Source organism: Amycolatopsis rifamycinica (assembly GCF_000695625.1).
Taxonomy (GTDB): Bacteria; Actinomycetota; Actinomycetes; order Mycobacteriales; family Pseudonocardiaceae; genus Amycolatopsis; species Amycolatopsis rifamycinica.
Genome location: NZ_JMQI01000014.1, coordinates 114,564 through 224,337, shown reverse-complemented (window position 1 = coordinate 224,337; position 109,774 = coordinate 114,564). Strand labels below are relative to the sequence as shown.

Genomic DNA, 109,774 nt, shown 5'->3' with positions numbered 1-109,774 from the left:
CCTCCGCGCCGGCAGCCACCCCGCCACCCCCGACACCACCCGAGCGCCCGCCATCCCCGTCCGGCCTCCTGGCGTCCGTCACCATCCCCGCCGTCCGCTTCCCCCGCGGCACCTTCGCCGCCCCCGGGTCCCCGGGCCCACCAAGCCTGTTCTTCGGCATCTCGACTCCCGTCGCCTTCGCGTTCGCAAATTTGACCGCCCGCCCCAAGACACCCGGAGCCGGCGCACGGACTAAGCCGGCAGCGTCACCCGGATCCGGCTCCCCGTCCCCGGCGACGGATCCACCACCCCGATCGTCCCCCCGTGCAGCTCCACCGCCCACCGGGCGATCGCCAGCCCCAGCCCCGTCCCCCCGCCGGACGGCCGCTCGCCCCGGGTGAACCGCTCGAACACCCGCTCCCGGTCCGCCGGCGCGATGCCCGGCCCCTCGTCGCACACGTCGATGCGCACTTCACCCGGCCGCACCTGCGCCACCACCCGGACCTGCCCACCGGCCGGCCCGTGGCGGGCCGCGTTCTCCAGCAGGTTGGCCACCACCTGGAACAGGCGCCCGCGGTCCGCCGTCACCACGGCTCCCTCCGGGGACACCGACACCTCGAACGTCACCCCGCGGCCGGCGAACGCCGCCTCCCCGACCACCTCCGACAACAGCGACCAGAGCGAAAACGACGTCAGGTGGAGCGAAGAAGCACCCGCATCCAGCCGCGACAGGTCGAGCAGCTCGTCGACCAGCGTCGCCAGGCGCTCGGTCTGCTGCAACGCCGTCTTCAACGTGGCGGGATCGGGGTCTTCGACGCCGTCGACGAGGTTCTCCAGCACGCCGTTCAACGCCGTGATCGGCGTCCGCAGCTCGTGGGACACGTTCGCGATCAGCTCCCGGCGCTGCCGGTCGGCGTCGCCGAGGTCGCCCGCCATCTGGTTGAACGCCTGGGCCAGCACCCCGACCTCGTCCCGCGTGGTGGCGCGGATCCGGCGCGTGTAGTCGCCCTTCGCCATCGCCCGCGCCGCCGCGGTCATCTCCCGCAACGGCCGGGTCATGCCGTGCGCCAGCACCTGCGACAGCACCAGGGCGAGCACCATCGCGGTGATCGTCGTCTTCGGCGGCAGCCAGCCGATCTGCCAGTTGAAGAACGCGAAGGCCACCCCGCCGGAAGCGACCATCAGGATCGCCAGCTTCAGCTTGATCGACCGGATCCGGTCCAGCGGCCGCGGAACGAAGTTCACGATCCCGCCTCCAACGCGTAGCCGACGCCGTGCACCGTCCGGATCAGGTCCGCCCCGAGCTTCCGCCGCAGCGCCTTGATGTGGCTGTCCACCGCCCGCGTCCCCGCCGAGGTGCCGTGGACGTCCCAGTCCCACACCTCCGACAGCAGCCGTTCCCGCGGCTGCACCACCCGCGGCCGCCGCGCGAAGTGCACCAGCAGGTCGAACTCGATCGGCGTCAGCTGCGCCGCGACCCCGGCCCGGGCGACGCGCCGCTGGTCGACGTCGATCTCGAGGTCGCCGAGCACGATCCGGGCCGAATCCGGCCGGGACGACCGCTCGACCCGCCGCAGCAGCGCGTGCACCCGCGCGGTCAGCACCCGCATCGAGAACGGCTTCGTCAGGTAGTCGTCGGCGCCGACGCCCAGCCCGACCAGCATGTCCGTCTCGTCGGCGCGCGCGGTCAGCATCAGCACCGGCACCGGCCGCCGCCCCTGGATCCGCCGGCAGACCTCCAGTCCGTCGAACCCCGGCAGCATCACGTCGAGCACCACCAGATCCGGCTCGGCAGCCGCGTCCGCCTCGACGGCGGCCGGACCGTCGTGGACGACGTCCACCCCGAACCCCTCGGCCCGCAGCCGGGCCGCGATCGACGCGGCGATCGTGACGTCGTCCTCGACGACGAGCACCCGCCGCCCACCCAGTTCCATGACCACGACCCTAGGCACCCCCGGTGGAGACGGTTCGCGTGAAGTGTGAAGATCCTGTGGAGACGTTTCACCCTCTTTGCCGGTTGATGACGGCCGGATGTGTGACGCAGGTCATGCACTCCGGGGCCCCTCCGCGCAATCGACAGACTGCACTCCTGATCAGCGAAGAGTGAACAGACTGCCGTTGCCCCGGCCCTGACCTGGCGCGCAGGATTCCGCAATGGCGCCGACACCCGCAGACCAGCGCGTGCACGACGACGGCCGGGTCGAGCTCGACCCCGCCGACGTCCGGTCTCTCGAAGGCAGCCGGTTCTTCAACTCCGAACTGGCCCCCGTCGCGATCGAAAAACGAACCTGGACCACGTACAACTACTTCGCGCTCTGGATGGGGATGGCGCACAACATCCCCAGCTACGCCCTGGCCGCGTCGCTCATCGCGCTCGGCATGAACTGGGTGCAGGCGCTGATCACCATCACCATCGGCAACCTCGTCGTGCTCGCGCCGATGCTGCTCAACAGCCACGCCGGCACGAAGTACGGCATCCCGTTCCCGGTGTTCGCCCGCGCGTTCTACGGTCTGCGCGGCGCGAACCTCGCCGCCCTGCTGCGCGCGTTCATCGCGTGCGGCTGGTTCGGCATCCAGACCTGGGTCGGCGGCGAGGCCATCTACGTCATCCTCGGCCGGCTGCTCGGCGCCTGGTGGCGTGACTCCGCCGTCGTCGCCGGGCAGCACTGGACGCTCTGGCTGTCGTTCGTGGTCTTCTGGATCGGCCAGATGCTGATCATCTGGCGCGGCATGGAGGCGGTCCGCCGGTTCGAGAACTGGACGGCGCCGCTGGTGTCCGTCGGCTTCCTGATCATGCTCGGGTACGTGCTGGTCAAGGCGGGCGGCCTCGGCCCGATCCTGTCCGACGGCGGCAAGCTCGGCTGGGGCCCGGACTTCTGGAAGGTGTTCGCGCCGGCCCTGATGGCGATGATCGCGTTCTGGTCGACGCTGTCGCTGAACATGCCGGACTTCACCCGCTTCGGCGGCAGCCAGCGCAAGCAGGTCCGCGGCCAGATCCTCGGCCTGCCGACGACGATGACGTTCATCGCGATCGTGGCCATCCTGACGACGTCGGGCGGCAAGCTGCTCTACGGCGAGGAGCTGTGGGACCCGTCGAAGCTCGCGGACAAGTTCTCCAGCCCGGTCGTGGTCGTCGTGGCCCTGATCGCGCTGGTGCTGGCGACGATCTCGGCGAACCTGGCGGCCAACGTCGTCAGCCCGTCCTACGACTTCTCGAACGCGTTCCCGAAGAAGATCACCTTCGCCGTCGGCGGCGGGATCACCGGCGTCATCGGCATCCTCATCCAGCCGTGGCGGCTGTACTCCGACCCGAACATCTACATCTTCGCCTGGCTCGGCTTCTACGGCGGCCTGCTCGGCGCGGTCGCCGGGGTGCTCGTCGCCGGCTACTGGGTCGTCAACCGCACGAAGCTGAGGCTGAAGGACCTCTACACACCCGATGGGGTGTATTGGTTCACCGGCGGCTGGAACTGGCGCGCGCTGGTCGCCACGCTGGTGGGCGCCCTGTTGGCCGTCGGTGGCGCGTACGGCGGCCCGTTCCCCGACGCCGGGCTGATCCCGTTCCTCAAGCCGCTCTACGACTACAACTGGGTGATCGGCCTGGTCGGCGCCTTCGTCGTCTTCGCCGCCCTGTCCATGCCCTTGTCCACAACGAAGGAGGAAATCAGTGAGCGTGGTTCGAGCCGGCCTGATCCAGCAGCGGTGGACGGGTGACAAGGAGTCCATGATCAAGGCGGCGGTCGACCACATCGCCACCGCCGCCTCGCAGGGCGCCCAGGTCGTCTGCCTCCAGGAACTGTTCTACGGGCCGTACTTCTGTCAGGTGCAGGACGCCGACTACTACTCTTACACCGAGGCCATCCCGGACGGGCCCACCACGAAGCTCATGCAGGAGGTGGCCGAGCGCCACGGCGTCGTGCTGATCGTGCCGATGTACGAGGTCGAGCAGCCCGGCGTCTACTACAACACGGCCGCGGTGATCGACGCCGACGGCACCTACCTCGGCAAGTACCGCAAGAACCACATCCCGCAGGTCAAGGGGTTCTGGGAGAAGTTCTACTTCCGCCCCGGCAACCTCGGCTACCCGGTGTTCGACACGGCGGTGGGCCGCATCGGCGTCTACATCTGCTACGAGCGGCACTTCCCGGAGGGCTGGCGCGCACTCGGCCTGGCCGGGGCGAAGATCGTGTTCAACCCGTCGGCGACCAGCCGCAGCCTGTCGCAGTACCTGTGGAAGCTGGAGCAGCCGGCGGCCGCGGTGGCGAACGAGTACTTCGTCGGCGCGATCAACCGGGTGGGCGTGGAACCGCTGGGCGACAACGACTTCTACGGCCAGACGTACTTCGTCGACCCGCGCGGCCAGCTGGTCGGCGACGCCGCGTCCGACACCGACGACGAGGTCGTGGTGCGCGACCTCGACCTCTCGCTGCTCGAGGAAGTCCGGAACACGTGGGCGTTCTACCGCGACCGCCGTCCGGACACCTACGGCCCCCTCGCGGAGGCCTGATGACCACGCTCATCAGCGGTGGCCAGGTCGTCTCGCCGTCGGGCGCTCTTTCCGCGGACGTCCTCGTCGACGGCGAGACCATCGCCGCCGTCGGGGCGCCCGGGACGCTGTCCGGCGACGAGACGATCGACGCCACCGGGAAGTACGTGCTGCCCGGCGGCATCGACGCCCACACCCACATGGAGATGCCGTTCGGCGGAACGCATTCGGCCGACACGTTCGCGACCGGGACGACGGCGGCCGCGTGGGGCGGCACGACCACGATCATCGACTTCGCCGTGCAGGCCAAGGGCACGTCCCTGTTGTCCACACTGGACAAGTGGCACGCCAAGGCCGACGGCAACTGCGCGATCGACTACGGCTTCCACATGATCGTCTCCGACGTCAACGACCAGTCGCTGAAGGAGATGGAAGCCTGCGTCGACGGCGGGGTCGGCAGCTTCAAGATGTTCATGGCCTATCCGGGGGTGTTCTACTCCACGGACGGGGAAATCCTGCTCGCGATGCAGAAAGCGCGCGAAATCGGCGCTACGATCATGATGCACGCGGAGAACGGCATCGCGATCGACCAGCTGGCGGCGCAGGCGTTCGCCGCGGGCAACGTCGACCCTGTGCAACACGGCCTCACCCGGCCGCCGGAACTGGAAGGAGAAGCCACCTCACGAGCGATTCAGCTGGCGAAGGTCACCGGTTCGCCGTTGTACATCGTGCACCTGTCGGCGTCGCAAGCGCTTGCGGCGGTGGCGGAAGCACGCAACAACGGTCAGAACGTGTTCGCGGAGACGTGCCCGCAGTACCTCTATCTGTCCATTGAAGACCTGGCGAAGCCGGATTTCGAGGGCGCGAAGTACGTCGCTTCGCCGCCGCTGCGGGAGAAGTCGCACCAGGCCGACCTGTGGCGCGGGCTGCGGACCAACGACCTGTCCGTGGTGTCCACCGACCACTGCCCGTTCTGCTTCAAGGACCAGAAGGAGATGGGCCGTGGCGACTTCCGGGCCATCCCCAACGGGATGCCGGGTGTCGAGCACCGGATGGACCTGCTGCACCAGGGCGTCGTCGCCGGTCAGCTGACACTCGGCCGGTGGGTGGAGACGTGCTCGGCGACACCGGCGCGCATGTTCGGGCTGTACCCGCGCAAGGGCGTCATCGCCGCGGGTTCGGACGCCGACATCGTGATCTACGACCCTTCGGCGACGCAGACGTTGTCGGCCGCGACGCACCACATGAACGTGGACTACTCGGCGTACGAGGGGTTCGAGATCACCGGCCGCGTGCACACCGTGCTGTCCCGTGGGCGTGTCGTCGTGTCGCCGGACGGCTTCACCGGGTCGACGTCGCACGGGAAGTTCCTGTCGCGCTCGTTGAACCAGTACGTGAACTAGGAGCGCGCGATGGACTTCGGGATCGTGCTGCAGACCGACCCGCCGGCGCGGGACGTCGTGCGGCTGATGAAGGACGCCGAGGACTGCGGGTTCCGCTACGGCTGGACGTTCGACTCCTGCGTGCTGTGGCAGGAACCGTTCGTCATCTACTCGGCGATCCTGGCGGCGACGTCGTCGATGGTCGTGGGGCCGATGGTGACCAGCCCGGGCACGCGGGACTGGTCGGTGCTGGCGTCGACGTTCGCCACGCTGAACGACATGTACGGCAACCGGACGGTGTGCGGCATCGGCCGCGGCGACTCGGCGCACCGGGTGGTCGGCAAGCCACCGTCCACTTTGGCCACCGTCCGCGACTGCATGCGCGTGGTCAAGGACCTGGCCGAGGGCCGCTCGGTGACCATGAACGACAAGACCGTGCAGATCCCGTGGATCTCGAACGGGCAGCTCGAGATGTGGATGGCCGGGTACGGGCCGAAGGCGCTGCAGACGGTCGGCGAGCACGCCGACGGCTTCATCCTGCAGTGCGCGGACCCGGCCATCGCCCGCTGGACGATCGGCGCGGTCCGCGACGCGGCCCGGGCGGCCGGACGCGATCCCGGCGGCATCACGATCTGCGTCGCGGCGCCCGCGTACGTCGGCGACGACGTGGCGCACCAGCGCGAACAGCTGCGCTGGTTCGGCGGGATGGTCGGCAACCACGTCGCGGACCTGGTAGCGCGGTACGGCTCGTCGGGGGCGGTTCCGCGGGAGCTGACGGACTACATCCGCGAGCGGGAAGACTACGACTACCGCCACCACGGCAAGGCGGGCAACCCGTCGACGGAGTTCGTGCCGGACGAGATCGTCGACCGGTTCTGCCTGCTCGGGCCGGCGTCCGCCCACGTCTCGCGGTTGCAGGAACTGGCCGAGCTGGGTGTGGACCAGTTCTCGCTGTACCTGATGCACGACGACCGCGAGGCGACGCTGGCGTCCTACGGGTCGCAGATCATCCCGAAGCTCACCGCGTAGGGCTCGCCCTACCCCGGTTCCGGGGGCGCGCACCAGCGCGCTCCCGGTCCCGGCACCGGGACGATCGGGCGATGAACCTTCGTGTTGCCTTGGCCTTGGGGACGGCCACTCTCGCGGTCGGCGCACTCGCGCCCGCGGCCGCGGCGAGCCCGGCCGGAGTCGTCTGGGAAGTCTCCTGCACGCCCGGTTACGAATGCGGCCACCTCGATGTCCCCCTGTCCTATCAGGACTCATCCCTGGGTACCGTGCGGCTGGCGATCGCGCGGCTGCCCGCCACCGACCAGGCCCACAAGCTGGGCACGATCTTCTACAACCCCGGCGGACCCGGCTCATCCGGCCGGTTCGCGCCGGCGTTGACCCCTGCGCTGCACGCCCGCTACGACATCGTCGGCTTCGACCCACGCGGCGTCGGGGCGAGTTCGAAGATCCACTGCTTCACCGACCCGTCCCAGCTCGAAGTGCTGCAACGCGCCCTCGGCACGTTCCCGCTGACCCACACGGCCGAGCAGCAGCAGATCGCGGACACGCGCACGGTCACCGACCTGTGCGAGCAGAACGCGGGCCCGTTGGCGAACCACCTGTCGACCGGGACGATCGCCCGCGACCTGGACAGGCTGCGCACGGCGTTCGGCGAGCCGAAGTTGCGGTACTACGGCAAGTCGTACGGCACGTACCTCGGCGAGACGTACGCGAACCTGTTCCCGAACCACGTCGGCGCACTGGCCCTCGACGCGGTGGACGACCCGGTGCGCTGGTCGACCGGCCCGGGCCCGATGAGCTACCGCCTGCGCGGCTTCGCGGACGCCCCACGGGCCCTGCAGTCCTTTTTGGACACGTGCGCGTCCCGCTGCGACTTCGACTACTCCGCGATCCTGGACCGCTTGACGGCCGGCCCGATCACGGTGACGGACACGACCGGACGTCAGGTCGTCGTCACGTACCAGGGCGCGATCGCCCGCATCCACGACTACCTGACCGACGCCCGGTCCGCGCCCGCCCTCGAGGCGTTCCTCCGGGCACTGGCCAACCCGGCATCCCCGGCTCCGGCATCCCCGGCCGGCCCACCGGACATCGACTCCCTCCTGGGCGGCGGCGCCACACTGTGCTCGGACGCGGCGAATCCGCGCGATCCCGCGGTGTGGTGGGACTACGCCCAGCGCGCCGACCAGGTGAGCCGCGGCTTCGGCCGGTACGACGTCTACAAGACGCTGCCGTGCGCGACCTGGGAGGTCTCGGACACGGGCCGCTACGCGGGCCCGTGGAACCACCCGACGGCCCCGATCCTGCTGCTGGCCAACCGCCAGGGCGACCTGGAGACACCGTATGCCGGCGCTCAGCGGACGGAAGGCCTCCTGGCCAACGCACGCCTGCTGAGCCTGGACACGTACGGCCATGGTTCCCGAGGAAGAAGCGCCTGCATCGACGGGTGGCTGGATCGCTACTTCGTCACCGGTGCGGTGCCGGCCCCCGGCACGCTGTGCGCGCCGGACTGACAGTAGTGCCCTGGACCGCGACGCCGCGATCGCCGTGGGGCAGGCGGCCCCTGCCCCACGGCACTGCCGGATCAGTTCCGGTCAGCCTCTTCGGGTTTCGTCTCCACGGGCGCGGCCACGTGGTCGACCTCGATGGTCCATTCCTTGGCCAGCGCGGCGATCGCGCCGATAGCCGTCACGACCGGAGCCGCAATGGCGGCCACGACCCCCGCCGTCACCGGAATCTCCAGAACGATGTGCCCTTCGTCGTTCTTGATCCGGATGCGGCGCACGTTGCCTTGGTGGATGAGCTCCTTGACCCGTGCAACCAGTTCCTGGCCGCGGAAGTTCTCGGTCTTCTTCGTCACCGGGCTGTCGACCGTCATGTCCGTTCCTCCATCGAAAGGGGCTTACACTGCGATCTTCCGCAGACGGCCGGACGGCGTGAAGGGCTGTTGGTCCTCGGTGCAGGGACGGAAGTCCTCGCTGGCTCCCTCGCCCTCCCGGCGGAGTCCGCGAGTCCGGCGAGGAGCTGCGGTTGCAGACCGAGAACCCGGTGGAAGCGAAGAAGATTTCCACCCGCCGTGACGGCACGTGAACGATCAACGGAATTTCGTTCGGGCAGCTCGTAACGGACGGAAGTGAACAACCGATCTAGGCAAGGCATCCCCGTAACCGGACGATCTTCATCTTCGAGATCAGGACTGATTTCCGAACAGGACGGCACCGTCATGGATATCGCCGAGCGCGCGCAGGCACTTGCCTTGAAGATCCGCAAGCACAAGGAAGGCATCGAGACCGAAGAGGCGACCAAGAACGCCTTCGTGATGCCGTTCATCAGCACCGTCCTCGGTTACGACGTGTTCAACCCGGCCGAAGTCATTCCCGAGTTCACCGCCGATGTGGGCACCAAGCGAGGCGAGAAGATCGACTACGCGATCGTGCACAACGGTCAGGTGCAGGTGCTCGTCGAGGCCAAGAAGATCAACGACCCGCTCCGGATCGAGCACGCCTCCCAGCTGTTCCGGTACTTCGCCGTGACGAACGCCAGGATCGCCATCCTGACGAACGGGCAAGTGTACGAGTTCTACACCGACCTCGACGCCCCGAACCGGATGGATGCCAAGCCGTTTCTGGTGCTGGACTTCGCCGACATCGACGACACCTTGCTGCCCGAACTGGCCAAGCTCACGAAGGAGTCCTTCGACCTCGACTCGGTCATCAGCGCAGCGGGCGAACTGAAGTACATCGGGCAGCTCAAGCGCATCCTCGCGGCGCAGTTCAAGGAGCCCGAGGACGAGTGGGTGAAGTTCCTGACGACACGGGTGTACGAAGGCGCGTTCACCCAGCGGGTTCGCGACCAGTTCGGCCCGCTGGTGAGCAAGGCGACGCGGCAGTTCCTGAACGAGCAGGTCAACGACCGGCTGAAGAACGCGCTCGGCGGGCCCGACTCCTACGTGAGCGTCTCGAGCGGCAGCACCGCGCAACCCGACCAGCCGCCGCAGGAGCCGGCCGGCGAAGCGGCCTCGAGCGATGACAACGAACGGGTGGTCACCACCGAGGAGGAACTCGAGGGGTACCGGATCGTTCGCGCCATCGTTTGTGGCGAGGTGCCCGCGGCGCGGGTCGCCGCGCGTGACACCAAGACCTACTTCGGCGTGCTCTTGGACGACAACAACCGGAAGCCGATCGCGCGGCTGTGGTTCAACCGGTCGAAGAAGTACCTCGGCGTGTTCGACGAGAACAAGGTCGAGACCCGCTTGCCGATCGCCGCGGTCGAGGACATCTACCAGCACGCCGATCACCTGCGCGGCACGGTGGCGAGGTACCTCGCCACCGGTCGCGGGCAGGGGGCCGAACCCGTTGCGGCCGCTCAGGCCACCAGCGCCTGGTAGACCAGCTGCCTCAGCTGGGGCCGCAGGCGGTAGGTGCTCGACGGCAGCAGCTGCGTGTAGAAGCCCACCGTCAGGTCCTCGTCCGGGTCCACCCAGAACGCCGTCGAAGCTGCGCCGCCCCAGGCGAACTCGCCTGCTGATGACAACGTGCGGGCCTTTACCGGGTCTTCCAGGACTGAGAAGCCCAGGCCGAAGCCGTGGCCGTCGAAGGGCATCTCGGCGAACAGGGGGCGGCCGAACTGCTCCAGGTCCACGTGGCCCGGGAGGTGGTTGCTCGCCATCAACGTCACCGTGCGCGGGGACAGCAAGCGGACGCCGTCCAGTTCGCCGCCGCGCAGGAGCATCTCCGTGAAACGCCAGTAGTCGGGTGCCGAGGACACCAGGCCGCCGCCGCCCGAGAGGCAGTCCGGGGTGACCGTTCCCAAGCGGCCGAACGCGTCGTTGCGGACCGCGCGGCCCGAGGCCGGGTCGCGGACGTACATCGCCGCCAGGCGGGCAGGCGAAGACGCCAAGAAGCCCGTGTCCGTCATGCCCAGCGGCGTGAAGATCCGCGTCGCGAAGAACTCGTCCAGCGGCAGGCCCGACACCACCTCGACGAGCCGGCCGAGGACGTCGGTGGCGATCGAGTAGTTCCACTCCGTTCCGGGCTGGAACAGCAGGGGCAGCGATGCCCACCGTTCGCAGCAGGAAGCCAGGTCGAGGCCGGGCGGCGTGCCCCACTCGAAGCCCGCCGCGCGGTAGATCGCGTCCACCGGGTGGCCGTGGTGGAAACCGTACGTCAGGCCGGCCGTGTGCGTCAGCAGGTGCCACACGCGGATCGGCTCGGTGGCGGGTTCGGTCGACGGGGCCAACGCCGACCCCTTGACGTACACCCGCGGCGAAGCGAACTCCGGCAGCCAGCGCGAGATCGGGTCGTCCAGCTCCAGCAGGCCCTCTTCGGCGAGCATCATCGCCGCGACCGAGGTGATCGGCTTCGTCATCGAGAAGATCCGCCACAGCGTGTCCGTCTCGACCGGCAGCGACCCTTCGACGTCCCGGCAGCCGCCTCGGCCCACGTGGACGATCCGGCCGTGCCTGCTCACCACCGCGAGCCAGCCCGGCAACCGGCCGTCCTCGACATACCGGTCGCAATGCGCGTCGATCCGGGACAACCGCGCCGCGTCGAAGCCGGCCTCGGCCGGGTCGACGTCCACCTCGAAATCCGCCATGCCGCGAGGCTACTTCTCCCGCGCCCGCTCGGCCGCCTTCTCCTCACGCCACGCTTCGTCGTTCTTCCCGTAGCGCCAGTAGCCGGAAATCGACAGCAGCTCGCGCCGCACCCCGCGCTCGTCGAGCAGATACCGCCGCAGCTCGCGCACGAACCCCGCCTCGCCGTGGACGAACGCCTGGACGACGCCTTCGCGCCACGGCAGCTCGCGCACCGCGGCCGCGACGTCGCCGCCGGAGGCCCGGTGCAGCCAGGTGATCTGCGCGTCCGCCTTCGTGACCAGGGGCTGCTGCTCGTCTTCGTTTTCGACCAGGATCACCGCGTGCGCCGGGACTCCCGCGGGCAGCGCTTCGAGCGACGCCGCGATCGCCGGCAACGCGCTTTCGTCTCCGGCCAGCAGGTGCCAGTCCGCTTCGGTGCCGGGCGCGTACGCGCCGCCCGGACCGAGCACCAGCAGCTCGTCACCCGGCTGGGCCGAGGCCGCCCACGGGCCCGCGATGCCCTCGTCGCCGTGGTGGACGAAGTCGAGGACGAGCTCGCCGGCCTGGGGGTCGAACGCGCGGACGGTGTAGGAGCGCTGCCGCGGCCAGTGCTCGCGCGGCATGGTCGCCCGGCACTCCTGGACGTCGAACGGCTCCGGGTACTCGACGCCGGGCACCTTGAACAGCACCTTCACGTAGGCGTCGGTGAACTCGTTCGGCGTGAACTGCGCGATCCCCTCGCCGCCCGCGACGATCCGGATCATGTGCGGGGTCAGCCGCTCGGTCCGCAGCACCCGCAGCCGCGCCGCGGGACGCCCGGACCGCCGGGGTGCTTCAGCCATCGGCCACTCCAACCATCAGTAAGGCTTACCTAAGTCACCCTACGCGCCAAAATCGGCACGCGGCTACTCAGGTGTACCCAGTTCCGCGAGCAACCTCCCGAACCCGGCCGTCACCTCCCTCCGAAAGCCGACGAAGAACCGGTTCGCCAGCGGCACGCCCCACCGCCCGCGCGAAGCCGCGTTGATCACCCGGTGCTCGACGCGCGCCCCCGCCGGATCGGCCGTGACGCGGTACTCGCCGCGGTACCACCAGCCGCCCTGCACCGCGACGAACCCCCGCTCCCGGTCGACCTCCATCCGCATCGGGTGGCCGCCACCCAGCTTCCGCCGCAGCCGCTCGAACACCTCCGCGGGCGGCCGGGCCACCACCCCCGACGCCTCCGCAAGCGTTTTCACCCGCGTGGATCCGAAACCCGCGTGTTCTGGAACGCCGTGATCAGCCACTCGCCCTCCTCCCGGACGAGCACGAACGAAACGGTCGACTCGCGCCCCGCGTCGGCGACCTCCGACCCGGTCAGCGACGAACCGCCGCCGACGACGACCACGGCGACGTCCGGCCGGACGAACCGCACCTTCGCCTCGCCGCCCAGCGACCCCGTGAGCTTCGACCCCTTCAGCGGCCCCTCGAACAGAGCCCGGTGCGAGCCCTCGATCGTCTCCCGGCCGGGCAGGTTCCTTCCGAAGTAGGTGACGTAGTCCGCGTCCTCGGTGAACAGCCGCCCGTACGCGGCGGCATCACCGGAGTTCCACGCGTCGACAAGCCGACCGAGCACATCACGGACATCAGCTTCGGCAGTAGCACTCATCGCATCCCCCTCGAACGCCGTTCGTCCTACAAACACCGTTCTACTCTCGAACGCTGTTCGCGTCAAGTACAGTGTTCGGGTGACTGTTCCCCCACCGCCGTGGCGCAGCGCCCCCCGCCGCCGCGCCGCGAAACCCGCCCTCTCCCAGGCCTCGATCGTGCGAGCGGCCTTGATCGTCTTGGACGACGAAGGGTTCGACGCGGTCACCATGCGGCGGATCGCCCAGGAACTGGAGACCGGGCCCGCGTCGCTCTACGCGCACGTCTCCGGCAAGGAAGAACTGGCGGAGCTGATGCTCGACACCGTGCTCGCCGACGTGCTGCTCCCCGAGCCGGACCCGGCGCGCTGGGACGAGCAGGTCAAGGAGCTCCTCCGCGACCAGATCCACGCGCTGGCCGCGCACCGCGGCTTCGCGCGGATCGCGTGGGAGATCGCCGTGCCGGTCACGCCCAACACGCTGAAGCTGGGCGAGGCGATGCTCGCCCTGCTCCGCGCGGGCGGATTGACGCTCAAGCAGGCGGCGTACGCGAGCGACGCGCTTTCCCTCTACGCGAAGGCGTACGCCTACGAAGCCAGCGGCTGGACCTGGGGCGAGATCGACCAGGCGAAGGCCGGCGAACGCGGCGAGCAGATGGTGGCGTACATGCGGTCACTGCCCGCCGAGGCGTTCCCCAACATGCTGCACATCGGCGAGTTCTTCTCCGCGGAGACGGCGAAGGAACGCCTCGAGTTCGCCCTCGAGACGTTCCTCGCCGGGTTGAGGGCGCTCGCGAAGAAAAACTAGGGCCGCAGCACGATCTTGCCGCGCGTGTGCCGCTGCTCCAGCTCCCGGTAGGCGTCCCGGACCTCGTCCAGCGGGTACACGCGGGCGATCGGCAGCGTCAGCAGGCCCTTGTCCAGCAGCAGGCCCAGCTCGCGCAGCACGTCGGCGGACGCCGCGGCCCCGTTGCCGTCGGTCTTCACGTTGTACTTCTCCGCCGCCGCGAAGTCGATGATCGTGTTGATCCGCCCGGGGTGGATGCCCAGGTGCAGGGCCAGTTCCACGTACCCGGAGCCGAAGGTGTCGACGAACGCGTGCACGCCGTCCGGCGCGGTGTCGCGAATCCGCGACAGCACGTCCTCGCCGTAGGAGACCGGGATGACGCCGAGCTCGCGCAGCCAGTCGTGGTTCGCCTCGCCGGCCAGGCCGATCACTGTGGCGCCGGCCAGCTTCGCCAGCTGGACCGCGAGCGAGCCCACCCCGCCCGCCGCTCCCGAGATGACGACGGTCTCCCCTTCGCGCGGGCACACTGCGCTCACCACCGCGTACGCGGTGGTGCCGGCGACGAACAGCGAGCCGGCGACCTCCCACGGCACCCCGTCGGGCCGCGGCGTGAGGTTCGCGGCCTCCGCGACGACGAACTCGGCGTGGCTCGACCGCGTGTCGACGAACCCGATCACCTCGTCGCCGACGACGACGTCCGAGACGCCTTCGCCGAGCGAAGCGACAACCCCGGCGAAGTCGCTGCCCTGCCCCGAAGGGAACGTCGCGGGAAAACGCGAGTGCAAGGAACCCTGGCGAATGGCGGCTTCGCCCGGGTTGATCCCGGCGGCCCGCACCTCGACGAGCACCTGACCCGGTCCCGGCACCGGCCGGGGGACGTCCTCGACCCGGAGAACCTCCACGTCGCCGTACTCGTCGAACCTGACCGCGCGCGCCATGGGGCCTCCTCAAAGTCGTTGCTGAATACAAGCAACGAGCGGGTCCCTGGTTTTAATCCCTAGCCGGCGAGGCGGCGGACTACCCCGTCGGCCAGCAGCCGGCCGCGGTCGGTGAGCACGGCCCGGCCCCGGGAGTCCAAAGCGGACGGATCGAGCAGGCCCTCGGCCGCGGCCGCGCGGGCCTCGGCCAGCCCGGGCTCGTCGAGCACGTCGAGCGGCAGTCCCTCGGCGACGCGCAGTTCGAGCATGATCCGCTCGAGGTGCTGGTCGTCTTCGGTGAGCACCTCGCGCCCGCCCGCCGGCGAGTTTCCTTCGGCCAGCAGCGCGGCGTAGCGCGCCGGGTGCTTGACGTTCCACCAGCGCACCCCGCCGACGTGGCTGTGCGCGCCCGGACCGGCGCCCCACCAGTCGTCGCCCCGCCAGTAGCCGAGGTTGTGGCGGCAGCGGGCCGCGTCCGAGGCCGCCCAGTTCGACACCTCGTACCAGCGCAGCCCCGCTGCGGACAGCGTGGCGTCGATCATCTCGTAGTCCGCCGCCAGCACGTCGTCGTCCGGCGCGGGCAGCTCGCCGCGGCGCACGCGGCGAGCGAGCGCCGTGCCCTCCTCGACGATCAGCGCGTACGCCGAGACGTGGTCGACGCCGGCGGCGAGCACGGCGTCGAGCGTCGCGCGCAGGTCGTCGGCGCGCTCCCCCGGCGTGCCGTAGATCACGTCGAGGTTCACGTGCTCGAACCCGGCCGCGCGGGCTTCGGCGGCGGCCTGCCCGGGACGCCCCGGGGTGTGCACGCGGTCGAGGATCTTCAGCACGTGCGACGCGGCCGACTGCATGCCCAGCGACACGCGCGTGTAGCCGGCTTCGCGGATCCCGGCGAAGAACTCCGGCGACGTCGACTCCGGGTTCGACTCCGTGGTCACCTCGGCCCCGGGCGCCAGCCCGAAGACGTCGCGGACGGCGTCGAGCACCGAGCGCAGCCCGTCCGCACCCAGCAGCGACGGCGTGCCGCCGCCGACGAACACGGTGTCGGCGGCGGGCGGCACGACGAGCACCCGCGCGGCGAGCTCCAGCTCGCGCCGCAGTCCTTCGAGCCAGGACTGCGGCGACGAACCGGTCTCCAGCTCGCCGGCGGTGTAGGTGTTGAAGTCGCAGTACCCGCAGCGCGTGGCGCAGAACGGGACGTGCACGTACACCCCGAACGCTCTGCTGCCGAGCCCCTTCAGCGCGCTTTCCGGCAACGCCGGATCGGTCGGGGTGGCGGGGTCGGAACGCAGCTCGGGCACGGGGTGAATTGTCCACCCGGTCACGGCCGGTCGCCTCGAGGGGCCGATCGGGTCAACCCCTGTTCACGTCACCGGGAGTTTGGCCGCTACCCCGGTTCCCCTCGGCAAACCAGTACATCTGAAGTACTTCGCATGGAGTGGGTCGAGTCCGAAAGACCGCCCGCACACGGCGGTTGACACGGTTTCCGCAGGTACGTGACCCTTCTCCCACCATCTGGGCAGGCCTGGACCACATTGTGGACGCGTGGCACGCTGACGCCGTGACTCATGCCGGTGTTCTGCTCGTGGCCCGCCGCCACGTCGATCTCCTGCGGGTCGCCAGCGCTCTCTGCGTACCCGTTCGCTGACTCCCCGACCGCCACCACCTGCCACGAATTTCGGACAGCCGGCGCCGGAGGGAACCCCGCGCGAGCCGGTGGTCCTCCGCCGCCACGAAAGCCTCTCGGAGGACGCCGCCATGGCCACGCCCCAGACCCCAGCCCGCCCCGCGCGCGCCAAGCAGAAGCGCGGCGAAGGGCAGTGGGCGCTCGGTTACCGGGAGCCGCTGAACCCGAACGAGCGGTCCAAGAAGGACGACCACCCCCTCAACGTGCGGGCGCGCATCGAGAACATCTACGCCCACCGCGGGTTCGACGCGATCGACCCGGGCGACCTGCGCGGCCGGTTCCGCTGGTTCGGCCTCTACACCCAGCGCAAGCCGGGGATCGACGGCGGCCGTACGGCGGCGCTCGAGCCCGAAGAGCTCGACGACCGCTACTTCATGCTGCGGGTCCGCATCGACGGCGGTGCCTTGACCACCGCGCAGCTCACCGTGCTCGGCGAGATTTCGCAGGCGTACGCGCGCGACACCGCCGACATCACCGACCGGCAGAACATCCAGTACCACTGGATCCGGATCGAGGACGTCCCGGCGATCTGGGCCAAGCTCGAAAACGCCGGCATGACCACGATGGAGGCCTGCGGCGACAGCCCGCGCGTCATGCTCGGCTCGCCGGTCGCCGGCATCTCGGCCGACGAGGTGATCGACGGGACGCCCGCGCTGGACGAGATCAAGCGCCGGTACATCGGCAAGCCGGAGTTCGCCAACCTGCCGCGCAAGTTCAAGACCGCCATCTCGGGCCAGCCCGACGTCGCCCACGAGATCCACGACGTCGCCTTCGTCGGCGTCGACCACCCCGAGCACGGGCCCGGCTTCGACGTCTGGGTCGGCGGCGGCCTGTCGACCAACCCGATGCTCGGGCAGCGCCTCGGCGCCTGGGTGCCGCTGGCCGAGGTCCCGGACGTCTGGGAAGGCGTCATCTCGATCTTCCGCGACTACGGCTACCGGCGGCTGCGCTCGCGCGCCCGGCTGAAGTTCCTGGTCAAGGACTGGGGCGCGGAGAAGTTCCGGCAGGTGCTGCAGGACGAGTACCTCAAGCGCGAGCTGCTCGACGGCCCGCCACCGGTGGACCCCGCCGTCCCGATCGACCACGTCGGCGTGCACCCGCAGGTCGACGGCAAGTTCTACGTCGGCGCGGCGCCGATCGCCGGCCGGTCGAGCGGCGGCACGCTCGTCGCCGTCGCCAAGGCCGCCGAGCGGGCCGGCTCGAACCGCGTGCGGCTGACCCCGCAGCAGAAGGTCGTCGTGCTCGACGTCCCCCGGGCCCAAGTGGCCACGCTCGAAGCCGAACTGGCCGAGCTGGGGCTGGAGACGAAGCCGTCGCCGTGGCGGCGCGGGGTGATGGCCTGCACCGGGCTGGAGTTCTGCAAGCTCGCGATCGTCGAAACGAAGGCCCGCGCGCAGCAGCTCGTCGCGGACCTCGAGAAGTCCCTCGCCGACATCCAGGACGGCCTCGAGACACCGGTGACCGTGCACCTCAACGGCTGCCCCAACTCCTGCGCGCGGATCCAGACCGCGGACATCGGCCTCAAGGGCCAGATCGTCACCGACGCCGACGGCAACCAGGTCGAAGGCTTCCAGGTGCACCTCGGCGGCGGCCTCGGCCTCGACGCCGGGTTCGGCCGCAAGCTGCGCGGGCACAAGGTGACTTCGGGTGAGCTGACCGGCTACGTCGAGCGGGTCGTCCGCAACTACGTCGCCGGGCGCGAACCGGGCGAACGGTTCCCGCAGTGGGCCGCGCGCGCCGAGGAAAGTGCCCTCCAGTGACCGAACGAGCGACGCCGTTCTACTGCCCCTATTGCGGCGACGAGGATCTGCGGCCGGAAGAGAACGGCGGCTGGCTGTGTTCCGGTTGTCGCCGGGTTTTCTCGGTCAAGTTCCTCGGCCTGTCCCTTCCGGAGGTTTCCCGATGACCGCCACCGCCGACTACAAGACCCTCGCCGAGCGCGCTTCGCGGGAGCTCGCCGACGCCACCGCCGAAGAGGCGCTGCGCTGGACCGTCGACACGTTCGGCGACGACTTCATCGTCGCGTCCAACATGCAGGACGCCGTGCTCATCGACCTCGCCACCAAGGTGAAGTCCGATGTGGACGTTCTGTTCCTCGAGACCGGCTACCACTTCCCGGAGACGATCGGCACGCGTGACGCGGTGCAGGCGGTCTACCCGGACGTGAAGATCGTCAACGCCCAGGCCGAGCAGAGCGTCGCCGAGCAGGACGCCGAGTACGGCGAGAAGCTGCACGCCCGCGACGCCACGCTCTGCTGCAACCTGCGCAAGGTCGTGCCGCTGCGCAAGACGCTGGCGAACTACTCCGCGTGGGTCACCGGCGTCCGCCGCGTGGACGCGCCGACCCGCGCGAACACCCCGATCGTCACCTGGGACGACCGCAACGGCCTCGTCAAGATCAACCCGATCGCGGCGTGGACCGACGACGAGTTCAACGGCTACATCCGCGAGCACGGGATCCTCGAGAACCCGCTGGTGTCGATCGGCTACCTCTCGATCGGCTGCGCGCCCTGCACGGCGCGCGTCGAGCCGGGCCAGGACCCGCGCAGCGGCCGGTGGGCGGGCCAGAGCAAGACCGAGTGCGGACTGCACGGCTGAGGAAGGGACGCATGACGACCTTGGAGCCCGCGACCGATGCGGCACAGGACAATTTGGCGGCCTTGGAGTCCGAGGCCATCCACATCTTCCGGGAGGTGGCGGGCGAGTTCGACCGGCCGGTGATCCTGTTCTCCGGCGGCAAGGACTCGACCCTGCTGCTGCACCTGGCGATCAAGGCGTTCTGGCCGGCGCCGGTGCCGTTCCCGCTGCTGCACGTGGACACCGGGCACAACTTCGACGAGGTCATCGAATTCCGCGACCGCGTCGTCGAGCGCCACGGGCTGCGCCTGGTCGTCGCGAAGGTGCAGGACTGGATCGACGACGGGCGGCTCGAAGAGCGGGCCGACGGGATGCGCAACCCGCTGCAGACCACGCCGCTGCTCGACACGATCGCCGAGCACAAGTTCGACGCCGTCTTCGGCGGCGGCCGCCGCGACGAGGAACGCGCCCGGGCGAAGGAGCGGATCTTCAGCCTCCGCAACGCCTTCGGCCAGTGGGAACCGCGCCGGCAGCGGCCCGAACTGTGGAATCTCTACAACGGCAGGCACCGCCCGGGTGAGCAGGTCCGCGTCTTCCCGCTGTCCAACTGGACCGAGGCCGACGTCTGGAACTACATCGCCCGCGAGAAGGTCGAGCTGCCCTCGATCTACTACGCGCACAAGCGCGAGGTGTACCTGCGCGACGGGATGCTGCTCGCCGAAGGCCCGTGGGGCGGACCGCGGCCGGGCGAAGAGGTCCGCGAGCTGACCGTCCGCTACCGGACCGTCGGCGACGGCTCGTGCACCGGCGCCATCGAATCCACCGCGGCCACCGTCGAAGAGGTCATCGCCGAGGTGTCCGCCTCGCGGCTCACCGAGCGCGGCGCGACCCGGGCCGACGACCGCATGTCCGAGGCGGCCATGGAAGACCGCAAGCGTGAGGGGTACTTCTGATGAGTTCGCTGCTGCGCCTGGCCACCGCCGGGAGCGTCGACGACGGCAAGTCCACCCTCGTCGGCCGGCTGCTGTACGACACGAAGTCGGTGCTGGCCGACCAGCTCGACGCGGTCACCCGCGCGTCCGTCGACAAGGGACTGTCCACACCGGACCTGTCCCTGCTGGTCGACGGCCTGCGCTCGGAACGCGAGCAGGGCATCACCATCGACGTCGCCTACCGCTACTTCGCGACGCCGAAGCGGTCGTTCGTGCTGGCCGACACGCCGGGGCACGTGCAGTACACGCGCAACACGGTGACCGGCGCGTCCACCGCGCAGCTGGCCGTGCTGCTCGTCGACGCGCGCAAGGGCGTGATCGAGCAGACCCGGCGGCACGCGGCCGTGCTGGCGCTGCTCGGCGTGCCGCAGCTGGTGCTGGCGGTGAACAAGATCGACCTGGTCGGCTACGACGAAGCCACGTTCACGGTCATCGCCGAGGAGTTCGCCGCGCACGCTCTCTCGCTGGGCTACGCGCGGGGATCCGTGCTCGCGATCCCGGTGTCGGCCCTGGAGGGCGACAACGTCGCGACGCGTTCGGAGCGGACGCCCTGGTACACCGGGCCCAGCCTGCTGGAGCACCTCGAGGACGTGCCGGTCGCGCCCGACCCGCACGACTCGGCGCTGCGGTTCCCGGTGCAGTACGTGATCCGCCCGCGCACGCCCGAGTACCCGGACTACCGCGGTTACGCGGGCCAGATCGCGGCGGGCACGGTCCGCCCGGGTGACGAGATCGTCGTGCTGCCGCAAGGCATCCGCAGCCGCGTCGAGCGGATCGACACCGCGGACGGCTCGCTCGCGGAAGCCGGTGCCGGGACGTCGGTGACGCTCCTGCTCACCGACGACATCGACATCTCCCGCGGCGACCTGATCGCGGCCGCGGACGCCCCGCCGCGCGTCACCGACGAGATCACCGGCACGCTGTGCTGGCTGTCGTCCAAGCCGCTGAAGCCGGGCGCGCGGGTGCTGGTCAAGCACGGCACCCGCACGGTGCAGGCGCTGGTGGACGAGCTGCACGCCCGCTTCGACGAGCAGACCCTGTCCAGTGTGGACTCGCCGGCGTCGCTGGAGCTCAACGACATCGGCCGCGTCACGCTGCGGCTGGCCGGGGAACTGGGCGTCGACGACTACGGCGTCAGCCCGCGCACCGGCGCGTTCCTAATCATCGACCCGAAGGACGGCGACACGCTGGCCGCGGGCCTGGTGGGTGAGCGCTTCTCGTGACGCCACCCCTGGTCGCCGTCGCGCACGGCAGCCGCGACCCCCGCTCGGCGGCGACCGTGCGGGCGCTCGTCGACGTCGTGCGCGCCCAGGCCCCGGGCCTTCCGGTGTACGAAACCTTTCTGGACCTTTCCGCGCCGTTGGTGACCGACGTGCTGCGAGGGCTGTACGACTCCGGCCACCGGACGGCGGTCGTGGTGCCGCTGCTGCTGGGCAGCGCGTTCCACGCCCGCGTCGACCTGCCGGCGCTGATCGACGAGGTCACCGGGGATTGCCCGGGCTTCGTCGTGCGCACGTCCGACGTGCTGGGCGCCGACCGGGCCCTGGAAGCCGTCGCCCTCGACCGGCTGGCGGCCGCGCCCCGCCGCGAAGGCACCGGTGTGATCGTCAGCGCGGTCGGCTCGTCGAACGCTTCCGCCAACGCCGTTGTCGCCTCGCTGGCTTCGCGGTGGGAAGAGCGGCTGGGAGTCCCGGTGAGCGAGGCGTTCGCCTCCGCCGCCCAGCCGGACATCCCGGCGGCCGCGGCGGCGTTGCGGGCGCGGGGCGCGCGGCGGCTGGCCGTGGCGTCGTGGTTCCTGGCCCCGGGGCTGCTGCCGGACCGGATCGCCCGGCTGGCCCGCGAAGCCGACCCGGACGCGTTCGTCGCGGAACCGCTGGCGGACGACCCGCGCGTCGCCGACGTCGTCGTCGCGCGGTACGCGACCGCGGTGAGCGGCCTGCTGCGGCAGTACGCCTGACCGCCGGGGTGGCCTGCGGCTCACCCGGCCGCCTACGCGAGGGTGATCCCGGCCGGCTGTGCCCCGCGTAACACCGGCCGCGCGCGGCGGATGTGCGAAGGTGACGGGCATGGCTGACGAACTGGTGCACTACGACGTGGTGGGCGGCACCGCCACGATCACCCTGGACTCCCCGCACAACCGCAACGCGCTGTCAGCGCAGCTGCGCCGCGAACTCTCGGACTCGCTCACGAAGGCGGCCGCCGACGACGCCGTGCGCGTGATCGTGCTGACCCACACCGGGCCGGTGTTCTGCGCGGGGATGGACCTCAAGGAGGCGCGCGGCGCCGGCGCGGGCGACCAGGGCGTGAACGAGTTCCCGCGCATTCTCGAGCAGCTGTGGACCAGCCCGAAACCCGTGGTGGCGCGCCTGGCCGGCCCGGCGCGGGCGGGCGGCATCGGCATGGTCGCGGCGTGCGACATCGCCGTGGCGGTGCCGGAAGCGACGTTCGCCTTCTCCGAAGTCCGCATCGGCGTGGTGCCGGCGATCATCTCGCTGACGGTCCTCCCGCGCCTCAACCCGCGCGCGGCGCACGAGCTGTTCCTGACGGGCGACACCTTCGACGCGCGCCGCGCCGTCGAGATCGGCCTGCTGAACTCGGCGGTCCCGGCGGACGACCTGGACGCCGAGGTCACGCGGTACGTCAAGGCGCTGGCGGCGGGTGGTCCGAAGGCGCTGGCCGAGACGAAGGCGCTGCTGAGCCGTCCCCGCCCGGCGACCCCGTCGGACGGCTTCGAGGAGATGCTCGGCCTGTCGGCGAAGTTCTTCGCCGGAGAGGAAGGCCAAGAAGGCATCCTGGCCTTCGCCCAGAAACGCAAGCCGAGCTGGGTCCCGCAGGACTGAGCCGGGACGCGGGCCTGCTCGCGGGAGCAGGCCCGCCGCTCAGGCGTCCGGCAGCACGACCGTGAGCCGCCACGAACCGGCGCCGCGGCCGCTCGGGCCGAGGGCGCGCTGGGCGTCCGACAGCACGCTGCGGATGGCCAGGTACGTCTTGGGTTCGGCCTTGCGCAACGCGTCCGAGCCCGGCCAGATCAGCACGTGCTCCCCCGGCGGCAGCCACGACAGGTCGGTCAGGCAGTCGTAGAGCGCGTCGAGGTTGTGCCCGAAGTAGTCCGGAAAGGACAGTGCATCGGCGAAGGCGGTGAGCGTGCTGGCCTTGTCGACGGTCGGCCGCGAGTTCACCAGGTGCGGGTACGCGCCCCGGGCGAACGCCTCTTCCGCGGCGGCCTTCGCCTGCTCGCCGGCGCTCATCGGGCCGGGTCCACGACGACGAACGACGCGTAGTGGTCGCCGGTGTAGTACAGCTCGTGCGCCTGCCCGGTGATCAGGCGCCGGGCGCCGCGGTCGGCGCTGCCGGGGGTCTTCACCGTGTACTCGTGGTAGTAGCCGGACTGCTTGCGGGGCAATCTCTTCTCGCGGTTCTCGAACACGACGTCGTCGTTGCGCGGGTAGGGGTACGGGCCGCCGGCCTCGATCAGCTTCCACGTGTCCGACGCCTGGGGCGGCAGCGCGGAAAGCGCCTTCACCGGCAGGCCGGAATCCGCGCCCGGCACGGCGGCGCCGCCCTTGGCGGGCGTGCTCGTCACGCTGGGCGAAGGGCTCGGTGACGGCGAGCCGCCGCCGAGGTTGTCCTTGACCAGCCAGCCCCCCAGCACCAGCACGAGGAGCCCGATCAGCGCGGCGGTGATCCGCCTTCGGTTGAACATGGTGCGCGAGCCTATGCCGAGGAGTCGGAGTCGTCGTCACGCCCCGGAGCCAGCCGGCGGGCGAACAGCCCGACGACCTTGTCGAGCACCCACGCGGCGGCCAGGCACAGCGGCACGACGACCACCATGACCAGCACGAACTGCACCGGGAACCAGGCCTGGGCGAGCCACAGCTCGACCCCGTCCCACCAGTCGGCCAGCCCGTTGAACACGGTGTGAGCCTACGCGCGCCCTGCTGCCACCGCGCCGCTGGGGAGGTACGTTGCTGGACATGTTCGCCGTGTACGCGCAGGAACCCAACGCCGACAGCCCGCTGGACTCGCTCGTCGTCGGCGAGCGCCCCGAACCCGAAGTGCCCGACGGCTGGGTCCGCGTGCACGTCAAGGCGGCCAGCCTCAACATGCACGACCTGTGGACACTGCGCGGGGTCGGCATCAAGCCGGAGCAGTTCCCGATGATCCTCGGCTGCGACGGCGCGGGCACCCTCGACGACGGCTCCGAGGTCGTCATCCACTCGGTGATCAACGCGCCGGGCTGGCAGGGCGACGACACCCTGGACCCGAAGCGCACGCTGCTCACCGAGAAGCACCAGGGCACCTTCGCCGACCAGGTCGTCGTGCCGGCCCGCAACGTCGTCCCGAAGCCCGCGGCGCTCAGCTTCGCCGAAGCCGCCACCATGGGCACGGCCTGGCTGACGGCGTACCGGATGCTGTTCGTGAAGTCCGGGCTGCGGCCGGGGCAGACGATGCTCGTTCAGGGTGCCTCCGGCGGCGTCTCGACAGCGCTGGTCCAGCTCGGCCGCGCGGCCGGGTTCCGGGTCTGGGTCACCGGCCGCACCGAGGAGAAGCGCGCGCTCGCCACCAGCCTCGGCGCGCACCAGGCGTTCGAAAGCGGCGCGCGGCTGCCCGAGCGCGTCGACGCCGTGTTCGAGACCGTCGGCAAGGCGACCTGGTCGCATTCGGTCAAGTCGCTCAAGCCGGGCGGGATCATCGTGGTCTCCGGCTCGACCAGCGGCCCGGACGCGCACGCCGAGCTCCAGCGCGTCTTCTTCCTCCAGCTGCGCGTCGCCGGCTCGACCATGGGCACCCGCGACGAGCTCGCGGATCTGCTCGCCTACCTCGATCTGACCGGTATCCGGCCGCAGATCGGTGCGGAACTTTCTTTTTCCGAGGCTGCCAAGGGTTTCCAGGCGATGCTCGATGGCGACACCGCCGGCAAGATCGTCTTCACCCGCTGAACCCGTCGTGAGCTGGGCGGATCCCCGGATCCGCCCGGCGACGGAATCGTTCCGGCATCCGGTAATTTTTCGACGTCTTCACTTCGAGACCTGGTCGTTAGCGCCGAAATTCCACCTAAACCCAAGCTCGGCCGGTTAATCTGGAGTCATGACCGCGACGAAGCGGCCCACTCCGGCTGGACCGGACGGCCGGCCCAGCACTGATCCGGACCCGATCCGGGTCTCCTTCCGGCGCTACGCCGGTGTCCGCACCCGTGTCCTCGAGGTCGGCGACACCGCCCCCGAGCCGGAGGTCCCCCGCCGCGCACTCCGTCGCCGATCCGCGGCGCCGCACGTCCGGCCCACCGCGCCGCGGCTGGTGCTCCTGCACGGCTACTGCGACAGCGCCGACACCTGGCGCCCCGCTCTGGAGCAGCTCGCGGCCGCCGGGATCCCGGCGGTCGCGGTCGATCTGCCCGGGTTCGGCGACGCCCAGCCGCTGCGGCCCGGCCCGATGCTGCCGCAGCTCGACGCGTTCGCCGCCGCCGTCGTCCGCGAGCAGGCGGTGCTCGGCTCGGTCGTGCTGGCCGGGAACTCCCTCGGCGGCACCATGAGCCTGCGCGCGGCCCAGAACAGCCGTCTGCCGCTCTCCGGCGTCGTCTCCATCGCCGCGCCGGGGTTCGTCGACTCGTGGCTGATCCGCACGGTGGCGCGCTACCCGCTGCCGCTGCGGCTGTACTCGTCCCTGCCCCTTCCGGTGCCGGGTTTCCTGGTGCGCAAGGTCGCCGAGCAGGTCGTCCCGCGGCTGCTGTACGCCGACTCGGGCGCGGCCGACGCGACCCAGGTGCAGCGCTTCACCGCGCTGTTCCCGGACTACCGCGCGACGAAGAGCCGGCTGGAGCAGGCCCGGCAGCTCGTCGCGGAGCTCGCCGACGCCTACCGCCTGGATTCGGTGCAGGTCCCGCTGCTGGTCGTCGCGTGCGGCAAGGACAAGCTCGTCACCGCCGCGTCCGGGCGGCAGCTGCACACGCTGGTGCCGCACAGCAGGCTGCTGGTCCGCGAGGACTGGGGCCACTGCCCGCAGCTGGACGACCCGGTCGAGATCGCGGAGCTGCTCACCTACTTCGCCGCCGGCGCGGTCCGGACCACCCAGGCCAAGCGGGCCGTCGCGACGGCGCCGAAGGCCGTGAGCGAGGACACCGCGGCGGGCTGACGCGCTCAGGCTGTCAGCGCGCGGAGTTGGCGGTAGGTTCCGCGAGGGCCCGTGATCCGGGCCTTCCACCGACCGTTTCGGGAGACGATGATGTCCGCTCCAGGAGGCACGAGCTCCGGCATCTTCCGGCGCAAGCCGATCGACCAGATCCAGGACCCCACCGACGGCGGCGGCGGCCTGCAACGCACGCTGGGGTTGTGGCAGCTGACCGCCATCGGCATCGGCGGCATCATCGGCGCCGGCATCTTCGCCCTCGCCGGCAGTGTCGCGCACGGCGACGACGCGGCGGGCATCCCCGGTGTCGGCCCGGCCGTGCTGATCTCGTTCCTCATCGCCGGGGTCGCGAGCGCCGCGGCGGCGTTCTCCTACGCGGAGTTCGCCGGCCTGATCCCGAAGGCCGGCTCGGCCTACACCTACGGCTACGCGGTGCTCGGCGAGATCGTCGGCTGGTTCATCGGCTGGGACCTGCTGCTGGAGTACACCGCGATCGTGGCGGTGGTGGCGATCGGCATCTCCGGCTACTTCAGCTTCCTGCTCGGCCAGCTCGGCCTCGACCTGCCCGCGTGGATGCTCGGCGCGCCCGGGACCGGGCCGGGCCACAAGGTCGACCTGTTCGCCGCGCTGCTGTGCCTGCTGATCGCGTACCTGCTCAACCGCGGCATCCGCAGCGCCGCCCGGTTCGAGACGGCGATGGTCGGGATCAAGGTCCTCATCGTGCTGGTCGTCATCCTGGTCGGCTTCTTCTACGTCAAGACCGGCAACTACACGCCGTTCGCGCCCGCGGGCTTCGGCGGCGCGGTGACCGGCGCCGCGACGGTGTTCTTCGCCGTCTTCGGCTACGACGCCATGAGCACCGCGGCGGAGGAGTCGAAGGACGCGCAGCGGCACATGCCGAAGGCGATCCTGTACTCGCTGGCCATCTCGATGGTGCTGTACGTGCTCGCCTGCCTGGTGCTGACGGGCATGCAGAAGTACACCGAGATCGACCCGAAGAGCGGGTTCTCGACGGCGTTCAAGTCGGTCGGCCTCGACGGGCTGGCCACGGTGATCGCGATCGGCGCGATCGTCGGCATCCTCACCGTGCTGTTCACGTTCCTGATGGGCGCCACCCGCGTCGGCTACTCGATGAGCCGCGACGGCCTCCTGCCGCCGTGGCTGGGCAAGACCCACCCGACGCGGCAGGTACCGAGCCGGATGACGTGGATCCTCGGCGGCGCGTCCGCGATCATCGCCGGCCTGCTGCCGATCGGCGAGGCGGCCGAGCTGACGAACATCGGCATCCTGCTCGCGTTCGTCGTCGTCTGCGTCGCGGTGATCGTGCTGCGCTACAAGCAGCCGGACCTGCCGCGGACGTTCAAGACGCCGGGCATGCCGGTGGTGCCCGCGATCGGCGTCGTGTTCTCGATCTGGCTGATCACGTTCCTGCAGCCGGCCACCTGGCTGCGGTTCGCCGTCTGGTTCGTCCTCGGCCTATTTGTCTACTTCCTCTACAGCCGCCGGCACTCGGTGCTGAACCGCACCGGCGGCTAGCGGATCCGGTCGAGGCGCGCGGCGGCTTCGCGCGCCTCGACCTTCAGCCGCTCGATGATCACGGCGGCCGAGGCGTCGTACGCGAGCGGGTAGGTCTGGCCCGCCCACAGCGAGATCGCCTCGGGGTCACCGGCCTTCGCCGACGCCTTGCGCACCGGGCCGGCCAGGTGGTTCAGCTGCGGATACGCGGCCGGGGCGCCCTCGGACAGGGCGTCCATGAACTTGTTGACCAGGCCTCGCGCCGGGCGTCCGCTGAAGGCCCGGGTGAACGCGGTCTCGCGCTCGGCGAGGGCGAGGGCCTTGCGGTGGGCCTCGGACGTCCCGGCTTCGTCGGCGCGCAGGAAGACGGTGCCCAGCTGGGCGGCCACGGCCCCGGCGGCGAGCACGGCCGCGACGTCGGCCCCGTGCACCAGCCCGCCGGCGGCGATGAGCGGCAGGTCGACCCGGGCGGCAACGAGCCGCAGGAGCGCGAGGACGCCGTATTCGGCGCCGCCGCCGGGCAGGCGCGGGTCGTCGGTGAACAGGCTCCGGTGCCCGCCGGCTTCGAACCCCTGGACGACGAGCGCGTCGGCGCCGAGGTCGGCGGCCCGGTGGGCGGCCTCGGGCGTGGTCACGGTGACGACGATCTTGGTCCCGGCGTCGCGGAGCCGGAGGACGTCCGACGGCGACGGCGGGCCGAAGGTGAACGACACGACGGGGACGCGCTTCTCGAGCACGACGTCCAGCTTCGCGGGGTAGGCGTCGTCGTCCCACTTCGGTTCGCCGAGCTCGACGTCGTACTCGCGGGCGAACTCCTCGAGCCGCTCGCGGTGCGCGGTGACGTCGGCGCCGGTGTCCGGCTGCGGGACGAAGAGGTTGACGCCGAACTCGCCGCCGGTCAGCTCCCGCGTCCGGTCGATCTGGGCCGCCAGTGCCGCGGGGGTGAGCATGCCGGCCGAGAGGAAGCCGTAGCCGCCGGCCTCGGTCACCGCGGCGACCAGCTCCGGCGTGGTCGGGCCACCGGCCATCGGCGCGGCGACGACCGGGAACGTCAGCTCGTCGAACATGCCACCGAGCGTAGTACTCAGGCGGGCAGCAACATCGTGTAGAGCTTCTTGATCACCCCGTCCTCGACGAGCGCGACGTCGATCCCCCGCACGACCGGCGGCTCGCCGTCCGGGCCGAACGCCCAGGCGAGGTGGCCGAGGTCGTGGTTGACCAGGGCCGGGCCCGCCGCCGAGAACACGAAGCCCGGGGACTGCGCCAGCAGCGCCCTCGCCTTGGCGTTCAGCTCCTCGTGCCCGGTCGCGACCCCTTCGGGATCGGCGAAGGTGACGTCGGGCGCGTACGTCTCGGCGATCGCCTTCGCCCGCCGTTCGTCGTCACGCTCGTTGAACACCCTGAGCAGGTTGGCTTCCATCAGCTCGGCCACCGTCGCCATGTCGCACCCTCCTAGGTTCGACCGCCATATTACGTGACATGTCACGTAACCGTCAGGGATGATCCTCCGGCCGCGGCAGGGTGCCGTGCTCGACCAGGGTGTCGTAGACGCGGTCGAGCAGGGTCGCCAGCTGCGCCAGCTCGGCGGGCTCGAGGGCGTCCAGGAACGCCTGCCGCACGAACCCCACGTGGTCCGGCGCGGCCTGCCGCAGCGATTCCCAGCCCGTTTCGGACAGCGTCACCTCGGTGACCCGGCGATCCTCGGCGGCCGTCCCGGTCCCGACCAGCCCGCGGTCCCGCATGCGCTTGAGGTGGTGCGAGAGCCGGCTGCGCTCCCAGCCGATGCGGATCGCCAGGTCGGTGACCCGCATCCGGCCGCCGGCCGCGCTGGTCAGCGCGACCAGCACGTGGTAGTCGGCGAGCGAAAGCCCGCTGTCCGCGCGGAGCTGCCGGTTCAGCTCGTACTCCAGGCGGAGGTGCACCTTCATGTAGGCGTACCAGGCGGCCGTCTCGGCGCTCGACAGCAGCGCGAACGGCGACCCCGGTGCGAAGTCCCGCGTCACCGAGCGAGCTTAACCACCCAAACTGGTCTAGACCATCGCCGCCGGAAGTGCGACGATCCGGGCAGGCGCGACGGCGAGGTCGCGCCCTTCCCGCCAGGAGGTCCCCCGGTGAAGAACTCCTTCGCGCGGCGGCTCGGCCGCGCGCTCGCGGTGCTGGCGCTCGTCGGCGCCGGCACCCAGCTCACGCCGGCCGCGGCGGCCACGCCGGCGTTGCCGTCGATCGTCCCGGTCCCGGTGTCGGTGACCCCGGCGACCGGCGTCGCGTTCCCGCTGGTCTCGACCACGAAGATCGTCACCGAAGCCGGTTCGGCACCGGCCCGCCAGGTCGGCGACTACCTGGCCGGCGTCCTGCGGCCGTCGACCGGCTTCGCGCTGCCGGTGTCCGACGCACCGGCGTCGGTGCCGTCCGACAGCATCGCGCTGCTGCTGAGCGGCGCGCCCGCGTCGGTCGGCACGCAGGGCTACCAGCTCGTGTCGACGGCGTCGTCGGTCACCGTGCGAGCCACGACGGCCGACGGGCTGTTCGCGGGCGTCCAGACGTTGCGGCAGCTGCTGCCGGGCCGCGTCGAGAGTCCCTCCGCGCAGCCGGGCCCGTGGAGCGTGCCGGGCGCGACGATCCTGGACTACCCACGCTTCGCCTACCGCGGCGCGATGCTCGACGTCGCCCGCCACTTCCACCCGGTGTCCACGGTCAAGAGGTACCTCGACCAGCTGGCCCAGTACAAGATCAACAATCTGCACCTGCACCTGGCGGACGACCAGGGCTGGCGCATCCAGATCGACAGCTGGCCCCGCCTGACGACGTACGGCGGCAGCACCCAGGTCGGCGGCGGCGCGGGTGGTTACTACACGAAGGCGCAGTACACGGACATCGTGAACTACGCGGCTTCCCGCCACATCACGATCATCCCGGAGATCGACATGCCGGGGCACGTGAACGCGGCCCTGGCGTCGTACGCGGAGCTGAACTGCAACGGCGTGGCCCCCGCGTTGAGGACGGACACGGCGGTCGGCTACAGCTCGTTGTGCATTTCGAAGGACATCACGTACACGTTCGTCGCGGACGTCCTGCGCGAGCTGGCGGCCCTGACCCCGGGCCCGTACCTGCACATCGGCGGAGACGAAGCTTCGGCGACCTCCCAGGCCGACTACCTGACGTTCATGAACAAGGTCCTGCCACTGGTGGCGGCCACGGGCAAGTCGGTGGTGGGCTGGCACGACATCGCCAAGGCAACCCTGCCGGCCTCGGCCACACCGCAGTTCTGGGGCACTTCGACGTCGGACGCGGGCGTCTCGACGGCGGTTTCCCGCGGCAGCAAGGTGATCCTGTCGCCGGCGAACAAGGCGTACCTGGACATGAAGTACAACAGCTCGACCCCGATCGGCTTGTCGTGGGCGGGCTACATCGAGGTCCAGGACGCGTACGACTGGAACCCAGGGGCGTACCTGTCGGGCGTGCCGGAGTCAGCGGTCCGCGGCGTCGAGTCTCCCTTGTGGACGGAGACGGTGGCGACGCCGTCGGACATCGACTACCTGGCGTTCCCGCGGTTGGCCGCACACGCGGAGCTGGGCTGGTCACCGTGGCCGACCCACGACTGGACGGCGTTCCGGACCCGCTTGGGAGCCCAGGCCCCGCGCTGGGTGGCGCAGTCGATCAACTTCTACCGGTCGTCGCAGGTGTCCTGGGACACGGGCGGAACGACGAACCCGGGGACATGCGTGGATCCGGCGTGGAGCGCTTCGCAGGTGTACACGGGCGGGAACGTGGTGTCCCACAACGGCCACAAGTGGACGGCGAACTGGTGGACGCAGGGAGAGGAACCGGGAACGACGGGGCAGTGGGGCGTTTGGACCGACAACGGGGTTTGCTGAGGTGAGGGCCGGGCCCACCGGCGTGGTGGGCCCGGCCCTTCGCCACTCCGCGTCGAGAGTGCGCGCAGACATTTGGTGACGCCGTCCATCACGTCGTCGGCCGCCGCGGGCGGCCGGCTCCGCCAGTTAGCCTGAGGTCATGCCCTGCCCTGTCTGTGCCAAGCACCGCGGTACCGGGCCGCTCGTGAGTCCCGTGGTCTGGGCCGATGATCTGGTCGTCGTCAGTCATCGGCCGGGGAGCTTTCCCGGGTACCTCTTCGTCGAGACCCGGCGGCACGTGGCGAACCTCGACGGTCTCACCGAAGGCGAAGCCCTCGCCGTCGCGCGGGCGGCCTGGGTCGCCGCCCGCGCCTTGCGGGCCGAACTCGATCCTGAGTCCGTCCACTCCGCCATCGCCGGGCGGGGGCTCGCCGGCGCTCACTTTCACCAGCACGTCTTCGTGCGGCACCGCGGGACTCCCGCCGAGCTCGGGTGGATGGATGTCGACTGGCCCGGGGCGCCTCGCGAGGACGTCGACCTCCTGTGCGGACGGTTATCGCCGTACTTCGGCCGGTGAATGTCGGACATCCGGGGCGTCCGGCGGGCTAAGTTGAGGCATGAGCGCTGATCTGGAGCAGGTTCGCACGCTGTCGCTGCAGGAGCACGGCCTCGCCACCGTGGCCACCACCCGCGCGGACGGCACCGTCCATTCCTCCGTCGTCAACGCCGGTGTCTTCGACGATCCGGTCACCGGGGCCGCCGGTGTCGCCTACGTTGCCGTCGGGAAGGCGCACAAGCTTGCCTTGCTGAGGCGGGCCGGGCACGCCACCGTCACCTTCCGGCGCGGGTGGAACTGGCTGTCCGTCACCGGCGCCGTCCACCTCATCGGGCCCGATGATCCCGACCCCGCCTTCGACCCCGCCGGCCTGCCGCAGCTGCTGCGTGACGTCTTCATCGCCGCCACCGGGACGCATGACGACTGGGACGAGTACGACCGGGTCATGGCCGAAGAGCGGCGGGTTGCGGTGTTCATCCGGGCAGACCGGATAATCGGCAATCCCTGACCCGCCGGCCCCAGGAGTCGTCCCGTTGTCCGAGTCCCCGCCCCGCGTGACCACGCCGGTCAAGGTCCTCGTCGGCTTGCTCGTCGTCGCCGACGCCGGGTTCGGTGCGGCACTCGCCGGCGGGCTGGTGCGCGGCCTCTCGCCGTGGCTGATCGGCGGCGCCTACGCGGCGACCGTGCTCGCCGCTGTCGTCGCCTACCGCGTCTCGCGCGCCCGCGATCTCAAACGCGGGTTCGAAGCCCTGCGGGACCTCACCGTCAGCGACGAGGGCCTCCGCCTGCCCGCCGGCACGCTCAGCACGCGCGTGGTCCCCTGGCCGGAGATCGCGGAGGTCACCGTCCGCCGTTCGGCCCGCTTCGGCGACGGCTACCTGCGTGACGCCCTCTGGGTCGACCTGGTCACCGGCGGTGGCGTCGAGAGTTCGGTGCAGCGCTACGCGCCGCGAAGCAAACTCCAACCGGCACCGCCCGAGCGAAGACAGTTCGAGCAGACGGCGATCCTCACCCCGGCCCTGTTCGACGCGGTGCTCGACCGGCTAAGGAAGGAACTGCGCCACCGGCAGCTGCACGCCCAGCTCCGCGGCACACCCCGCTTCCGGCCCCGCTGACCGGGGACGCCACCCGCGAACACCGACACGGCGCCCCGGCAAGCCCGGCGACGACCAGGCTCAGCCGAGCCGGCCCAGCAGCTCCCGTGGCACGATCCGTACCGGGAACGGCCACTCGAGCTCGACCGCCTCGTCGCCCGCCGCCTTGGCCACCTGCTGGTAGTGGCCGTCCGCGTCCAGCTCGAACACCGTCAGCGCGGGCTCCGCCGGGTCGACCACCCAGTAGCTGCCGGTTCCGAACCGTTCGTAGACCGCTTTCTTGAGGTTCAGGTCGTAGATCGCCGTGCTGGGCGACAGCACCTCGACCGCCAGCACCGGTGGCGCCGGGAGATCCTTCTCAGTGAAGTCTTCTTTCCGGCCGACCAGGACATCGGGCTGGAGCTCGATCGTGTCACCTTGATGCACCGCAAACGGTGCTCCGACGACGTAGAACTCAGCCGGGCACACGACCTCGAGCACACCGTACAGCCGATACCCGATGGTCTGGTGTCTCAGTCCCGGCGCGGGGCTCACGATGAGCACCCCGTCGATGAGTTCGCGGCGTCGGCCATCGTCCGGCATCCCCTCGAGGTCGTGCACCGTCAGGGGGCCCGAATCGGCGGGATGCTCGATGTCTGCCATGACCGTCATGGTGCTCTCCTTTCGCTCTTCGCACCAGAGGAAACCAGAGAGCACCGACAGAAACCACGTCGAACACGGGTTCGGCGCCCATATTCACGCCACCGCGTGAATATGGGCGCCCGTGTCACATCAGCGGAACACTTACTTCTTGTTCTTGCCGGAGTCCTCAGTGGACAGTGCGGCGACGAAGGCCTCCTGCGGAACCTCGACCCGGCCGACGGTCTTCATCCGCTTCTTGCCTTCCTTCTGCTTTTCCAGCAGCTTCCGCTTCCGCGAGATGTCACCGCCGTAGCACTTGGCCAGAACGTCCTTGCGGATCGCGCGGATCGTCTCGCGGGCGATGATCCGGGAGCCGACCGCCGCCTGGATCGGGACCTCGAACTGCTGGCGCGGGATCAGCTCGCGCAGCCGCGTCGCCATCCGGTTGCCGTAGCCGTAGGCCGCGTCCTTGTGCACGATCGCCGAGAACGCGTCCACGGTTTCGCCCTGCAGCAGGATGTCCACCTTCACCAGGTCCGCGATCTGCTCGCCGGCCTCTTCGTAATCGAGCGACGCGTAGCCGCGCGTACGCGACTTCAGCGTGTCGAAGAAATCAAAGATGATTTCCGCCAGCGGAATGTTGTAGCGCAGCTCGACGCGGTCCTCGGACAGGTAGTCCATGCCGAGCAGGGTGCCGCGCTTGGTCTGGCACAGCTCCATGATCGTGCCGACGAACTCCGACGGCGCGAGGATGCTCACCTTCGACACCGGCTCGTGCACCTCGGCGATCTTCAGCCCGGTCGGCCAGTCGGACGGGTTCGTCACGACGACCTCGCTGCGGTCTTCGAGCACCACGCGGTAGATGACGTTCGGGGCCGTCGAGATCAGGTCGAGGCCGAACTCGCGCTCGAGCCGGTCGCGGGTGATCTCCAGGTGCAGCAGGCCGAGGAAGCCGCAGCGGAAGCCGAAGCCCAGCGCCACCGACGTCTCCGGCTCGTAGTCGAGCGCGGCGTCGTTCAGCTGGAGCTTGTCCAGGGCCTCGCGCAGCTCCGGGTAGTCCGAGCCGTCCACCGGGTACAGGCCGGAGTACACCATCGGCTTCGGCTCGCGGTAACCCGCCAGCGCCTCCTTGGCGCCGTGGCGCTCGGACGTCACGGTGTCGCCGACCTTCGATTGCCGGACGTCCTTCACGCCGGTGATCAGGTAGCCGACCTCGCCGACGCCGAGCCCCTTGCTGGGCTTGGGCTCGGGCGAGATGATCCCGACCTCGAGCAGCTCGTGGGTGGCGCCGGTGGACATCATCTTGATCTTTTCGCGCGGCGTGATCTTGCCGTCGACGACGCGGATGTAGGTGACGACGCCGCGGTAGGTGTCGTACACCGAGTCGAAGATCATCGCGCGGGCGGGCGCGTCGGCGTCGCCCTGCGGCGCGGGGACCTGTTTGACGACCTCGTCGAGCAGCGCGCCGACGCCCATGCCGGTCTTGGCCGAGACCCGCAGCACGTCCTCCGGCTCGCAGCCGATGATGTGAGCCAGCTCACCCGCGTACTTGTCGGGGTCGGCCGAGGGCAGGTCGATCTTGTTGAGCACCGGGATGATCTGGAGGTTGTTCTCCAGGGCCAGGTACAGGTTGGCCAGCGTCTGGGCCTCGATCCCCTGCGCGGCGTCGACCAGCAGGATCGCGCCTTCGCACGCCTCCAGGGCCCGGGAGACCTCGTAGGTGAAGTCGACGTGGCCGGGCGTGTCGATCATGTGCAGGACGTGGTCCTGCCCCTCGACCTGCCAGGGCAGCCGGACGTTCTGCGCCTTGATGGTGATCCCGCGCTCGCGCTCGATGTCCATCCGGTCGAGGTACTGGGCCCGCATGGCGCGCTCTTCGACCACGCCGGTGAGCTGCAGCATGCGGTCGGCCAGGGTCGACTTGCCGTGGTCGATGTGCGCGATGATGCAGAAGTTCCGGATCAGCTCCGGCGGCGTGAAGGTGGTGTCGGCGAACGTCGTCACTCGAATGAGTCCTCGGAAAGTCGGGGATGGCCACCTCTATGTTCCCATGGCCCTCCGGGTGCGGGTGGGGGTCATCCCCGATGCGGGGTTCCGCGATCCGTGGTGCCCTCGAAGTATGAGTACTCCGCACCAGCCGGCACCCCCTCCCCAGCCGGAGACCAGCGGCTTCGCCCGCGTCCTCGACCGGACGTTCGGTCACCCCTCCGGCGCGCTCGGCCGCCTCGGCGGCTGGGTCATGGCCCGGGGCAACGCCGCCACCGAACACCGCGTCGTCGACCTGGCGAAGATCGAGCCACACGAGACCGTCCTGGTCGTCGGCCCCGGCCCCGGCGTCGGCCTCGAGGCGGCCGCCCGGCTGGCCGGGCGCGTCATCGGCGTCGATCCCTCCCCCGAGATGTTGTCGCTGTGCCACGAGCGCTGCGGCGACCGGGCCGAGCTGCGCGAAGGGTCGGCGGCGCACACCGGCGAGCCGGCCGGGTCCGTCGACGTCGTCGTGAGCGTGAACAACGTCATGCTGTGGGACGACCGGGCGGCCGGCTTCGCCGAACTCCTCCGGGTGCTGCGCCCCGGCGGTCGGCTGCTGCTGTCCGCGCACGAGAAGTGGCTGCCCGTGAGCAGGCACGTCCTCGCCGACGAAGCCGCCGCCGCGGGCTTCGCCGACCTGCAGACCTGGACCTGGGAGCCGCCCGGGTTCGCCGCGCTCGCCGCGCAGCTGCGCGCCGTCAAGCCCGCCTAGCGGGTGTCCGTGCGGATCGGGTGGCCCTCGGGCACCTCGACCAGCACGATGCGCGTGCCGTCCGGATCGGCGATCCAGGCTTCGTCGAGGCCCCACGGCTCACGCCGGGCGTCGCGCACCGGCTTCAGCCCCTTCGCCTTGAGCTCGGCCAGGGTGCCGGCGAGGTCACGCACCTGCAGCCAGAGCACCAGATCGGGCGACGAGCCCGTCTCGCCCGCGCCGGAGACCTCCAGGGAGCCGTGGCCGAGGAAGAACACGGTGCCACCGGGGAATTCCCGCTCCACGGCCAGGCCGAGGGTGTCGCGGTAGAACGCCGTGGACGCGGCCGCGTCGCGCGGGCGGATCAGCAGCCGGCTCTTCAGGATCTCCATCCGACCATCCCTACCGGACGGGCTCAGGCGGCCGCAATCGCGGCGATGCCGGAGAGCACGATGGCCGACCCGGCGAGCCGCCGCACGGCGTCACGCTCACCCAGGACCAGCCAGGCGGCGAGGCCGCCGAGCACGATGCTCAGCTCCCGGGCGGGGGCGACCAGGCTGACCGGCGCCATGGTGAGGGCGAACAGCACGAGGATGTAGGCGATCGGCGACAGGACCGCGACGAGGAGGACTTCGCGGCGCTGTTCGCGCCAGATCCGCGTCACCTCGCCGCGATCGGCCAGAGCGCCGGGGACCACCAGCACGCTCTGCAGGATCGAGCCGAGGCCGAAGTAGACGACCGGCGGCACGCCGAGGCCGGTCACCGAGTGCGCGTCCCAGAGCGTGTAGCCGGCGATGACGGCGCCGGTCAGCAGGCCGTAGAGGATCCCCGCCTTGACCGCCCGGGGGTCCTCCGCTTTGCGGCCGGTGCTGATCACCAGCACCCCGGCGACGACCAGGAACGCGCCGAGCAGGCCGAGCCAACCGGGCCGCTCGCCGAGCACCAGGACGGCGGCCAGCACCGACAGCAGCGGCCCGGTGCCGCGCGCGACGGGGTAGACGACGGAGAGGTCACCGACGCGGTACCCGCGCTGGAGGACGATGCCGTAGGCGATGTGCAGGACGGCGGTGACCGCGGCGGCGAGCAGCCAGCTCCACTGTGGACGGTGGTGCTCCGCGACGAGCAGCACGATCGTCACCGGGAGCAGCAGAACGGCGCCGGCGGTGTAGTACAGCCAGACGAACTGGGTGCCCCCGGAGGTGACCCGCTTGGCGGCGAGGTTCCAGGCGGCGTGCACGACGGCGGCGATGAGGACGAGGGACAAGGCGGTGGCGTTCACGGGACCCCTTCCGTTTCGCGCGCGCGAAACCGGGTCCTCCAGGCTTTTGCCCCGTCAGATGAACGACCGGCCGTCCGAGCCCGCCGATGGTGCCGCTCGGACCAGACCCGCCGGTCCTGGTTGTGTGGTGCGGGCTGCTCGGCCGGCGACGGAACCCTAGGCACTACCGCCGTCCACGGTACTCCCGGCTCCGGGCGCCGCGGGCCCGGCTGTTAAAGTTGTCGCTCGCTGCCCGTGCGGCATTCCGTCATGGAGGAAACCGGCTCGTTCCGAGCGGGGCCACTTCAGCGCGGCGGCGAATCTCACCGAGTGAAACAGGAGTTGCCCTATGGCCAACATCAAGTCGCAGATCAAGCGCATCACGACGAACGAGAAGGCGCGTCAGCGCAACCAGGCGATCCGGTCCTCGGTGAAGACCGCGATCCGCAAGGTCCGCGAAGCCGCCGAGGCCGGCGACAAGGCCAAGGCCGTCGAGCTGCAGCGCGACGCCGCCCAGAAGCTGGACAAGGCCGTCTCGAAGGGCGTCATCCACGCCAACCAGGCCGCCAACAAGAAGTCGGCGCTGGCGAAGCGCGTCAACGCGCTCTGAGCTGGTTGATTTCTGGGAAGGCCCCGGCTTCGGCCGGGGCCTTCTTCATGTCCGGGGCCTGCCCGGCAACGGTCAGCGGTCGCCCTTCGCCGCGGCCACCTCGAGGACCGCTCGCTCCAGCGCGTAGCCCGGGTCCGCCGCCACGCCCTTGACCTCGGCGTTCAGCCGCGCGACCACGCGCATCGCCATCGCCAGGCCGTCGGGGTTCCAGCCGCGGGACTGCCCCTGCGCCTTGCGGATCTTCCACGGCGGCATGCCCAGCTCGCCCGCCAGCTGGTTCGGGTTGCCCCGTCCGGCCCCCGAGACCCGCGCGATCGTGCGGACCGCGTCGGCCAGCGCGTCGGCGACCAGGACGTGCGGAACGCCCAGCTGCATCGCCCAGCGCAGCGACTCCAGGGCCGCCGCGCGGTCGCCGCCGACCGCCTTCTCCGCGACGGCGAACCCGGTCACGTCGGCGCGGCCGCGGTGGTAGCGGCGGACCGCGTCGGCGTCGACGGCGCCGTCCGTGTCCGCGACCAGCTGCGTCGCCGCCGAGGAAAGTTCCCGCAGGTCAGAGCCCACGGCGTCGAGAAGGGCGGCGACTCCCGCCGGGTCGATCTTGCCGCCCACCCGGCGCACCTCGTGGCGCACGAACTGCTCCCGCTCGGCCGGCTTGGTCAGCTTCGGGCACTCGGTGACCTCGGCGCCGGCCTTCTTCAGCACCGCCGGCAGCGACTTGCCGGCCTTGCTGCGGCCGCCGCCGGTGTGCACGACGACGAGCACGACCCCGTCGGCCGGGTCCTTCAGGTAGGACGTAACGGCGTCCGCCAGCTCCTGCGAGATGTCCTGCGCCGACTCGAGGACGATCACCCGGCCCTCGCTGAACAGCGACGGGCTGACCAGTTCGGCCAGCTCGGGCGCTGTGAGATCGGACACCCGGGCCCGGGTCAGCTCGGCGGTGGAGTCCACCGCGCGGGCGGCGGCGAGCGTCTCGCGGACAGCCCGCTCGATCAGCAGTTCTTCCTCCCCGAGCACCAGGTGCAGCGGGGCCGGGGCGGTGGCTTGCGCGGTCACCCGGGAATCCTCTCACTTGCGCTCCCGTGCGCCCGCTCCGGTGATGTCGAGCGGCCACCGTGGCACGGCTCGAGCGCGATGTCGTACGGTGTAGCCGAGGCAGCCCGCCCCGGAAGATCCGGCGTGCGCGGCACCGACAACCGAATACCGCTCATCCAGAGGGGCAGAGGGAACGGCCCGACGAAGCCCCGGCAACCGGCGTACAGCCTGTCATCCCGCGATCGCGGGATAGCTGACGACCACGGTGCCAATTCCGGCCCGCTCAGGCGGGGCAGATGAGGAAAGGAACCTCGCGATGACCGCCACCCTCGGCACGACCTCCACCACGAAGACCCCGGATCTCGGACCCGCCGTCGAACTGGTGTCGAAGGAAGAGGGCCACCGGCAGCCGCTCGCCCCCGAATTCGTCTCCGCCGAAGACTTCTCGCCGCTCGAGGTCGCCTACGACTTCGGCCGCGTCCGCCGCGAAGACATCGAGGCCGGCCCGAAGAACATCTGGCGCTACAAGAAGCTCCTTCCGGTTCCGTCCAACGTCGAAGAGATCCCGAACACCGAGCCGGGCGCGACGCGGCTGGTCCGCGCCGACCGCCTCGCCAAAGAGCTCGGTCTCAAGCGCGTGTGGGTCAAGGACGACACCGGCAACCCGACGCACTCGTTCAAGGACCGCGTCGTCGCCGTCGCGCTGGCCGCGGCCCGCGAGTTCGGCTTCGAGGTGCTCGCGTGTCCGTCGACCGGCAACCTGGCCAACGCGACGGCCGCCGCCGCGGCCCGCGCCGGCTGGCGGTCGGTCGTGCTGATCCCCAAGACCCTCGAGCGCGCCAAGATCCTCACCACCGCGGTGTACGACGGCGACCTGCTCGCCATCGACGGCAACTACGACGACGTCAACCGCCTCGCCACCGAACTCGCCGGCGAGCACCCGAAGTGGGCGTTCGTCAACGTGAACGTCCGGCCGTACTACTCGGAGGGCTCGAAGACGCTGGCCTTCGAGGTCGCCGAGCAGCTCGGCTGGCGCATCCCGCCGCAGATCGTCGTGCCGATCGCCTCCGGTTCGCAGCTGACCAAGGTGGACAAGGGTTTCCGCGAGCTGGGCCAGCTCGGTCTCGTGGACGCCAGCCCGTACAAGGTCTTCGGCGCGCAGGCCACCGGCTGCTCGCCGGTGTCGGCCGCGTTCCGCGAAGGCCACGACGTGGTCCAGCCGGTGAAGCCGGACACGATCGCCCGCTCGCTGGCGATCGGCAACCCCGCCGACGGCCCGTACGTGCTCGACATCGTCAACCGCACCGGCGGCGCGATCGAGGACGTCTCCGACGAAGAGGTCGTCGAGGGCATCCGCCTGCTGGCCCGCACCGAAGGCATCTTCACCGAGACGGCGGGCGGGGTCACCGTCGCCACGGCCAAGAAGCTGGTCGAGACGGGCAAGCTGGACCCGGACGCCGAGACGGTGCTGCTGATCACCGGCGACGGCCTCAAGACCCTCGACGCGATCGAGAACCACGTCGGCCCGAAGGCGACCCTGCCGCCCTCGGCCGCGGCCGTGAACAAGGCCCTCGGCTACTGAGCGCCGCCCGGGGCGGGCTCACCGGCCCGTCCCGGGTGCTCACCGGTGCTCACCGGCGAGGCGGCCCGCGCGGCTCACCGCGGCGGGCTATCGCCGTTCCGGTGATCACCGCGGTGTCGCCGTCGACATCCGTGCGGGTGACTCGCGCGCCCAGGGCGGTCAACGTGTCCATTGTGGATTTACTGGGGTGCCCGTACGTGTTCCCCGCGCCCACACTGACCATCGCCACCCGCGGGGCGACGGCCGCGAGGAACGGCGGCAGCGAGTAGCGGCTGCCGTGGTGGGGCACCTTCAACACCTCCGCCTTCAGATTTCCGATGTCGGCCAGCAGGTCCGCCTGCGCGGCCAGTTCGACGTCGCCGGTCAGCAGGACCCGGCCCGCCGTGGTGTCCGCTCGCAGCACCACCGAGCTGTTGTTGATCGCCGTGCCGTCCTGCCGCTCGGCCGAGCGGGCCGGTACGTAGCGCGGGCCCAGGACCTCGAGCGCCAGGCCGGGCCAGTCCAGCCGCTCGCCCGTGGTCAGTTCCACCAGCGGCACGGACCGCCGAGCGGCCTCGGCGGCGACCTGGCGCCAGGCCCACCCCGGCGACCGCCCCGGGCCGACGGCGATCGCGCCGACCGTGCGTCCCTCGAAGACCGAGGTGAGGCCGCCGATGTGGTCGGCGTGCAGGTGGCTCAGCACCAGCAGCGGAATCCGGTCGACGGCCAGCCGGTGCAGGCACTCGTCGACCGGACCCGGCTCGGGCCCGGCGTCGACGACGACCGCGCGTCCCGGCTCGGCGGTCGCCAGCACGACCGCGTCACCCTGGCCGACGTCGCATTCGACCATCGCCCAGTTCCGCGGCGGCCACGCCGGCGCCAGCACCCGGACCGGCACGAAGACCAGGAGCGAGCCGACGACGAGCAGCGCCATCAGCACCCGCACCCGCCGGAGCCAGACCGCGAGCACGAGCACCACGAGGACCGCGGCGGCGAGGAAGCCACCCAGCCAGCCGCCGGGCCAGGCGATGACCGCGCCCGGGGCCCGCGCGCCGTGCCGGGCCACCGTGATCAGCCACCGGGCCTCGGGGTCGGCCAGGTGCACCAGGACCTTCCCGGCGCCCGGCCACCACGGGCCGGTGACCGTCGCGAGCACGCCGAGCACGGTCGCCGGAGCCACGACCGGCGCGGCGAGCACGTTGGTCAGCACCGAGACCAGGCTCACCGAACCCGCCATGCCCGCCAGCACCGGCGCCGTCACCAGGAAGGCGGCCAGCGGGATCGCCAGCCCTTCCGCGAACCCCGGCGGGATCCCGCGGCGGACGAGAGCGCCGGCCCAGCGGGGCGCGAGCAGGACGAGCCCGCCGGTGGCGCACACCGACAACGCGAAGCCGAAGTCCGTGGCCATCGCCGGGTCCGCCACGACCAGCAGGCACACGGCGAAGGCCAGCGCGGGCAGCGCCGAACCACGGCGTCCCAGCGCGAGGGCCAGCAGCGCCACGGCCGCCATGACGCCCGCGCGCAGCACGCTCGGCTCCGGCCCGACGAGGACGAGGAACCCGGCCAGGCACGTCCCGGCCGCCGCGGCCGACAGCCGGGGTCCGAGCCGGAGCAGGCGCAGCAGGAGCAGGACCGCCCCGCAGACGACCGCGAGGTTGCCGCCGCTGACCGCGGTGAGGTGCGCGAGGCCCGCGGAGACGAACTCCTGCTCGACGCGCGGCGGCAACGCGCTCGTGTCGCCCAGCACCAAGCCCGGAAGGAGACCCCCGGGTTCGTCCGGCAGGGCCTGGCACAGGTCGTGCAGACCGCTGCGCAGCCCGGCCGCCGCCCGCTGCCACCCCGGCACCGGCCCGGGCTCGCCCGGCGGGCCACGCACCGACAGCACGGCGACGGTCAGGTCATCGCCACGCGGCGGCATCAGCCGGCCCGCCGCGCTCACCTCTTGGCCCGGCAGCAGCGACGCCCACTGCGCGACCGGCGCCAGCAGCAGGACGCGGCCGGACGAAGGGACCGCCCGTCCGTCGACTGTCGCAGTGCGCACGTCGACGGCCAGGACGACCGAGCGGGCGCCGGCTTGCTGGTCGGCGTACCCGGCGCCGCGCACGGGCTTCGGACGTTCGGCGACGACGACCCGCAATGCCGCCGGCAGGCCTTCGGTGGCGGAGGTGCGGAGCTGGTCGCGTTGGGCGTCTCGGATTCGCCATGAGACCGGGCCGGCGGCGAGAAGGCCGAGGATCAGCAGGGCCGCCGCCGTGTCGCGCGCCCGGGGGTGGCTGCGGGCACGCCACAGCACGATTGCGGCGAGCACCGCAGAGGCCAGGCCGGTGGCGACGGCTGTCCACCAGCCGAGGAGCAGGCCGGCCAACGCGGCCAGCCAGCACGTTGCCGCTGCCGGGACCAGACGCATGTCCTGCCTGGTGTCGGCTACGGGGATGGTGGTCATTCGGCCGTCACCTGCTTTCCGGTTTGTCCACGCCGTCGGCGACCATGCGAGGTCGCCTCCGCTGGTTTGCGGCGGAGCGGTCCGTGCGGGCCGCGGTCGTCGGGCGCCGTCCGCGGGCGCTGCGAATTGAGCCGGCCGGATCCGGGCTGGTGCCGATCGAAGGGGATGTGCTCATCCGAGGTTTCCCCGCTTCCGCGAACCGACGAACCGCTGTCGCCCGCACCGTCGGCACCCGCCGCTGCCGGCCGAGCAGCCGCTGGGTCATTGCTCATCCGGCTACCACCTGCTTCGGTGACTGAGCCGGTTGCCCACGACGGTGGCAACCGGCGAACTCGCCTTCGCTGAGGCCTGGCCGAGCGGGCCGCGCGGGAAAGGGCCGCGGCCGTCGAGCGAACTGAGCCGACCACCACCTGCTTCGGTGACCGAGCCGGCTCGGTCACGCCGCCGGCGACCGCGTGAGCTCGCCGTCGCCGGTGCAGGGCCGAGCGGTCGGTGCGGAAAGTGCGAGGCCGGCGACGCTGGTGATGCCGAGCTGACGCGTCCGTCGAGCGCCATCCGCGGGCACCGCGAGGCGAACCGGGACCGGTCGCGGGCGGCCGGCTGGTCACCGCCGGATGAGGGCTCATCCGACCGTCACCTGCTCCCGCAACTTCTCGAAGCGGCTCTCGCCGATGCCGTCGACATCGCGCAGCTGCTCGACCTTCGTGAAGCCGCCGTGATCGGCGCGCCACTGGACGATGCGCTTGGCCGTCACCTCGCCGACTCCCGGGAGCGTGTCCAGCTGGTCGGCCGTTGCCGTGTTGAGGTCGAGCTTTCCTCCGGCCGCCGGGGAGCCGGGGTCCGGGGCCGCCGCGGGTGCCGGGATGCCGACCGCCAGCTGCTCGCCGTCCGCGACCTTGCGGGCCAGGTTCAGTGCGCGGATGTCCGCTCCCGGCTCGGGGCCGCCGGCCGCACGCAGGACGTCCGCCACCCGGGCGCCCTGAGGCACCGTCACCAGGCCCGGCGAGCGGACCCGGCCGATCACGCTCACCACCAGGCCCGGCGGCGGCGCGGCGCGCGCCTCCGCCGCCGGTTTGGCGCTGGGCAGCGCCGGCGGTGGCTCGGGCGCCGGGCCGCCGCCGGCCAGCGCGACCGCGCCGAGGATGATCGCCACGACCGCGGCGAGAACGCCGGCCAGTGCCCAGCGGCGGCGGCCCGTACCGGCCGCTCCGCCCGGCAGCCAGCGCCGGATGAGCCGGCCGCCCGGGCCGACCGTGCTCGCGTCGGGCGAGAGCTGGTCGGCCAGCCAGGAAAGCCGGTCGTTGACGGGAGAGCCCGGTTCCCGGGCGGACTGCTCGAACACACGATCGACGTTAGGGGGCGCGGGGAGTGTCCGACAGGGGCGGCGTCGCGTCCTGTGGACAACCGGGGTGTTGTGGATGGATTGCCGAGCGGAGCCCGTCGGCTAGCTCCGGGACGGGACCGTCCGCTGGACGACGACCCCCAGCACCCCGGGGCCCGTGTGTGCCCCGATCACCGCGCCCAGCTCGGAAACCACACAGCCCGCCGAGCGCGGTACGGCCTCTTCCAGCCGGTTCGCCAGCTCGACCGCGCGCTCCGGCGACGCGAGGTGGTGGACCGCGAGCTCGACGTCGTCCTCGGCCGCCGCCTGGGCCGCGAGCTCGACCAGGCGGGCGATCGCCCGGTTCATCGTGCGGACCTTCTCCAGCGGCAGGATCCGGCCGTCGGACATGTGCAGCACCGGCTTGACCGCCAGCGCCGTGCCCAGCAGCGCCGCCGCCGGGCCGATCCGGCCGCCGCGGCGCAGGTGGTCCAGGGTTTCCACGACGAACAACGTCGACGAGCAGCCGGCCGCCGTCATCGCGGCGGCCTCGACGTCGGCCGCCGAAGCTCCGGCGGAAGCGGCCGAAGCGGCGTGCAGCGCGGCGAACCCGAGCCCCATCGCAGTGGTCCGCGAGTCGACGACGCGGACCCGGTCCGGCCCGACCTCCTGCGCCGCGAGCACCGCCGCCTCCCACGTTCCCGACAGCTCGCGCGACAGGTGCACCGACACGATCGCGTCCGCGCCTTCGGCGAACGCCTCCCGGTACACCGCCGCGAACTCGGTGGGTGTCGGCCGTGACGTCGTGACGATCTTCCGCTGCTTCATCGCCTCCGCGACCGCCGCCGGTCCGGTTTCGACGCCGTCCAGGGAAACCACGCCGTCGACCAGGACGTGCAGGGGCACCACCCGGACCGCGTGCCGTTCGGCGAAGCCCTCCGGCAGATGGGCGGTGGAATCCGTGACTACGGCGACCGACACGCCGTCAGCCTACGTGGCCGCGGGCCAGCACCGGCGCCATCAACATGGACATCGCCTCGCCCACCGCGGCGTGGCCCGGCCAGCCCCAGTGCATGCCGTCCGGGTTGCCCGCGCCGCTGAGCACGTGCTCCCCTACGACGGCTTCGAGGTCCAGCAACGGCACGCCCGCGCGGGAACTCCAGGCCGCCATCGCCGCCGCCGCGGCCGGGCGCGCGGTGTGTACGCCGCCGTAGGCCGCGGCACGGTGGACCGACGGCAGCCAGCCGAAGATCGGCAGCTCCGGCCGCAGGACGCGCAACGCGCCCACCGCGGTGTCGAGGTACTGCACGGTGAGCTTGGCGGGCAGCACCGCAGGACGGCCGCGCAGCGCGACGGCCAGCCGCGGCTGCGCGGCGAGATAGGCTTTGCGCACCACGCGCCGCACCGGATCGGGCCGCAGGTAGCGCAGCCCGGTGCGCAGGTAGGTCGGCAACGGCGAAGGCAGCGTGTCCATGCTGCCGATCGCGAACACGACCGCGTCGACGTGGTGCAGGTCGGCCCACACGCGCGGGTCACCGGTCAGCGACCACCAGGCGTCGCGGGCGTTCCAGCCGATGCCCGCGACGAGGTCGGCGGTGCCACCGAGGGCGGCGGCCGCGACATTGGGCCACAGCCGCGGCTCGTCCGCGGCGCAGGGCCCCTCGGGACCGTGGAAGCTCAGCGAATCGCCGAACACGAGCAGGCGCGGCCCCATCGGCTAGCCGTGCATCCCCGCGTTGTAGGCGTGCAGCCGCCACTTCCCGTCGCGACGGCCCAGCTCGACCCAGTGGCAGTTCGAGATGCCGCCCAGCGACGGCCAGGTCGCCACCGGCAGGGCCAGCAGCCGTGCGGTCAGCGCGATGATCAGCCCGCCGTGCGCGGCCAGCAGCACGGTGTCGCCCGCCGCGGAATTGGCCTGCTGCAGGTCCGTGACGACCTCGCCGGCGCGGTCGGCGACGTCGACCCGGCTCTCGCCGCCCGGCGGGGCCCAGGTCGCGTCGGTGCGCCAGCGGTCGCGTTCACCGGGGTAGGCCTGGTCGACCTGCTCGCCGGTGAGTCCCTGCCACTCGCCCAGGTGCGTCTCGCGCAACCGCTTGTCGATGCGCAGCGGGACGCCGATGGCGTCGGTGAGCACGGTGGCGGTGTCGGTGGCCCGGCGCAGGTCGGAGGCGATGACGAGGTCCGGGGAGAAGCGCGCCAGTGCGGGCACCGCGAACCGGGCCTGGTTCCAGCCGCGCGGGGTCAGCGCCGAGTCGAGGTGACCCTGCATCCGCCCGGCGGCGTTGTAGTCCGTCTCGCCGTGACGCCAGAGCACCAGCCGCCGCGGGCTCACGGGACGTCCGGGTCCTCGTCGGCGGGTGGCTCCTCGAGTCCGGCCACCTCGATGCGCGGACAGTCCTTCCACAGCCGCTCGAGGCCGTAGAACGTGCGCTCTTCGACGTGCTGGACGTGCACGACGACGTCGACGTAGTCGAGCAGCACCCAGCGCCCTTCACGGGCTCCTTCGCGGCGGACCGGCTTGTGGCCGCTCTCCCGCAGCTTCTCTTCGACGTTGTCGACGATCGCGCCGACCAGCCGCTCGTTGGACGCGGAGGCGATGACGAAGGCGTCGGTGATGACGAGCTGTTCGGACACGTCCAGCACGACGACGTCGCTGGCCTTCTTGTCCGCCGCCGCGTGGGCGGCCGCTACGGCCAGCTCTCGAGCCTCGGACGTGGCTGCCACGGTGCTCCTTTTCCAGATCGGGTTCGCCCGAGAAGGGTACCCGCAGGCACCGGCAGTGGTTCAGTCGCTCTTCCGGTACAGGTCCTTTTTGGCGATGTAGCGGACGACGCCGTCGGGAACGAGGTACCAGACCGGCTCCCCGCGTTCGACCCGGTCGCGGCAGCCGGTGGACGAAATGGCCATCGCGGTGACCTCGACGAGGCTCACCTTGCCGCTGGGCAGGTGGTGGGAGTTGAGCCGGTAACCGGGCCGGGTGACGCCGATGAAGTGCGCGAAGTCGAACAGCTCGTCGGCCTTGTGCCAGGTCAGGATCTGTTCGAGCGCGTCGGCGCCGGTGATGAAGAAGAGCTCGTCGTCGGGGTATTCGGCGTGCAGGTCGCGCAGGGTGTCGACGGTGTAGGTCGGTCCACCGCGGTCGATGTCGACGCGGCTGACGGAGAAGACCGGGTTGGACGCGGTCGCGATCACCGTCATCAGGTACCGGTCCTCGGCCTTGGTCACCTCGCGGGCGGTCTTCTGCCACGGCTGCCCGGTGGGGACGAAGATCACCTCGTCGAGCTCGAACCGGGACTGGACCTCGCTGGCCGCGACGAGGTGGCCGTGGTGCACGGGGTCGAAGGTGCCGCCCATGACCCCGATCCGCCGTGGTGACATGACCGGAGAGCCTATAAGGCCGAGCGCCGCCGGGCCCGGTGCTCTTCGCCACCCCGGCCCGACCGGGGAATCTTGTGATTCAGGTCACAATACGGCCCGGATACGTCGCGAACCCACCCGTTCGCGACGCCGCCGGTTCCCGGTCTGTCGGTGCCATGGGGTAGACGTGGGGACGTGGACACGACCAGCACCACCTCAGCCCTCCGCGACCGCGCCGAGACCCTCCTGCGGGCACTCGCCGGCGATGCGGCGAGGCTGCGCGAAGACCAATGGACAGCCATCGAGGCCTTGGTCGCGCAGCGGCGCCGCGCGCTGGTCGTGCAGCGCACCGGGTGGGGCAAGTCGGCGGTGTACTTCCTGGCCACGGCGTTGCTGCGCGAGCAGGGCAGCGGGCCGACGGTCATCGTGTCGCCCCTGCTGGCGCTGATGCGCAACCAGATCTCGGCGGCGGCGCGGGCCGGAATTCACGCGGCGACGATGAACTCCGCGAACCCGCAGGAGTGGGACCAGGTCCAGGCGGCGGTCGCGGCCGGCGAGGTGGACGTCCTGCTGGTCAGCCCCGAACGGCTGAACAACCCGGACTTCCGCGACAACGTCCTGCCGAAGCTGACCGCGAGCACCGGGCTGCTGGTGGTCGACGAGGCGCACTGCATTTCGGACTGGGGCCACGACTTCCGGCCGGACTACCGGCGGCTGCGCACGCTGCTGGGCGACCTGCCGGAGGGCGTGCCCGTGCTGGCGACGACGGCGACCGCGAACGACCGCGTGGTCACCGACGTCGCCGAGCAGCTGGGCCTCGGCACCGGCGGCGACACGCTGGTGCTGCGCGGCAGCCTCGACCGGGAAAGCCTGCGGCTGTCGGTGTGCCGGCTGCCGACGTCGCAGGCGCGGCTGGCCTGGCTCGCCGAGCACCTGGCCGAGCTGCCCGGGTCGGGGATCATCTACTGCCTGACCGTCGCGGCGGCGCACGACGTCGCGTCGCTACTGAAGGACCGCGGCTACCCGGTGGCGGCCTACACCGGCAAGACCGACCCGGCCGACCGGCAGGCGGCCGAGGACGACCTGCTCGGCAACCGCGTCAAGGCCCTGGTCGCGACGTCCGCGCTGGGCATGGGGTTCGACAAGCCGGACCTCGGGTTCGTCGTGCACCTCGGCGCGCCGTCGTCGCCGATCGCCTACTACCAGCAGGTCGGCCGCGCCGGACGTGGCGTGGAGCGTGCCGAAGTCGTGCTGCTGCCCGGTGAAGAGGACAAGGCGATCTGGGCGTACTTCGGGTCGCTGGCCTTCCCGGACGAACTGCGGGTGACCCAGGTGCTCAACACCCTCGCGTACGCCGACCGTCCACTGTCGACGGCCGCGCTCGAGCCGTCGGTCGAGCTTTCCCGGTCCCGGCTGGAGATGGTGCTCAAGGTGCTGGACGTCGACGGCGCGGTCCGGCGCGTCAAGGGCGGCTGGACGAGCACGGGCGCGGAATGGCAGTACGACCGCGGGCGGTACCGGCGGGTGGCGGAAGCGCGCGATCGCGAGCAGCAGGCGATGCTCGGTTACCTCGCCACCGACGGCTGCCGGATGGAGTACCTGCGCCGCCAGCTCGACGACCCCGACGCGGCGCCGTGCGGGCGGTGCGACAACTGCACCGGGCGGCACTGGGACACGACGATCGCGGACGAGGTCGTCGACGCGACGCGCGAACGCCTGCAGCGGCCCGGTGTCGAGGTCGCGCCGCGGAAGCAGTGGCCGACCGGGATGTCCTCTTTGGACGTACCGGTGTCCGGCCGGATCTCGGCCGACGACCAGGCCGAGCCCGGCCAGGTGCTCGGGCGGCTCACCGACGTCGGCTGGGGCAACCGGCTGCGGGAACTCGTCGGGCCGCAGGCGAAGGACGCCGAAGTGCCCGACTCGGTGTTCAAGGCGTGTGTGCAGGTGCTCGCCGGGTGGCAGTGGGCGGAACGGCCGGTGGCGGTGGTGGCGGTGCCGTCGTCGACGCGGCCGCAGCTGGTGTACAGCCTGGCGACGCGGCTCGCCGAGATCGGCAGGCTGGACTTCCTCGGCGCGCTCGACGCCGAGGGGCCGCCGCCGCGTCAGGCGAACAGCGCGCAACGGCTGGCGGACCTGTGGCGGCGGATGAGCATGCCCGCCGACCTCGCGGAGACGCTGCCGGGCGGGCCGATCCTGCTCGTGGACGACCTCATCGACACGGGCTGGACGATGACGCTCGCCGCTCGCCTGCTCCGGCGGGCCGGGGCACCTGCCGTGCTGCCGTTCGCGCTGGCCAGCACGGCCTGAGGGAAGGCGGTCCGCGAGGGAGGAGACGTATACGGACGGACGACACGCGTACCTGGACGGACGACACGCGTACCTGGACGGACGACACGCGTACGCAGGTGGACGACACGGGTACCTGGGGAGGGTGGGCCGGGATGAACAGCCTGGGCGGATGGTGGGGATCTTTCGCACTGCGAAGGAATGTGGCAAAGTCCCGTGACACCTTCGGGTGACGTGGAGGCCGCCATGACCGAATCCGCCGTCCAGGTTTCGCAGCGCCACCGGCTGCCGGTGCGCAAGCTGTTCGCCGCGAGTGCCGGGAACGCGCTGGAGTGGTTCGACTGGACGATCTACGCGACGTTCAGCATCTACTTCGCCAGTGCGTTCTTCCCCGCCGGGAACGACACGCTCGCGCTGATCAACACCTTCGCCACCTACGCGCTGGCCTTCTTCTTCCGGCCGCTCGGCGGCGTCCTGCTCGGGCGGTTCGCCGACACCCGTGGCCGGAAGCCCGCCATGATCCTCACCATCCTGCTCATGGCCGGCGGGTCGGTGGCGATCGGGCTGCTGCCGACGTTCGCGCAGGTCGGCTGGCTCGCGCCGATCCTGCTGCTGCTCGCCCGCATCGCCCAGGGACTGTCGCTGGGCGGGGAGGTGTCGAACGCGTCGGCCTACCTGGGCGAGATCGCGCCGCCGGCGCGTCGCGGCCGGTACTCGGCGTTCTTCTACATCTCGACCGGCTCGGCGGTGCTCGTCGCGACCGTGCTCGGCTTCGTCCTGGCCCGCGCGCTCGACAAGGCGCAGCTCACGTCGTGGGGCTGGCGGCTGCCGTTCCTGCTCGGTGGCGTCTTCGGCCTCGTCGGGCTGTGGCTGCGCCGCAGCCTCGCCGAAACGGAGCTGTTCGAGCAGACGAAGACCAAGGCGCGGAAGATCGAACGGCCGCTGCTGACGACGCTGACCCACCACCCGAAGGCGGTGGGCAGGCTCGTCGGCTTCACGATGCTGTCGACCCTCTGCTACTACACGTTCTTCAGCGCGCTCACGTCGTTCGCGGTGAAGAACCGGCACGCCGGCGCCGACGCGGTCTTCCTCGCCCTTTCGGTCGGCACAGCGTTGTTCATCGCCCTGCAGTACCCGCTCGGGGCGCTGGCGGACCGGTTCGGCCGGAAGCCGCAGCTGCTCGTCTGGTCCGGGGCCACCGCGGTGGCCGTCGTGCCACTGTCCACTTTGATCGGTCCGGACGTCGGCGGCCTGCTCGTCGTGTTCTGCGTGGGGCTCGGGCTGTACACGGCGATGACGTCGATCGCGCCGGCCATCATGAGCGAACTGTTCCCCACCGAACTGCGCGGGCTGGGGCATCGGGGCCTGGTACAACCTGACCGTCGCGATCTTCGGCGGCACCGCTCCCCTGCTCATCACCCTGTTCGGCACGGTGTCGCAGACGCTCTACTTCTGGTACGTCGCCGTGGGCGCGGCGATCGCGTTCGCGGTGATCCTCACGCTCCCGGAGACCAAGGGCAGCGAGCTGCGGTAAACCCTTCGTCATCGACCGGTCACGCTCGCTACGCTGCGGGCCTTCAGACCGAGCCGAAGGAGGGACACTGTGCAGCAGACCGCCGACGTTACCGAGGAGCTGGCGCGCCGCGTGGTGACCGCCGCCGGCCGGGCGCTGGACGTCGACCTGACGCCGGAGCAGGCGCTGGTCCAGGCGTCGCCGCGCGACGGCGTCGACTACCAGGCCAACCTCGCGATGAGCCTGGGCAAGCAGCTCGGCCGTCCGCCGCGCGAGGTCGCCGGGCTGATCGCCGGGGCGCTGGAGCTCGACGGGATCGCCGATCCGCCGGAAGTCTCCGGACCGGGCTTCCTCAATTTCGCGCTGCGCACGGAATGGCTCGAAGCCCGCCTCGGCGCCCTGCTCGGCGATCCGCGTCTCGGCGTGCCGGAAACCACGGCGCCCCGGCGGATCGCGCTCGACTACAGCAGCCCGAACGTCGCCAAGGAAATGCACGTCGGGCACCTGCGCTCGTCCGTGATCGGCGACGCGCTCGCCCGGCTCCTGCGGTTCGCCGGGCACGAAGTGCTGCCGCACAACCACCTCGGCGACTGGGGCACGCCGTTCGGCATGCTCATCGAGCACCTTCTCGACGTCTCCGCCGGACAACGCGCGATCGCCGACCTCGACGCCTTCTACCGCGAAGCACGCCGGAAGTTCGACAGCGACGAATCGTTCGCGACGCGGGCGCGCACGCGTGTCGTCAAGCTGCAGAGCGGCGACGAAGACACCGTCGCCGTCTGGCAGGAGCTCGTCGACGAGTCGACCCGGCACTTCAACGAGGTGTACGCACTTCTCGGGATTTCCCTGACCGACAAGGACATCTACGGCGAGAGCTTCTACAACCCGTACCTCGCCGCGGTCGTCGACGACCTCGAGGAAGCCGGCTTGACCGAAGTCAGCGACGGCGCGATCTGTGTGTTCCCCGAAGGCTTCCGCAACCGCGAAGGCGACCGGCTGCCGCTGATCGTCCGCAAGCGCGACGGCGGCTACGGGTACGCCGCCACGGACCTGGCGACCGTCCGGTACTGGACGGCCGAGCGCGGCGCCACCGACCTGCTCTACGTCGTCGGGACACCGCAGGCGCAGCACTTCGCGATGCTGTTCGCCACCTGCCGCGCGGCGGGCTGGCTGACCGGGCGCGCCGAGCACATCGGCTTCGGCACGGTGCTCGGCGCGGACGGCAAGGCCATGCGGACCCGGGTCGGCGAGACCGTCAAACTGGCCGACCTGCTCACCGAAGCCGTGACACAAGCCGCCGCGGTCGTCGCCGAACGCAGTGAGCTCGACGCGCCGGGGCAGGCCGAAGTCGCCCGCGCGGTGGGCATCGGCGCGGTCAAGTACGCGGACCTGTCCGGGGACCGCGAGCGCGACTACGTCTTCGCGTGGGACCGGATGCTGGCCAAGGAGGGCAACACCTCGGTGTACCTGCAGTACGCGCACGCGCGGACGCAGTCGATCCTCCGCAAGGCGGGCGGCCTCCCCGACGGCACCGACGTCCTACTCGAAGCGCCGGCGGAGCGGGCGCTGGCGCTGAAGCTGCTCAGGTTCGGCGAAGCACTGAAAGCGACGACGAGCGCCTACGTGCCGCACAAGCTCTGTACGTACCTCTACGAGACCGCGGTCGCCTTCTCGCGGTTCTTCGAAGAATGTCCGGTGCTGAAGGCGTCTTCACCGGAGTTGCGCGCGTCCCGGCTGCGGTTGACCGCGTTGACGTCGCAAACTCTCGCGCTTGGGCTTTCACTGCTCGGCATCGAAGCGCCCGAACGGCTCTGACGGAAGGAACACGCATGATCATCGTGGCCGGCTGGCTCGCGGTCGCCCCGGAGGCCCGCGCCGCCTACCTCGAAGGCTGCGCCGAAGCCGTGCGGCTCGCGCGCGCGGCGCCGGGCTGCCTCGAGTACGCGCTGGGTGCCGACCTGCTCGACCCCGGACGGGTCACGGTGTACGAGCGCTGGGAGTCCGACGAAGACCTGGAGCGGTTCCGCGGGTCCGGACCGTCGGACGAGCAGGCGGCGCAGATTCTCGGCGCCTCGGTGGCGCGCTACCGGATCTCGGCGATCGAGGCGCCGTGACCGGCTAACAGCGCCACCAAGCCGCCGGCGGTCGACGGCGGCCGCGGTCCCGGCCCGCCGAGTCGCCACGGCGGACGACGTGGCGGAAGTCGTGACGCTGGCGGCGACGAACCCGAACCTGACCGGCACGGTCCTGGAAGCGGACGGCGGAGCGCGCCTGGTCTCACTCGGCTGAGGGACGCGGCACTTTCACGTGAAAGTGCCGCCTCACCGGGTGAGTCGGGACTGATTGGCTGGGCATCTCGCGTGATTGGGGAGGCATCACACGTGATTGGGAGGGCATCTCGCGTGATTGGGGAGGCATCTCGCGTGATCGGGAGGGCATCTCGCGTGATTGGAGGGGCGACACGGTGATGCCCCGGGAGACACGCGAGATGCCCGGCCAGTCACGTGTGATGCCCCCCGGCGCACGTGTGATGCCCCTTGGCTCGCGGGTGATGCCCGTTGGGGCGCGGGTGAGGGCGCGGGTGGGTCAGCGGCGGAGGGGGACGAGGTCGTCGGCGTGGACGACCTCGCGGCGCTGCTCGGCCGGGAGGTCGGGGGTGGAGCGGCCGATCAGGTCCGGGAGTTCCGTCGCGTCGAAGGCGACCACTCCGCGGGCCACCGGGCGGTCCTTGGCGTCCACCAGGTCGACCACGTCGCCGGCCTGGAAGTCGCCGGCCACGCCCGTGATGCCGGCGGCCAGGAGGGATCGGCGGCGGCGGACCACCGCCGTCACCGCGCCGTCGTCGAGGCGGAGCGTGCCCGTGGTGTCCGCCGCGTAGCCCAGCCAGAACCGGCGGGCCGACAGGCGCGTGTCCGCCGGGGCGAACGCTGTTCCCGGGGAGGCGGAAGTCAGCGCCGCCGAGGCTTCCGAGGCGGCGGCGAGCAACACCGGGATGCCCGCGCCCGCCGCCGTGCGGGCGGCCGCCAGCTTGGACACCATGCCGCCCGTTCCCAGGCCCGAGCTGGACATGCCGACCGAGATGCCGTCCACATCGGACTCGGACAGCACCTCCGTCAGCTTGCGGGTCGCGCCGCCGCGGGGGTCGCCGTCGTACAGGCCGTCCACATCGGACAGCAGGACCAGCGCGTCGGCGCCGATCAGGTGGGCCACCAAGGCCGCCAGGCGGTCGTTGTCGCCGAAGCGGATTTCCTCGGTCGCCACTGTGTCGTTCTCGTTGACCACCGGGACCGCACCCAGCGCCAGCAGGCGCGAAAACGTGCGCTGCGCGTTGCGGTAGTGCGACCGGCGGACGACGTCGTCGGAGGTGAGCAGCACCTGCCCGACCGTCAGCGAGTACCGCCCGAACGACTCCGCGTACGCGTGCGCCAGCGCCAGCTGCCCGACGCTCGCCGCGGCCTGCTGGGTGGCGAGGTCGCGCGGCCGCTTGCCCAGCGACAGCGGGGCCAGCCCGGCGCCGATCGCGCCGGAAGACACCAGCACGATCTGGGTATCCCGGGCGACCCGCTCGGCGATCGCGTCGACCAGCGCGTCCAGCCGGACCACGTCGAGCCCGCTGCCCGCGGAGGTCAGCGCCGACGACCCGACCTTGACGACCAGGCGCCGCGCGGCGGCGATGGCCTCGCGCGTGCCGCTCACGCGTCGAAGTCCGAGTCTTCGTCCTCCAGCTCGTCCGAGCCCGCCCGCCGGACCCGGCGGGCTTCCTTGCGCTCGGCCGCGCCGATCCGGTCGCTGCGCTCCAGCCGCACGTCGGTGCCGCGCCCGGACAGGTGCATCGCGACGCTGGGCGTCGACGGCTCCCACTCGAACTGGACGTCGCCGATCGTGACCGGGCTGCCCGGCCGCGCGCCGAGCTTCGCCAGCTCGTCCTCGACGCCGAGGCGGTTGAGCCGGTCGGCGAGGTAGCCGACGGCCTCGTCGTTGCCGAAGTCGGTCTGGCGGATCCACCGCTCCGGGCGTGCGCCGCGGACGATGAACGCGCCCTCTTCCTCGGGGTCGAGCTCGACGGTGAAGCCGGAGTCGTCGACGGCCAGCGGCCGCAGGACGATCTTCTCCGGCTCCAGCACCGGCTGCGCCTCGCGGTACTTGTCGACGATCGCGGCGAGCGCGAAGGTCAGCTCCCGCAGGCCCTTGCGGGACGCCGTCGAGACGGCGAACACCTGGAGGCCGCGGGCTTCGAAGTCCGGGCGCACGAACTCGGCGAGTTCGGCCGCCTCCGGGACGTCGATCTTGTTCAGGACGACCACGCGCGGCCGTTCTTCGAGCTTCCCGCCGAGGCTCGGCGTGTACTTGGCCAGCTCCGCCTCCAGCGCGTCCACATCGGACAGCGGGTCGCGGCCGGGCTCCAGCGTCGCGCAGTCGACGACGTGCACCAGCACCGCACAGCGCTCGATGTGGCGGAGGAAGTCCAGGCCGAGGCCCTTGCCCTCGGACGCGCCGGGGATCAGACCGGGCACGTCGGCCATGGTGAACACCGTGTCGCCGCCGGTGATGACGCCGAGGTTCGGCACCAGCGTGGTGAACGGGTAGTCGGCGATCTTCGGCTTGGCCGCGGACAGCACCGAGATCAGCGACGACTTGCCGGCGGACGGGAACCCGAGCAGGCCGACGTCGGCGACCGAGCGCAGCTCCAGGATCAGGTTGCGGGTCTCCCCCGGCTCGCCGAGCAGCGCGAAGCCGGGCGCCTTGCGGGCCTTGGACGACAGCGCGGCGTTGCCGAGCCCGCCGCGGCCGCCCTGGGCGGCGACGAACGTGGTGCCCGGGCCGATCAGGTCGGCGACCATCTCGCCGTCTTCGGTGAACACGACGGTGCCGGACGGCACCTTCATCACCAGCGTCTCCCCCGCCGCGCCGGCGCGGTTGCCGCCCTGGCCCATCTTGCCGCTGCCCGCCTTGGCGTGCGGGCGGAAGTGGAAGTCGAGCAGGGTGTGCACGTTGGGGTCGACGACCAGCAGGACGTCGCCGCCGTTGCCGCCGTTGCCGCCGTCGGGACCGCCGAGCGGCTTGAACTTCTCGCGGTGCACCGAGGCGCAGCCGTTGCCCCCGTCACCGGCGGTCAGGTGGATGACCGCGCGGTCCACGAACCGGGACGCCATGACTTTGCCTCACTTCACACTCAACGAAAGGTACGAACAAAACAAACGAGGGGTGGCACCGGATATTCCGGCCCCACCCCTCGTCAGAGGTCTCGATCGAAGCCAGGAATCAGGCTTCGACCGGCACGATGTTGACCGTCTTGCGGCCACGCTTCTCGCCGAACTGGACCGAACCGGCCGCCAGGGCGAACAGCGTGTCGTCGCCGCCACGGCCGACGTTCACGCCGGGGTGGAACTTGGTGCCGCGCTGGCGGATGAGGATCTCGCCGGCGTTGACTTCCTGGCCGCCGAAGCGCTTGACGCCGAGGCGCTGCGCGTTCGAGTCACGACCGTTGCGGGAGCTGGACGCACCCTTCTTGTGAGCCATAGCTCAGTCCTCTTTCTGAAGAACGAAGATCCGGAGAAACCCTTACAGGGAGATGGCGGTGACCTCGACGCGGGTCAGCTTCTGCCGGTGACCCTGGCGCTTGTGGTAGCCCGTCTTGTTCTTGAACTTGTGGATCCGGATCTTCGGGCCCTTGGTCTGCTCGACGACCTTGCCGGTGACCGAGACCTTCGCCAGCGCGTCGGCGTCCGTGGTGACCTCGCCACCGTCGACGTACAGAACGGCGGGGAGGATGTGCTCGGTGCCCGGCTTGCCCTCGAGCTTCTCGACCTCGACGACGTCGCCGACGGCCACCTTGTACTGCTTGCCGCCGGTTTTGACGATCGCGTACGCCGACACGGAAGTCTCCTGCATTACTCGACAATGGGTGGGGGCTCCGCGCGATCGGCCCACCTGATGGAACGGCGGTCCTGGACTCGCGCAGGCGACCTGCTCTGGTGGCAGGCCGTACTACAGGTTACGTGGGGTGCCCCGGTGCGTTACCACCGGGGTCCCCCTAGTCGTTCACTTGCTCTGGTCGGAGGCGTGCACCGGCGGGCCCGCCGGCCGCGACGCCGCCCGGCGCGGACGGCGCCGGGTGGAGCGCACGGCCGGTTCGGGCACGCTGACCTCGGGCTCGGCGACCGGCTCGGCGGCCGCGGACCCGGTGACCGGCTCCTCGGCCGGTTCCGGCGCCGGGGACCGCTCGATCTCGGGCTCCTCGTCCTGCGGCACCGGCGTCTCGTCCGACTCGGTGGTCACCGGGGTGCCGGCGACCTCCTGGGCGGGCTCGGCGGGCGGCTCGGCCGCCACCGGCGTCTCGTCCGCCTCCGTGGTCGCCGGGACGTCCGCGACCTCCCTGGCCGGCTCCGGGGCGAGCCCGTTGCCGTTCAGGGCGCCGTGGTCGTGCTCCTTGGCGGCCTTCGCGGCGTTCGCCACCGCCGCCACCGCGGACGCGATCGACTCCCGCCGCTCGGGCGGCGGAACCGCGTGCACCTCGGCCTTGGCGGCGGCTTCGGCCTGCTCCTTGGCGGCCTCCTCGCCCTTGCCGCGGCCCCGCGACCGGCGGGAGCTCTTCTCCCCGCCGCCGTTGCCGCCGTTACCGCCGTTGGCGTTCCCGCCCCCGTGCGAGGACGAGTTGTTCGCCGTGCGCTGCAGCTCGGTCGAGACGACCACGCCCCGGCCCTTGCAGTGTTCGCACGGCGCCGAGAACGCCTCCAGCAGGCCGGTGCCGATCTTCTTGCGGGTCATCTGCACCAGGCCGAGCGAGGTGACCTCGGCGACCTGGTGACGCGTGCGGTCGCGGCCGAGGCACTCGGTGAGGCGGCGCAGCACCAGCTCGCGGTTGGACTCGAGCACCATGTCGATGAAGTCGATGACGATGATGCCGCCGATGTCCCGCAGCCGGAGCTGGCGGACGATCTCCTCCGCCGACTCCAGGTTGTTGCGGGTCACCGTCTCCTCGAGGTTGCCACCCGATCCGGTGAACTTGCCGGTGTTGACGTCGATCACCGTCATCGCCTCGGTGCGGTCGATGACCAGGTAACCGCCGCTGGGCAGCCAGACCTTCCGGTCGAGCGCCTTGGTGATCTGCTCGTCGATCCGGTGGTCGGCGAACGCGTCGCCGGTGCCGGTGTAGCGCTTGAGGCGCTCGGTCAGCTCCGGCGCGACGTGCCGGACGTAGTCGTTGATGGTCTCCCAGGACCGGTTGCCCTGGATCTCCAGCTTCGTGAAGTCCTCGGTGAAGAGGTCACGCACGACCTTGACCAGCAGGTCCGGCTCTTCGTAGAGCATGGTCGGCGCGCCGCCCTTCTTGCCGGAACCGGCGGCGGCCTTCTCCTTGATGACTTCCCACTGGGCCTTGAGGCGGTCGACGTCGCGGCCGAGCTCCTCCTCGCCGATGCCCTCGGAGGCGGTGCGGATGATGACCCCCGCGTCCTCCGGGACGATCCGCTTGAGGATGTCCTTGAGCCGGCGGCGCTCGTTCTCCGGCAGCTTGCGGGAGATGCCGGTGGCGCCGCCCGCGGGCACGTACACCAGGAAGCGGCCGGGCAGCGAGATCTGCGTGGTCAGCCGGGCGCCCTTGTGCCCGACCGGGTCCTTCGTGACCTGGACCAGCACGGAGTCGCCGGTCGAGAGCGCCTGCTCGATCTTGCGGGCCTTGCCCTCCAGGCCGGCGGCGTCCCAGTCGACCTCGCCGGCGTACAGCACGGCGTTGCGGCCGCGGCCGATGTCGATGAACGCGGCCTCCATGCTCGGCAGCACGTTCTGCACGCGGCCGAGGTAGACGTTGCCGACGATCGAGCCGGAGCCCGACTGCGTCACGAAGTGCTCGACGAGGACGCCGTCCTCCAGCACCGCGATCTGGGTGGAGTCGCCGTGCTCGGCGACGACCATCGTGCGCTCGACCGACTCCCGCCGGGCCAGGAACTCGGCCTCGGACAGGATCGGGGCGCGGCGGCGGCCCGCCTCGCGGCCGTCACGGCGGCGCTGGCGCTTGGCTTCCAGGCGGGTCGACCCGCGGACGCTGCGCACCTCGTCGCGCGCCGGGCGCTCGGCCGGCTCGGCCTTGGCCTGGCGGACGTGCGTGACCGTGTTCGGCGGGTCGTCGGTGCCGGTGGCCTCGGCGTCTTCGCCGTCCGAGCCCTTGCGGCGGCGACGGCGGCGTCGACGGCGGGTGCCGCCTTCGCCCTCGTCGGCGTCGCTTTCGGACTCCGAAGCCGACTCAGCGGCGTCCTCGGCCTCTTCGGTATCCGCTTCGGGCTTTTCGTCGCCGTTGCGGCCCTTGCGGCGCGGCTGCTCCTCGGCCTGGTCGTCGTCGGCTTCGGCGATGTCGTCGCCGCCCTCGGCGCCCTTGCCCCGGCCACGGCCGCGACGGCCCCGGCGGCGACGACGGCGGCTGCCGGCGTCGTCGTCTTCGTCGGCACCGGTGTCGATGCCCGGCGTGGTGTCTTCGGTGTCTTCTTCCTCGGCCACCTCGGGCTCGGGCCGCGACGGCGGCTCCGCGAACGGGTCGGCGGGCTTGCGGGCCGGCTTGACCGCGGGCTCGGCGGGCTCCGGCGGCAGGAAGACCGGCGACGGCGCGGCGAACACCGGCAGGTGCGCGCGGGTCTTCTGGCGCGGCCGCGGCTTCTCGGCCTCGGCGACCGGCACTTCCGGGACCTCGGGCACCGGCGGCCGGGTCTCGGCGGGCTTCGGGGCTTCTTCCTGGGCCGCCGGCTCGGCCGGCGTGTCTTCGGTCTCACCGGGCGCGAACGCCTCGGCCACCTTGAGCGCCACTTCCCTGGTCACGCTCGACTGCGCGCTGCGCACGCTTTCGCCCAGCTCGGCGAGCTTCGCGAGGACGTCCCGGCTGTGCGACTCCAACAGCTTGGCCAGCGCGTGGACCCGGATCCGGGCGGGCAGGTCGGCCAGCGGGCCGCCCGTGGGTGTGGCGGGATTCCCGCCGGTCTGCTCGGCGGGTGTTTCCGCGTTCGACATGTGTCTCCTCCGCCCCCGGGCGCGTCTGCCGGTTCGCACCGGCAGGGACGCGGCCGCGCAGGGGCCCCTTTCTGTTCGTTCCGCCGTGGTGGTCACCAGCGGCGGGAATCCTTGCCCGACAACCGGGCGCCGCACCACCGCTTCCGGTGGGGCGCAACCCGGCCAAAGGTCTGCTCGGCGGCGTGCCTGGCCAGGCTTTCGCGGCCCCCGGGCCGCCTGCCACGTCGTCCAGCCGCCCGGTTCGCGGGCGGCGACGCGCGTCACGCTGTTCATGCACATCACCGGGCCACAACGCCACAGGCAGCACCTCTCACGTGCGCCCCGCGGCCCAGCGGCCACCCCGAGTATCCCACACCGGGTGACCACTCCGGTGTACTCGGTACCTCCCGCAGGCACCCGGGCGTGCCGAACCGGTCGCCGCGCACCCCACGGCCGGGGGAACTTCGCCGCAGCGCTTGTCCGCCGGGCACGCGGTGGTTACGGTGCGGCTCGGGGTGACCGGGATCTCGCGCGCCGGCCACCCGCGGTTCCTGCATCCGGTGGGAGGTCCGGTGTCCCTGCTGGCGCGGCCGCTGCGGGCGGCCGTGTGCACCGTCCTGGTGCTTTCGGGCTGCGTCACCCCCGGTCCCGCGGCGGCAGGCGAGTCCGGCTGCGCCCACGGCCGGGCCCTCCGCTACGTCGTCACCTTCGAGCGCGGCACCGCCGAGACCGCCGCCCGCGCGGAGATCGCCGGTGCCTGCGGCGCCACCACCGTCTACTACCCGCAGATCGGCGTCGCGGTCGCCACCTCGGGCGACCCGGCGTTCGGCGACCGGATCGGGCTCGACCGGGCCTTCAGCGCGCAGGCCGAGCGGCTGGCCACGCAGCGCGCCGCCGACGTCAAGCCGCAGCCCGCGCGGGCCACGCTGCCCGCGACCGACCCCGCTCGCGTGCCCACCGAGGACCTGGGCCCGAGGCAGTGGGACATGCGGATGATCGACGCCCGGAGCGGCGCGGCCGGCCGCCGTGACGTGGTCGTCGGCGTGCTCGACTCCGGCATCGACCCGGACCACCCGGACCTGAGCGACGCCCTCGACCGCGACGACTCCGCCGGCTGCCTGACCGGCGCCCCCGACCGGTCGCGGTCGGCGTGGGCGCCGACGACGTCGGTGCACGGCACGCACGTGGCGGGGATCATCGCGGCGGCCGACGACGGGCGCGGCGTGACGGGTGTGGCGCCCGGGGTGCGTGTGGCATCGGTGAAGGTGATCGACGACCGGGGCTACGCCGACCCGGAGGCCGTGATCTGCGGCCTGATGTGGGCTGCCTCACGGCACATGCGGGTGACGAACAGCAGCTTCTTCGTCAACCCGTGGACGCTGTCGTGCATCCGCGGCAACGACCGCGGCGTGGTGCACGAGGTGCTGGCCCGCGCGGTCGAGTACAGCACCTCGGCGGGCACGGTGAACGTCGCGGCGGCCACCAACGAAGCGGTGGACCTCACGCCGTCGGCGCGTTCGGGGGCGCGGGGCGCGGGCGGCGGGTGCGAAGCGCTGCCGGCCGGGCTGCGGGACGTCGTCGCGGTGTCGGCCGTCGGCGCGAACCGGGTGAAGGCGGGGTACAGCTCGTACGGGCTGGGCGTGATCGACGTCACGGCACCGGGCGGGGAGACGGGCGAGTGCGTGCTGTCGACGGTGCCGGGCGGGTACGCGCCGCTGTGTGGAACGTCGATGGCGGCCCCGCACGTCACCGGGGTACTGGCGCTGCTGGCGTCGGCGGAGCCGGACGCCCGGCCCCGGCAGCTGCGGCGCACGTTGCAGACGCAGGCGACGCCGATGCCGTGCCCGGCCGACTACGACCTCACCGGCGACGGGCTCCAGGACGCCTACTGCGCCGGGTACGAGGGGTTCAACGGGTTCTACGGGCACGGGATGGTGCACGTCCCGGCGCCTGCCGGGGTGCCGGCCGGGCCGCCCGAGCAGGCCCGCTGACCCCGGCGGCCCGTGCGCGATGCCGGGCCTGGCGTGATCGGGCCGGATCTCGCGTGATCGGACGGGCATCACGTGTGATCAGGCGGGCATCACGCGTGATTGGGTGGGCATCACGCGTGATTGGGGGGACGACACGTCACGTTAGGAGGAGTTTCGCGATGCGGCGGGTTGAGGCCCAGAGGCCCACCGCGCCGAGGAGGAGCAGGTAGGCCAGGTTGATCAGCATGCCGCCGGACAGCAGGCCGGTCGCCAGGCCGCGCATCAGCTCGATCGCGTGGTAGAGCGGGAGGCAGCGGACCACCCACTGCAGGGGCTCCGGGTACACCGACAGCGGGTAGAACGTCGTCGCGAAGAGGAACATCGGGGTCAGGCCCAGCTGGATGTAGTCGAACTGGGCCGTCGACCGCAGGAACGTCACCAGCGCCATGCCGATCGCCGAGAACGCCAGGCCGACCAGGAGCGCCGCCGGGACCATCAGCAGGGCCCACCACGACGCCAGCAGGCCCATCGCCGCCGCGATCGCGAGGAACGCCACCGCGTAGATGCCGCCGCGGGTGATCGCCCAGCCGATCTCGCCCAGCGCCACGTCCAGCGGGCCGATCGGGGTGGCCAGCATCGCGTCGTACAGCTTCGCGTAGCGCAGCTTGAAGAACAGGTTGTACGTCGATTCGAACACGGCGCCGTTCATCGCCGACGTCGCCAGCAGCGCCGGCGCGACGAAGGCGACGTAGCTCATCGGGTGCCCGTCCGGGCCCGTCACCTCGGTGACCAGCTTGCCGAACCCCAGCTGGAACGCCAGCAGGTACAGGAACGGTTCGACGGCGCCGGACAGGAAGATCAGCAAGCTGCCGCGGTAGACCATGACCGAGCGCTCGACGAGCGTGCGGGCGCGGCCGGCGTACAGGCCCGGCGGCAGGATGCGCAGGAACAACCCGGCGCGGGTTTCGACGGCCGTCATCAGACCACCAGCCTCCGGTAGAAGGCCCGGTGCGCGAGCACCCACCCGGCCGCGAACAAGGCCGCCAGCACGGCGAGGTGACCGAGCATCGCCCAGCCACCGACGCCGCCGATGCTCACGCCGCGGGCCAGCTGCGTGCCGTGCCACAGCGGCGAGAGCCAGGCCAGCCACCGGATCGCGCCCGGCAGCTGGGAGATCGGGAAGAACGTGCCGGAGAACAACGTCATCGGTATCACGACGAACCGGAAGATCAGCCCGAACCGCTGGCCTTCGTCGAAGGTCCGCGCGGCGAGCGCGGCCATCGGCGTGGTGCAGGCGAGCCCGGTGACGGTGCCGGCGAGGATCGCCGTCAGCACGCCCGGCCCGGTCCACGCGCCGAAGAACAGCGCGACGAACGCGTAGATCGCGCCCGCCAGCGTCAGCCGCAGGGCCGACCAGATGAGGTGCCCGCCGAACACCTGGCCCGGCGACACCGGCGTGGCCGTGACGGCGAGGTACTCCTTCTGCCACTTGAACCCGGACAGGACGGGGTAGCTCGATTCGCCGAACGCCTGCTGCGCGGCCCCGGCGGCCAGCAGCGCGGGGGCGATGTACTGCAGGTACGACAAGCCGCCGGTGACCTCGCCCGGCCGCACCTGCGAGCCGAACCCGAGCCCCATCGCGGCCAGGAAGAGCACCGGCTGCAGGCCGGTGGAGTACAAAGTGGACAGCCAGTGGCGGCGGTACCAGGTCCAGCGCCCCTCGACCAGCAGCCAGGCGCCGTGCCACTTGCCGACCACCCGGCCGGTCGAGATCGTCGCCATCAGTCCACCAGCGTCCGGCCGGTCAGCCGGAGGAACACGTCCTCCAGCGAGCTGCGGCGGACCAGGCTCGACAGCGGCCGGACCCCGCGGGCGTGCGCGCGCTCCAGCGTGTCCTCGCCCGTGTCGCTGTAGAGCAGCACCCGGTCCGGCAGCACCTCCACGCGCTCGGCCAGCCCTTCCACCTGCTGGGCCGCCGCGACCTGCTCCCCCGGCGCGAACCGCAGCTCGACGACTTCGCGCGTCGAATACCGCCGGATCAGGTCCGCGGGCGAGCCCTCCGCCGCGATGCGGCCGTGGTCCATCACCACCAGCCTGTCGCACAGCTGCTCGGCTTCGTCCATGTAGTGCGTCGTGACGATCAGCGTCGTGCCCTGGGCCTTGAGCCGGAACAGCCGGTCCCACAGCAGGTGGCGGGCCTGCGGGTCGAGGCCCGTCGTCGGCTCGTCGAGCAGCAGCAGCTCCGGGTCGTTGACCAGCGAGCGCGCGATCGTCAGTCGCCGCTTCATGCCGCCCGAGAGCGAGTCGACCTTGTCGTCGGCCCGGTCACTCAGCTGCGCGAACTCCAGCAGCTCGGCCGCCTGCCGCCGCGCCGCCGCGCGCGACAGGCCGAAGTAGCGGCCGTAGATCAGCAGGTTCTCCCGGACCGTCAGCTCGACGTCCAGGTTGTCCTGCTGCGGCACCACGCCGAGGCGCGCGCGGATCCGCGGCCCGGCGACCTCCGGGTCCAGCCCCAGCACGCGGAGCTCACCGTCGGTGCGGGGCGACACGCACGCGATCATCCGCATGGTCGACGACTTGCCGGCGCCGTTCGGGCCGAGGAAGCCGAACGCCTCGCCGCGCCGCACCTCGACGTCGATCCCGCGCACGGCTTCGAACTCGCCGAAGCGCTTCACCAGTGCCTTGGCCTGCACCAGTGCCGGTTCCCGGTCCTCCGATTCGTCCACGCTCCGCACCATAGGACCCACCACCGACAAAAACCGAACGGATTAGCCGCGGACCGTCACGACCAGCGACCGCGTGACGCCGTTGACCGTGACCGACAGCCGCGCGACACCCGGCCGCAGCGCCGCCAGCACGCCCGTCGAAGGGTCGAACGCGACGACGCCCCGGGTGACCGTCCAGTCCGCACTCACCGGGTAGGCGACCGGCACGTCACGAGTCCCTTGCCGGACCGAAGCACGCACCTGCGCGCGAGCCCCCGGCGTCAGTGCGGAGGGCCCGCTCAGCGAAAGCGAGTCGACGTTGGGCCGCGTCTCGAAGCGCACCGGCTGGGCGCGGTCGGCCGGGTCCACGCGCAGCAGCGTCCAGCCGACGAACCCGCCGTCACCCGGTGCGGCCGCCGGTGCCTTGCCGGAGTTGCCGTTGACCAGGTACGGCACCCCGTCGACGCGGGACAGCGAGAACACGCCCGCGTGCGAGGCCACCGCGGCGGCCGGCTTGCCGGAGGCCTGCTCGAACCCGGTCAGCCACTGCGTCAGCAGCGCGGCCTCCTTCCGGTCGCCGAGCTGGGAGTTCCCGGTCGGGCTGGGGTCCTTCACGGGGTGGTGCATGGCGACGACGACCCCGCGCACCGAGCGGTCGGCCGCCGCGGCGTCGAGCGCCGACCGCAGCATCCGGACCTGGTCGAACCCGCCGGCCCGCAGCGAACCGCGGGAGGAGTCCAGCAGCACCAGCCGGATGCCGTGCACGTCGACGACCTGGTGGGTGACGCCGAAGGCGGCCTGGAAGTTCGCGAGGCCGTTGCCGCCTTCGGCCTCGTGGTTGCCCGGCACGTAGTACCAGGGCACCAGCTCGCCCAGCTCCTCGGTGATCACCTGCCGGGCCAGCACGAAGTCCGGCGCGGTGCCGCGGTCGACGAAGTCGCCGTTGATCAGCACCAGGTCCGGGTGCGCCGCGACGGCTTCGCGCAGCGCCCGCCGCGCCTGGCCGACCAGCGGCCCCGCCGGGTCGTCCGCGGTGAACTGGGCGTCGCTGACCACCGCGACCCGCAGGCCGCCCGCCAGAACGCCGTCGGTGACCAGCGCCGGGTCGTGCGGCGCGGGATCGGCGGGCACGGCCGTCGTCGGCGCCACCTCGTAGGTCAGGTCGTCGAACACCAGCCGGCCTTCGTACTGCTGGTCCGGCACGTTCTCGACGGCGTAGAAGCGCGTCAGGCGCTGTCCCGCGGGCAGCCCGGCCGGGACCGCGGCCGTGACGTACCGCCAGCCCGTCCAGTCCACGCTCAGCGAGAGGTCCACAATGGACGCCACGTTCGCGGCGTCGCGCAGTTCGGCCCGCAGCCACGCGCCCTGGCCGTCACCGTTCACCCACAGCCCGATCTTCTGCGTGCCCGGCGGCACCGGGAGCGGCGAAGACGGTGTCACGTAGGCCGCGCGCGTCGCGGTCGTGCCGGTCAGCCGGTAGTCCAGCGCGAGCCCGGCACCGCCGTCGCGGCCCGGCGCCGCGGAAAGCGCCGCGCCGACGACCGCCGGGAACACCGTCGCCGCCCAGCCCGCCGGGCCGTCCAGCGGCGACGCCACCTGCGCCACGGTGCCGGCCGACGCGGCCAGGTGCGTGGCCAGGCCGGCCGCCGAAGCGGTGATCGCCGTGGCACCGGAGGCGGTCAGCGCCGTCACCGTGTAGCCGTCGCCGGACGGCTCGACCCGCACGACCGAGTGGTCGTAGTCGAGCTTGACGTCGTCGGGCTCCAGCCAGGTGCCGTAGCCGTCGGCGTCGTAGCCGTAGACCTTGAAGGTGCTTCGCGCGCCCACGCCCGACAGCGCGACCTGCTCGGTGCTCGTGCCGAGCCGGACCGGCCGGCCCAGCACCGAAAGCCCCGTCTTCCCGGACGCGCGGCCGGAACGGGCGACGACGTCGACACCGCCCGCGGTGTGCCCGGTGACGACTCCGCGCGTCACGGTCGCCCGCCGGGGATCCGACGTCGTCCAGTGCGGGTCGGCGGCCACCGCGGCGCCGGTCTCGTCGTGGCCGTCGGCGACCAGGTGCCGGGTCAGGCCGGAGAGAACGCGGTTCGCGCCGTCCGCCGCCACCGACGGCGCCGGGGCGAACCCGGTGAGCTTGCCGCTGCCCGGCACGGTCGCGAAGCCGATCCCGTTGGGCACCAGGCGTTCCCCGCCGTCGGACGGCGAGTTCCGGACGCTCGGCGCGGCTTCGCCCTCGTTGCGCGCCAGGAGCGTCGACGAGCCGCCGCCGTCGAGGTTGATGGCGTCGTCGGCGCCGAGGCTCTTCAGGTGACGCGCCAGTTCGAGCTCGGTCATCCCGCGGCTGTCGGCCTGCCGCCCGTCGACGGTGGCCAGCCACAGCTTCCGGCCGTCGGCGGAGAAGCCGACCGCGGTCCGCGGGTGCATGGCCACGTCGTCGACCGGCTGCACGACGCCGTCGCGGAGGAGGACCTTGTTGCCGCCCACGGCGACCGCGATCTTCCCGGCGTCCGAACGCGGCGCGTAGCCGACGCCGACCGCGTCACCCGGTCGCAGCGCGGCGAGCACGTCCGCCCCGGCTTCGCGGGCCAGCAGCACCGTCGTTCCCGCCGCGATCGGGCCGTCCGCCGGCTGCTCGCGCACGTCGGTGACCACGCCGTCGCGCACTTCGACCTCGCGCACGCGGGAGGCGCCCGCGACCGACGTCCGGCGGCTCGAAGCGCCCCACAGCGGCGTGTAGACGCCGATCGCGTCCGCGTCCAGGACCGGGCTGTTGAAGTGGGTCGCCCGCGCGGTACCGCCGGGCAGGGTCACGCTCGCTTCGAGGAAGACGGAGGCCAGCGCGGCCTTGCCCGCGTCGGTGATCGACGCGGTGAGGTTGTGCCCCGCGGCGGGCGCGGTCTGCAGCTGCCCGCGGTCGATGCCGACTCCGATCGGCGCGCCGGTGGCGTTGATGTCGAAGAAGTCGCCGTTGACGCCGGCCACCGCGCCGGCTCGCGCGATCTGCTGCGACAGCGGCGTGCGCGCGGAAACCGTGCCGGGGCTCAGGTACGCCGGCTTCAGCACCTTGCTGCCGAGGTCGACGGCGAGGGTGTCGCCGCGGATCCAGCCGGCCGGGTCGAACCGGTCGAACTGGGTGAGGCTCAGGCCGGGCGCGACCTCGGTGGTCGCGCTGCCGGTGACGAGCCCGTCATCGAGGTCCGCGGCGGCGAACGCGGCCGGGCCCTCGTGGGCCGACGACGCGGCGGGCGCGGCCTCGACCGGCGGCGTGCCGAGCGGAGCATCGAGGCGATCGGCGGGGACGACGAAAGCGGTGGCGAACAGGGCGACGAACGGCAGCAGCGTGCGTGACTTCTTCACCGGGTACCCCAGTATCGAGTGAGCGTGAGCCGGACCAGCACAGCGCAGCGGCACGGCCGGCGGAAGGCTTCCCGGTGAACGCCGCCTGAATGGTCTAGAACACCATCAAGGCGTCATCGGCGCGGCGAGCAGGGTTTCCGCGGCGGCGCCGGTGGCGCGTGGGTCCGGTCCAGTGCGCTTCCACAGACGCAGCAGGAGATCGCGCGCGGGAGCCTCGATGCTCGCCCCCGCCGCCACGGCCGGCCCGAGCGCGGGCGGCTCGCCGGGGTGCACGGTCCAGACGTCGCCGGTGTCGGTGGCCCGCAGGGTGACGGGCCCGGGCAACCGCGGCACGGCGTGCCAGCGCGTCACGCGCGGCAGCATCGCCGAGAACACCTCGTCGACGCCGTCCGCGGCCACGGCCGGCTCGGGCAGGTGGTCACTGCCGAGGTCGGCGAGGTGGATGGCGGTCTCGTGGACCTGACGGCGGAACCAGAACGCCTTGGTCTTCCCGGTGCCGGCGAAGTGCCAGCACGGGTCCGCGGGGTCGGCGGCGTCGAGCTCGCCGAGCAGGATCCGCGCGCTTTCGGCGTACCACGACACCAGGTCGGCGTCCGCGCCCACGGCGAAGTCCTGCGGGTGCACTTCGCCGGTGCGGACGATCGTCGCGGCCCAGCGGTGCACGTTGCCCAGGTGCGTGGCGAGGTCGGCGACGGTCCAGCCGGCACAGTCGGGCACCGCCGCGGCCGGGTCGGCCGTGCGCAGCGTCTCGGCGAACGCGCCGGTCAGCTCGGCCAGCACCGGGACGTAGTCGCGCGGCGCGAACGGCATCGTCGTCATGGGATCTCCGGGAAACGGGGAACCGGGGCCACGCGGTCGTGGCCCCGGTTCAGGAGCTTTTCGGGGGTCCGGGTGGCGGAGCCCCCGGCCCGGGGCGAAGGCCCGGATGTCACAGCATCACAGGTCCGGGAACCAGAGCTTCAGCTCGCGCTCGGCCGACTCCGGCGAGTCCGAGCCGTGGACCAGGTTGTACTGGGTCTCCAGCGCGAAGTCACCGCGGATGGTGCCCGGGGTGGCCTTCTCGACCGGGTCGGTGCCGCCGGCCAGCTGGCGGAACGCGGCGATGGCGCGCGGGCCCTCGACGGCGAGCGCGACCAGCGGGCCCGAGGTGATGAACTCCAGCAGGTCGCCGAAGAACGGACGCTCCTTGTGCTCGGCGTAGTGCTCCTCGGCCAGCGCCTGCGGAACGGTCCGCAGCTCCAGCGCGGCGAGCTTGAGGCCCTTGCGCTCGATCCGCGAGACGACCTCGCCGACGAGGCCGCGCGCGACGCCATCGGGCTTGACCAGGACCAGCGTGCGTTCAGTCACGACGGTGTTTCTCCTTAATGCTGTTTTCGGGGGTCCGGCCGGCGGCGCCCCGGCTCGGGGCGAAGCCCCGGATGCCGTTGGTGCGGTGGGTTTCGGTGCGCGCGAGCCTAGCCGACCCTGCTCAGCGGCCCGCCGGGTGCAGCGTCTTCGACCACAGGGACGCCCCGGTCGCGTCGCGCAGGTCCACCGTGAGGTCGCCGCTCGCGCCGTCGACGTTCAGCTCGCCGAAGTGCTGGAAGCCGTCGATCGGCGACGTGTTGGCCGCCGGCGGGGCGTGCACGAACACCGCCTGCGGGCCGAACGTCGGGTCGAGGGCGTTCGGCCCGAACGCGCCCGCGTTCAACGGCCCGGACACGAACTCCCAGAAGGGGTCGAAGTCCGGGAAGGCCGCCCGGTCGGGTGAATAGTGGTGCGCGGCCGTGTAGTGCACGTCGGCGGTCAGCCAGACGACGTTGCGGACGCGGCGGCGCTGGATCTCCCGCAGCACCCACGCCAGCTCGGTCTCCCGGCCGCCCGGCGCGCCCGGCAGGTTGTTCGCGACGGCTTCGATGTTCGCGCCGTCCGGGACGACCAGGCCCAGCGGCATGTCGGCCTGGACGATCTTCCACGTCGCCGTGCTGCGGCCGAGCGCGTCGGCGAGCCAGCGGGCCTGCGCGTCACCGAGGATGTAGCCGGGCTTGGTCTGGTCCGCGGTGTTGGCGTTGCGGTAGGTCCGCATGTCCAGGACGAAGACCTCGACGCGCGAGCCGTATCCGAAGCTGCGGTAGACGCGGCCGTCGACGGCCCGGCGCGAGTCGATCGGGTGCCATTCGTGGAACGCCTGGTACGCCCGCGGCGCGAGGACGTCGACGCGCTTCTCGGTGTAGGCGGGGTTGTCGATGATCTTGCCCGGGTACCAGTTGTTCAGGACCTCGTGGTCGTCCCACTGGACGTAGGCGGGCACCTGCGCGGCGAAGCGCTTGAAGTTGTCGTCGAGGCGGTTGTAGGCGTGCTGGCCGCGGAACTCGTCCAGGGTTTCGGCGACCTTCGACTTCTCGGGCGTGACGACGTTGCGCCAGGTCCGGCCGCCGGGCAGGGCCACGGTTTCGGTCAGCGGGCCGTCGGAGTACACCGTGTCGCCGCTGTGCAGGAACAGGTCCGGGCAGCGGGCGGCCATCGCGGAGAAGATCGTCATGCCGCCCAGGGCCGGGTTGATCCCCCAGTTCTGGCCGACGACGTCGCCCGACCACACGATCCGCGTGTCGCGGCGGCCCACCGGTGCGGTAGCGAACCGGCCGGTCAGCGGCTCGCTCGTGGCGCGTCCGTCGAGGGCTTCGGCGGTGACGCGGTAGTGGTATTCGGTGCCCGGCCGCAGGGCCGCGACGCGCACGCGGCCGGTGCCGCCGCTGTCCGGGCCCACCAGCGGGCCGGGGACGCGGCGGGCGTGCCGGAACGACGGGTCCCGCGCGATCTCGACGACCAGGCGCGACGGCCGGTCCGCGCGGGACCAGACGATCGCCGAGCCCGGCGTGACGTCGCCGGACTGGACGCCGTGGGTGAGCACCGGCCGGTCGCCGCGGACGAGCGGCACCGCGGCGAAGGCCGTGGACGGCACGACGAGGCCGGCGGCGACCGCGGAGGCGCCGGTCAACCCGGCCTTGAGCAGCGTGCGGCGGGAGTGTTCGGTCATGCGGGGTTTCTATCCCGCCGCGGCCAACGGCGGCTTGCGCGCGGGTGAACGAAGACTGGGGTTTTCCCCCATACCCGGACGTGATCGCCGTCGGTAGCTTGGTGGCGACAAGGGGGTACGAATGACGCACATCCGGAAGGCGCTGGCCGTTTTCGCGGCCGCGCTCTCGGTCACCGCGCTCTGTACCGGCGTCGCGGCGGCCGGGGAGGACAGCGCGAAAGCCGTCCTGCGCTACACCGAACACGGCATCCCGCACATCGTCGCCAAGGACTTCGCGGGCCTCGGCTACGGGTACGGCTACGCGGCGGCGACCGACAACGTCTGCGAGCTCGCGAAGATCTACGTCACGGTGAGCGCGCAGCGGTCGCGGTACTTCGGCCCGGACGGCGAGGGCTACCCGTCGCTGTCCGAGGCGAAGAACAACCTGCACAGCGACCTGTTCTTCCAGCAGCTCAACGACTCCGGTGTGGTCGACAGGCTGGTCGCGCAGCCCGCGCCGCAGGGGCCGCGGCCCGAGGTCCGGCAGATCGTCGCGGGCTACGTCAAGGGGTACAACGCCTACCTGGCGCGCACCGGCCGGTCCGGGATCACCGACCCGGCCTGCCGCGGCGCCGGCTGGGTCCGGCCGATCACCGAGCAGGACTTCTACCGGCACTTCTACTCCATCGCCGTCACCGGTGGCCTGGGTTTCGTCACCGAAGGGCTGTTCGCGGCACCGCCGTCCGGTGCGCCGTCGCCGGCTCCGGGCACGGCCGCCCAGCTGTCGGCGAGCCTGCGCGACGGGCTCGGCCAGGGCGGGCTCGGCAGCAACGGCATCGCCGTCGGCGCCGACGGGACCACAGCGGGCAAGGGCAGCGTGCTGCTCGGCAACCCGCACTACCCGTGGCACGACGGACGGCGGTTCTGGCAGAGCCAGCTGACCATCCCCGGCCGGGTCGACGTCGCCGGGGCGAGCCTGCTCGGCATGCCGTTCGTCATGATCGGGCACACCGCGGACGCGGCCTGGACGCACACGGTGTCCACCCCGGTCACGTTCGGCCTGTTCGAGGTGCCGCTCGCGGCCGGCGACCCGACGACGTACGTGGTCGACGGCAAGCCGGAGAAGATGACCTCCCGGGAGGTCACGGTCCAGGTGCGCCAGGCCGACGGCTCGCTGGAGCCGGTCCGCCGGACCTTCTGGTCGACGCGGTACGGCCCGGTCCTCGACGACGTCGGCGGAATCCCCATGCCGTGGACGGCGAAGTCGGCGTACGCGTTGCGAGACGCCAACGCGACCAACTTGCGCGGGTTGAACACGTGGTTCGAGCTCGACCAGGCCCGCAGCACCGCCGATGTCGTCCGCGCGATCAGCAGGACGCAGGGCGTGCCGTGGGTGAACACGATCGCGACCGACCGGGCGGGCAACGCGCTCTACGCCGACATCCAGGTCGTCCCGCACGTCACCGACGAACTGGCCCGCACCTGCAGCACGCCGATCGGGCAGCAGACGCTCGCCGGCGACGGACTGGCCATTTTGGACGGTTCACGATCGGCTTGCCAGTGGGGTTCCGACCCGGGCGCACTCGAGCCGGGGATCTTCGCGCCGTCACAGCTGCCGCAGCAGCAGCGCCGCGACTACGAGCTGAACGCCAACGACAGCGCCTGGCTCGCGAACGCCCGCGCTCCGCTCACCGGGTTTCCGCGGATCGTCGGCGATCAGGACACCGAGCGTTCCCCACGCACCCGCGAAGCACTGCTCACGGCCGAGGCGAACAAGTTCAGCACGGACTCGATGAAGAAGATGCTCTTCGCCGACCACAGCCTGTTCGCCGACCTGGCGGCGGCGGACCTGGCGAAGTTGTGCGCGTCGTTCCCGGACGGGCGGGCGCCGTCGTCGTCCGGCCCGGTCCCGGTCGGCCCGGCGTGCGCCGCACTGGCGAACTGGGATCACACGTACTCGCTCGACAGCCGCGGCTCGCTGCTGTTCCAGCGGTTCGGCATGCGGCTCGGCGGGGTCGACCGGTTCACCGTGCCGTTCGACCCGAAGGCCCCGCTCACGACGCCGAACACGCTCAACGTCGGTGACGCGGGCGTGCGGAAGGCGTTCGGTGACGCCATTGCCGAGTTGCGGGCGGCAGGATTGGCACCGGACGCACGGCTGCGCGACGGCCAAGCCGTCACACGCAACGGCGACCGCATCCCGATCCACGGGGCACAGGGATTCTTGGGCGTCCTCAACGTGATGACACCGGTGTGGGACCCGGCACGCGGCAACGCCGAGGTCGCGCACGGCTCCAGCTTCATCCAGGTGGTCGGGTTCAGCGGGAGGGGATGTCCGGACACCTCGACGTTGCTGACGTATTCGCAGTCGGCCAACCCGGCGTCGCCGTACTTCAGTGACCAGACGAAGCTCTACAGCCGGGGCGAGTGGGTGAAGGGCCGGTTCTGCGAGGGCGACATCCTGCGCTCGCCCGCGCTGCGGATCGTCGTGCTGCGCTGACGTCCTCGGTGGAGGCGGGCATTCAGCCGCTCGTCTCCACCGACAGCGCGCGAAGATCGGCGAAGGCCTCGTCGAGGTGCTCGTCCAGGCTGCGCGCGGCTTCTTCGATCCACGCGCCGGCCGCGTGGTGGAAGGTGATCCAGCCGACGTGGGCGGCCAGGGCGGCGAGCCGGTCGTCGACTCCCCGCTCGCGCAGCGCCGCCGCCAGGGCATCGGCCATCGCCGCGGCCTTGGCCAGATCGCGCTCCCGCAGCGCCGGGGTCGCGGCGATGACCGCCAGCCGGGGTTCGGCGAACGGCCGGTTGCGCTCGACGATCCGCCCGGCCTTCCGGAAGGCGCGGATCAGGACGTCCAGCGGCGGCAGGCCGTCAGGCGCGTCGGCCACCGATCGGGTCAGGTCCGCGCGCAGGGCGGCTTCGCCGTCGAAGAGCACTTCGCGTTTGTCCGGGAAGTGCCGGAAGAACGTGCGCTCGGTGACGCCGGCCCGTGCGGCGATCTCGGCCGTGGTGGTCCGGTCGAAACCGTGCTCCGCGTACAGCTCCAAGGCCGCCTGCTGGAGGCGGCGGCGCGCTTCTTCTCCGCTGCGTGGCACCCCGGCAGCTTACCCGTAGCGACAGTGGCTGACACTACGCGGTACAGTCGGTAGCGTCAGTCACTGTCACTACGGGGAAGAGAGAGTCCATGCACGTCTTCGTCACCGGCGGTTCCGGCCTGACCGGCCCCGCCGTCGTCGCCGAACTGATCGCGGCCGGCCACACCGTCACCGGCCTGGCGCGATCGGACGCGGCCGCCGCGCGGCTCGAGTCGCTCGGCGCCGCGCCACACCCCGGCTCGCTCGACGATCTCGGCAGCCTGCGCGCGGGCGCCGAAGCCGCCGAAGGTGTCCTGCACATGGCGTTCGGCGGCGACTTCAGCGATCTCGACGACATGATGCGCCGCGACCGGACGGCGATCGAAACGCTCGGCGGAGTCCTGGCCGGTTCGGGCAAGCCGTTCGTGAGCACCTCCGGCACGCTGGTCATGCCGGCCGGCCGCGAAAGCACCGAGCGGGACGAGCCCGACCCCGCGGGGTTCGCCGCCTTCCGGATCGCGGGTGAGCGGGCGTGCCTGGCCTTCGCCGGGCAAGGTGTGCGGGCGAGCGTCGTCCGGCTCGCGCCGACCGTCCACGGGCCGCGGGACCACGGCTTCATCGGCATGCTCGTGGACACCGCGCGCAAGACCGGCAAGTCGGCGTACGTGGGCGACGGCGCCAACCGGTGGCCCGCGGTGCACCGGCTCGACGCGGCGGTCGTGTTCCGCCTGGCCCTGGAGGAGGCTCCGGCGGGCAGCGTGCTGCACGCGACGGCCGAGAACGTCCCGTTCCGGAGCATCGCCGAGACGATCGGACGCGGCTTGGGTCTGCCCGTGGTCTCCCTGACCCCCGACGAAGCCGCCACGCACTTCGTCAGTCCGTTCCTCGCCAAGGCCTACGGCACGGACGCGCCCGCCTCCAGCGCGGCCACGCGGGAACTGCTCGGCTGGTCGCCCCGGCACCCGGCACTGCTCGACGACGTGGCGAACGGCGACTACCTGCACGAGGTCGCCGCACCCTGAGGGTTCTCGCGCTGAGGTAGGGCCCGGTGCCGGTGGCCGGGAGTCACCGGGCCGGGTTCGCGGTCGCCGCCGCCGTCACGCGAGTTCCGGCGGGAGGCGAAGTGTCACGGCTGGGGCTGCTGGCTCGCCAACGTCCCGGCCGCCATGCGCCGCGCCACATCACGCCGCAGCCACAGCAGCCACAGCCACACCGCCAGGAAGATCACGCCCAGCACCGCGATCGCCGGCAGCCAGAACACGAGCGCGATCAGCACCACCTGCAACGCCAGGATCACCGGCACCGCCCACGCGCGCTTGACGAACCCGCAGGTCACGATCAGCAGCACCGCCACCGCGATGACCGTCCACCCGGTGCCCGTGGAAATCCCGCCGCCGAGCTTGTTGACCACCGGCAGCGCCAGGGCGACCGTGATCGCCTCCATGATCAGCGTTCCCGACATCACGCCGCGGAAGCCCTTCATCGGGTCCTTCGGCTTGGGCGGTTCCGGGCTCACGCCGGCTCCTTCCCGAACAGCGTGCGCGCCTCGCCCACCGTCACCACCGAGCCCGTGACCAGCACGCCGCCGCCCGCCAGGGGCTCCTCCGGGTCGTCGTTGGTCTCCACCAGCGCGATCGCCGTCTCGATCGCCGTCTCCAGGTCCGTCTCGGCGACCACCCGGTCTTCGCCGAACACCGAGATCGCCAGCTCGTTCAGCTCCTCCAGCGGCATCGAACGAGGCGAGGAGTTGCGCGTCACGACGATGTCCGACACCACCGGCTCCAGCGCGTCGAGGATGCCGTGGGCGTCCTTCTCGGCCATCACGCCGACCACCGCCACCAGGCGGCGGAAGGCGAACTCCTCGGACACCGTCGTCGCGAGGGCGCGAGCGCCGTGGGGGTTGTGCGCCGCGTCGAGCAGCACCGTCGGGGCCGCGCGGACGCGCTCGAGCCGTCCCGGCGTCTCGACCTCGGCGAACGCCTCGCGCACCGCCTCGACCACCAGCTGCTTGTCCTTGCCCGCGCCGAAGAACGCCTCGACCGCGGCCAGCGCCAGCGCGGCGTTCGCGGCCTGGTGGGCGCCGTGCAGCGGGAGGAAGATGTCGTCGTACACCCCGCCGAGGCCCTGCAGCTTCAGCAGCTGGCCGCCGACGGCGATCTCCTTCTCGAGCACGCCGAACTCGCTGCCGGCTCGGGCGACCGCGGCGTCGACCTCGACCGCGCGCTCCAGCAGCACCTTCAGCACCTCGGGGTCCTGCTCGCCGATCACCGCGACCGAGCCGGGCTTGATGATGCCCGCCTTTTCGCGCGCCGCGCTCACCGCGTCGGGCCCCAGGTACTCGACGTGGTCGAGGCCGATCGGGGTGATGACGGCGACGTCGGCGTCCGCGACGTTCGTGGCGTCCCAGGCGCCGCCGAGGCCCGCCTCGAGGACCGCGGCCTCCACCGGCGCGTCGGCGAACGCGGCGAACGCCATCCCGGTGAGGATCTCGAACTTGCTCATCGCGACGCCGTCCGCGGCGGCACCGTCCACCATGGACACGTACGGCGCGATGTCGTTCCACAGCTCGGCGTAGCGCGCGGCGGAGATCGGCCGTCCGTCGAGCGCGATCCGCTCGGTGACCAGCTGCAGGTGCGGGCTGGTGTAGCGGCCGACGCGCAGGCCCATCCGGGTCAGCAGCGCGTCGATCATCCGGGCCGTGGAGCCCTTGCCGTTCGTGCCGGCCACGTGCAGCACCGGGTAACCGCGGTTCGGCTCGCCCAGCAGCTGCGTCAGCGCCGCAATGCGGGTCAGCGACGGCTCGATCTTCGTCTCCGGCCAGCGCTGGTTCAGCTCGGCCTCGACGACCATCAGCTCGCGCCGCGCCTCGGGGCCGTCCGGGTCGCCGTACTCGACCTGTTCGCCCTGGTCGTCGAGCTCGTGCAGCTCGACGTCCTCGGGCACGGTGAGGTCGGGCACCGGGCCGGTGGCGAGGTTGTCGCCGAGCTGGCCGACCCCGCCGATCCCGCCGCGCGAGCCGCCGCCGGCTTCGAACGCGGTGTCCCGGACGTCCAGTTCCGGGTCGTGGTCGTCGGACTCCTCGTACCCCGACGTCCCCAGTTCGTCGACGCCCGCGAAGCTGTCCAGATCCGACAGGTCCGGCTTGCGACCTGTCTCATCCTGCGGCACTGAATCTCCTCCGGCCTGGGGTTTCGGCTTGCTCACGCGAGTCTACGTGCGGGCGGAGGTGGCACTCTCGACGCATGCCGTTCAACCACAACGACCACTACCACCCGCTGCTGCTGGACCTGCTGCCGCCCGGACCGGGGATCGCGCTGGACGTCGGGTGCGGCACCGGCCGGTTCGCCCGCCGGCTGGCCGCGACCGGCATGGCCGTGGAGGCGGTCGACGTCTCGGCGGCGATGGTCGAGGCCGCGGCCGGACTGGGGTCGCCGGGCCCCGGCGAGATCGTCTACCGGCGGGCCGACGTCACCACCGACACCCTGCCCGAGGCGCACTACGACTACATCTCGTGCCTGGCGTCGCTGCACCACATGCCGTTCGGGACGGTCGCCAAGCTGCGCCGCGCGCTGGTGCCGGGCGGCGTGCTCGTGGTGCTCGGCCTGGCGAGACCGAGCACGCCCGCGGACTGGGCGCTGGCCCTCGCGGCCGTCCCGGTCAACGCGCTCGCGCGGCTGGTCGTCTACGCCGGCGAACGGCTGAACGGCGGCCCCGACGAAGGCCCGAAGGCCCCGATCGCCGACGACTACCCGACGCTGGCCGAGCTGCGCCGCGAGTCGGCCCGGCTGCTGCCCGGCAGCACGGTCCGGCCGTTGCTGTTCTGGCGCACTCTGATCACTTACCGTGAACAGGGCGACGGGTGACCCGACTGGCGGGTGAAGTCCGCCCCCGAGCCGTCCGGTGCTCGCTACATGTGAAGGAGCGTCTACCGGAACAGAACGGGGGTCTCCATGCGCACCGCCCGGCTGCTCGTCGCCGTCACCTCGGCAGCCATCCTGCTCACCACCACCATCACGGCCGCCGCTTCGGCGGCCGGGACCATCCACCACTATGTCGCCCTCGGCGACTCCTACACTTCCGGGCCGTTCATCCCGATCCAGCGGTCCGATCCCCTCGGCTGCGCGCGGTCGACGGCGAACTACCCCTCGGTGCTGGCGGCCGCGCTGCACCCCGCCGTGTTCACCGACGTCAGCTGCGCCGGCGCCGACACGGGATCGATGACCGCGCCGCAGAGCGTGACCTTCAACGCCACGAACCCCCCGCAGCTGGACGCCCTGCGGCTCGACACCGACCTGGTCACCGTCGGTATCGGCGGCAACGACTTCGGCCTCTTCGGCCGGCTGCTCGCGACGTGCCCGGGGTTGCGTGCGGGCGCCCCGGCCGGCAACCCCTGCGAACAGCACTTCACGGTCAACGGCGTCGACACCGTGCAGATGGCCGTGACCGCCATCCACCCCCGGGTCGAGGCCATCCTGACCACGATCCACCAGCGCTCGCCCGGAGCGCGGGTGATCGTCGTGGGCTATCCGCGGATCGCGCCGGAAAGCGGCTACTGCCCGGACGTCCTCCCGTTCGCCGAGGGCGACTACGCGTGGCTGAACCGCGTCGAGAGCGACCTCAACGCGGCCCTCTCGGACGCGGCCGCGGACGCCGCCGCGGAGTACGTCGACACCTTCGGCCCGTCGACCGGCCACGACGCCTGCGCGCGCGGCGGCTCGGCGTGGGTCAACGGCAGGAACCAGAACCTCTTCGCGGCGGCGGCCTACCACCCGCTGCAGGCCGGGATGGCCGGCGTGGCCGCGGTGGTGCTCAAGACGTTGCGCTGACGGCGGCCGAAACTGCCGGTACCCCGCGGGAGCGTGGAATTCGGGGGCTGCTCGGGCCGGTTCCGGTCCGAGCAGGCCCGAATCCGAGTTTCCCGCCGGATCCGGTTCAGGCGGAGTGTCCATCTCATCGGGCGATCGTCGGAAAGCTCCGCGACCAGCGCCCGTCGTCGACCGCATGGACGACGAACCGGGCGAGGTCGGTCCGGGGGACGCTCGTGCCGCCCTTCGGGTTGGCGCCGTCCGCTACGCGGTAGACCCCCGTCGGCGGCTCGTCGACGATGCGTGCGGGCCGGACGAAAGTCCAGTCGAGCGGGCTGTCCCGCACGATGTCCTCCATCAGGCGCATGTCGCCGTAGAGGTCCCCCAGCAGGGTGCCGGCGACGACGCGGTACCAAAGCGGATGGTTCGGATCGTCTTGGCGTGCGCCGCTGGAGGAGAGGGCGACGAGACGGCCGACACCGACGGCGACCATGGCCGCGACGAGCGTGCGGGCGCCCGCGGAATAGAGGCCGCCGGCCTTCCGGCCCGCCGGTCCGATGGCCGAGACTACGGCGTCGCGGCCCGTCACGGCGGCGCGAACGCTGTCCGGGTCCCGGATGTCGGCCCGCACGACGTCGAGCGGTGCGTCGAGGACGGGCCGGAAGGCGGCCGGATCACGCACGGCCGCGGTGACGGTGTGGCCGGCGCGAAGTGCTTCCTCGACGATGACGCGGCCCGTGGCGCCGTTCGCCCCGAACACGACCAGGGCGCTCACCGGTCGCCGCCCGTGGCCGGCGAGCGCGGGATGACCGGCGCCAGACCGGCGACGATGGCGACGAGGCCGGCCGTGCCACCGCCGAGTCCGAAGCGCGGGGGCGTCGCGGCGTTCTCCGCGCCACTCACCACCGTCACGCCCACGGGATCGATCCTTGTACCGGGGTCGCCGCGATCGGCAGACACCCGGCGCAGTCCAGGACGCCGGTCGGTGGCCGACAGGGCCTCCATCTTGTCTCCCCATCTGTCGAACAGTGTTAGTGGCGAACAGTGTACGTGGCGAACATCGTTCGTCAACGTTAGGCTGGGCGTATGCCCGGAAGCCCGCGAACCCGTCCCGCCAAACCGGCACTGAGCCGTGAGTCGATCGTCGCCGCCGCACTCGAGCTGGTCGATGAGCTCGGATCGGCGGCCGTGAGCATGCGCCGCGTCGCCACGGCCGTCGACACCGCACCGGCATCGCTCTACGTCTACGTCGCCGACCGGCAGGAACTGATGGCGCTGGCGCACGACTTGGCGGTGTCCGGCGTCGAGCTGCCGACCGATGCCGACGGGAACTGGCGGACCCGGCTCGAGCTGCTCGTCAAACGCGCCGTGGACGCCCTCGCGGCCCACGGAGACATCGCCGCGGTCGGCTTGACGGATCTCACCCCGGGCCCGAACTCGCTGCGCATCACCGAGGAGGTGCTGCGGTTGCTGCGAGTGGGCGGCATCGCGGACGAAGCCTGCGCCTGGGCTGCCGACCTGTTCGGCCAGTACATCGCCTCATCAGCCCTCGAGGAGGCGACCTCGCGCGGCGAACAGCCTCCCGGTGCCGTCGCCGCGCAGCTCGACGCCGTCCACACTGCGCTCTCCGCCGAGGACTACCCGACGATCCGCGCCCTCGCCCCCCTGCTGACCAGCGGCGACTCCGCATCGCGGGCGGCCTGGAAACTCCGGGTCCTCATCGACGGAATCCTCGCCCAGTCCCGGTGAGCCGGCCACGGCCCGGCACTCCGCGCGGGAGTGCCGGGCTTCACCGACGACTTCAGGAAGCCGGGAGAGCCGCCAGCCGGGCCGTGATGCGGTCGATGTCCGCCACCGCCGTCTCCCTGCGGGTCTTGATCTTCGCCACCACCTGCTCCGGGGCCTTCGCCATGAAGGCCTCGTTGCCCAGCTTCGCCTCCGTCTGGGACAGCTCCTTCTCCGCCGCGGCCAGGTCCTTCTGGAGCCGCTTGCGCTCGGCTGCCACGTCGACCGTTCCCGACAGGTCCAGTTCCACCGTCACCACGCCGTCCGCCAGTGCCACCTCCAGGGACGCGCTCGCCGCGAACTCCGGAGCGGGCTCCGTCAGGCGGACCAGCGACCGGATCGACGACTCGTGGCCGCCCGTGTACCCCGTCAGGCGGGACGCCACCTTCTGGCCCGGCTTCAGGCCCTGGTCGGCGCGGAAGCGGCGGATCTCCGTCACCAGCTTCTGGACGTCCGCGATCCGGGCGTCGGCCGACGGATCCGCGTAGCCCTCGAACGGGACCGGCCACGCGGCGATCACCAGCGACTCGCCGCCGGTCAGGGCCGTCCAGAGCTTCTCCGTGATGAACGGGACGAACGGGTGCAGCAGCCGCAGGACCGTGTCCAGCACGTGCCCGAGGACCGAGCGGGTGGCCGCGACGCGCGCGGGATCCCCTTGGTACAGCTGGACCTTCGCCAGCTCCAGGTACCAGTCGCACAGCTCGTTCCAGGTGAACTGGTAGAGCGCGCCCGCCACCTTCGCGAACTGGAAGTCCTCGAACAGGCCGTCCACTTCGGACACCAGGGCGGCGAGCCGCCCGAGGATCCAGCGGTCGGCCTCCGTCAGGTCACCCGGAGCAGGAAGCGGCTCGGCCAACGAAGCGCCGTTCATCATCGCGAACTTCGTCGCGTTCCACAGCTTCGTGCAGAAGTTGCGGGAGCCCGCCGCCCACTCGTCGGCCAGTGCCATGTCCGCGCCCGGGTTCGCGCCGCGGGCCAGGGTGAACCTGGTCGCGTCCGCGCCGTACGCGTCCATCCACTCCAGCGGGTCGATCACGTTGCCGCGCGACTTCGACATCTTCTTGCCGTTCGCGTCGCGGATCAGGCCGTGCAGGTACACGTGGTCGAAGGGCTGCGCCCCCTTCATCTGGTGCACGCCGAACATCATCATCCGGACGACCCAGAAGAACAGGATGTCGTAACCGGTCGACAGGACGCTCGTCGGGTAGAAGCGAGCGAGGTCCTCGGTGGCCGACGGCCAGCCCAGCGTCGACATCGGCCACAGGCCCGACGAGAACCACGTGTCCAGCACGTCCGGGTCCTGCGTCCAGCCCTCGCCCGACGGCGGCTGCTCGTCCGGGCCGACGCACACGACTTCGCCGTCCGGGCCGTAGTACACCGGGATGCGGTGACCCCACCACAGCTGGCGCGAGATCGTCCAGTCGTGCATGTTGTCGACCCAGTCGAAGTAGCGCTTGCCCAGCTCCGGCGGGTGGATCTTCGTCCGGCCGTCGCGGACCGCGTCGCCCGCCAGCTTGGCCAGCTCCTCGACCTTGACCCACCACTGCAGCGACAGCCGCGGCTCGACCACCGTGTCGCACCGCGAGCAGTGCCCCACCGCGTGGACGTACGGCCGCTTCTCCGCGACGATCCGGCCGGCCTCGCGCAGCGCGGCGACGACCGCCGGGCGCGCCTCGAACCGGTCGAGCCCCTCGAACGGCCCGGGGACGGTGATCTCGGCGCGCTCGTTCATGATCGTCAGCATCGGCAGGTCGTGGCGGCGGCCGATCTCGAAGTCGTTCGGGTCGTGCGCCGGGGTGACCTTCACCGCACCCGTGCCGAACTCCGGGTCGACGTGCTTGTCGGCCACGATCGGGATGCGGCGGCCGGTCAGGGGCAGCTCGACCTCGGTGCCCACCAGGTGCGCGTACCGCTCGTCGTCCGGGTGGACGGCGACCGCGGTGTCGCCCAGCATCGTCTCGGCGCGGGTCGTCGCCACGACGATCGCGGTGTCGCCGTCGCCGTAGCGGATCGACACGAGCTCGCCGTCGTCGTCGTTGTGGTCGACCTCGATGTCCGACAGCGCCGTCTGGCAGCGCGGGCACCAGTTGATGATCCGCTCGGCCCGGTAGATCAGGCCCTCGTCGTAGAAGTTCTTGAACACCGTCTGGACGGCCTTCGACAGGTTCTCGTCCATGGTGAAGCGCTCACGCGACCAGTCGACGCCGTCGCCGAGGCGCTTCATCTGGCCGAGGATCTTGCCGCCGTACTCGGCCTTCCACTCCCAGACGCGCTCGACGAACTTCTCCCGGCCCAGGTCGTGGCGCGAAAGCCCCTCGCCGGCCAGCTGGCGCTCGACGACGTTCTGCGTCGCGATGCCCGCGTGGTCCATGCCCGGCAGCCACAGCACCTCGTAGCCCTGCATGCGACGGCGGCGGCTCATCGCGTCCATCAGCGTGTGGTTGAGGGCGTGGCCCATGTGCAGCGAACCGGTTACGTTCGGGGGCGGCAGTACGATCGAGAACGGCGGCTTCCCCGACGAGGCGTCGGCCGTGAAGTACCCGGCCGCTACCCAGCGGTCGTACATCGGTGCTTCCTCGGCGGCCGGGTCCCAGGCACCCGGGAGGTCGGTGGTCTGCTGCGGAGCGTTCTCGGTCACAATGGACAAGTCTACGAACCCGTCACGGCGGGTCACCCAGGGGGAAGGCACTCGGGATGACACAGCCTCAGCAGCCGCAGGATCCGGACGACCGGCGCATCGAGACGCACCCGGACCTGATGAACCCCGACTGGCAGAAGTACGCGGCGCGGGACGCTTGGCTGGGCGCGAAGAAGGACCTGAAGAAGCGCCGGAAGCGCGAGCGCCGGGCGGGTGGCCAGCAGCCGGGGCAGAGCCGCTGGCCGGGCGTGCTGGCCCTGCTCATCGTGGTCGGCTTGGTCGCGGCGGCGATCATCGTGCACCAGCTCCAGGGCGTCGGCGTCAACGAATTCGCGTACTTCGGGTAACGCTCGTCCCCCGCTGTCGATGATCAGACATCGACCTTGGGGGGACGCACGTGGACGAGGACAACCTGCTCGACTCGCACCCGGACCTGATGAACCCGGACTGGCGCAAGCACGCGCAGACCGATGCCTGGCTGGGCGCGAAGAAGGACCGCAAGCAGTTCCGCAAGCAGCAGAAACGCGCCTCGCGCGGCCCGCGCCGCCGCTGGTGGATCTTCGCCGTGCTCGTGCTGATCCTGGCCGTGACCACGACGGCGATCGTGCTGGTCGGCCGCCGCCCCGCCCAGGACGCCGCGCCGCCGGACCCGACGTCGGTGCCGGACGTCGCCCCGGTCGACCTGGCCCGGCCGTACGCGCACACCCCCGCCGACGTCTGGCCGAAGAACGTCGACGGCATCACCTCGCCCGCCCCGGCCGCCGTCGGCGCCTTCAAGGCCGACGCGGTCGCCGCCGCCTACGCCAAGGTCAAGCAGGCCATCAGCGCCGCCCACCTCGACCCGGCCGTCCTGACCGGGCACGACGGGAAGGCGTTCGCGGCCTTGTTCGCTCCCGACGACCGCGACCAGATCCTCGCGGAGCTGGCCAAGAAGCCGACCAAGGAAAGTGGCGGCTTCGCCGTGTACCTCACGGAGATCGCCGACGGGTACCACCTGCTCGACGCGGGCCCCCGCACTTTCGGCACGCTCACCGCGCGCGCCGGCGGCAGGCCCGGTGAGCTGGTCGTCGACGCGAAGTACTCGGTCGCCTACGCCTTCGACCACGCCCACCCCCGGGAGCTCGTGAGCCCCGCCGAGATCGTCTCGTTCGAGCGCCTCGACGAGACGTACATCCTGCGGAGCGGTTCGTCCTTCGCGGAGAGCAGCCAGGGCCTGTGGCTCGACAAGACGACCGGCGCGTATTCGTCGGTGAGCTGCGCGGCGGCGAAGGACGGCTACCTGGCCCCGGGCTACGCGAACCCCCCGTCGGCCGCGCCGCCGACCGGCGAGCGCGACGCCCCGGGCTACTACGACCCGAAGTACCCCGTCCCCACGCTCGACGGCTGCCCGGACTGAGATCCGGCCCACTCGCCAATACACAGTCTAGACTACACAGTTAAACTGTGTACATGGGCGAAGTACCTCCGCACGTGGCCGAAAGCGCCGGCTGGATCCGCGGGGTCGTCGGGCAGCTGCACCGGCGGCTGCGCCAAGTCGACAACGCCGGGATCCTGACGCCCTCGCAGTCCGCCGTGCTGCACCGGCTCCTCCGGGACGGCCCGGCCACGCAGGGTGAACTCGCTGCCGCCGAGCACGTGCGGCAGCAGTCCATGGCCGCCACCCTCGGCGTCCTCGACGAGCTGGGCTACCTCGCCCGCACGCCTGATCCGGCCGACCGGCGCCGCGTGGTGATCAGCCTGTCCGACGCCGGGCGCGACACCGTGCGCGGGATCCAGCAGCACCGCGACGAGTGGCTGGCCCATGCCCTGCTCGACGAGCTGTCCCCCGCGGAACTCGACGCCATCACCCGCGTGCTGCCGCTGCTGCAGCGCGTCGCGCAACACTGAAGGAGTTCCTCACGACCACCGTCACCGCTCCCGCCCGGTTCGGCGCCCGCCTGGTCACCCCGCTGGTGGCCGGCGCGGTGCTCAACCCGATCAACTCCACCCTCATCGCCGTCGCGCTCGTGCCGATCGGGCAGAGCTTCGGCGCCGGCCCCGGCCAGACCGCCTGGCTGATCTCCGCGCTGTACCTGGCCACCGCGGTCGGGCAGCCGGTGGTCGGCCTGCTGGTCGACCGGCACGGCGCCCGCCGCGTCCTGCTCGGCGGCGCGACCCTGGTGATCGTCGCCGGGATCGCCGGCATGATCCCGATCTCCGTCGGGTGGCTGACCGGCGTGCGGGTGGTCCTCGGCCTGGGCACGTGCGCGGGGTTCCCGGCCGCGATGGCCGTGCTGCGCCACCACGCCGAGGCAAGCGGCCAGGGCGTGCCCGCGCGGGTGCTGTCGCTGCTGTCGATGTCCGCCCAGACGGTGATGGTGATCGGCCCGACGCTCGGCGGGCTGCTGATCGGGTTCTTCGGCTGGCCCGCGATCTTCGCGGTGAACATCCCGCTGGCCGGGTTGTCGCTGGTCCTGGCGCTGCTGTGGGTGCCGGCGGACGACCGCGGCGAGCGCACCGCCACCCGGATCGACGTGCTCGGCATCGCGCTGTTCTCCGCGACGCTGCTGGCGCTGTTGTTCTTCCTGATGGACCCCGGCGCCGAGGTCTGGCTGCTCGCCGTCGTCGCCGCGTTCGGGACGGCGTTCACGCTGGTGGAGCTACGGCGCGACGCGCCCTTCCTCGACCTGCGGATGCTCGCGGCCAACGGCGCGATCCTGCGGACGTACCTGCGGCAGGCGCTGAGCTTCATGGCCATCTACGCGATCATGTTCGGGTACGTCCAGTGGCTGGAAACCACGCGGCGGCTGTCGGAGGAGGCGGCCGGGCTGATGCTGCTGCCGATGTCGGGCACCGCCGTCTGCGCCGCGGCGTTCTCCGGGCACGCGTCCGGCGTCAAGGCGCGGCTGGTGACGGTCGCGGTGGCGCTGGCCGGCGGTTCGGCCCTGCTGCTGCTCGTCCACGACGGCACGTGGGCCGGCGCGCTGCTCGCCCTCGCCGCGTTGTTCGGCCTCGCACAGGGCCTGACCAGCGTCGCGAACCAGACGACGTTGTACCGCGAAGCGCCGGCCGAGCAGATGGGCACCGCGAGCGGCCTGTTCCGCACCGCCCAGTACCTCGGCGCGATCGTGGCCTCGACGCTCATCGCGCTTTGCTACGGCCCGCACGCGGACTCGGCAGGCCTGCACCGGCTGGCCGTCGCGCTGGTCGTCATCAGCGGCGTGCTGCTCGTGGTCACCGTGGCCGACCGGGGGCTGCGCACCGGAACGGCCTGACCCTCGTGGCGCGCGGCGATCATCGAGGCGCACGATGGACGCATGACCCGTGAAGCACCGGCGCAGGACGTGGACGAATCCCGCCTCGAGGTGGGCAAGCCGAAAGGCTGGGCGGCCGGGATCCCCGGGGTCGCCGTGTCGCTCGCGCGCAGTGTCGAACAGCTGGGCACCGGCCGGACGATCAAGGCGCTGCGGCTGCTGAACCAGCGCGAAGGCTTCGACTGCCCCGGCTGCGCGTGGCCGGAACCGCGCGAGGTCGACGGCGAGAAGCGCAAGCTGGCCGAGTTCTGCGAGAACGGCGCCAAGGCCGTCGCCGAGGAAGCCACGAAACGCCGGGTCGACCGCGAGTTCTTCGCGAAGCACCCGATCGGCGAGCTCGAAACCAGGACCGACTACTGGCTGGGCCAGCAGGGCCGGATCACCGAGCCGTTCGTGCTGCGCGAAGGCGCGACGCACTACGAGCCGATCTCCTGGGACGCCGCGTTCGAGCTGGTCGCGGGCGAGCTCAAGGCGCTGACCGACCCCAACGAGGCCATCTTCTACACCTCCGGCCGCACCAGCAACGAGGCCGCGTTCCTCTACCAGCTGCTGGTGCGCTCGTTCGGGACCAACAACCTGCCCGACTGCTCCAACATGTGCCACGAGTCCTCGGGCGCGGCGCTGTCGGCCACCACCGGCGTCGGCAAGGGCTCGGTGAGCCTCGCCGACATCCACCAGGCCGACCTCATCGTCGTCGTCGGGCAGAACCCGGGCACCAACCACCCGCGGATGCTCTCGGCGCTCGAGGAGGCCAAGGGGAACGGCGCGAAGATCATCGCCGTCAACCCGCTGCCCGAGGCCGGGCTGATGCGGTTCAAGAACCCGCAGAACGTCCGCGGTGTCATCGGCAAGGGCACCCCGCTGGCCGACGAGTTCGCCCAGGTGCGCCTCGGCGGCGACCTCGCGCTGTTCCAGGCCGTCGGGCACCTGCTGCTGGCCTGGGACGCCGAAGCGCCGGGCGCGATCGTCGACCGCGAGTTCGTCGAGCGGGTCACCGAAGGCTTCGACGACTACGCCAAGCACCTGCAGGAGATCGACTGGCCGGAGATCGAGCGCGCGACCGGCCTGCCGCGGGAGCAGATCGAGCGCGTCGCGCGGATGATCGCCTCTTCCGAGCGGACGATCTACTGCTGGGCGATGGGCCTCACCCAGCACAAGCACGCGGTGCCGACGATCTCCGAGATCGCGAACCTCGCCCTGATGCGCGGGATGATCGGCAAGCCCGGCGCGGGCCTGTGCCCGGTGCGCGGGCACTCGAACGTCCAGGGCGACCGGACGATGGGCATCTGGGAGAAGATGCCGCAGTCGTTCATGGACGCGCTGGCGGGCGAATTCGGCATCGAGGTCCCGCGCGAGCACGGCTTCGACACCGTCGACGCGATCCGGGCCATGCGCGACGGCCGCGGCAAGGTGTTCTTCGCCGTCGGCGGCAACTTCGCGTCGGCGACGCCGGACTCGGAGCTGACCGAGAAGGCGCTGCGCTCGTGCTCGCTGACCGTGCACGTGTCGACGAAGCTGAACCGCTCCCACGTCGTGCACGGCCGCACCGCGCTGATCCTGCCGACGCTCGGCCGCACCGAACGGGACGTCCAGGCGAGCGGCGAGCAGTTCGTCACGGTCGAGGACTCGATGTCGCAGGTGCACACCTCGCGCGGACGCCTGAAGCCGGCGAGCGAGCACCTGCTCTCGGAGGTCGCCATCGTCTGCCGGCTGGCCGAGAAGCTCTTCGGCGCGGGCCACGCCGTGCCGTGGCGGACGTTCGAGACCGACTACGACCTGATCCGCGACCGGATCTCGCGGGTGGTGCCGGGCTGCCAGGACTACAACCGCCGCGTCCGCGAGCCGGACGGCTTCGTGCTGCCGCACGCCCCGCGCGACTCCCGCGAGTTCACCGGGACCGCGAACGGCAAGGGCAACTTCACGGTGTCGGAACTGGAGTACCCGCGCGTTCCCGAGGGCCGGCTGCTGCTGCAGACGATGCGCAGCCACGACCAGTACAACACCACGATCTACGGGCTCTCCGACCGCTACCGCGGGATCGAGAACGCCCGCCGCGTGGTGCTGGTGAACCCGGCCGACCTCACCGCGCTCGGCCTGGCCGACGGCGCGCTGGTCGACCTCGTCTCGGAGTGGCGGGACGGTGACCGCCGGGCGCCGGCGTTCCGGGTGGTGGCGTACCCGACCGCACGCGGCTGCGCGGCGGCCTACTTCCCGGAGGCGAACGCGCTGGTGCCGCTGGACTCGGTGGCGGACAAGTCGAACACGCCGGTGTCGAAGGCCATCGTCGTGCGGCTCGAACCGGTCCGGGCGGAACCTCAGCCCTGAAAGTCCTTCCGCAGCGTGCCGGTCATGTCCGTGACCACGGCCTGCACGCTGTCCAGCGTCGCGGGCGGGATCAGCGCGGCCTCGGTGCCCCCGTCGGCGATGGCCAGGCCGCACACGACGTTGCCGGTCCGGACCGCACCCCACTGTTCGGAGAAGCCGGCCTCGTCGCCGACCCCGGTGGCGAGCCGGACGCCGGAGTGGTCACCGAGCGCGTCGGTCATCAGCTGGCTGGCCTTGGCGGCGGCCTCGTCGGCGTCAGACTGCGTGAACCGCACCACGGCGATCGTGACGAGCCGGTAGTCCTGCAGGTTGGGCTTGCCGCCGCCGAGGTCGCGCGCGTACAGGCGGCGGCACGTGGTGACCTCGTTGTCCTCGGTGGCGCGGTCGCCGGGAACGACCTTGGTGTCGGCGGCCTTCACCGAGTCGGCGGGGATCTCGACGGTTCCGGGCGCGAGCTGCGCCTGCGCGTTCGGCCCGACCAGCCGGCAGGCGTCGATCGCGTTCGGGTAGTGCACCGATGCGGACGCCGACTGACACCCGGCGCAGAGAACGGCTGAAGCGAGGACGGGCAAGATCCACCCACCCCGGGTGACGCTGGTGCGCATAAATTCCGGACTTTCCGTATTCCCTGAAACCGATTTTCCGGATCGCTCCCCGATCGGGTGAACTTTCCGGCCCCGAGCGGGTCTTGCCCCGCCGATGGTCATCGCACCCTGCCTCACCAGTGCGGCAACGTCAAGACCACTGACCCCGGTGGTCCACTGTGGTCCAGTCGGGCCGTGTTCGCGGGAATTCCTCGCGCATTTCCGGGATCCGGCGGAAAATCCGGTACTCGCAATCACTCGCCGGTCAATTGACGCAGACGACACCGTTCGACGTGATCGGCTCGTCACCCGCGCCCGCGGGGGCGCCGCCACCGGCGGCCGCGCCCGGACCGGAGTAGACCGTCCCGAGCACCACCTCGACGTGCCCGGCCGGCACCGACGCGGACGGCTGCGTCGCCAGCCCGCCGAGCAGCTTCGCCACCTCGGCGCCGCGTCCGGCCAGGTCGGGGCGGAAGCGGACCAGCGACGTCCGCCGGGCGGCGGTGTTGCCGGCCGGGCTCGCGGTGAACCCCTTCTCCCGCAGCACGCCCGCCACGCGGGCCGCGAGGCCCTCCTTCGAGCTCGCGTTGGCGACGTCGACCGTGACCGGGGCGGCCGGCGAGGCCGGTCCGGTCGGTCCGGCGGGCGCGGCGGTGCCGATCAGGCTCGCCGCGAAGGCCTTCACCGCGGCCGGGTCGACCTGGACCGCCGTGGCGCGGGGGTTCGCCGAGTCGTAGCGGTAGTCGACGTTGACCACGGGGATCGTCGCGAACTGGATCCCGCCGCCGCTGACCCCGCGCATCTGCCCGACGAAGTCGAGGAGGTTCCACGACGCGTCGAGCACCACCGAGCGCTTCACCGCCTCGATCAGGTCCGACAGCTTCCCCGGATCGGCCAGCGTGCCCGCCGACAGCACCTGCCGGGCCAGCCCGGCGAGGAACACCTGCTGGCGCCGGACGCGGGCGAGGTCGGTGCCCGGCAGGCCGTCGCGCTGCCGGACGAAGGCGAGCGCGTCCGCTCCCGCGACGCGCTGCGGCCCGGCCGGGAAGTCGGCGCCGGAGTTCTTGTCCTTGGTGGCTTCCTTCAGGCAGACCTCGACCCCGCCGACGGCCTTGCTGATCTCGTAGAAGCTGAGCAGGTTGACCTCGGCGAAGTGGTCGATCTTCACCCCGGTGAGGTCTTCGACCGCCTGGCGGGTCGCGCGCCGCGCGGCGGTGAGCGCACCCTGGTCGATCTTCGCCTTGTCGGTCTCGCCCGCCTTGCGCAGCCGCCCCGCTTCGGCCGCCTTCGCCCGCCCGAACGCGGCGTTGATCTTGCCCTTCCCGCCCGGCATCGAGACGTAGCTGTCCCGGGGGATGGAGAACGCTTTCACCTCTTTGGTGCCGTTCGGGATCCGCAGCACGATCAGGGTGTCGGTGAGGTCGTCCCCGTTGGCGCCGGCCCGCAGTTCACGCAGCACTTCCGGCGCCAGCGGCCGGCCCTGGTTGTCGCTCCGGGAGTCCCGGCCGACCAGCAGGATGTCGAGCGAGCCGTCGGCGGGCTGTTCGCCCGGCTTCGTCTCGCCCTCGGCGTCGATCACGCTGTCGCGCGTCACCTCGTCGAGGGCGCGGAGGTTCGCGTAGCCGTACGCCGTGCCGCCGAACACGACGAGGGCCAGCCCGGCGACGACGATCTTCCCCAGTGCGCGCACGCCTCCCTTGACGCCCGGACGCCGGGATCCGCTGCACGGGTGAGAGCTGCGTCACATCCGAAGGTGTGAGGCCCCGTTGAGGTCGAGGATCGCCCCGGACGCCCAGGTCGCTTCCGCGGAGGCCAGGTAGACGACGGCCGCGGCGACCTCCTCGGGGGTGCCGACCCGGCCGAACGGGCTCTGCGCGCGCAGGTCGTCGTCGATCCGGGCGGCCACCCGCTCGGTGGCGGTGAAGCCGGGGGCCACCGACGTCACGGAGATCCCGTGCGGCGCCAGTGACACGGCGAGCGACTGACCGAGGGCGTGCAGCGCGGCCTTGCTGGCGCCGTACGCGGGGTGGTCGGGCTCGCCCTTGAACGCCCCGCGCGACCCGATGTTGACGATCCTGCCCGGCACCCCGCGTCCGATCAGGTGCCGGGCGACGCAGTAGCTGAGGTTCGCCGCGCCGAGAAGATTGACGTCGACCGTGCGCCGCCAAATCCGCTGCCAGTCCGCATAGGACACTCCGGCGACCGGGTGCGCGGTCTCGGGCGACGTCGCGACGGCGGCGTTGTTCACCAGCACGTCGACGCCGCCGAGGCCAGCTTCGGCCGCGTCGGCGATCTTTCGGGCCGCTTCGGGATCGGCGAGGTCACCACCGATCAGCACGTGCCCTTCGCCGGGAAGCGCCTTCAGCGTCTCCTCGGCGTCGGCGGCTCGATGTCCATAGTGGACGGCGATCCGGTCGCCGCGCGCCGCGAACGCCGTGGCCACGGCGCGCCCGATGCCGCGGGACGCGCCGGTGACCAGGACTCCCCTGCTCATCCGAACAGCTGGACCAGCTTCAGCAGCAGCTGGTAGACGCCGTACCCGAACGGGAGCACCACCCACGCCCAGGCCAGCACGATCAGCGGCACGCGGTTCGATTTCGTCGTCGGCTCGCTCATCACGCCTCACTCCTCGCGGCCTCGGGGACCGGCTCGTGGAACTTCTCCTTGACCGGGCGCACCAGTTCGTTGGCCACGAAGCCGACCACGAGCAGGCCGATCATGATGTAGAACGACGTCGTGTACAGGTCCGGGCCCGACTTGCCCGCCGCCTTCTCGCCGTCGGCGATGCGGTTGACGATCAGCGGGCCGAGCACGCCCGCCACCGACCACGCCGTGAGCAGCCTGCCGTGGATCGCGCCCACCTGGTAGGTGCCGAACAGGTCCTTGAGGTACGCCGGGACCGTCGCGAACCCGCCGCCGTAGAAGGACAGGATCACCATCGCGCACAGGATGAACACGAGCTTCGACGAGTTCTGCGTCAGCGCGATCACCAGGTACAGCAGCGCGCCGACGCCGAGGTAGGTGCGGTAGATGTTCTTGCGGCCGACCAGGTCCGAAGTGGACGACCAGACGAACCGGCCGAGCATGTTGCACAGCGAAAGCAGGGCGACGAACCCGGCCGCCGCGGCCACGCCCACCGGCGTCGGCGTGCCCTTGAAGAAGTCCTGGATCATCGGCGACGCCTTCTCCAGGATGCCGATGCCCGCGGTCACGTTGAAGCACAGCACCACCCACAGGCACCAGAACTGCGGCGTCTTGATCGCGTTGGCGGCCGAGACGTTCGCCGTGCTGATCATCGCCGTGCCGTGGTCGGTCTTCGGCTCCCAGCCGTCGGGCTGCCAGCCGTCGGCCGGCACCCGCACGAGCAGCCAGCCCATCGACATGAACGCCGCGTAGACGAGGCCGTGGACCAGGAACGCCGTCGCGATGGTGCTCGTCGTCGGCGCGGAGCCCAGCATGGACGACGACCACGGCGAGGCGATCAGCGCGCCGCCGCCGAAGCCCATGATCGCGATGCCGGTGGCCATGCCCGGCCGGTCCGGGAACCACTTGATCAGGGTCGACACCGGCGAGATGTAGCCGATGCCCAGGCCGACGCCGCCGATGCCGCCGTAGCCCAGGACGACCAGCCAGAACTGCCCGGTCGCCACGCCGAGCGCGGAGATGAGGAATCCGCTGGCGAAGCAGCACATCGACACGAACATCGCCCAGCGCGGGCCGTTGCGCTCGACGAGCGTGCCGCCGAACGCGGCCGACAGCCCCAGCATGACGATGCCGAGCTGGAACGGCAGCGAACTCTGCGTGCCGTTGAGGTGCATCGTCTTCTCGAGCGGGGTCTTGAAGACGCTCCACGCGTAGGCCTGCCCGATCGACAGGTGTACCGAGAGGGCCGCCGGCGGCACCAGCCAGCGCGTCCAGCCCGGCGGTGCCACGATCCGAGATCGGTCCAGGAAGCCGAGAGCCATCGGTTCCCTCCGTATTCTGGGGGTTGATGGTGGGAATGTATTACTAAATTCCCGGCGTTGCACCATACGAGTGTCGAACTTCCGGGCAGGGAAAGGTGTGCCGATGGGCAGGGTGACCGTGCGCAGGCCGGTGCGGCGGATTTCCGCGACCGGGGACCGGCGCCGCCCCGACGCGCTGGCGGCCGAAGAGCCCCTGGAGCTGCGGGTCGGCGGCCGCGCGCTGGCGGTCACCATGCGCACGCCGGGGCACGACGTCGAGCTGGCCCACGGCTTCCTGCTGTCCGAGGGCGTGATCGGCGGCCGGGAGGACATCGCCGTCGCCCGCTACTGCGACGGCGTCGACGACCAGGGCCGCAACACCTACAACGTGCTGGACATCGCGCTGGCCGACGGCGTCCCGCCGCCGGACACCGGGGTCGAGCGCAACTTCTACACGACGTCGTCGTGCGGGGTCTGCGGGAAGGCGGCGCTCGACGCGGTCAAGCTCCGCACCCGCTTCTCCCCCGCGTCGGCGGAGTTCGCGGTGAAGAGCGAGACGCTGGCCGCCCTGCCGGACGCGCTGCGCGCCCGCCAGAAGGTGTTCGCCAGCACCGGCGGCCTCCACGCGGCGGCCCTGTTCACCCCGGACGGTTCGCTCGACGTCGTCCGCGAGGACGTCGGGCGGCACAACGCGGTCGACAAGGTCCTCGGCTGGGCGGTCCTCGAAGGCCGGGTGCCGGCACCCGGCCACGGCCTCCTGGTGTCCGGGCGCGCGTCGTTCGAGCTGGTGCAGAAGGCCGCGATGGCGGGCATCGGGCTGCTGGCCGCGGTGTCGGCCCCGTCGTCACTGGCGGTGGAGCTGGCCGAGGAGAACGGCATGACCCTCGTCGGCTTCCTCCGCGGCGACTCGATGAACCTCTACACCGGCGACCACCGCATCCTGACCTAGCCGACCGGGCCGAGCGTCGTGTCCGGACGGTCGACACGCGTGTTCAGAGGGTCGACACGGGTGCGGTGGGGACCCAGTTGCCGTGGAAGCCGTGGGGCACGCGGTCCGGCAGGTGGATCGCCGCCACCGTCTCCAGCGTTTCCGCGTCGAGGATCGTCAGGTCGCTGCGCTGGGTCGCCGGGTCGAAGACGAAACCCAGCAGGACGCCGGCGTCCTCCGCCGCCTCGTCGTGGCGGGGGACGAACACGAATTCGCCCGGCTGGCGGCCCGCGCCGAACGCGCGCTCCGCCCGCGAGCCGGTGTGGAAGTCGTGCTTGAACAGTGAGCCGCCGGGGGCCGCGCCGCCCTCGGCCGACATCGCGTAGCCGTAGCGGTGGCGGTGGCCGACGAGGCGCTCGTCCACGCGCGGGAACTCCTGGCCGCGGTCGTCGAGGCGCTCCTCCAGCACCTTGCCCGCCGCCAGGTCGACCGTCCAGCGGTCCAGGGTCGGGCCGCCCTCGTCCGGGCCGTGCAGCTCGCGGTCGAACATCCGCGCGTGGCGGACGACGTCCAGCACGACGCTGTCACCGTCGTCGTAGGCGTTGAGCGGGTGGAAGACGTAGCACGGCTCGACGTCGAACCAGCGGACGTCGGAGTTGCCGCCCTCGCGCGGCATGACGCCGATCCGCGCCGGGTACTTCGGGTTCCAGCGGTACGGCAGGCCGCCGTTCGCGCCGATCTTGCCCGCCATCATCGCGGTCACCGGGTCGGGCACCCGGACCTTGCCGACCATGGCCGACACCACGAGCTTCGCCGGCGTGCGCAGCGCGGCCGGCACGCTGGCGGCGACCGCCATCTCGGCGCTGAACGTCACCGGCAGGTCGTAGAAGACGACGTGGTTTTCGGTCAGCGAGAAGTCGTGCATCATCGGTGAGCCGGTGACCTCGACGTCGACCGTGCGGCGGGCCCGGCCGTGCACGTCGATCACCGAGTACTGGACCTTGTTGCCCATGCCGAAGAAGTACGAGACGGCGTGCAGCTCGCCGGTGCGCGGGTCGCGCTTGGGGTGGGCGGTGTAGCCGCCCGGGAGCGTCCCGTCGAAGTCGCAGCGGCCGACGGTGTCGAGCTCGTCGGTCAGCTCGTAGATCGGCGCGCCCGCCTCGACCAGGGCGAGGGTCTTGCCCGCGTGGCCGATGACGTTGGTGTTGGCACCGAGCGCGTCCAGCCCGCAGAACCGGCTCGCGTCCTCGCCGTTCAGCGCCGCCGCGACGGCGGGGTTGCGGACCCACCGGTTGCGGTACCACTCGGCCTGCCCGTCGCGCAGGCGCACGCCGTGGACCATGCCGTCGCCCATGAACCAGTGGTAGGCCGCCGGGTCCACTTCGGACAGGGGGTTGGGGCCGTTGCGCAGGTACCGGCCGTCGAGGAACTCCGGGATCCGGCCGGTGACCGCGAGCTCGGTGATCGTGTGCTCCCGGCTGACCGGGGCGAAGTTTCCCTCGAGGAACTTGTTGCCCATGTGACCCCTCCACGGATTCCATAACTCGGTTATAGAAACAGGTATAACAGGGTTATGGGATACTGGCAAGCATGAGCCCGAGACCGCGCGCGAACGACGTGAAGACCCGGCTCGTCGAGGCGGCCATCCGGCTGCTCGACGAGAACGGCCCCGAAGCCCTGCAGGCCCGCAAGCTGGCGGCGGAGGTCGGCGTCTCGACGATGGCGGTCTACACGCACTTCGGCGGGATGGCCGCGCTGGTCGACGAGGTCGCGCGGGCCGGCTTCCTGCGGCTCTCGGCCGCCCTGGCCGAGGTCGGCGAAACCGATGACCCGGTGGCGGACATCTTCAGCCTGGCCCGCACCTACCGGCAGGCGGTCGCCGAACAGCCGCAGCTGTTCGCCGTGACGTTCGGCCAGTCCGCGCCCGGCGGCAAGCGGGCGACGCTGTCCGATCTGACCACCGCCGAAGGCCGCGAAGCCGCTCAGGAGGGGCTCGAGGCCTTCGCCCACATCGTCCGGGCGACCGAGCGGGCCATCGCGGCCGGCCGGTTCCGGCCCGCTGACGAGTACCAGGCCGCGGCCCAGCTCTGGAGCGCGCTGCACGGATTCGTCACACTGGAGGCGTCGGGCCACTTCGGCCCCGGTGAACAGGGCATAGACCACATTTTGATCCCCCTCGGGATCACCATGGCGGTGGGTCTCGGGGACACTGTGGACCGGGCCGGGCGCTCGGCCGAGGCCGCGCGGGCGGCTTGGCGGGCGAGGACCGGAAACGCCGGGCAGGGTGATAACGAATAACCCGGTGAACAGGGCGCGGGGGAACGCGGAGCGGGTGCGCGGCGTCCTTATGGAGGGGCCAGGGGGATGGAGACAGGGTGAACGAGCACAACGGGGACGCGGAGCCGGCCGGAGCGGTCGCCGGAGCGGTCCAGGGCGCCCGGCGGTGGATCGGCCGCCGGTCGGTGCTGATCGCGGGCGCGTCCGGGCTGGCCGTGACCGGGCTGGCCGTCGGCACCGCGACCGGCAAGCTGCCGTTCAGCCAGGCCCTGCAGCGGACGCTCGGCGTGACGTCGTCGAACCCGACGACCCAGCTGGGCAGCACCCGCGTCGAGCGCGTCTACTCCGCGGCCCGCGGCCGGATGGTCGACCTGGTCTTCATCCTGCCGTCGAAGACCCCGCCGAAGGGGCTGCCGATGTCGCTCATGCTGCACGGCCTGCACGGCAACGCCCGCAGCGCGGCCCCGACCGGCACGCTCAAGCAGCTCGCCAGCGACGTCGCCCGCAAGGCCGTCCCGGCGTTCGGCTTCGTGGCCGTCGACGGCGGCGACAACTACTGGCACCAGGTCCACCCCGGCGACGACCCGATGGCGATGCTGCTGGAGGAGGTCCCGCAGTGGCTGCGCGCCCGCGGCTTCGCCGGTCCCACCGGGCAGCCGTTCGCCTGCACGGGCGTGTCGATGGGCGGGTTCGGGGCGCTGGTGTACACGCGCCGCCGGGTCGAGCGGCGCCAGCCGCCCGCCGCCGTCGCGACGCTGGCCCCGGCGCTGATCACGTCGTGGCCGGAGATGGCCAAGCGGCACATCTTCACCGGCATCCAGGACTGGGCGGCCCTCGACCCGCTGCGGCACATCGACGAGACCAAGGGCGTGCCCAACGGCATCTGGTGCGGCACGGAGGACTCGTTCATCACCGGCGCCCGCCGCTACATCGAGGCGGCCCGCCCGGCGGTGGCGCACACCGCCCACGGCAGGCACGGCGACCCGTTCAACCGCACGGTGGTCCCCAGCCTGGTCAGCTTCCTCGGCAAGCACGTCCCCCGCGCCGACTGACCCGTACCCCGCCGGACGACACGCGTACCCCGACGGACGACACGCGTACTCAGCCGGACGACACGGCTGCGCCCGGCACCGGCCGCCGTGTCGTCCGGGCAGGTGCGCGTGTCGTCCGGGCGGTGCGGGTCAGCGGGTGAAGTGGATGCGGGTGGTGGTGCGGCCCGGGACCCAGTACGTGCGGACTAGGTCGGCCAGGCGGTTGACCAGCAGCAGGCCGCGGCCGCCCAGCGTGGCCGCCCCGGGCGGGATGCGGCCGGCCAGCGGCTCGGCGATCGTGCCGTCGTCGCTCACCTCGCCGACCACCTGCGACGGCTCCGCCCACAGCCGCAGCACGCCGGTGCCGCCGCCGTAGAGCACGCTGTTCGTCGTCAGCTCGGCGATCGCCAGCGCGAAGTCGTCGCGGCGGGGACGGCGCAGGCCGTGCCGGGCCGCCCAGATCTCCGCGAAGCCGCGCAGCGACGCCAGTTGCCCGAGGTCGAACCCGCGCTCGACCGCGCCCGGCGGCGGCTCGAGCGGAAGGGTGAAGTCCGCGCGGACGCCGTCGGGGTCGAAGCGCGAGCTGGTGAACGGCCCGGCCAGCCCCCACAGCTCCGGGTGGGTGCGCTCGGCGTCGGCCAGCACCGCCGGCAGTAGCTCCCCGACGTCGTACGGGCAGAGGATCGCCAGGTCACGGCCGGCGAAGGCGTTGTTGATGAGGGCTTCGTGCTCCACGCACGCCGGGTACTCCGAGTCCGTGCGGCCGGCCCAGATCGGCTCTCCGACGATGCGCACCGGGCCGTCGTGCTCGCCGGCGAAGGCGTGCAGCACCGAGGGCAGGATGGCGCCGGGGTTGCGGCCCGCCCGCTGCATGTCGATCAGCCGGACTTCGGTCGCCCGGTCCTCCAGAGCCTTCTCGATCAGCAGCAGGTTGCGGCCGGGAACGGCGACGGCCGCAGGTTCGCCCCGATCGAGTCCTTCGAGCAGGAACGGAATGACACCGTCCAGGTACTCGGTGTCGCCGCGATAGAAAAGTGCCGGATGCCGGAACGGTCTGAGGGCATCTACCACGGGATTGACTTACCCCACCGCGGACGTCCGCAAACCCGCCGGACGCCGGTACTTCACTCCACCCAACGGCCGACGACCGCGATCAGCCAGAACCCGACCATGGTCGCCACCCCGAAGAGCAGCACCCAGTTGAACAGCTGACGCCGCTCGGTCACGCCGCGGGCCTGCCGCAGGCCGTAGGCCGCGACGACGAACAACGGCACGGGGATCAGCGGCAAGGGCGACAGCCGGGACACGACGGCGACGACGCACGTGCCGGTGAACACGGCCAGCATGCCCATCAGCACCCGGGGCAGCCACGGGTACCGGTCGGCGGCGGACGCGATCACGCGTTCGCTCAGCTCGCGAAACCCCAGGACCCGCCCGGCCGGGGTGGTCCCGGCGGGTTCCGGGGCCGGCGGCGCCGGCGCTTGCACGCCGCCGCCCGGAGCGGCCCCGGAACCCGGGAAGGAATCAGCAGTCATTCAGCTTTCCTGTCGGGTCTCCGGACCGGGCGGCCCGGAGACGCCCGGCGCGTCAGGCCGACTTCTCGCCGCGCTCGCTGCGCGCGCGCCGCGTCGGCTGCCGGGCGACGATCGTCGGGTTCACGTTCTCCCGGACGGTCTGCTCGGTGATGACGACCTTCGCCACGTCGTCGCGGCTCGGGATGTCGTACATCACCGGCTGGAGCACTTCTTCCATGATCGCACGCAGCCCGCGGGCACCGGTCCCGCGCAGGACCGCCTGGTCGGCGATGGCCTCGAGCGCGGTCTTGGTGAACTCGAGCTCGACGTTGTCCATCTCGAAGAGCTTCTTGTACTGCTTCACCAGGGCGTTGCGCGGCTGGGTCAGGATGTTGACCAGCGAGTCCTTGTCCAGGTGGTTCACCGTCGCCACGACCGGGAGGCGGCCGATGAACTCCGGGATCAGCCCGAACTTGATCAGGTCCTCCGGCATGGTGTCGGAGAAGACGTCGCTCTCCTCGATCTCGGACTTGGTGCGGATCTCCGCGCCGAAGCCGAGGCCGCGCTTGCCGACGCGCTCGTTGATGATCTTCTCCAGCCCGGCGAACGCGCCGGCCACGATGAACAGCACGTTCGTCGTGTCGATCTGGATGAACTCCTGGTGCGGGTGCTTGCGGCCGCCCTGCGGCGGCACCGAGGCGGTGGTGCCCTCGAGGATCTTCAGCAGCGCCTGCTGGACACCCTCGCCGGAGACGTCGCGGGTGATCGACGGGTTCTCGCTCTTGCGGGCGATCTTGTCGACCTCGTCGATGTAGATGATCCCGGTCTCGGCCCGCTTGACGTCGTAGTCCGCCGCCTGGATGAGCTTGAGCAGGATGTTTTCGACGTCTTCGCCGACGTAGCCCGCCTCGGTCAGCGCCGTGGCGTCCGCGATGGCGAACGGCACGTTCAGCAGCTTCGCGAGCGTCTGCGCCAGGTAGGTCTTGCCGCACCCGGTGGGACCGAGCATCAGGATGTTGGACTTGGCGAGCTCGACCGACTCCTCCTTGGAGTCCTTCGGCCCGGCCTTGTCGTCCGCCTGGATCCGCTTGTAGTGGTTGTAGACCGCTACCGCGAGGGTCCGCTTGGCGTCTTCCTGACCGATGATGTACTGCTCGAGGAACTCGTGGATGTCGGCGGGCTTCGGCAGCTCGTCGAGCTTCACGTCGCCGGCTTCGGCCAGCTCCTCCTCGATGATCTCATTGCAGAGGTCGATGCACTCATCGCAGATGTAGACCCCGGGGCCGGCAATGAGCTTCTTCACCTGCTTCTGGCTCTTCCCACAGAAAGAACACTTCAACAGGTCTCCGCCGTCACCGATCCGTGCCATGGCCGTTGACCTCGTCCCCTCCGGCGCGGGTTTCCGCGCCTGACTGTGTTGCGACGGTGCGACCCGCCGGTCACAGGTGACCGGGTGCGAGCCTCACGCATTGCCACTGACGGTACCCGTCCGATGCCGCGAGCGGGAACACCCGCGAGTTCCGGGAGCACGTCAGAGGACGACCCTAAACCAGGATGCCGGTGTGTGTCGTCTTCTCGACACACACCGGCCTGGCGGATCTAGAGCGCCGACGCCTTCCGGTACGGCAGCACCTCGTCGATGATGCCGTACGCCTTGGCCTCCTCGGCCGTCAGGATCTTGTCGCGCTCGATGTCGGTCCGGATCTGGTCCGGGTCCTTGTTCGTGTGCTTCGCCAGGATGACCTCCATCTGGCGCCGCACGCGCTGGATCTCGTTCGCCTGGATCTCCAGGTCGGAGACCTGGCCGTAGGTGCCCTCGGTGGCCGGCTGGTGGATCAGCACGCGCGAGTTCGGCAGCGCGTAGCGCTTGCCCGGCGTGCCGGCCGACAGCAGCACCGCGGCGGCCGAGGCGGCCTGGCCGAGGCAGTACGTCTGGATGTCCGGGCGGACGAACTGCATGGTGTCGTAGATGGCCATCAGCGAGGTGAACGAGCCACCCGGCGAGTTGATGTAGACCAGGATGTCGCGGTCCGGGTCCTCGTGCTCGAGGTGCAGCAGCTGGGCCATCACGTCGTTGGCCGACGCGTCGTCCACCTGCACGCCGAGGAAGATGACGCGCTCTTCGTACAGCTTGTTGTACGGGTTCGACTCCTTGACGCCGTAGCTGGTGCGCTCGACGTACGACGGGAGGATGTACCGCGACTGGGGGAGGTTCGGAGCCCGGAAGTCATCACCCGGGAGCCTGAAGTTGCTCATCGAAAGTCTCCTTGGTGCTTCGGCTCAGCGGGAGCCCGGACGGGCGATGTCGGCGGTCAGGACGTGGTCCACGAACCCGTAGTCCTTCGCCTCCTGCGCGGTGAACCAGCGGTCGCGGTCGCCGTCCTTGATGATCTGCTCGACCGTCTGCCCGGTCTGGTCCGCGGTGATCTGCGCCAGCTCGCGCTTCCACTTGTTGAACAGGTCGGCCTGGATGGCGATGTCCGAGGCCGTACCGCCGACGCCGGCCGAGGGCTGGTGCATCAGGATGCGGGCGTGCGGGAGCGCGTAGCGCTTGCCCGGCGTGCCCGAGGAGAGCAGGAACTGCCCCATCGAGGCCGCCATGCCCATCGCGTACGTCGCGACGTCCGGGCGGATGAGCTGCATGGTGTCGTAGATGGCGAACCCGGCGGTGACCGAGCCACCCGGCGAGTTGATGTAGAAGCGGATGTCGGACTCGGCGTCGTCGGCGTCGAGCAGCAACAGCTGCGCGGTGATGCGGTTCGCGATCTCGTCGTTGACCTCGGAACCGAGGACGACGATGCGCTCCTGGAGCAATCGCTCGAACACCGAGTCGGTGAGGGTGAGCCCTGCGGTGCCGGTCCGCGCCTCGGGCGTGTGCTGCGTCACGTCTGCCTGCCTTTTCGCCGGCGGCGGCCCCATGCTGACGGCCACCGCTGTCGTTTCAGATGCTTGAGATCTTGTATCCGACCCTAACGAACTTGGGCGGTGCAGAATGCCTGACACCGCCCAAGTTCGCTCACAGCTTCACTCCGCCGGAGTCTTCGCCGTCTCGTCGGTGACCTGCGTCTCCTCGGTTGCCGGCTCGTCGGTGCCGAACAGCTCCGAGAGGTCGACCTCGGCGCCGGAGCCGTCGGTCACGGTCGCCTTGCGGACGACCGAGGCGAGGGCCTTGCCGCGGCGCACGTCGGCGTAGATCGCGGTCAGCTGGCCGGACTGCTGGGCGCGCTGGACGTACTCGTCCGGGCTGATCCCGAAGCGCTGGGCCTGGTAGATGATCCGCTCGGTGAGCTCGCCGTCGTTGACCGACACCTCTTCCTTGTCGGCGATGGTGTCCAGCAGCAGCTGCGTGCGGACGGCCTTCTCCGACTCGGTGCGGGTCTCGGCGTCGAACTCTTCGAGCGTGCGGCCTTCGGCCTCGAGGGCCTTCGCGAACTGGGCCTCGTCGTGGTCGAACGGGTGGATCGCGTCGTGCTTGCGGTTCTCGATCTCGGCGTCGAGCACCTTCTCCGGGATCGGCACCTCGGTGCGCTCCAGGAGCTCGTCGAGCACCTTGTCGCGGGCCTGGACGCCCTGCTGCATCTTCTTGACGCGGCCGAGCCGCTCGCGCAGGTCGTTCTTCAGCTCTTCGATCGTGTCGAACTCGCTGGCCATCTGGGCGAACTCGTCGTCGGCCTCGGGCAGCTCGCGGGTCTTGACCGACTGGACGGTCACGGTCACCTCGGCGTCCTTGCCGGCGTGCTCACCGGCGACGAGCTGGGTGGTGAACGTCTTGGTCTCGCCGGCGTTGGCCCCGACGATCGCCTCGTCGATGCCGTCGACGAGCTGGCCGGAGCCGATCTCGTAGGACAGGCCGGTGGTGCTCGCCTCCTCGACGGCCTCGCCGTCGACGGTGGCGGACAGGTCGATCGAGACGAAGTCGCCGGTCTCGGCCGGGCGCTCGACGCCGGTCAGCGTGCCGAAGCGGGCGCGCAGCTCGTCGAGCTGCTCGTCGACCTCCGCGTCGGTCAGCTCGACGTCGTCGACGGTGATCGCGAAGCCGTCGAGGTCGGGCAGCTCGATCTCCGGGCGCACGTCGACCTCGGCGGTGAACTCGAGCACGTCGCGGTCCTCGAGCTTGGTCACGTCGAACTCGGGGTTGCCGAGCGTGCGGACCTCGTTCGCGCGGACGGCCTCGATGTACTTGGCCGGGATGGCCTCGTTGACGACCTCGTCGAGCACCGGGCCGCGCCCGATCCGGCTTTCCAGGACGCGAGCGGGCGCCTTGCCGGGCCGGAAGCCCGGGATGCGCACCTGCTGGGCGATCTTGCGGTAGGCGCGGTCGAAGTTCGGCTTGAGCTCGTCGAACGGCACCTCGACATTGATCTTGACTCGCGTCGGGCTGAGCTGCTCGACGGTGCTCTTCAAGGTCTTCTCCTCGAGCGGTAACGATTGTGGTGGACAATCCTGCGGAAATGGCCCCTGGTCGCTTCGGACCGGGACGTCCGAGTCTAGGCCAGTGGCCTCCGCCACCGGGCCGGGGGCCACCCGCGAGGTCAGGCGCCCGGCATCCGGCCGATCACCCGGCGCTCCGCGCCCCGGAACCGCCCGCGGCGTCAGGCGCCCAGCATCCGGCCGATCACCCAGCGCATCTGGCCGCTCGCGTGCGCCGCCGAGCCGCTGGGCTGCACGAGGTGGGACAGCAGCAGCCGGACGAACGCCTCGACCGCGACCCGCCACTCCGACAGCGTCAGCCCCACCTCCGGGTAGCACCGCGCCAGCAGGGCCGCCACGGCGTCCACCGAGCGTTCGAGCACGCCCTCGGGCCGGGTGGTCAGCAGCGGGAGGAAGTCGTCGCGGCCGCCCGTCGGGCAGCCGAGCGCGATCAGGATGAGCGGGTTGGCCCTGGCGGCTTCGAGGGTCTGACGGAAGGCCGCGGTGATGCCGTCGACCGGGCGGCCGGGGTGGGCGGCGACGACCTCGGTCACCCGCTCGGCGAAGCGCTCGGTTTCGCGCAGCACCAGCGCCTCGGCCAGCTCGGCCTTCGAGCCGAGTTCGTTGTAGACGGTCTGCCTGCTGACGCCGACGTGCGCGGCCAGCTTGCCCATCGTCACCGCGGCCCAGCCGTCGACGGCGATCAGGTCGGCGGCCGCGTCCAGCAGACGGTCCCGGGTGCGCACCGGGACAGGACGGGTGACGGCCTTCACATGGGCAGCTTACCCACCGCTTGCGTTCGGCTGGCCGGGACCTTTTTTCGGGACGTGGCACAACGTTTACAAAGCCGGGCGGGTTGTCTACGGTGACTCCCGCCTCGCCAGGAGCTTCTCGACCGAGGAGACCGCTCGATGCCCGTCGTCGATACCCCGCCGCGCGGCTCCCGGACGCCCTCGGCGGCGGCCGGCGTGCCGTCCCCGCGCCCGGTGCCCTCGCCGCGCATCCCGCTGCCCCGCCTTTCGGTGCCGACGCTCCTGCTGTTCGCCGGCGGCGCCGCCCTGTGGGCCACGGCGACCTGGCTGCTGCTGGCGGGGATCGCGCCGCCGGTCTACACCGTGACGCTGCACGCGATCGTCACCTTCACGATGTTCACCGTGGTGCACGAATCCGCCCACCACGCCGCAGGAAAGCTGACATGGGTCAACGAGGTGCTCGGGCGGCTGGCGATGCCGTTCGTCGCGGCGTACGCGTCATTTCCGCTGCTCCGGTTCATCCACAGTGAACACCACCGGAACACGAACGCGGACTCGCACACCGATCCCGACGCGTGGACGTCGCAGGGAGCCTGGTGGTCGCTGCCGTTCCGCTGGCTCACCATCGACTTCTGGTACGCGCGCTTCTACACCGCGCGCGCCCGCACCCGCCCGGCGACGGAACGGGCGGAATCGATCGTGCTGCTGTCGCTGGCGTTCTTCGCGGCCGCGACGCTGATCGCCTTCGGGCACGGCCGGGAGCTGCTGCTGGGTTACCTGCTCCCGCAGCGGATCGGGCTGGCGGTGCTGGCGTGGTGGTTCGACTGGCTGCCGCACCACGGCCTGCCCGCCGCCGAGCCGCGCGACAAGTTCGGCACCACGCGGGTGCGGGTGGGCCTGGAGTGGCTGATGACGCCGATGATGCTGTTCCAGAACTACCACCTGGTGCACCACCTGCACCCCGCCGTGCCGTTCTACCGCTACCTGCGGGCGTGGCGGGACAACCGGGACGCGTACCTCGCCCGCGACGTCCCGATCATCACGGCATGGGGCCGGGAGCTGACGCCGGCGGAGTACCGCGCGTGGCGGCGGCCGGCCGACGACCTCGGCGACCACGAGCCGTGCCCCGAGCCGCCGGGACTCGCGCGCCCGAGCCGGTTCCACCGGCTGCGGGTGCGGGAAGTCCGGCCGCTGACCGCGGACGCCGTCGCGATCACCTTCGACGTCCCGCCGCACCTGGCGCCGGAGTTCCGCTTTTCGCCCGGCCAGCACGTGGCGGTCCGCGCCGTGGTCGACGGCCAGGCCGTGCGGCGGACGTACTCGATCTGCGCGCCGGCGGACTCGGGCGAGCTGCGGATCGCGGTGAAGCGGCGGCCCGGCGGGGCCTTCTCCGGCTTCGCGACCACGACGCTGGCCGCGGGCGACTCCCTGGACGTCCTGCCGCCCTCCGGCTCGTTCACGCACGCCCCGGATCCGGCGCGAACCGCGCACTACGTGGCGCTGGCCGCGGGCAGCGGCATCACGCCGGTGCTGTCCATCCTGGTCAGCACGCTGAGCGCGGAGCCGCACAGCCGGGCGACGCTGCTGTACGTCAACACGTCGGGCGCGACGACGTTGTTCGCGGCGGAGCTGAGCGCGCTCGCCGAGGGCTTCGGCGGCCGGCTGCACGTCGTCCACTACCGCACCGACGAGCGCGACCCGGACCTGCACGCGCACCGGCCGCGGCACTTCGACACGGTCGGCGAGGCGCTCGCCATTTCGCACGTGCGCTACCAGCGCGGGCGGCTCGACTCCACGCGCCTGCGCGCGCTGCTGCAGAACCGGCTGCACCCGGCGAAGGTCGACGAGTGGTTCCTCTGCGGGCCCCGCGGCCTGACGGAGCTGGCCCGCCGCACCCTGGCCGACGCCGACGTCCCGGAGGAGAACGTCCACTTCGAACTGTTCCGCGGCGCCGCGCCCCTGCGCGACCCGGCGGGCACCCCGGCGACGGTGGCGGTGACGCTGGGCGGCACGACGACGTGCGTCACGGCCGAAGCCGGGGAGACGGTGCTGGACGCGGCGTTGCGGGCGGGGTACGAGGTGCCGTACTCGTGCACGGGCGGCGCGTGCGGCACATGCCGGGCGACACTGGTGCACGGCCAGGTCGACATGGACGTCCGGTACGCGCTGACGGAGGACGACGTGGCGACGGGCCGGATCCTGACGTGCCGCTCCCGCGCGACGACCCCGGCGGTCACGGTCGACTACGACCACCGCTGACCCCGGTCAGCCGGTGTGGGTGGGCGGTGTGCCCTGACCTCGCGGTCCCGCCTCGCCGTCCGTCACGGAGGTCGCCGTCGCCGTGCTGCCCGACTCCGTCGCCACCACCGTGACCGTGTCGCCCGCCGCGAGGCCCGTCGCCTGCTCGGACGTGATCGTGTACGTCTTCGAGAAGCCGTCCTCGCTCTTCGCGGTCAGGGACGTCGCGCTCAGCTCCGTCACCTCGCCCGTCTGCATGATCTTCGTGACGTAGGCGCCGTTGCCGTCGGACGCCACGTACTCGCCGTGCAGGGCCGGTCCCGAACCGCCCGGCATGCCGCCGGTCGGTCCGCCCGGCCCGGCCTGCGCGTCGGTGGCCGCCGACGACGAAGCCGCCCAGATCGCCGCTCCCCCGCCGGCCACGATCACCGCCGCGACGGCGCCCGCCGCGATCTTCCTGCCGGGGGACCAAGCCTGCTTCGGGGACGGCGCGCCCCACGTCTGGTCCGGAGTGGACGGTGCCTGCGGTGTGGTCATGTGGTGCTCCTCAACGTGATCCTTCGGTGGGATCCACGGTGGAGGCGCTCGCTGTGTGCGGACTGTGCCTGCCGTCAGCCGTTCCTGTGACCGGAAAACCGGACATCGCGCCACCGGCCGGTCACCGCACAGCCGCTTCACAGGCAGCGCACAAGCCGCACACACAGCGCGGACGGACGCTGGATCCATGGCCGCGCGAACCGTCCCGCCACGTCCCCGCCGGGGGCGGCTTCCGCTGCGCGCGAAGCTGACCGGATCGATGGTCGTGCTGCTCACCGTGGTGTGCCTGATCGTCGGGGTGGTCAGCGAGCTCGCGCTCGACCTCTTCCTCACCCGCCAGATCGACCAGCAGCTCTCGGCCGCGGCCGGCCGCTCGCTCGTCTTCGCGAGCAACGCCCGGCCGAACGGCGGCCCGCCGCCGCAGGACCTGGGCCAGCACCCGCTCGGGCAGAACGTCGGCACGGTCAGCGGCACCTTCTCCGGCCGGCAGCTCGTCCACGACGACAGCATCTCCGAGCACGGCGGACGGCTGTACCTCACGCCGGATCAGCAGGCCGTCATGCTGTCGGTGCCCGCCGACGGCAAACCGCACACGCTGTCCTTCGACGACCTCGGCGAGTACCGCCTGATGGCGCTGCCGGTCGCCGGGACGTCCGACGTCGTGGTCACCGGCCTGCCGATGAAGCCGGTCACCGACACGCTGCTCACGGTCGGGCTGATCCTGTTCGGCGTGGCCGCCGCGGGCGTGCTCGGCGCGGCCTTCCTCGGCGCGTTCGCGGTCCGCCGCACGCTGCGCCCGCTCGAGCGGGTCGCGGCCACCGCCGGGCGCGTCACCGAGCTGCCGCTCGACCGCGGCCAGGTCGCGCTGTCCATCCGCGTCCCCGAGGGCGACACCGACCCGCGCACCGAGGTCGGCCAGGTCGGCTCGGCGCTGAACCTGATGCTCGGCCACGTGGCGCAGGCGCTGGAAGCGCGGCACGACAGCGAAATCCGGGTCCGGCAGTTCGTCGCCGACGCCAGCCACGAGCTTCGCACGCCGCTGGCCGCGATCCGCGGGTACGCCGAGCTGGCCGCCCGCGGCAGCGCGCTGGTGCCGCCGGACGTCGCGCACTCGATGGGCCGGATCCAGTCCGAGGCCGTCCGGATGACGGCGCTGGTCGAGGACCTGCTGCTGCTGGCCCGGCTCGACGCGGGCCGCCCCCTGGACGTGCGCGACGTCGACCTCACCCGGCTGGTCGCCGACGCCGTCGGCGACGCCCGGGTCGCCGGGCGCGGGCACCGGTGGCTGCTGGAGCTGCCGCCGGACCCGGTCCTCGTGCACGGCGACGTCCAGCGCCTGCACCAGGTGCTGGCCAACCTGCTGGCGAACGCCCGCACGCACACCCCGCCGGGCACGACGGTGGTGACGGCGCTGGCCCGGTCGGCCGACGGCAGCGCCGTGCTCACGGTGACCGACGACGGCCCGGGCATCGCACCGGACCTGCTGCCGGACGTCTTCGAGCGGTTCGCCCGCGGCGACTCGTCACGCTCCCGCCAGGCCGGCAGCACCGGGCTCGGGATGGCCATCGCGTCCGCCGTCGTCGTCGCCCACCACGGCACGATCGAGGTGCACAGCCGGCCGGGCCGGACGGAGTTCGCGGTGCGCATCCCCGTGGCGGTGCCCGCACAGCGCGTGCACAGCATCGGCACAACCCGGCCCCAGCTGGGCACCGGAAGCTGACGTCATGACCGTTCTCGCGACCCGCGAAACCGCTGTGCCCC

104 protein-coding genes, 1 pseudogene and 1 riboswitch (1 of these 106 running past the window's edge) are annotated in these 109,774 nt (G+C 71.6%); of the genes and pseudogenes, 46 read left to right on the top strand and 59 right to left on the bottom strand.

Going from position 1 to position 109,774, the window contains the following annotated elements; genetic code table 11:
- Window positions 1-231: 231 nt before the first annotated feature.
- Entirely contained in the window at window positions 232-1,224 is a 993-nt protein-coding gene (locus tag DV20_RS07820; protein ID WP_043777768.1) for a HAMP domain-containing sensor histidine kinase, read from the bottom strand.
- Window positions 1,221-1,892, bottom strand: coding sequence for a response regulator transcription factor (locus DV20_RS07815; RefSeq protein WP_043777834.1), 672 nt, complete (start codon window positions 1,890-1,892; stop codon window positions 1,221-1,223). The genes DV20_RS07820 and DV20_RS07815 overlap by 4 nt, the downstream gene beginning before the upstream one ends.
- A gap of 241 nt (window positions 1,893-2,133) precedes the next feature.
- On the opposite strand from DV20_RS07815, the gene DV20_RS07810 reads away from it, so the two are divergent.
- The 5 genes from DV20_RS07810 (at window position 2,134) to DV20_RS07790 (ending at window position 8,369) form a co-directional block, all read left to right on the top strand.
- On the top strand, window positions 2,134-3,693 hold the full coding sequence (locus DV20_RS07810) for an NCS1 family nucleobase:cation symporter-1 (protein WP_043777767.1): 1,560 nt from the start codon (window positions 2,134-2,136) through the stop codon (window positions 3,691-3,693).
- A gap of 10 nt (window positions 3,694-3,703) precedes the next feature.
- Entirely contained in the window at window positions 3,704-4,486 is a 783-nt protein-coding gene (locus tag DV20_RS07805) for a nitrilase-related carbon-nitrogen hydrolase (protein WP_043777833.1), read from the top strand.
- The gene (hydA, locus tag DV20_RS07800; protein ID WP_043777765.1) at window positions 4,486-5,868 is read left to right on the top strand and encodes a dihydropyrimidinase; all 1,383 of its coding nucleotides are present in this window, start codon (window positions 4,486-4,488) and stop codon (window positions 5,866-5,868) included. The genes DV20_RS07805 and hydA overlap by 1 nt, the downstream gene beginning before the upstream one ends.
- A 9-nt stretch (window positions 5,869-5,877) precedes the next feature.
- Window positions 5,878-6,876 carry a TIGR03842 family LLM class F420-dependent oxidoreductase gene (locus DV20_RS07795; protein WP_043777764.1) on the top strand — a complete coding sequence of 333 codons (999 nt, stop codon included), beginning with the start codon at window positions 5,878-5,880 and terminating at the stop codon, window positions 6,874-6,876.
- 71 nt (window positions 6,877-6,947) lie between these two features.
- On the top strand, window positions 6,948-8,369 hold the full coding sequence (locus DV20_RS07790) for an alpha/beta hydrolase (protein WP_043777762.1): 1,422 nt from the start codon (window positions 6,948-6,950) through the stop codon (window positions 8,367-8,369).
- A 71-nt stretch (window positions 8,370-8,440) separates the two neighbouring features.
- Here DV20_RS07790 and DV20_RS07785 read toward each other — a convergent pair whose 3' ends face one another.
- Entirely contained in the window at window positions 8,441-8,734 is a 294-nt protein-coding gene (locus DV20_RS07785; protein WP_051735830.1) for a DUF4342 domain-containing protein, read from the bottom strand.
- 345 nt (window positions 8,735-9,079) lie between these two features.
- On the opposite strand from DV20_RS07785, the gene DV20_RS07780 reads away from it, so the two are divergent.
- Window positions 9,080-10,243, top strand: a complete 1,164-nt coding sequence (locus tag DV20_RS07780; protein WP_043777760.1) for a type I restriction endonuclease — start codon at window positions 9,080-9,082, stop codon at window positions 10,241-10,243.
- Here DV20_RS07780 and DV20_RS07775 read toward each other — a convergent pair.
- From DV20_RS07775 to DV20_RS07760, 4 genes are all read right to left on the bottom strand, one after another.
- The gene (locus DV20_RS07775) at window positions 10,222-11,451 is read right to left on the bottom strand and encodes a serine hydrolase domain-containing protein (RefSeq protein ID WP_043777759.1); all 1,230 of its coding nucleotides are present in this window, start codon (window positions 11,449-11,451) and stop codon (window positions 10,222-10,224) included. The two genes, DV20_RS07780 and DV20_RS07775, sit on opposite strands and share 22 nt — an antisense overlap.
- 9 nt (window positions 11,452-11,460) lie before the next feature.
- Window positions 11,461-12,273, bottom strand: a complete 813-nt coding sequence (locus tag DV20_RS07770; RefSeq protein ID WP_043777757.1) for a siderophore-interacting protein — start codon at window positions 12,271-12,273, stop codon at window positions 11,461-11,463.
- Window positions 12,274-12,336: 63 nt separating this feature from the next.
- Entirely contained in the window at window positions 12,337-12,669 is a 333-nt protein-coding gene (locus DV20_RS07765; protein ID WP_235190732.1) for a hypothetical protein, read from the bottom strand.
- Window positions 12,666-13,079 (bottom strand): SgcJ/EcaC family oxidoreductase, encoded by a 414-nt coding sequence (locus DV20_RS07760; protein WP_043777754.1) that lies wholly within the window; start codon window positions 13,077-13,079, stop codon window positions 12,666-12,668. The genes DV20_RS07765 and DV20_RS07760 overlap by 4 nt, the downstream gene beginning before the upstream one ends.
- A 79-nt stretch (window positions 13,080-13,158) precedes the next feature.
- Between DV20_RS07760 and DV20_RS07755 the strand changes: the two genes are divergently transcribed.
- Window positions 13,159-13,863, top strand: coding sequence for a TetR/AcrR family transcriptional regulator (locus DV20_RS07755; RefSeq protein WP_268747402.1), 705 nt, complete (start codon window positions 13,159-13,161; stop codon window positions 13,861-13,863).
- On the opposite strand, the gene DV20_RS07750 is transcribed toward DV20_RS07755, so the two are convergent.
- Window positions 13,860-14,780 (bottom strand): NADP-dependent oxidoreductase, encoded by a 921-nt coding sequence (locus DV20_RS07750; RefSeq protein ID WP_043777749.1) that lies wholly within the window; start codon window positions 14,778-14,780, stop codon window positions 13,860-13,862. The two genes, DV20_RS07755 and DV20_RS07750, sit on opposite strands and share 4 nt — an antisense overlap.
- Before the next feature lie 59 nt (window positions 14,781-14,839).
- Window positions 14,840-16,057: a radical SAM family heme chaperone HemW gene (gene hemW / locus DV20_RS07745; RefSeq protein WP_043777746.1), complete on the bottom strand. Its 1,218-nt coding sequence runs from the start codon at window positions 16,055-16,057 to the stop codon at window positions 14,840-14,842.
- 137 nt (window positions 16,058-16,194) lie between these two features.
- On the opposite strand from hemW, the gene DV20_RS47285 reads away from it, so the two are divergent.
- From DV20_RS47285 to DV20_RS07710, 8 genes are all read left to right on the top strand, one after another.
- Complete coding sequence (locus DV20_RS47285; RefSeq protein ID WP_407638320.1) at window positions 16,195-16,404, top strand: putative leader peptide; 210 nt, start codon at window positions 16,195-16,197, stop codon at window positions 16,402-16,404.
- A 110-nt stretch (window positions 16,405-16,514) separates the two neighbouring features.
- Window positions 16,515-18,203 carry a nitrite/sulfite reductase gene (locus DV20_RS07740; RefSeq protein WP_043777831.1) on the top strand — a complete coding sequence of 563 codons (1,689 nt, stop codon included), beginning with the start codon at window positions 16,515-16,517 and terminating at the stop codon, window positions 18,201-18,203.
- Window positions 18,200-18,349, top strand: a complete 150-nt coding sequence (locus DV20_RS07735) for a hypothetical protein (RefSeq protein ID WP_043777745.1) — start codon at window positions 18,200-18,202, stop codon at window positions 18,347-18,349. The genes DV20_RS07740 and DV20_RS07735 overlap by 4 nt, the downstream gene beginning before the upstream one ends.
- The gene (locus tag DV20_RS07730) at window positions 18,346-19,041 is read left to right on the top strand and encodes a phosphoadenylyl-sulfate reductase (RefSeq protein ID WP_043777742.1); all 696 of its coding nucleotides are present in this window, start codon (window positions 18,346-18,348) and stop codon (window positions 19,039-19,041) included. The genes DV20_RS07735 and DV20_RS07730 overlap by 4 nt, the downstream gene beginning before the upstream one ends.
- 11 nt (window positions 19,042-19,052) lie before the next feature.
- Complete coding sequence (gene cysD / locus DV20_RS07725) at window positions 19,053-19,973, top strand: sulfate adenylyltransferase subunit CysD (protein WP_043777740.1); 921 nt, start codon at window positions 19,053-19,055, stop codon at window positions 19,971-19,973.
- Window positions 19,973-21,235: a sulfate adenylyltransferase subunit 1 gene (locus tag DV20_RS07720; protein WP_043777738.1), complete on the top strand. Its 1,263-nt coding sequence runs from the start codon at window positions 19,973-19,975 to the stop codon at window positions 21,233-21,235. The genes cysD and DV20_RS07720 overlap by 1 nt, the downstream gene beginning before the upstream one ends.
- Window positions 21,232-21,969, top strand: coding sequence for a sirohydrochlorin chelatase (locus tag DV20_RS07715; protein WP_043777736.1), 738 nt, complete (start codon window positions 21,232-21,234; stop codon window positions 21,967-21,969). The genes DV20_RS07720 and DV20_RS07715 overlap by 4 nt, the downstream gene beginning before the upstream one ends.
- 109 nt (window positions 21,970-22,078) lie before the next feature.
- Window positions 22,079-22,852 carry an enoyl-CoA hydratase family protein gene (locus tag DV20_RS07710; protein ID WP_043777734.1) on the top strand — a complete coding sequence of 258 codons (774 nt, stop codon included), beginning with the start codon at window positions 22,079-22,081 and terminating at the stop codon, window positions 22,850-22,852.
- 39 nt (window positions 22,853-22,891) lie between these two features.
- Here the strand turns inward: DV20_RS07710 and DV20_RS07705 are convergent, their stop codons facing one another.
- Genes DV20_RS07705 through DV20_RS07695 form a run of 3 tightly spaced genes read right to left on the bottom strand, consistent with a single transcriptional unit; the run spans window position 22,892 to window position 23,927 of the window.
- Window positions 22,892-23,260: a barstar family protein gene (locus tag DV20_RS07705; RefSeq protein ID WP_043777732.1), complete on the bottom strand. Its 369-nt coding sequence runs from the start codon at window positions 23,258-23,260 to the stop codon at window positions 22,892-22,894.
- Window positions 23,257-23,715 carry a ribonuclease domain-containing protein gene (locus DV20_RS07700; protein ID WP_043777730.1) on the bottom strand — a complete coding sequence of 153 codons (459 nt, stop codon included), beginning with the start codon at window positions 23,713-23,715 and terminating at the stop codon, window positions 23,257-23,259. Before DV20_RS07700 ends, DV20_RS07705 begins: the two co-directional genes overlap by 4 nt.
- Before the next feature lie 11 nt (window positions 23,716-23,726).
- The gene (locus DV20_RS07695; RefSeq protein WP_043777727.1) at window positions 23,727-23,927 is read right to left on the bottom strand and encodes a hypothetical protein; all 201 of its coding nucleotides are present in this window, start codon (window positions 23,925-23,927) and stop codon (window positions 23,727-23,729) included.
- Between the two features lie 59 nt (window positions 23,928-23,986).
- Between DV20_RS07695 and DV20_RS07690 the strand changes: the two genes are divergently transcribed.
- The 3 genes from DV20_RS07690 to DV20_RS07680 all read left to right on the top strand — a co-directional run bounded on the left by DV20_RS07690 (window position 23,987) and on the right by DV20_RS07680 (window position 27,674).
- Window positions 23,987-24,952 (top strand): quinone oxidoreductase family protein, encoded by a 966-nt coding sequence (locus DV20_RS07690; protein ID WP_043777830.1) that lies wholly within the window; start codon window positions 23,987-23,989, stop codon window positions 24,950-24,952.
- A gap of 148 nt (window positions 24,953-25,100) precedes the next feature.
- Window positions 25,101-26,144 (top strand): alpha/beta fold hydrolase, encoded by a 1,044-nt coding sequence (locus DV20_RS07685; RefSeq protein WP_043777726.1) that lies wholly within the window; start codon window positions 25,101-25,103, stop codon window positions 26,142-26,144.
- Window positions 26,145-26,234: 90 nt separating this feature from the next.
- Window positions 26,235-27,674: an amino acid permease gene (locus DV20_RS07680; protein ID WP_043777723.1), complete on the top strand. Its 1,440-nt coding sequence runs from the start codon at window positions 26,235-26,237 to the stop codon at window positions 27,672-27,674.
- On the opposite strand, the gene DV20_RS07675 is transcribed toward DV20_RS07680, so the two are convergent.
- From DV20_RS07675 to DV20_RS07665, 3 genes are read right to left on the bottom strand one after another with little or no spacing between them, the layout of a single operon-like run.
- The gene (locus DV20_RS07675; RefSeq protein ID WP_043777721.1) at window positions 27,671-28,720 is read right to left on the bottom strand and encodes an NAD(P)H-dependent flavin oxidoreductase; all 1,050 of its coding nucleotides are present in this window, start codon (window positions 28,718-28,720) and stop codon (window positions 27,671-27,673) included. The genes DV20_RS07680 and DV20_RS07675 overlap by 4 nt on opposite strands.
- A gap of 17 nt (window positions 28,721-28,737) precedes the next feature.
- Window positions 28,738-29,094: a nuclear transport factor 2 family protein gene (locus DV20_RS07670; RefSeq protein WP_043777719.1), complete on the bottom strand. Its 357-nt coding sequence runs from the start codon at window positions 29,092-29,094 to the stop codon at window positions 28,738-28,740.
- A gap of 52 nt (window positions 29,095-29,146) precedes the next feature.
- On the bottom strand, window positions 29,147-29,656 hold the full coding sequence (locus DV20_RS07665) for a MarR family winged helix-turn-helix transcriptional regulator (RefSeq protein ID WP_043777717.1): 510 nt from the start codon (window positions 29,654-29,656) through the stop codon (window positions 29,147-29,149).
- A 108-nt stretch (window positions 29,657-29,764) separates the two neighbouring features.
- On the opposite strand from DV20_RS07665, the gene DV20_RS07660 reads away from it, so the two are divergent.
- The 4 genes from DV20_RS07660 (at window position 29,765) to DV20_RS07645 (ending at window position 33,178) form a co-directional block, all read left to right on the top strand.
- The gene (locus tag DV20_RS07660) at window positions 29,765-31,528 is read left to right on the top strand and encodes a family 20 glycosylhydrolase (protein WP_043777715.1); all 1,764 of its coding nucleotides are present in this window, start codon (window positions 29,765-29,767) and stop codon (window positions 31,526-31,528) included.
- A gap of 184 nt (window positions 31,529-31,712) precedes the next feature.
- Complete coding sequence (locus tag DV20_RS07655) at window positions 31,713-32,084, top strand: histidine triad (HIT) protein (RefSeq protein ID WP_043777713.1); 372 nt, start codon at window positions 31,713-31,715, stop codon at window positions 32,082-32,084.
- 40 nt (window positions 32,085-32,124) lie between these two features.
- Window positions 32,125-32,571: a pyridoxamine 5'-phosphate oxidase family protein gene (locus DV20_RS07650; RefSeq protein ID WP_043777710.1), complete on the top strand. Its 447-nt coding sequence runs from the start codon at window positions 32,125-32,127 to the stop codon at window positions 32,569-32,571.
- Between the two features lie 25 nt (window positions 32,572-32,596).
- On the top strand, window positions 32,597-33,178 hold the full coding sequence (locus DV20_RS07645) for a hypothetical protein (RefSeq protein ID WP_043777707.1): 582 nt from the start codon (window positions 32,597-32,599) through the stop codon (window positions 33,176-33,178).
- Window positions 33,179-33,238: 60 nt separating this feature from the next.
- Here the strand turns inward: DV20_RS07645 and DV20_RS07640 are convergent, their stop codons facing one another.
- Window positions 33,239-33,808: a Uma2 family endonuclease gene (locus tag DV20_RS07640; protein WP_043777705.1), complete on the bottom strand. Its 570-nt coding sequence runs from the start codon at window positions 33,806-33,808 to the stop codon at window positions 33,239-33,241.
- Window positions 33,809-33,940: 132 nt separating this feature from the next.
- Window positions 33,941-35,782, bottom strand: a complete 1,842-nt coding sequence (lepA, locus tag DV20_RS07635) for a translation elongation factor 4 (protein WP_043777702.1) — start codon at window positions 35,780-35,782, stop codon at window positions 33,941-33,943.
- A 115-nt stretch (window positions 35,783-35,897) separates the two neighbouring features.
- On the opposite strand from lepA, the gene DV20_RS07630 reads away from it, so the two are divergent.
- The gene (locus tag DV20_RS07630; protein WP_043777699.1) at window positions 35,898-36,518 is read left to right on the top strand and encodes a class I SAM-dependent methyltransferase; all 621 of its coding nucleotides are present in this window, start codon (window positions 35,898-35,900) and stop codon (window positions 36,516-36,518) included.
- On the opposite strand, the gene DV20_RS07625 is transcribed toward DV20_RS07630, so the two are convergent.
- Together DV20_RS07625 and DV20_RS07620 are read right to left on the bottom strand one after the other, a co-directional pair.
- The gene (locus tag DV20_RS07625) at window positions 36,515-36,889 is read right to left on the bottom strand and encodes a VOC family protein (RefSeq protein WP_043777696.1); all 375 of its coding nucleotides are present in this window, start codon (window positions 36,887-36,889) and stop codon (window positions 36,515-36,517) included. The genes DV20_RS07630 and DV20_RS07625 overlap by 4 nt on opposite strands.
- 23 nt (window positions 36,890-36,912) lie before the next feature.
- Window positions 36,913-37,776: a DMT family transporter gene (locus tag DV20_RS07620; RefSeq protein ID WP_043777694.1), complete on the bottom strand. Its 864-nt coding sequence runs from the start codon at window positions 37,774-37,776 to the stop codon at window positions 36,913-36,915.
- 328 nt (window positions 37,777-38,104) lie between these two features.
- Here DV20_RS07620 and rpsT point away from each other — a divergent pair, with 328 nt between their 5' ends.
- Window positions 38,105-38,365 (top strand): 30S ribosomal protein S20, encoded by a 261-nt coding sequence (rpsT, locus tag DV20_RS07615; protein ID WP_013228460.1) that lies wholly within the window; start codon window positions 38,105-38,107, stop codon window positions 38,363-38,365.
- A gap of 72 nt (window positions 38,366-38,437) precedes the next feature.
- On the opposite strand, the gene holA is transcribed toward rpsT, so the two are convergent.
- Window positions 38,438-39,418: a DNA polymerase III subunit delta gene (holA, locus tag DV20_RS07610; protein WP_043777691.1), complete on the bottom strand. Its 981-nt coding sequence runs from the start codon at window positions 39,416-39,418 to the stop codon at window positions 38,438-38,440.
- A 148-nt stretch (window positions 39,419-39,566) separates the two neighbouring features.
- A riboswitch (SAM riboswitch) is annotated at window positions 39,567-39,700 on the top strand.
- A 13-nt stretch (window positions 39,701-39,713) separates the two neighbouring features.
- Between holA and thrC the strand changes: the two genes are divergently transcribed.
- Complete coding sequence (gene thrC / locus DV20_RS07605) at window positions 39,714-40,979, top strand: threonine synthase (RefSeq protein WP_043777688.1); 1,266 nt, start codon at window positions 39,714-39,716, stop codon at window positions 40,977-40,979.
- A gap of 49 nt (window positions 40,980-41,028) precedes the next feature.
- Here the strand turns inward: thrC and DV20_RS07600 are convergent, their stop codons facing one another.
- The 7 genes from DV20_RS07600 to nadD all read right to left on the bottom strand — a co-directional run bounded on the left by DV20_RS07600 (window position 41,029) and on the right by nadD (window position 48,076).
- Window positions 41,029-43,401, bottom strand: a complete 2,373-nt coding sequence (locus DV20_RS07600; protein ID WP_043777684.1) for a DNA internalization-related competence protein ComEC/Rec2 — start codon at window positions 43,399-43,401, stop codon at window positions 41,029-41,031.
- Window positions 43,402-44,023: 622 nt separating this feature from the next.
- Complete coding sequence (locus DV20_RS07595; RefSeq protein WP_043777682.1) at window positions 44,024-44,743, bottom strand: ComEA family DNA-binding protein; 720 nt, start codon at window positions 44,741-44,743, stop codon at window positions 44,024-44,026.
- A 102-nt stretch (window positions 44,744-44,845) separates the two neighbouring features.
- Window positions 44,846-45,703 (bottom strand): DegV family protein, encoded by an 858-nt coding sequence (locus tag DV20_RS07590; RefSeq protein ID WP_043777680.1) that lies wholly within the window; start codon window positions 45,701-45,703, stop codon window positions 44,846-44,848.
- 4 nt (window positions 45,704-45,707) lie between these two features.
- Window positions 45,708-46,436, bottom strand: coding sequence for a diglucosylglycerate octanoyltransferase (gene octT, locus DV20_RS07585; protein WP_043777679.1), 729 nt, complete (start codon window positions 46,434-46,436; stop codon window positions 45,708-45,710).
- A gap of 3 nt (window positions 46,437-46,439) precedes the next feature.
- Entirely contained in the window at window positions 46,440-47,054 is a 615-nt protein-coding gene (locus DV20_RS07580) for a histidine phosphatase family protein (protein WP_043777677.1), read from the bottom strand.
- Window positions 47,051-47,446: a ribosome silencing factor gene (rsfS, locus tag DV20_RS07575; RefSeq protein ID WP_003067112.1), complete on the bottom strand. Its 396-nt coding sequence runs from the start codon at window positions 47,444-47,446 to the stop codon at window positions 47,051-47,053. The genes DV20_RS07580 and rsfS overlap by 4 nt, the downstream gene beginning before the upstream one ends.
- Window positions 47,447-47,506: 60 nt before the next feature.
- A complete protein-coding gene (gene nadD, locus DV20_RS07570; RefSeq protein WP_043777675.1) occupies window positions 47,507-48,076 on the bottom strand; it encodes a nicotinate-nucleotide adenylyltransferase in 570 nt (189 codons plus the stop codon).
- A gap of 198 nt (window positions 48,077-48,274) precedes the next feature.
- Between nadD and DV20_RS07565 the strand changes: the two genes are divergently transcribed.
- The 4 genes and pseudogenes from DV20_RS07565 to DV20_RS07550 all read left to right on the top strand — a co-directional run bounded on the left by DV20_RS07565 (window position 48,275) and on the right by DV20_RS07550 (window position 53,992).
- Complete coding sequence (locus DV20_RS07565; RefSeq protein WP_043777673.1) at window positions 48,275-50,386, top strand: RecQ family ATP-dependent DNA helicase; 2,112 nt, start codon at window positions 48,275-48,277, stop codon at window positions 50,384-50,386.
- Window positions 50,387-50,611: 225 nt separating this feature from the next.
- Window positions 50,612-51,899, top strand: a pseudogene (locus DV20_RS07560) (MFS transporter).
- Between the two features lie 69 nt (window positions 51,900-51,968).
- Window positions 51,969-53,693, top strand: a complete 1,725-nt coding sequence (gene argS / locus DV20_RS07555; protein WP_043777670.1) for an arginine--tRNA ligase — start codon at window positions 51,969-51,971, stop codon at window positions 53,691-53,693.
- 14 nt (window positions 53,694-53,707) lie between these two features.
- Window positions 53,708-53,992 carry a putative quinol monooxygenase gene (locus DV20_RS07550; RefSeq protein ID WP_043777667.1) on the top strand — a complete coding sequence of 95 codons (285 nt, stop codon included), beginning with the start codon at window positions 53,708-53,710 and terminating at the stop codon, window positions 53,990-53,992.
- A gap of 472 nt (window positions 53,993-54,464) precedes the next feature.
- Here DV20_RS07550 and proB read toward each other — a convergent pair whose 3' ends face one another.
- From proB to DV20_RS07525, 5 genes are all read right to left on the bottom strand, one after another.
- A complete protein-coding gene (gene proB, locus DV20_RS07545; RefSeq protein WP_043777664.1) occupies window positions 54,465-55,574 on the bottom strand; it encodes a glutamate 5-kinase in 1,110 nt (369 codons plus the stop codon).
- On the bottom strand, window positions 55,571-57,031 hold the full coding sequence (gene obgE, locus DV20_RS07540; RefSeq protein ID WP_043777662.1) for a GTPase ObgE: 1,461 nt from the start codon (window positions 57,029-57,031) through the stop codon (window positions 55,571-55,573). The genes proB and obgE overlap by 4 nt, the downstream gene beginning before the upstream one ends.
- Before the next feature lie 109 nt (window positions 57,032-57,140).
- Window positions 57,141-57,398, bottom strand: coding sequence for a 50S ribosomal protein L27 (gene rpmA / locus DV20_RS07535; RefSeq protein ID WP_043777659.1), 258 nt, complete (start codon window positions 57,396-57,398; stop codon window positions 57,141-57,143).
- A gap of 42 nt (window positions 57,399-57,440) precedes the next feature.
- Window positions 57,441-57,755 carry a 50S ribosomal protein L21 gene (gene rplU, locus DV20_RS07530; RefSeq protein WP_043777828.1) on the bottom strand — a complete coding sequence of 105 codons (315 nt, stop codon included), beginning with the start codon at window positions 57,753-57,755 and terminating at the stop codon, window positions 57,441-57,443.
- Between the two features lie 165 nt (window positions 57,756-57,920).
- Window positions 57,921-60,875, bottom strand: a complete 2,955-nt coding sequence (locus DV20_RS07525) for a translation initiation factor IF-2 N-terminal domain-containing protein (protein ID WP_043777657.1) — start codon at window positions 60,873-60,875, stop codon at window positions 57,921-57,923.
- A 551-nt stretch (window positions 60,876-61,426) separates the two neighbouring features.
- Here DV20_RS07525 and DV20_RS07520 point away from each other — a divergent pair.
- Window positions 61,427-62,845: a S8 family peptidase gene (locus tag DV20_RS07520; protein ID WP_043777826.1), complete on the top strand. Its 1,419-nt coding sequence runs from the start codon at window positions 61,427-61,429 to the stop codon at window positions 62,843-62,845.
- Between the two features lie 136 nt (window positions 62,846-62,981).
- On the opposite strand, the gene DV20_RS07515 is transcribed toward DV20_RS07520, so the two are convergent.
- The 7 genes from DV20_RS07515 to DV20_RS07485 all read right to left on the bottom strand — a co-directional run bounded on the left by DV20_RS07515 (window position 62,982) and on the right by DV20_RS07485 (window position 71,902).
- A complete protein-coding gene (locus DV20_RS07515) occupies window positions 62,982-63,803 on the bottom strand; it encodes an ABC transporter permease (protein WP_043777654.1) in 822 nt (273 codons plus the stop codon).
- A complete protein-coding gene (locus tag DV20_RS07510; RefSeq protein WP_043777652.1) occupies window positions 63,803-64,606 on the bottom strand; it encodes an ABC transporter permease in 804 nt (267 codons plus the stop codon). The genes DV20_RS07515 and DV20_RS07510 overlap by 1 nt, the downstream gene beginning before the upstream one ends.
- Window positions 64,606-65,562 carry an ABC transporter ATP-binding protein gene (locus DV20_RS07505; RefSeq protein ID WP_043777648.1) on the bottom strand — a complete coding sequence of 319 codons (957 nt, stop codon included), beginning with the start codon at window positions 65,560-65,562 and terminating at the stop codon, window positions 64,606-64,608. Before DV20_RS07505 ends, DV20_RS07510 begins: the two co-directional genes overlap by 1 nt.
- A gap of 30 nt (window positions 65,563-65,592) precedes the next feature.
- A complete protein-coding gene (locus DV20_RS07500) occupies window positions 65,593-68,868 on the bottom strand; it encodes a phosphodiester glycosidase family protein (protein ID WP_043777823.1) in 3,276 nt (1,091 codons plus the stop codon).
- A gap of 123 nt (window positions 68,869-68,991) precedes the next feature.
- Entirely contained in the window at window positions 68,992-69,705 is a 714-nt protein-coding gene (locus DV20_RS07495; RefSeq protein WP_043777644.1) for a maleylpyruvate isomerase family mycothiol-dependent enzyme, read from the bottom strand.
- A gap of 117 nt (window positions 69,706-69,822) precedes the next feature.
- Window positions 69,823-70,233: a nucleoside-diphosphate kinase gene (gene ndk, locus DV20_RS07490; protein ID WP_043777641.1), complete on the bottom strand. Its 411-nt coding sequence runs from the start codon at window positions 70,231-70,233 to the stop codon at window positions 69,823-69,825.
- A gap of 121 nt (window positions 70,234-70,354) precedes the next feature.
- Complete coding sequence (locus DV20_RS07485; RefSeq protein WP_043777639.1) at window positions 70,355-71,902, bottom strand: alkaline phosphatase D family protein; 1,548 nt, start codon at window positions 71,900-71,902, stop codon at window positions 70,355-70,357.
- 121 nt (window positions 71,903-72,023) lie between these two features.
- Here DV20_RS07485 and DV20_RS07480 point away from each other — a divergent pair, with 121 nt between their 5' ends.
- A complete protein-coding gene (locus DV20_RS07480) occupies window positions 72,024-74,381 on the top strand; it encodes a penicillin acylase family protein (protein ID WP_043777636.1) in 2,358 nt (785 codons plus the stop codon).
- A 22-nt stretch (window positions 74,382-74,403) separates the two neighbouring features.
- On the opposite strand, the gene DV20_RS07475 is transcribed toward DV20_RS07480, so the two are convergent.
- Window positions 74,404-74,973 (bottom strand): TetR family transcriptional regulator, encoded by a 570-nt coding sequence (locus tag DV20_RS07475; RefSeq protein ID WP_043777634.1) that lies wholly within the window; start codon window positions 74,971-74,973, stop codon window positions 74,404-74,406.
- A gap of 89 nt (window positions 74,974-75,062) precedes the next feature.
- Here DV20_RS07475 and DV20_RS07470 point away from each other — a divergent pair, with 89 nt between their 5' ends.
- A complete protein-coding gene (locus tag DV20_RS07470) occupies window positions 75,063-75,974 on the top strand; it encodes an SDR family oxidoreductase (protein WP_043777632.1) in 912 nt (303 codons plus the stop codon).
- Between the two features lie 104 nt (window positions 75,975-76,078).
- Here DV20_RS07470 and DV20_RS07465 read toward each other — a convergent pair whose 3' ends face one another.
- On the bottom strand, window positions 76,079-76,435 hold the full coding sequence (locus DV20_RS07465) for a DUF4233 domain-containing protein (protein WP_051735831.1): 357 nt from the start codon (window positions 76,433-76,435) through the stop codon (window positions 76,079-76,081).
- A 29-nt stretch (window positions 76,436-76,464) separates the two neighbouring features.
- The gene (folC, locus tag DV20_RS07460; protein ID WP_043777626.1) at window positions 76,465-78,120 is read right to left on the bottom strand and encodes a bifunctional tetrahydrofolate synthase/dihydrofolate synthase; all 1,656 of its coding nucleotides are present in this window, start codon (window positions 78,118-78,120) and stop codon (window positions 76,465-76,467) included.
- A 74-nt stretch (window positions 78,121-78,194) separates the two neighbouring features.
- Between folC and DV20_RS07455 the strand changes: the two genes are divergently transcribed.
- Both DV20_RS07455 and DV20_RS07450 read left to right on the top strand, forming a co-directional pair.
- Window positions 78,195-78,815, top strand: a complete 621-nt coding sequence (locus tag DV20_RS07455) for a class I SAM-dependent methyltransferase (RefSeq protein WP_043777623.1) — start codon at window positions 78,195-78,197, stop codon at window positions 78,813-78,815.
- Between the two features lie 87 nt (window positions 78,816-78,902).
- Window positions 78,903-79,778 carry an SGNH/GDSL hydrolase family protein gene (locus DV20_RS07450; RefSeq protein ID WP_043777620.1) on the top strand — a complete coding sequence of 292 codons (876 nt, stop codon included), beginning with the start codon at window positions 78,903-78,905 and terminating at the stop codon, window positions 79,776-79,778.
- 124 nt (window positions 79,779-79,902) lie between these two features.
- Here DV20_RS07450 and DV20_RS07445 read toward each other — a convergent pair whose 3' ends face one another.
- The gene (locus tag DV20_RS07445; protein ID WP_043777617.1) at window positions 79,903-80,532 is read right to left on the bottom strand and encodes an NAD(P)-dependent oxidoreductase; all 630 of its coding nucleotides are present in this window, start codon (window positions 80,530-80,532) and stop codon (window positions 79,903-79,905) included.
- Window positions 80,529-80,762, bottom strand: a complete 234-nt coding sequence (locus DV20_RS44750) for a hypothetical protein (RefSeq protein WP_152603645.1) — start codon at window positions 80,760-80,762, stop codon at window positions 80,529-80,531. Before DV20_RS44750 ends, DV20_RS07445 begins: the two co-directional genes overlap by 4 nt.
- Before the next feature lie 81 nt (window positions 80,763-80,843).
- On the opposite strand from DV20_RS44750, the gene DV20_RS07440 reads away from it, so the two are divergent.
- Window positions 80,844-81,506 (top strand): TetR/AcrR family transcriptional regulator, encoded by a 663-nt coding sequence (locus DV20_RS07440; RefSeq protein WP_043777614.1) that lies wholly within the window; start codon window positions 80,844-80,846, stop codon window positions 81,504-81,506.
- 52 nt (window positions 81,507-81,558) lie between these two features.
- Here the strand turns inward: DV20_RS07440 and DV20_RS07435 are convergent, their stop codons facing one another.
- Window positions 81,559-84,180, bottom strand: coding sequence for a valine--tRNA ligase (locus DV20_RS07435; RefSeq protein WP_043777612.1), 2,622 nt, complete (start codon window positions 84,178-84,180; stop codon window positions 81,559-81,561).
- A gap of 56 nt (window positions 84,181-84,236) precedes the next feature.
- Here DV20_RS07435 and DV20_RS07430 point away from each other — a divergent pair, with 56 nt between their 5' ends.
- From DV20_RS07430 to DV20_RS07410, 5 genes are all read left to right on the top strand, one after another.
- The gene (locus DV20_RS07430; RefSeq protein ID WP_043777610.1) at window positions 84,237-84,527 is read left to right on the top strand and encodes a hypothetical protein; all 291 of its coding nucleotides are present in this window, start codon (window positions 84,237-84,239) and stop codon (window positions 84,525-84,527) included.
- 50 nt (window positions 84,528-84,577) lie between these two features.
- Complete coding sequence (locus tag DV20_RS46090; protein ID WP_043777608.1) at window positions 84,578-85,576, top strand: hypothetical protein; 999 nt, start codon at window positions 84,578-84,580, stop codon at window positions 85,574-85,576.
- A gap of 53 nt (window positions 85,577-85,629) precedes the next feature.
- On the top strand, window positions 85,630-86,067 hold the full coding sequence (locus DV20_RS07420) for a MarR family winged helix-turn-helix transcriptional regulator (RefSeq protein WP_043777605.1): 438 nt from the start codon (window positions 85,630-85,632) through the stop codon (window positions 86,065-86,067).
- Between the two features lie 65 nt (window positions 86,068-86,132).
- Complete coding sequence (locus tag DV20_RS07415) at window positions 86,133-87,434, top strand: MFS transporter (protein ID WP_043777603.1); 1,302 nt, start codon at window positions 86,133-86,135, stop codon at window positions 87,432-87,434.
- A gap of 42 nt (window positions 87,435-87,476) precedes the next feature.
- Window positions 87,477-89,798, top strand: a complete 2,322-nt coding sequence (locus tag DV20_RS07410) for an FdhF/YdeP family oxidoreductase (protein ID WP_043777601.1) — start codon at window positions 87,477-87,479, stop codon at window positions 89,796-89,798.
- Here the strand turns inward: DV20_RS07410 and DV20_RS07405 are convergent.
- The 5 genes from DV20_RS07405 to DV20_RS07390 all read right to left on the bottom strand — a co-directional run bounded on the left by DV20_RS07405 (window position 89,789) and on the right by DV20_RS07390 (window position 94,347).
- Entirely contained in the window at window positions 89,789-90,313 is a 525-nt protein-coding gene (locus DV20_RS07405) for a hypothetical protein (RefSeq protein ID WP_043777599.1), read from the bottom strand. The two genes, DV20_RS07410 and DV20_RS07405, sit on opposite strands and share 10 nt — an antisense overlap.
- Window positions 90,314-90,647: 334 nt before the next feature.
- Window positions 90,648-92,072 carry an LCP family protein gene (locus DV20_RS07400; protein ID WP_043777598.1) on the bottom strand — a complete coding sequence of 475 codons (1,425 nt, stop codon included), beginning with the start codon at window positions 92,070-92,072 and terminating at the stop codon, window positions 90,648-90,650.
- Window positions 92,073-92,123: 51 nt separating this feature from the next.
- Window positions 92,124-92,876, bottom strand: coding sequence for an SDR family NAD(P)-dependent oxidoreductase (locus DV20_RS07395; protein ID WP_043777595.1), 753 nt, complete (start codon window positions 92,874-92,876; stop codon window positions 92,124-92,126).
- Entirely contained in the window at window positions 92,873-92,998 is a 126-nt protein-coding gene (locus DV20_RS46965) for an MFS transporter small subunit (protein ID WP_268747401.1), read from the bottom strand. Before DV20_RS46965 ends, DV20_RS07395 begins: the two co-directional genes overlap by 4 nt.
- Complete coding sequence (locus tag DV20_RS07390) at window positions 92,998-94,347, bottom strand: L-lactate MFS transporter (RefSeq protein WP_043777593.1); 1,350 nt, start codon at window positions 94,345-94,347, stop codon at window positions 92,998-93,000. The genes DV20_RS46965 and DV20_RS07390 overlap by 1 nt, the downstream gene beginning before the upstream one ends.
- 103 nt (window positions 94,348-94,450) lie before the next feature.
- Between DV20_RS07390 and fdhD the strand changes: the two genes are divergently transcribed.
- On the top strand, window positions 94,451-95,275 hold the full coding sequence (fdhD, locus tag DV20_RS07385; protein ID WP_043777591.1) for a formate dehydrogenase accessory sulfurtransferase FdhD: 825 nt from the start codon (window positions 94,451-94,453) through the stop codon (window positions 95,273-95,275).
- Between the two features lie 43 nt (window positions 95,276-95,318).
- Here the strand turns inward: fdhD and DV20_RS07380 are convergent, their stop codons facing one another.
- Window positions 95,319-96,773 carry a carotenoid oxygenase family protein gene (locus DV20_RS07380; RefSeq protein ID WP_043777588.1) on the bottom strand — a complete coding sequence of 485 codons (1,455 nt, stop codon included), beginning with the start codon at window positions 96,771-96,773 and terminating at the stop codon, window positions 95,319-95,321.
- Between the two features lie 71 nt (window positions 96,774-96,844).
- On the opposite strand from DV20_RS07380, the gene DV20_RS07375 reads away from it, so the two are divergent.
- The gene (locus DV20_RS07375) at window positions 96,845-97,552 is read left to right on the top strand and encodes a TetR/AcrR family transcriptional regulator (RefSeq protein ID WP_043777585.1); all 708 of its coding nucleotides are present in this window, start codon (window positions 96,845-96,847) and stop codon (window positions 97,550-97,552) included.
- A gap of 77 nt (window positions 97,553-97,629) precedes the next feature.
- Window positions 97,630-98,583: an alpha/beta hydrolase gene (locus DV20_RS07370; protein WP_043777582.1), complete on the top strand. Its 954-nt coding sequence runs from the start codon at window positions 97,630-97,632 to the stop codon at window positions 98,581-98,583.
- A 129-nt stretch (window positions 98,584-98,712) separates the two neighbouring features.
- On the opposite strand, the gene DV20_RS07365 is transcribed toward DV20_RS07370, so the two are convergent.
- From DV20_RS07365 to DV20_RS07335, 7 genes are all read right to left on the bottom strand, one after another.
- Complete coding sequence (locus DV20_RS07365; protein ID WP_043777580.1) at window positions 98,713-99,633, bottom strand: sensor histidine kinase; 921 nt, start codon at window positions 99,631-99,633, stop codon at window positions 98,713-98,715.
- Window positions 99,634-99,686: 53 nt separating this feature from the next.
- The gene (locus DV20_RS07360) at window positions 99,687-100,097 is read right to left on the bottom strand and encodes a hypothetical protein (protein ID WP_043777578.1); all 411 of its coding nucleotides are present in this window, start codon (window positions 100,095-100,097) and stop codon (window positions 99,687-99,689) included.
- A 52-nt stretch (window positions 100,098-100,149) separates the two neighbouring features.
- Window positions 100,150-101,445 carry an ATP-dependent Clp protease ATP-binding subunit ClpX gene (gene clpX / locus DV20_RS07355; RefSeq protein WP_004562779.1) on the bottom strand — a complete coding sequence of 432 codons (1,296 nt, stop codon included), beginning with the start codon at window positions 101,443-101,445 and terminating at the stop codon, window positions 100,150-100,152.
- Between the two features lie 230 nt (window positions 101,446-101,675).
- Window positions 101,676-102,332 carry an ATP-dependent Clp protease proteolytic subunit gene (locus DV20_RS07350; RefSeq protein WP_043777576.1) on the bottom strand — a complete coding sequence of 219 codons (657 nt, stop codon included), beginning with the start codon at window positions 102,330-102,332 and terminating at the stop codon, window positions 101,676-101,678.
- 24 nt (window positions 102,333-102,356) lie between these two features.
- Window positions 102,357-102,962, bottom strand: coding sequence for a ClpP family protease (locus tag DV20_RS07345; RefSeq protein ID WP_013228512.1), 606 nt, complete (start codon window positions 102,960-102,962; stop codon window positions 102,357-102,359).
- Window positions 102,963-103,100: 138 nt separating this feature from the next.
- Window positions 103,101-104,480, bottom strand: a complete 1,380-nt coding sequence (tig, locus tag DV20_RS07340; protein ID WP_043777574.1) for a trigger factor — start codon at window positions 104,478-104,480, stop codon at window positions 103,101-103,103.
- Between the two features lie 188 nt (window positions 104,481-104,668).
- Window positions 104,669-105,259: a TetR/AcrR family transcriptional regulator gene (locus DV20_RS07335; RefSeq protein ID WP_043777571.1), complete on the bottom strand. Its 591-nt coding sequence runs from the start codon at window positions 105,257-105,259 to the stop codon at window positions 104,669-104,671.
- A gap of 138 nt (window positions 105,260-105,397) precedes the next feature.
- On the opposite strand from DV20_RS07335, the gene DV20_RS07330 reads away from it, so the two are divergent.
- Window positions 105,398-107,497 carry a fatty acid desaturase gene (locus DV20_RS07330; RefSeq protein WP_043777569.1) on the top strand — a complete coding sequence of 700 codons (2,100 nt, stop codon included), beginning with the start codon at window positions 105,398-105,400 and terminating at the stop codon, window positions 107,495-107,497.
- A 6-nt stretch (window positions 107,498-107,503) separates the two neighbouring features.
- Here the strand turns inward: DV20_RS07330 and DV20_RS07325 are convergent, their stop codons facing one another.
- Window positions 107,504-108,013 carry a hypothetical protein gene (locus DV20_RS07325; RefSeq protein WP_043777567.1) on the bottom strand — a complete coding sequence of 170 codons (510 nt, stop codon included), beginning with the start codon at window positions 108,011-108,013 and terminating at the stop codon, window positions 107,504-107,506.
- Between the two features lie 187 nt (window positions 108,014-108,200).
- Between DV20_RS07325 and DV20_RS07320 the strand changes: the two genes are divergently transcribed.
- Together DV20_RS07320 and DV20_RS07315 are read left to right on the top strand one after the other, a co-directional pair.
- On the top strand, window positions 108,201-109,733 hold the full coding sequence (locus DV20_RS07320) for a sensor histidine kinase (RefSeq protein WP_043777564.1): 1,533 nt from the start codon (window positions 108,201-108,203) through the stop codon (window positions 109,731-109,733).
- 4 nt (window positions 109,734-109,737) lie between these two features.
- Window positions 109,738-109,774: the start of an ArnT family glycosyltransferase gene (locus DV20_RS07315; protein WP_051735829.1), read on the top strand. The gene runs 1,808 nt beyond the window's last position; 37 of the gene's 1,845 nt are visible here — the first part of the coding sequence; its start codon is at window positions 109,738-109,740; the stop codon falls past the right edge of the window.

Bases quoted from the DNA above. Each gene is read 5' to 3' on its own strand.
- DV20_RS07810 (WP_043777767.1), top strand. From the start codon at position 2,134: ATGGCGCCGACACCCGCAGACCAGCGCGTGCACGACGACGGCCGGGTC.
- DV20_RS07805 (WP_043777833.1), top strand. From the start codon at position 3,704: ATGATCAAGGCGGCGGTCGACCACATCGCCACCGCCGCCTCGCAGGGC.
- hydA (WP_043777765.1), top strand. From the start codon at position 4,486: ATGACCACGCTCATCAGCGGTGGCCAGGTCGTCTCGCCGTCGGGCGCT.
- DV20_RS07795 (WP_043777764.1), top strand. From the start codon at position 5,878: ATGGACTTCGGGATCGTGCTGCAGACCGACCCGCCGGCGCGGGACGTC.
- DV20_RS07790 (WP_043777762.1), top strand. From the start codon at position 6,948: ATGAACCTTCGTGTTGCCTTGGCCTTGGGGACGGCCACTCTCGCGGTC.
- DV20_RS07785 (WP_051735830.1), bottom strand. From the start codon at position 8,734: ATGACGGTCGACAGCCCGGTGACGAAGAAGACCGAGAACTTCCGCGGC.
- DV20_RS07780 (WP_043777760.1), top strand. From the start codon at position 9,080: ATGGATATCGCCGAGCGCGCGCAGGCACTTGCCTTGAAGATCCGCAAG.
- DV20_RS07775 (WP_043777759.1), bottom strand. From the start codon at position 11,451: ATGGCGGATTTCGAGGTGGACGTCGACCCGGCCGAGGCCGGCTTCGAC.
- DV20_RS07770 (WP_043777757.1), bottom strand. From the start codon at position 12,273: ATGGCTGAAGCACCCCGGCGGTCCGGGCGTCCCGCGGCGCGGCTGCGG.
- DV20_RS07760 (WP_043777754.1), bottom strand. From the start codon at position 13,079: ATGAGTGCTACTGCCGAAGCTGATGTCCGTGATGTGCTCGGTCGGCTT.
- DV20_RS07750 (WP_043777749.1), bottom strand. From the start codon at position 14,780: ATGGCGCGCGCGGTCAGGTTCGACGAGTACGGCGACGTGGAGGTTCTC.
- DV20_RS07740 (WP_043777831.1), top strand. From the start codon at position 16,515: ATGGCCACGCCCCAGACCCCAGCCCGCCCCGCGCGCGCCAAGCAGAAG.
- DV20_RS07730 (WP_043777742.1), top strand. From the start codon at position 18,346: ATGACCGCCACCGCCGACTACAAGACCCTCGCCGAGCGCGCTTCGCGG.
- cysD (WP_043777740.1), top strand. From the start codon at position 19,053: ATGACGACCTTGGAGCCCGCGACCGATGCGGCACAGGACAATTTGGCG.
- DV20_RS07720 (WP_043777738.1), top strand. From the start codon at position 19,973: ATGAGTTCGCTGCTGCGCCTGGCCACCGCCGGGAGCGTCGACGACGGC.
- DV20_RS07710 (WP_043777734.1), top strand. From the start codon at position 22,079: ATGGCTGACGAACTGGTGCACTACGACGTGGTGGGCGGCACCGCCACG.
- DV20_RS07705 (WP_043777732.1), bottom strand. From the start codon at position 23,260: ATGAGCGCCGGCGAGCAGGCGAAGGCCGCCGCGGAAGAGGCGTTCGCC.
- DV20_RS07700 (WP_043777730.1), bottom strand. From the start codon at position 23,715: ATGTTCAACCGAAGGCGGATCACCGCCGCGCTGATCGGGCTCCTCGTG.
- DV20_RS07690 (WP_043777830.1), top strand. From the start codon at position 23,987: ATGTTCGCCGTGTACGCGCAGGAACCCAACGCCGACAGCCCGCTGGAC.
- DV20_RS07685 (WP_043777726.1), top strand. From the start codon at position 25,101: ATGACCGCGACGAAGCGGCCCACTCCGGCTGGACCGGACGGCCGGCCC.
- DV20_RS07680 (WP_043777723.1), top strand. From the start codon at position 26,235: ATGTCCGCTCCAGGAGGCACGAGCTCCGGCATCTTCCGGCGCAAGCCG.
- DV20_RS07675 (WP_043777721.1), bottom strand. From the start codon at position 28,720: ATGTTCGACGAGCTGACGTTCCCGGTCGTCGCCGCGCCGATGGCCGGT.
- DV20_RS07670 (WP_043777719.1), bottom strand. From the start codon at position 29,094: ATGGCGACGGTGGCCGAGCTGATGGAAGCCAACCTGCTCAGGGTGTTC.
- DV20_RS07650 (WP_043777710.1), top strand. From the start codon at position 32,125: ATGAGCGCTGATCTGGAGCAGGTTCGCACGCTGTCGCTGCAGGAGCAC.
- DV20_RS07640 (WP_043777705.1), bottom strand. From the start codon at position 33,808: ATGACGGTCATGGCAGACATCGAGCATCCCGCCGATTCGGGCCCCCTG.
- DV20_RS07630 (WP_043777699.1), top strand. From the start codon at position 35,898: ATGAGTACTCCGCACCAGCCGGCACCCCCTCCCCAGCCGGAGACCAGC.
- DV20_RS07625 (WP_043777696.1), bottom strand. From the start codon at position 36,889: ATGGAGATCCTGAAGAGCCGGCTGCTGATCCGCCCGCGCGACGCGGCC.
- rpsT (WP_013228460.1), top strand. From the start codon at position 38,105: ATGGCCAACATCAAGTCGCAGATCAAGCGCATCACGACGAACGAGAAG.
- thrC (WP_043777688.1), top strand. From the start codon at position 39,714: ATGACCGCCACCCTCGGCACGACCTCCACCACGAAGACCCCGGATCTC.
- DV20_RS07600 (WP_043777684.1), bottom strand. From the start codon at position 43,401: ATGACCACCATCCCCGTAGCCGACACCAGGCAGGACATGCGTCTGGTC.
- octT (WP_043777679.1), bottom strand. From the start codon at position 46,436: ATGGGGCCGCGCCTGCTCGTGTTCGGCGATTCGCTGAGCTTCCACGGT.
- nadD (WP_043777675.1), bottom strand. From the start codon at position 48,076: ATGGGCGGCACCTTCGACCCCGTGCACCACGGCCACCTCGTCGCGGCC.
- DV20_RS07550 (WP_043777667.1), top strand. From the start codon at position 53,708: ATGATCATCGTGGCCGGCTGGCTCGCGGTCGCCCCGGAGGCCCGCGCC.
- obgE (WP_043777662.1), bottom strand. From the start codon at position 57,031: ATGGCGTCCCGGTTCGTGGACCGCGCGGTCATCCACCTGACCGCCGGT.
- rpmA (WP_043777659.1), bottom strand. From the start codon at position 57,398: ATGGCTCACAAGAAGGGTGCGTCCAGCTCCCGCAACGGTCGTGACTCG.
- DV20_RS07525 (WP_043777657.1), bottom strand. From the start codon at position 60,875: ATGTCGAACGCGGAAACACCCGCCGAGCAGACCGGCGGGAATCCCGCC.
- DV20_RS07515 (WP_043777654.1), bottom strand. From the start codon at position 63,803: ATGACGGCCGTCGAAACCCGCGCCGGGTTGTTCCTGCGCATCCTGCCG.
- DV20_RS07510 (WP_043777652.1), bottom strand. From the start codon at position 64,606: ATGGCGACGATCTCGACCGGCCGGGTGGTCGGCAAGTGGCACGGCGCC.
- DV20_RS07505 (WP_043777648.1), bottom strand. From the start codon at position 65,562: ATGGTGCGGAGCGTGGACGAATCGGAGGACCGGGAACCGGCACTGGTG.
- DV20_RS07495 (WP_043777644.1), bottom strand. From the start codon at position 69,705: ATGACGACGATGCCGTTCGCGCCGCGCGACTACGTCCCGGTGCTGGCC.
- DV20_RS07485 (WP_043777639.1), bottom strand. From the start codon at position 71,902: ATGACCGAACACTCCCGCCGCACGCTGCTCAAGGCCGGGTTGACCGGC.
- DV20_RS07480 (WP_043777636.1), top strand. From the start codon at position 72,024: ATGACGCACATCCGGAAGGCGCTGGCCGTTTTCGCGGCCGCGCTCTCG.
- DV20_RS07470 (WP_043777632.1), top strand. From the start codon at position 75,063: ATGCACGTCTTCGTCACCGGCGGTTCCGGCCTGACCGGCCCCGCCGTC.
- DV20_RS07465 (WP_051735831.1), bottom strand. From the start codon at position 76,435: ATGAAGGGCTTCCGCGGCGTGATGTCGGGAACGCTGATCATGGAGGCG.
- DV20_RS07455 (WP_043777623.1), top strand. From the start codon at position 78,195: ATGCCGTTCAACCACAACGACCACTACCACCCGCTGCTGCTGGACCTG.
- DV20_RS07450 (WP_043777620.1), top strand. From the start codon at position 78,903: ATGCGCACCGCCCGGCTGCTCGTCGCCGTCACCTCGGCAGCCATCCTG.
- DV20_RS44750 (WP_152603645.1), bottom strand. From the start codon at position 80,762: ATGGAGGCCCTGTCGGCCACCGACCGGCGTCCTGGACTGCGCCGGGTG.
- DV20_RS07440 (WP_043777614.1), top strand. From the start codon at position 80,844: ATGCCCGGAAGCCCGCGAACCCGTCCCGCCAAACCGGCACTGAGCCGT.
- DV20_RS07430 (WP_043777610.1), top strand. From the start codon at position 84,237: ATGACACAGCCTCAGCAGCCGCAGGATCCGGACGACCGGCGCATCGAG.
- DV20_RS07420 (WP_043777605.1), top strand. From the start codon at position 85,630: ATGGGCGAAGTACCTCCGCACGTGGCCGAAAGCGCCGGCTGGATCCGC.
- DV20_RS07410 (WP_043777601.1), top strand. From the start codon at position 87,477: ATGACCCGTGAAGCACCGGCGCAGGACGTGGACGAATCCCGCCTCGAG.
- DV20_RS07395 (WP_043777595.1), bottom strand. From the start codon at position 92,876: ATGAGCAGGGGAGTCCTGGTCACCGGCGCGTCCCGCGGCATCGGGCGC.
- DV20_RS46965 (WP_268747401.1), bottom strand. From the start codon at position 92,998: ATGAGCGAGCCGACGACGAAATCGAACCGCGTGCCGCTGATCGTGCTG.
- DV20_RS07390 (WP_043777593.1), bottom strand. From the start codon at position 94,347: ATGGCTCTCGGCTTCCTGGACCGATCTCGGATCGTGGCACCGCCGGGC.
- fdhD (WP_043777591.1), top strand. From the start codon at position 94,451: ATGGGCAGGGTGACCGTGCGCAGGCCGGTGCGGCGGATTTCCGCGACC.
- DV20_RS07380 (WP_043777588.1), bottom strand. From the start codon at position 96,773: ATGGGCAACAAGTTCCTCGAGGGAAACTTCGCCCCGGTCAGCCGGGAG.
- DV20_RS07375 (WP_043777585.1), top strand. From the start codon at position 96,845: ATGAGCCCGAGACCGCGCGCGAACGACGTGAAGACCCGGCTCGTCGAG.
- DV20_RS07360 (WP_043777578.1), bottom strand. From the start codon at position 100,097: ATGACTGCTGATTCCTTCCCGGGTTCCGGGGCCGCTCCGGGCGGCGGC.
- clpX (WP_004562779.1), bottom strand. From the start codon at position 101,445: ATGGCACGGATCGGTGACGGCGGAGACCTGTTGAAGTGTTCTTTCTGT.
- DV20_RS07350 (WP_043777576.1), bottom strand. From the start codon at position 102,332: ATGAGCAACTTCAGGCTCCCGGGTGATGACTTCCGGGCTCCGAACCTC.
- DV20_RS07330 (WP_043777569.1), top strand. From the start codon at position 105,398: ATGCCCGTCGTCGATACCCCGCCGCGCGGCTCCCGGACGCCCTCGGCG.
- DV20_RS07325 (WP_043777567.1), bottom strand. From the start codon at position 108,013: ATGACCACACCGCAGGCACCGTCCACTCCGGACCAGACGTGGGGCGCG.
- DV20_RS07320 (WP_043777564.1), top strand. From the start codon at position 108,201: ATGGCCGCGCGAACCGTCCCGCCACGTCCCCGCCGGGGGCGGCTTCCG.